This is a genomic window from Bradyrhizobium sp. SEMIA, assembly GCF_014844175.1.
Classification (GTDB): domain Bacteria; phylum Pseudomonadota; class Alphaproteobacteria; order Rhizobiales; family Xanthobacteraceae; genus Bradyrhizobium; species Bradyrhizobium arachidis.
In genome coordinates this window covers 6,765,967-6,875,865 of the sequence record NZ_CP046601.1, presented here as the reverse complement: position 1 = coordinate 6,875,865, position 109,899 = coordinate 6,765,967, and the positions used below count along the sequence as shown (strand labels likewise).

Here is a 109,899-nt window from a genome sequence, read left to right as displayed (position 1 = left end):
GCAGCACGAACCCCTTGGGCACCCGGAGGATTGCGGTCTGGGCGTTGAGCGCCACGTCGCCAGCGACGAACGTGACAGCGGGGCCGCCGAACACCTTCTTGGTGCGGGCAAAACCCTGACCGCCAGCTTGCGGCTGACGGTATGCAGTGCGAGGACCCATGATCATGATCTCTTCGTTCGAGAAAAATCCGCGCGGGCGGGTCCGTCCGCGCGGTCGCTGTTGTGGTCGGTGTCAGGTCGATCAGGTCGTGGCGACAAACCCGGTGACCATGCCCCAATCGACGAGATCGCCGACGGTCGCGCCGGACGCCGTGAGCGGCGCCTTTGCGATCTTGCCGACGCCGTACTGCGCCTCGATGCCGAGGCCGGTGACGAAGTCGTAGTCGCCGTCCTCCAGCTGCGTTGGGCGCGGCATCTGGCCGGTCGCGTAGGCCAGTGCAGCCTGACCGCAGAGGAAGAACGGCTCGACGTTCGCCGACGCGGTGCCGATGGCGCCGAGGTTCAGACGCTGCGTGATCTCGGGAATGTTCTTGTAGAGGATGCCGTCATAGAGCAGCGCGCCGCCCGTGAAGATCGGGTTGGCGCTGGTGGGGTTGCCCTCACGCGCCCGAGCATCGCGGTTCGCCTGATACATGACCGGGTCGTTCTGCAACGAGCGGAACGCACCGTCGCCGAGGAAACAGACGAACATCTCCTCATCCAGCTCCTCGATCTCCCACGGCGTGATCTTGGGGCGGCCGTTATAGACGCCCGGATTGGCCGAGGAGACACCCGACTGCTTCGCCTTCTGCTTGGCGAGCGAGCCAACGGCAGCGGTCATGATGTCGTTGGTGGTGTCGAGCAGCAGTGCCGCCGCCGCGAAGGTGGACGGCACGGACGCAGCAGGCACGGTGCCGAACTGGACGCGGTCATAGTTCGCGTTCATCCAGCTGTCCTTCTGGCCCGAGGTCGCCGCCGACCACTTGATGCCGTTGACGCGGTTGCCGGGAACGCCGAAGCGGTTCGCCTGCACGGCGGCGGTCGGGATCGACAGCAGCGCGTCCGTGAGATCGTCACGAACGACGCGGCGCGACCAGCCACGGAGCAGATCACGCGCGGTCGAGCGGACGTTGAACGACGACTCCTTGTTCGAGGCGCGGTTGTTCGCAACGGCGTTGCGAGCCCAGTCCGCCCAGATCGGGAAGCCGTAGCTGTCCAGCATCTCCTCATTGCCGCGCAGGGTGCCAGCACCCACGCCGTCACCCGACATCTGGTTGACGAGCGGGATGTTGACCTGCTTGCCGTCACTTTCGAGATCGGCGAGGCGCACGATGACGTTCGTGGAGCTGTCGCCCATGAACGCATCGAAACGCGAGCGCCGCAGGAAGTCCGAGATCACCTGACGGCGAAACTTGATGACCTCGTTATTGACGTGGTTGGAAGTAAGCATAGCCGCTCACCATGGGTGATGCGCGGCGCGTCCTTGTTGTGGGTTCAGCGCCGCTTTGCCTGAGTTGCGGCCCGGAACAGTTCTGCGTCGGAGGGTTCGACGATCTGAGCGTCACCTCCACCGGCACCGATGTTGCCGAGCGATGGAGAGGCGACCGCAGGCTTGACGACGGCAGGACGAGCGACGTGTGCGCCGTTCGTGGCTGCCTGACCTTTCGCAGCTTCGATGGCACGAGCCCGGTATTCGGGGTCGGCCAAGGCTTCTTCGAGAATGCGCTTTCTGTAGGCGTCGAGATCACCACCAACGTTGCGCAGCGTCTCGCCGTCCTGGTGCCACTTGACGATGACACCGTATGGATCATGCGAGGACATTGCCCGCTGGTAGGTGCCCCACGCGTGCGGATCACCGCGCGCCATGCCCTGTTCGAGGGCCTGACGTGCGGAGCCGACCCTCTCCTCACCATGCCGCTGCAGGGCGAAGTCGAGGGACATCGCTTCACGCTGCATCTGGAATTGCGACTGGATGGTTTCGAGGTACGGCTTCAGCTCCTGCTGCACGAACCCCGATGGGTTTTCGAACAGGTCAACGCGCTGGGGCTGTTGCGGCTGCTGCTGTTGCGGCTGTTGCCGCGCCAGCATCGCCATCTGCGCCCGCAGATCGTCGCGCTCACGTTCGGCCCTGCGCCGCGCTTCGGCCTCCTCGCGCAAACGGCCCGGAGGAACGGGCGCGTTGTCGTCGGGCTTGGCCTCAGCCTTGACTTCGGGCTTCACCTCCGGTGCGGCAGGAGCTGCGGGTTTTTCCGGCTCCTTGACGGGTGGCGGGTTCTCGAACTTTGCAAGCGTGTCGGCAGCGACAGCTTCGTTGAACAAAGCATTCTCGTCGGGCGCGTCAGCGCCCTGCGTAATGTCAGTCATGCCTTCTGGTCTCCCCGGAATGTCGTTTCCGGCAAACGTGGCCCGGCTATCGCGACGAGCGGCGTGGTGAGACATCCCTCTCACGGGGCGATGCGATCTCGCTCGCATCGGGCGTGTGCGTGATCTCGTTCACGCGGACGAATGGTTGCGGGAGGACGGATTTGAACCGCCGACCTTCTGGTTATGAGCCAGACGAGCTACCGGGCTGCTCTACCCCGCAAAACTGTTGCGGACGCGGGGACAGGCCGCGTCCGCCCGCCACCGGCTCCTGCACGGAACAAGGCCAGCGACGGTTTGGTTATTGCTGCGCGGGCCGACGAGCTGCAGCGAGGCGCGCGATGCGCTCCTGCGCGGCCCGGTCGGCCTCGCGGTGATAGTTCTCTGCGCCGCGATCTGCGGCGCGGTGGAAGTCCTCGACGCTGCGGTCGGCGATCTTCTGAATGCTGGTGACGAACCGATCCGCGTCGCGGTTCGCATAATCTGCGAGCAGCTGCAGCGGCGTGACGCGGTCCTTGTTGCGCAGCGCCTGCGCCGAGGCGCGCTTGTGCTCCGCGGTCGCCTGCGTCTCCTCGATGTTCGCCATCTGCTCCGCGTAGTCGAGCGGAGACTTCGGTTGCGTCGGATCTTCGGGCGCACCTTCTGCGCGCGCCTTGGCGACGTTGAGGAGCGCGCCGGTCTGAGACTTGCCCGCATCGGCCTGCGCCTTGCCCGCCTGCGCGTTGGCGAGATTGGCTTCCGCCATGGTCTTCTGGATGATGGCGTTCTGCGCCGCCTGCTTCGCCGGATCGGGCTGCGCCAGCATGCCGAGCAGCTTCTTCTTCTCAGACAGCGGCAGATTGGACGCCTCGATGATGAGCTGCGGCGGCACCGGCACGTTGTTCTGGTTCAGCGACATCAAGAGGTCGAAGATGTCGCCCATCACGGTCTCGGTGTCGGGGCCCTCATCGACCTTGATCTCGACATCGATGTTGCCGAGCACGTTGACCAGCATGGGCCGACCATACGGGTCCAGCTCGACGCCGTTGATCTGCATGAACTGCGCGACGTTCTGATCGCCCGTCACGCGCAGGAAACGCTCGCCGGTCCAGTAGCGCTGCGCCGCGCACCAGCAGGCGCGGTAGCGCTCCAGCTTCCACATGCGGAAGTTCTTCAGGAACGGCCCCAGCTCCGCGAGCCCGGCCTGCTGCAGCATGTTCGCCGCGCGCCCGGAGACGTTCTGCCCGAATTCTTGGATCAGCTGCTGGTTCGGCCCGAAGCTGTCGATCTCATTCTTGGCGTCCTCGTAATACTTTGTCTGCTGCAGGAACTCCTGCTCCGGCTGGAGCACCTCCAGCTGCTTGGGGTCGCCGTTATAGACCAGCACGCCATCGGGTCGCGCCGCCTCGCGCCGCGTCACCTCGATGTCGTCCACCGCCCCCTGCGCGATCTTGAGCTGCCGGGTGTTCATGATGTGGATCGCCTTGGAGCGGTGCTGGTTGAGCCCGTCCTGCGGTCCCTTGAGGCGGCGAATGAAGCCGTAGTGGTCGCCGTCGATGTCGATCATGTTGGCGAACGCGCTGTACTTGGAGATCGACATGCCGCGCTCGTTGAAGAACGAGCTGTCGCCGCTCATGATCTCGACGTTGCCCGTGTGTAGGCACCAGCGCCACATCCCTCCCCGCTTGTACCAGTGATCGACGAGCCGCACGCGGTTGCGGCTATCGACCCAGAGGTTCTCGCGGTCGGCGTCGAACGCGGTGAAGTAGCCGCCGTCCGAATTGAGGTTGTCCTTCACCAGCTCCGAGGCGCCGTCGGCGAGCGTGTCCAGCTCGTCGATATCGGCCCATTTGTAGACGCCGTGAAACCGGACATCCTGAAAATTGGAGCGCAGACTGCGCGGGTCGTAGAAGAAGGTGCGCGGGTCAACATAGGCGAAGCGCAGATCGGGGTCGCCCTTGTCGCCGGGCACCAGCATCAACTCATCGACGCCGATGCCATGCACCAGCGCGTCGCGGCAGCACTCGACCTCCAAGTCTTCGGCGAAGGAGGCGTCGTTGATGGTGCGGATCACCTGCGTCGCGACCTCTGCGCCCTGCTCGCCGTTCGGCGTGTTGGGATAGGCCTTGGGGTCGGTGCGCAGGCGGCGGATGGTGCCGGACAGACTGTCGATCTTGCGCCCGGTGCGGTCGAAGGTGATCGGCGGCTGCTGCCGCTTGCGCAGCACCTTGAGCTGGTCGGGCGTCCACTGATCGACATGGTAGTAGCGCCACGACTGCCGCTGCTCCTCGATCTCGCGCGCCTTGGCGTGGCAGTAATCCTCGAACTCACGACGACGGACGATCAGCTTGCTGGCGTTGACATCGTCCGGTCCCATCACGCCCCGCGAATTGTAATTGGCGGTCAGGGCGTCGAGGTTGATCATAGCGTCATGGGGTCCACGTTGTTGCTGCGCCGGTTGGCGCGGTAGCCGTCATTCGGAAGCTTGACCGGAGGCGTCGAACCGGCGCGGCCCTTCACCATCCTATCGAGCAGCTGCCCGACGAGGCCGAGCGCGTCGCCCTGATCGTCGTGCTTGCCGACCCACAGATTGAGAATTTCCGCGAAGAAGTCCGCCGCCCACGGCGCGTTCTTCGGATAGAAGATGCCGTCGAGCGCGAGGCGGCCTTGGATCGAACGCGCCCGCACCGCCTTGTCGCCGCGCGTCGGAAACTGCTCGCGGTTGACCCAGACCCGGCGCTCGCGCATGCGGCGCTCAAGGAACGGACCAACCGACGCCTTGATCTGGCCGGTCTCCTCAGCCCACGCCAGCGGGCGATACTTCTCGACGAGGTCGCAGAACGCCTCGATCCAGACATCGGTCGTGCGCTGGCCGCGCCAGACATCGAGCAAATAGAGATTGTTCAGGTGATCGACGCCGAGCACGATGTGAACGGTGAAGTCGCCGCCGTCCGCCGTCACTGCGTAGTCGCTGGCGCCATAGCAGCGCATCAACGTATGCGCAGGCGCGATGTCGAGCGGCTTGAACCATTGCTGCTTGAAGAAGTCGCCCTCCTCAGGCGCCGGCGCCTGCTGATACAGCGCGCTCCAGACGCGCGGCGGCGTCGTCTCTTTCAGCTCGCGCAGCTGGGCGCCATAGCCGTAGTCGTCGTCGCTCCACAGAAACTCGCCGGGGGCGCGGCCGAGCTGGTCGTTCGCCTTCGCTTCGGCGGGCAGCGAGATCACTTCCCACTTGTCGTGATTGAGCGCGCGGCCCGCGAGGTCGTCCTCGTGCCAGCGGGTCTGGATCAGCAACTGGCGCGCGCCGGGAATGAGACGGGGCCGGAAGTCGTAGAGGTACCACTCCCAGAGCCGCTCGCGGATCACCTCGCTGTCGGCGTCCTCCCTGCTGCGCAAGGGATCATCGATCACGCCGAACAGCGCGCGGAAACCGGCGATGCCGATCCGCGCGCCCGCCGCGAGATACTCGCCGCCCTCCTTGATCGCCCAGCGGCCCGCCGCCTGGTTCTGGTCGTCGGGCGTGATGCCGAGGATCGAGGAGTGCTCCGCGATCAGGTTGCGGACGCGACGACCCCAGCGCTCGGCCAGCTCCGTGGTGTGCGACGCCGCGAGAAACTGCGCCTTCGGATGCTGCGCCATGCACCACGGCGGAAACAGCACCGAGGCGTAGGTGCTTTTCGCCGAGCCGGGCGGCATGAAGATCGCGAGCCGGGGAATATCACCCCGAGCAAGAGCCTCCAGCTTCTCGATCAGCAGCCGGTGGTGACGGGCGGGGCTGTAGCCGTTTGCGATGCACCACTCCGCGAACGACGCGCGGAGCAGCTTCCGCCGCAGGATTTCGCCTGCGGCGTCTTCCGCCGAGATCATTGTTGAAGTAGCGGCCCATCAGATCGAAGGCCGCCACGATTTCCTGTGCGGTGGCCACGCCGTCATAGATGTGGGACACCAAGTCCGGCATCCCGGTCAGACGACTCAGCCTCTTGGCCGACATCCCCGTGATGTCGGTAAACGTATCGACCACTGACATCAGCGCGAAGTGGTGCCGCCCCGTTTCTTCTGGCATCTCTGGCTTCCCTCGCAAGGGAACCCATCAGACGCCATCCAGAAACGTTTCGCAACAAGTACGACAATGCCGGTGAAAAAAGACGGCTGGCCCGGAGTACGTCTTGACTCTCGCATAGAGTACGAGAGCGCTCAGAGATAGTTGCGTGAGGTTTTTACTCGCTCGCCTCCTGAGTGAGGGCGGCGTCGTATCCCGCGAGCAGATCGATGATGTGCTGCTCTTCCGGCTCGATCACCTCAGGCTCCTCGCCCCACCAGTTGATGGCTATGTAGCCTTCGGCGAGTTTACCGATATGTCGATCCCTGTAATGGAGCAATCGCAGTAAGGCCATGTCGTGCCCACTCAGGCGTTCCAATTCCGCCAGCAAGATCGAAGATTGCTTTTCGGGCTTGGTCGATGGAGATGTTGCCACTGTCGTAGGCTCCCCAGATGTCGTCAACCGCAGCGTTATTCTTAGCGGTTTTCCACTTCGCGGGGAATAGCTCGCGGACCGGCTCCCACGTCGCGGACTGACCGGCGCGGCCGAGCAGGCCGACATCCTCCGCGAACTGCCGGGTGGCGTCGTTCACCAGACCGTAAGTTCCCTTGACGCCCGTGATCGCGCTGGAGCGCGCATTGACCGAGCCTGCAGGCCCGCCCGACGCGAGGTGCTGGATCACCGCCTCCGACGCGCCCGACAATGGTCGCAGTTGAGCGGCGGCGACCTGATGGGTGTCGGCCGTCACGTCGCCGAAGCGCGGATCGTTCGGCACCTCGATGTTGTTGTAGAACGAGCGCACCTTGTGCTTCTCGCCGAGCAGCCGCGAAATCGTGTCCATGTCGCCGCCGGACTGGACCGCGCGTACCGCCTTGCCGATGTCGCCGAACGTGCCCCACGCCACCTTGCTGGGATCGCCACTCTGCGTTGTGATCCAGTCGCCGAAGTCACCTTCCGGCAGGATCGAGCGGTAGTTGCGAGTGTTGTGGGCTTCATCGAATGCCCGCACGAACAGCGCCGCATCCTTCGGGTCCACCTGATCGAGCCTCTTGCCGCTGATCGCGCCCAACGCCTCCTCCGCGTCGGGAGCCGCCATCACCTTCGGCTGCGACCTGATCCACGCCTCCATGTCGGAGGTCGCGCGCGGATTGTTCATGACGATGTCGCCGACGCGCTCGCTCAGCGTCGCGTTCATGAACCAGTCCTTTTGCGGCGACAGCGCCGCCAGCGTGGCCGATGCGCTCTGGCGCGGGACGCCCCAGCGCGACGCGAGCGCGTCCGAGATACGATTGGCTCCCTCGTACCAGAGCGGCGCGCGGCTCTTCATCACGTCGGGCGAGTTTTCGTACAGGAACCGCAGATTGTCCTTGGCTTGGCTGACATAGGCGTTTGCCGCTTCGTCGGGAGCCATCTGGGCCAGTCGGCGGAAGCCCGGCGCGCGCGACAGGATCGAGGTGTTGTGCGCGAAGGTCTCGGGATCGAGCTTCATCTCATCGACCCCAATCGACAGATGCTGCCGCAGCGGGTCTTCGGTCGCCTTCACCGCACTCGGGAAGCGCGTCGAGACGCGCGTATCGCCAACAGCGATGGGAATGCGGGCCGCCTCGCGCGCGCCTTTCGCCGCCACGCCAAGCGCAGCAAGCGGCGTCGCCAACATGATGTCGCCGCCGAGCCCGAGCGTCTGAATCGCGGCGTCGCGATAATTGCCACTCAGCAGGTTGCGGCCGAACGACGGCTGATAGCCGCCCTTGAAGTCGGGCAGTAGGCCGAGCACGTCGGCGACGCCTGCGCCAGGCACAAGCCCCGCCGCCATCGATGCAGCGCCAACTCCGCCTTCCAGATCGGATGCACGCCGCGCCTCCGAAACCACCGACCGGCGCAAACGGCGCGCCGCAGCCTCGCGCGCGGCCTCTGCTTCCAGCGTCTGTAGATGGCTCAGCGGTTCGGACACGCCTCCGTGGTAGGAGAGCGCCGAGAGCGGTCCAAATTCCGCCATTGCTCCTCTACCTCAGGTCTCGTTGCCGCAAGCGACTGGTTGACGATTTTCAGATTGGGCACCCACGACGACTGCTTCAGCACGTTGCGGGCGCGGATGATCTCGACGAGATCATCGCGACTCACGACAGCCTCTTGCGGGCTTCCGTGATTGAGTAATTCTGGGCCAGCAGCTTGAAGGTCTGGATTGCACCAGCGCTGTTGGCAAGCGCCCGCCAATCGACCGGCAGCTGATCGCTCAGAAACCGCGCAACGTGCGGCGAGAGCTGCTCGATGTCGTGCTTGCGCAGAAACGTCTTCACCGCCTCGACATTGTCGATGTTCGGGCGCAGCGAGGCCGGGCTGAGTTGGAAAATTACCTGCTCCAGCATCGAGACGCGGGCCTCGAGCCGGGCGATCTGCGCGCGCATCGCGTGGATGGTCTTCTCACCCATCGAGACCCCTCCGCGCGATCTCGCCCACCGAAATGATGACGTGGCGCATGCAGTGCGCCGAGACGCTGTCGAGGCTGATGCCGCCCGCTTCCAGCAGCGCGCGGGCCTTCTTCAGGTCGGGTTCGGGGAAAACTTCCAGCGGATAGGCTTGCGACCACGCCACAATCGACTGCAGCGCGTCCTGCAGATTGTCGATGCGCTCGATCAGCGCGTCGCGGTTGATCTCGTTGTCGAGGTCGATCATCGCCTGTCCTCGATGATTGTTGCCGGACGCGTGGCTGGGGCTGGGGGCGTAGGCCACGCGACCGGCGAGGCCTCGATAACGCCGCCTGAGGGGCGGCCTAAGCGGCATGTCGGGGCGTACCGAAATGTACGCACAAAACGCCCACGTCGCAAAGAGTACTCATAGTCATTTTGTGAGTTTTTTTGCGCCCCGGCATTGCCCGGATACCGGCCCCCGGTATTGCACGGAGGCGAGGCGCATCCGGCGGCCCTATAATCAGGACGGCTGGCAATGATTTGCACAGCCATTGACCACCTGTTTGTAAGTTCTGGAGTGCCTACGTTGTGCGTTGCGTCGAGTTGGCACCCGGGTGTCCAATGATCGTCATGTGCTCACGCTGATTCGCGGAGCACCCAACCCTCAAGCTGTAAAGGAGAATTTATGGAAAGCAGCATGGAAGTGCGGGTCGGGCCGCTGGAGGTCACCGCAGCCGGACTAGTCGGCTGCGGCGCCGCCATCGTGGTGGTCCTGATCATAACTTGGACGACTAAAGCTTGCCCAGCGTTCGTCTTCTAAGCCGATAAGGTCTCACGAAGTCACGTCATGGGCGGTGCGACGCTCTTGACGTGACACCTACGGTAACATGGCCAATCTCATGCGCCTAGCCCGAGTTATCCACGGGTCCGCTGGGCGGGGCTTCTGTTGCCGGGCGACCCTTCCCGAGGGCTTTCTTCACGAGCGTTGGCTAAACGTCCACCTTGACTGCTGCCGACTCTCGCGCCTTTTCATCCGCAACCATTGAACTACACGCAACGCTTGCGCAATCTCAGCTATTCACAGGGGCAAATGCATGTTCAAAATTTTTGAAGAAGAGCCTGCCGAACTGACGATTACTGAGGCGATAGCTGCCGCCTCTTTTGGGTACCTGCTGATAAGCAGCGCGTTCAATACCGGCTACTTCAACAATGTCCCCGGCCATTTTGTCCAGCTTTTCACGCTGCAGGATTTATTCGCTCTAACTCTGCCTGTTATTGAGTACGTCTTCGGCGTCTTCATACTTTACTCTTTGATCAGCATCCTATCGTTTTGGTCGATACACGAGGCTTGGAACGTGCTGAGCGGGAATTTCGAACGAGTTGTCGATGTCTTGTTTAGTGATGCACTTCAATTCAAGCTCGGGATGCTCTTCATAATTGCAATCTCGATGGTATTGACTAGCATCGTAAGCATCATCGGAATTTCCACTTTCGCAGCCCTTGTGCTACCGTCGATCTTCATAAACGGATTGTTGGCGTACATTTATGTTGTCGCTTGGCGAACAGGTCACGTCCGGTACAGAACTGCGCTATGGATTGTTGCCCTTAATGCATGGATGATCGCTTACGCATCCGGCAGCAGTTGGCTCAAGTCGGAGGTCGCCGATCTGAGCGACGTGCAGAGTTTCATTACGAAAGACGGCACCTGCATCGACCGCAAACTCCTGCGCGCGGCTGGTGGTGGCCTGCTACTCTATAATCCCGGCTTGAAGCAGTTCGAGATACGCAGCCGAGATGATTTTAAGACGCTCTATCCTCTTCGTACCTGCACATGAACATGTTTAGTCTACGCCAGCGGCGAACCGGCTCCAGAGGAGCAGTAATCCAATCCGTGCAAGTTTCTGGCGTTGCGGGTGATGGGGTGGGGTTTAAGCGAAAAAGCATGCTTTCCCGCCTAGATTTTTCCCCGCCCCCTCCCCCTGGCCGAGGGGCACGAACGTCACCTCGCCGCAATCACGCCACGCTACACTCAGCGGGGAGCGCAACGGAGAAACGGACGTTTCACTGTTGCGGATCGAGGTCGGTTCGGGTGAATTCGGTCTCGATCACCGCGCCATGAGCACCCGCTTTGCCCGCTGCAATGGCATAAAGCTGCGCATCGGTGAGGGTTTCGAGCTTCAGGCTGTGCTGATGATCGACTGAGCGCACGTCACGCCATTGGTCGGGCGCAATGTTCTTCAGCGCGAAGATCGCGGCGCTCGTCTCCGCGCCCTTGCGCGACCGCAGCAGCTTCAGCTCCCACGCGAGCTGCTGGCCAGCCCTTGCGCGAGACACTGCGTCGGAAAAGTCGGCGTGTCGCTTCACCCACTCGTACACCGTGTCCCGGCTCACCCCGACGACACCGGCGAATGCCCCAAGGCTGATCCCCTCTCGCATCTTCTCGATCACGAGCTGGCAGTATTCCGGTCGATACTCACTCGGCCTGCCGAAAGTCTGGCCGTTCTTGTAGTGGGCTGGCAGCGTAGTTTGCTTGAATGGCGCCACGATTTTCCTCGAACAATGTCCGGTTCATACAGCTCTCGAACCCCTCTATCATACACACGGGAACGCTGTTATTGGCGATACTCGCAACCATATGGCGGATTCGCTCATGGCCACAGATGCTTCCCTTGATATCGAAAAGCCCGCCGCTCTATCCCTTCTACGGCAAGAGATTTTCCGCTTTCTCCACACCGACAGCCCCGAAGTTCTATGCATTCGGGGCAAGTGGGGTGTCGGTAAAACATATACGTGGGAGACGCTCCTAAAGGAGGCGCAGCAAGCTGCTAAGGTAAAGCTGCGATCGTATTCCTACGTCTCGCTCTTCGGCTTAGACAGCCTCGACAGATTCAAGTCATCGGTCTTCGAGAATGTTATCCCCGTCCAGAGTGTGGGCACCGATCCAACTATCGAGACCTTGGGCACAAACATCAAAGCGGTGGCGAAACTTGCGGCGACAGCCTGGAAGCCCGGCTTAGGCGCGCTGGCGGATCACGCCGCTTTCCTTGCTGTGAACCAGTATATCGTCTGCATCGATGATCTCGAACGCAAGGGTGAGAAATTGCGCATCGTCGATGTGCTGGGTCTGGTCTCCCTGCTGCGTGAGCGGCGGAAGTGCAAGATCGTGCTCATCCTTAACGACGAGGAACTCTCGGACGCCGATCATGCCGCGTTCGAGAAGTACAGCGAGAAAGTGATCGATTCTTCCCTATTGTTTAAACCGACATCTCAGGAAGCCTGCGACATCGCCATCAACGGCACGACTGCCAACGATGAACTGCTAAGAAAGTGCGCCCAGCAACTCGACATCGCAAACATCCGAATTTTGAAGAAGTTAGAGCGCGTTATCCGTCTCGTAGAGACACATCTGGACGGGCTGGATGACCGAATAGCTAGTCAGGCAGTCAGCACGCTCGTGCTCTTTGGCTGGGCGGTCTACGCCAAAAAATCGGGACTGCTGGATTACACCCTCAAGGAACGTGGTCGGAGCCTCTATGGTTTCGGCGAAGAGGAGTTGCCTGATGAAAAGAAAGAATACGAGGAATTGTTGGACGCGTATCCATTTTCTCATGTTGACGAGTTCGACCACGTTCTGCTGGACGGCATCCGCGCGGGGTTCTTTGATGTCGCGCGGCTGCTTCATGAAGCCAAGCGTCTCAATGAAAATTACGCCAACCAGACGCTGGAAGTCGAACTTCAGCAGCCGTGGGAGTTATACAAGGACTCATTCGATGACAACGGCGACGAGGTTTGTGCGGCCCTGATCGAGACGATCCATGCTTATGCTGCGATCTTGTCGGCGTCGTACATTGAGAGTTCGGTCAGATTTCTTAAGGATATGAACCGCGAAGCTGATGCACTCAAAATCATCGCCGCGTGGATCGAGGCAAATACCGACAAGCCACAATCGTTCTTTGATCAATTGGAAACTACGTTTCCGGTACAGGATGAAAACCTTCGCGCCGCGCTGCAAGAACGGCTCGATACATTCAAAGACAACCGAGATCCTGCGGACGTTCTCTTCGGTATTGCCGAGAATCATGGCTGGAACGAAGAGGATATCGATTTGCTCTCAAAGCTAACGTCAGATGACTTTTACGCCATGTTCACGACGCTGCGAGGACTCAAGCTCAGGTCTGCCGGCAGGAAGGCTCTTGAGCTCGGGCGCCAGGGTGGCGCCGACCCAAGATACAGAGCAATCGGCGACAATGCTCGTCAAGCCCTGCGGAAGCTCGCTGAAAAGTCGCCTATCAACGCTCAGCGCGTCAAAAAACTTTACCACGTCGGCCCAGAAGACGAGCAGAGCTGAGGGAGTTTTGCCGATGGGACCTTGATGTATAGGCAGTGACTGCCTATACTGATCCGCATCACGGGGGCCGACCATGAAGTTCACGCAGATCGTTGCTTACTACCGCGTCTCCACCGGCAAGCAGGGCCGCTCGGGCCTCGGCCTTGAGGCGCAGCAGGCTGCTGTGCATCGCTTCGCGCAGGCCGAGGGTCTGGAGATCGTCGCCGAGTACATCGAGACCGAGAGCGGCAAGGGCCACGACGCACTGGAGCGTCGCCCGCAGCTCGCCGCAGCGCTGGAGCAGGCCCGCAAGACCGGCCAGAACGTGCCGGTGGTGGTTTCCAAGCTGTGCCGCCTTGGTCGCGATGTACACTTCATCTCCGGCCTGATGGCGCACCGCGTCCCCTTCCTCGTCACCGAAATGCCGGACGCCGACCCCTTCATGCTCCACATCCGCGCCGCCCTCGTCGAGGAGGAGCGTCGCCGCATCGCCTCGAACACCAAGGCTGCACTCGCCGCCTGCAAGGAGCGCGGCGTTAAGCTGGGCGCCCCCAACGCGGGCCAGAACAAGTCCGCTGCTGCCGCCGCGTTCGCCGAGGAGATGCGCGAGATCATCGAGCCGTTGCTGTCGCAGTCCTCACGCCAGATCGCCGCCGTGCTCAACGGACGTGGCATCACAACGTCCGAGGGTGGCCAGTGGCAGTCCGCCCAAGTCATCCGTCTCGTCAATCGCCTGAAGAGAGAGCCCGGTGGCCAGCTCGCCGCGTAACCAGCTCAATGCCAAGATGAGCGGGGAGCAGCTCAACGCTACTCTCATCGCCATTGGCTTCAACCAATCCAGCTTCGCGCGCGGTCTCGGCACGAACGCGCGCACCGTGCGCTCGTGGGTGCTGGGAGAGTATCCCGTGCCGACGCACATCGCCGCGCTGGTGCGGCTGATGCTGCAGGCGAAGGTGACACCGGACCAGCTCCCCGAGGTCGAGCGATAATGAACGCTAAAACGTCAAAACCCCGGAGGGCGGCTCCGGGGTTTTACAGCTCATCGATCACGCCGAGGCGCGGTGCGGTGAGCTAGCGGAACTGTCGCCCAATTCGCCCCTCGACGCAAGGCTTGTCGCTGCTCGCGACAGCGAGCGGCCTCAGTTGCGCGTCAGAGGCTTGGGCGGCTGCGGGGCCGAGGTCTCGCCGTCGATGGGCGGCAGCTCCCCGGTCCTGTCCTTCAAGTCAGCTGCACGCTGGACCAAGCCTGCCGCAACGGTGGGGTCTTTGGTTGTTCTTGCCATACGCAAGAGCGAGGCTGCTGCCTCGCGGGCGAAAAAGTGAATGCGCGACACGTTCCCGATATCCGACACTGAGCCCCTGACACATTATTCAGGAGCCGCCAGTTCGTTCCGGGTTATGTGCAAAAATGTACACAAGGCCACAAAGAAGGCCTCAGCTCGGGGGGCTTGTCCAGCTGAGGCCTAATGTGTCGGCGATCACGGGGTCGAGCCGCGATTTCCGTGATCATCAATCCCCGATCTTTCGGTTGGTTCCGCCCCTCAGCGCAAGGCGTCGAAGAACGCGCACAGCCGGTGCCCGGCATCCGCAAGCAGCTCGGCCGCCTTCTGCCGCGCCCGGTATGGCGAGCGCAGCCCGAGGCTCTCCCCCGTCTCCTGCAGCCCCCTCCCGAAGCACGCCACCTGATCAGCCACGAACGACGGCCGAAAGCCGATCGCCTGCTTCGCCGCGTAATAGGTCCGCTTGTGGTCGAGCTGCGCCTCCGTGCGCGCCAGCCCGCTCATCTGACCGGGATCGAACGCGTAGATGCGGTTCAGATCGACGCTGGTGAGCGGACCCTGCAGGCCCGCCGCAGCCCAGTGCAGCGCGTAGCGGCGCAGCGCCGAGTATTCGGTGGCGGCGATGATCTGACGCAGCCACGCCTTGCCGAGCGGGTCGTCCAGCATGGTGATGCGGCGGGATGATCGCGAGCGGCCGACGAGCTGGAAATATTCGCCCGCCTTGGCGAGCCGTTCCTGGGTGGGCCCAGCGTCGTCGATTGGCAGCTGCTGCATCGGCGATCTCGATGTGAGTGATGTGCTGCGCTATGCGCCACAATCTCTCCGTCGGCAAGCCCCCTCGCCGCCAGCTCCAGAGACGGTGTTAGTTGTTTAAGTTTTGTATTGGAAGCAATTGCTTCGGGGTGCGCTTCACGTTTGCTTTGCGTTTGCTTCGCCGGCGCCGTATCATTTCAACGCGTTGACTCTCGCGATTGATGCGATGCGCGCTTCGCGTGCGGGTGCGAAGGCGATGCCATCCTCGCATCAGGGCTTGTCCACATATTTTTCAGTGATCACCCAGCCGCGAGCGGGCGCGGCGGCTCATGCCGCTCGACTTGCCCCCAGCCTGCCCGGCGAAGGCGCGCAGCAGCGAGATGCGTTCCTGCTTCATCAGGTCGCGATCTGCACGAGGGTTGTGCCAGTTCTTGTCGAAGAATTTTGCGAGCACGGGCTTGGTGCGCCGCCACTGCTGCGTGTCCAGGCGCGCGATCATCCGCATGGCGGTGTCGTCCTCGTGCGGCAACTCGCCGTGGACGACGTAGTGCATCAGCAAGTGCAGGTAGGCCCCGCTCTGCAGCGCGCTGAGCTTCTGGGTGTCGCGCAGGTATGGACCGATCTCGATGTTGAGATAACGCCGCTTCACGTCTGGCTCTCCGCGCGGTTATCGACGATGCGAACCCAGCTGTACTTGCTGATCTTCGTCTTCTTGCGCGAGGTCTCGGTCTTGACGGTGAGGTGCTTGGCGTAGAGGCCCTCGACGAGCACCTGCGGATTGCCGTCGCACTGCATCAGCTCGACATCGTGGTCGCTGCCGATCTCGCGCACCCAGATCGAGTATCGCTTCTTCACGTCGGTCTCCTGATCGAGATCGCCAGCTCGAAAGGGTTGATGCCGTAGCTCGCCCAGAACTCCAGTTCGTTCATCCTGTGCTGCTCGCGGTGATGCCGTCCGCAGAGCGGCAGCGCCCACTTGTCGCTGCTCTTCTCCTGCATGCCGGTGTAGCGCTTGCCGTCGCTGATCGAGCCGGCGCGCAGATGTGCCGCTTCGGTCGAGGTGTTGTCGCCACAGATGCAGCACGGCTGCGTGCGGATGTAGGCGAGGTATTTCTCGTCGCGCTGACGAGGGACGCGCTCAGTCATCGAGCTTGCGGAACAGATCCCCCACCGGCGCGGAGAGCAGTCTTTGCTTGTCATCCATTTTCACGCGCCCTCCACCCCTGATAATCGTAATCGAGCCGGTACCATTTCTGCCGTTCATCGGTGCGGCCGGGCTTGCCGAGATCGCTGCGGCTGACGACGCCGCAGATGTGCCGCACGCAGTCCACGGCGTGCGCCTCGTCCTGAACGTCCCTGTAGTGACGTTCCTCTCGCAGATACGCCCAGAACGCCGGCTCCTTGCACCGGATGCCCGCCTGCTTCGCTGGTCCCAGCTCGCGCCACTTGTCGCGCTCCTCGCCCCCATGATCGACCGGGGCGTCGTCGTCGTTGACCTCGACCAGCACGCAGGCGAACCGCGTGCCCATCGCGGCCTGCGTGATGCGGCTGTCCATGTCGATGGCGGCGATGGTCAGGCGCAGCTGCCAATCGCCGGACTGACGCTGTGTCAGCCCGTCCTTCTTGACCTCCAGCGAGATCGCGTTGCGTCGTGCCAGATCAGCGAGGTCCATCAGCGCAGCGCCTTCTCGCATTCGGTGACGGCGCGCTCGATGCGGTCGGCGAGCGCGAGCATCTTCTTGATGTCGGGTTCGAGCTGGCGCACCAGGGCGACCGCCTCCTTCGCCTCAGCGAGGGTGACGCGGATACTTTCGTTGGCGACCTCGTCGCCGAAGTTTTCGTCGCGGATCACCCTGATCCACTGCAGCGGCACGCCGAGATGCGAGGCGACCTTGGCGTCGGTCCAGTCGTCGGCGTAGCCGGTCTTCTCATTGACATAGACCTCGTTCAGCTTCTCGAAGATGATCCGCCGATCCTCCCGCGACATTGCGCGGGGCGGCTGCACCACCTCCGCCGGCTTGACGATCTGCAGCGGCATCTCTTTCGCCATGGGCTCGATCCTCTCCTTCAACAGTTCCTGCTTGGTGGTGGTGCGGATCACGTTGCACTTGGGGCAGCGGTGCTCGCGGCGGCGGCGGCCGATGAACCAGCCACGCGGCACCAGCCGCCGTTTCACAAATTGCAGCTCGATCTCGTGCTGCTCGCGCTGCGAATTGCCCGGCATCGCGAAGGTGTTGCTGGGCAGCCGCTCCTCAGCGCCGCACGGGCAGCGCACGATGACGCCGCGCTTCAGCTTGTTGTCGTCGCCGAACATCATCGGCGCGTGCTGGAAGGCATCAAGACGCTGCAGCATGGGCGCCTCCGAGCTGTTCGGCCTTGGCGATCACCAGCGCCTTGAGCATCTCGATCTCGGCGTCGGTCAGCTCGTAGCGGCGCCGCGCGGCTTTCTGCCCCTCGCTGTTCCACCATTCGCCCAGCTTCTCGCGGCTGGTGAACTCGTGGGCGATCGTCGCCTTGAGGTGCTCGATGAACTCGGCGCGCTTGGGGGCGAGCGCCTGCCGACGCCGCAGCTCGCTCTCGTCGATGACGTTGCTCTGCTCCTTGTCGTAGAGCGCGAGGCCGAACGGGTTGCCGAACGTCATCAGCGCCCGCTTCATCGCGTCGGTCTCGGCCTCCTTGATCGCGCTCTCGTGCGCGAGCCCCCGATCGCGGTCGATGCCATGCCCAGAGCCGCAGCCCTCGCGCACGATGTCGCCCACGGTGATGCGCACCTTGCAGACGTAGGTCACGCCGAAGCCCGGCAGCTTGTTCTCGCCGATTTCGCGCTCATAATCGGCGACAACGGTGGCGAAGATGGTCTCACGCTGCCAGCCGTCGAAGCCGAAGATGCGGTTGGCTTCGGCGATCGCCTGCCAACCCTCGATGTAGGCGAACTGGCGGCCTCCCTGCTTGCGCTCCTTGACGTAGGCGCGGTTCAGGGGCGCGCTGAGCTGGATCTTCTGGTCTTCATTGAGCATCACTTCGCTCCCGCCGGAAAAGGGGACGACACGCGAACCCACACCGCCGCCTCGTTGCCGGACTGGGTCCGCTCCTTGCGACCGCTGTCGATGAGGTAGCCCATCTGGAACAGCTCGCAGCGGCGCGGCCGGTAGGTGTTCTGGCTCATCGAGAGCGCAGCAGCGACGCGCTCGTCGCAGCCGCCATCGGGGTGCTCGCTCATCCACCCAAGAATTTTCTGGTGAGACTTGTTAATGCGATGCCGCGCCTTGCGCGCGGCCGCGTGGCTGGTCTCGCTGTGCTTCTGGTGCGGCGGCTCGTCGCCATAGAGGTTGTAATCGTTGGCCATCACTTCACCGTCACGACAATGGAGGGCGGGGAATTGGAGAGGACGAGGCCGGGCAGCTCGCGGCCGTCCTTCAGCGCCGCGAGGATCGCCTTGCGGTCGGGCTTGCGCTCGATCTTGACAAGGTCGTCAGGCAGCGTGGTCGCATCCGGCTCGCCGACGACCTGCTGGGGGTTGTTGCGCAGGAAGATCGTGCCTTCCGGCAGCTCCAGCTTGCGCAGGTTCGCCGCGTCCAAGATCGCCAGCATCAGCTCGCGGGTGAACGCCACGCGGCGCTCGAACCGCTGGGTGCGAGCCTTCAGGTTCTCCTGCTGGGTCTTGGTCGCCTCCTTCATCGCCTTGGCGTCCTCGCCTTCGCGGATCAGGTGGGTGAGCACGTCGCTCATCTGGGTCTCGCCATCGAGCATGTCGGCGCGCAGGACCTCGTCGTCGGCCAGCTCCGGGTAGAGCTGCAGCAGACGGGCGATCTCGGCGCGGAGCATGTCGGCATCGCGTTCGTTCATCGCTTCTTCATTCCCTCCCACTCGGCGCGGTCGAGCACGCGCGAGAGATTGTCACGCGCGTCCTGCAGGATCAGGAACACGGAGCGGGCCTGGCTCTTGGTCATTTCGTCCTTGAGGACGCGCGCGTCGGCCTGCAGCCGCAGCACGCGCTGCTCCATCTCGACGGGCGGAGCGCTGTGAACCAGCTCAACGGTCATGGGGCTTCTCCCTGTACGCATCGAGCGCGCGGGACACCTGAGCCAGCGAGTACGTCAGCGCGTCCTTGGCAATAACGAGCTGGCCTTCGGCCCACGCCTCGAAGTCGGGCTGCAGACGCATTCCGTTGACGGCGCGCAGGATCGCGTCTGCGTGCCATCTGATCTCGTCGAGGCGCGGGCCGATGCGCTGATCCCAGTCGTCGAGGCCGATCCCCATGCGCGTCACTCCAGACCGCGCATGCCCCACAGGAGCGGACTGGCAGTCGCCCGACGCCGCCGCAGCGCACGCTGCATGACGACATAGGTCGAGGCGGGAAACGCCTTCTTGCGGCTCGGCCAGTTCTTCGCGGTGTTGATCTTGGTGTCCGTCAGGACCGCCACCTTCGGCAAACCACCAAGGTGATCGACCACTGCCTTCGCTGACTTCAGTCTGCGCACGCTCGCCCTCATTTCGCAAGTCTCATACATATCGAAATGAGTACGAAGCGACAACAAAGGCAAGTTTGCGACGCGAATTAACTAGGAGAAAGCACTGCAATTCGTACTAATTGCGTGCTCGCATTTATTGCGGTACAACCAAGTGTGGGTTGAGTAACATATGTTAATACCAGTTATGCGGAATGCTTCACGGAGACCGGCTGGGGGAGCCATTGCATGAGAAAGATCAAGGGGTTCGAGAAGAAGGAGATGGACGCTTACAAGGTGCGTCTCCGATTGCTGCGCGAGGTTGTCGCGTCGGGAAGCCAGCAAGCCTTCGCGGACCGGATCGGCATCGAGATGAAGCGATGGAATAATTACGAGCGCGGCTACCCCATCCCGCGCGAAATCGCCTTTCATCTCAAAGAGAAGCTGGATGAGCCGTTGGCCGAGTGGCTGTGGTGGGGACTGGACAAGCACTTATCCCCGCAATTCAGAGCGAAACTAAAAACTGCCGAGCAGCGCATCGAGGCGCGCACAAAGGCCGAAGCCGAGCTGGCCGCAGCGAAAAAGCAGGTCGAGCTGATCAAGAAGCGAATTCGAGCCTAGATCGAACGCCGTTGCATTTCGTACTGAGTGCGAGATACTTTCCCCTCTCTCAAAGGGAGCCAAGGGGAGTTTGGTCATGGACACGCACACCCGCCAATCGTTTCCACACAGCAACAATCGAGACCGCCTCGCCCGCATCCGCGAGGAGGTCGAGCAGTCCGCCAGCCGTCTGTATCCGCAGCCCGCACCGGCACCGGCACCGATGGTGCAGCCGCCCGCCTACGGGGCCCCGCAGCGCGACGCCATCAACGCCCTCGTGGACAAGGTGGTCAGCGAGGTCTGCGACCGCATCGCCGAGCTGAAGAAGCAGCTCGACGCCCTGCAGCAGCAGGTGCTGGTCGGCGGTGCCGCCACCAAGGTTTCCCTCAACGAGCAGATCGACGCGTGCATGCGCGTGCACGACGAGACCAACCGCATCGGTGCTGCGGTCTCGGAGATCGCCGACCGGATGTTGAGGCTGTGACCATGGCCGCGCAGTCAGGAGGGCCGCGCATGAGCGACAAACCGGAAGAGATTCGCGACATGCTCACCGCCGAGCAGGTGCTCGCGCTCATCCCCGTCAGCCGCACGACGCTGTTCAGGCTGGAACGCGACGGCGTGTTTCCGAAGGGGGAGACGATCACCCCTCACCGCAAGCTTTGGTTCAAGGACGAGGTAATCGCGTGGCAGCGCGACCTGCGCGATCCCACGTCGGCGCTCGCGGAGGCGGTGCGGGCTCGCAATTCGAAATGCCCGGCCGCGCCGCGCAAGCTGAAGGCGGTCTAGTCGTTCTCAGCGTTCCCACCGTCAGATTAGCCCAGCGTTAGCCTGAGCCCTCGGGCTAATTTTTTTGTGCAATGAATTCAGTGAGTTAGATACCTTGACAGCATTGGTGCAGAGAATGCGCATGCGAAAGGTCGTTTCCTGAAGCTTGGTCCGAGCCGTCTTAACCGGCTATGCCCGATCAGGCAAACCGGGCAGCCTGGGCGCATCCGGTTCCCGGACCGCCGGCTACCGGCGGATGCGCCATTGCGGCAGGAAGCGCGCGAGCCGGCCTTCGGCACGCAGCTTCATCGCCGGCACGACCGCGCTCACGACGGGAGCGTCGATCACGCCGAGTGCTTCCAGTTGCGCAACGATCGGGTCCGCGCTCGGCGACTGCGGAAAACGTTCGCGTGCCACCGTCAGCGCCTTGTCGAAATCACCGGCATTGACGCCGGGCTTGGCCCGCCGGCTCCCCACGAGATCGTCGTCCCAGAGCCGCGCGATCTCGATGTCGAGCACGCCGCGCAGCCGCTGATCGACGGCCTGGATGCCGGCACCCGTCACCGCCCATTGTCTGCCGACCCAGAAAATATCGCGGTGCAAGGCCATGAACGGTCGGGTTCGCATTGTCGGGTGGCCGGCAGGATAACCAGCCGCCCGATCTTCGCAACCAAACGTTTCTCTGGTTTCAGGCGAGCAACGCGCAATTCTTGCTTGACGCCTTTTCTTTGCGCGAGGCGGTATCCACTTCGCGCGACGACGCTCTAGGGCATGATCCGGAAAAGTGCGAAGCGGTTTTCCGAAAAGATCATGCTCAAACAACAACCTAAAGCGCGATGACGATTCATCCCAATCTCATCGCGCTTTAGTCGCGCCCGACCACTTTCAAGCCGCCCATATAGGGCTGCAGCACATCAGGCACGGCAATCGAGCCGTCCTCCTGCTGATAGGTCTCCATCACGGCGATCAGCGCGCGGCCGACCGCAGTGCCGGAGCCGTTCAGCGTGTGCACAAAGCGCGGCTTGCCGTCCGGCCCGCGCGAGCGCGCATCCATGCGCCGCGCCTGGAAGTCGCCGCAGACCGAGCAGCTCGAAATCTCGCGGAACATGCCGCCCTCGCCCTGCCCGGGCATCCAGACCTCGATGTCATAGGTTTTTTGTGACGAGAAACCCATATCCCTGCGCACAGCGTCATCACGCGGTAGTGCAGGCCGAGCTTCTGGAGCACTTGCTCCGCGCAGGACAGCATCCGCTCCAGCTCGTCCTTGCTGGTCTCAGGCGTTGTGATCGAGACCAGCTCGACCTTGGTGAACTGGTGCTGGCGGATCATGCCGCGCGTGTCGCGCCCGGCCGCGCCCGCCTCGGCGCGGAAGCACGGCGTCAGCGCGGTGAGGCGCATCGGCAGCTGCTTCTCGTCGAGAATGGATTCGCGCACGAGATTGGTGAGCGAGACTTCCGCGGTCGGGATGAGGCCGAGGCGCTCGGTCTTCAGTCGCTCATGATCGGGTGATGCGAGAAGCTCGCCCTTGATCGCCCAGAACTGGTCGTCCTCGAATTTCGGCAATTGCCCGGTGCCGAACATCACCTCGTTGCGCACCAGCAGCGGTGGGTTGATCTCGGTGTAGCCGTGCTCATTGGTGTGCAGGTCGAGCATGAACTGGCCGATCGCGCGTTCGAGCCGCGCCAGCCCCTTCTTCAGCACGACGAAGCGCGCGCCGGAGAGCTTTGCCGCCGCCTCGAAATCCATGTAGCCAAGCGCGGTGCCGAGATCGTCGTGCAGCTTCGGTGTGAAGCCATAGCTGCGCTTGCTGCCGAACACGTGGTGCTGCACATTGCCATGCTCGTCGATGCCATCGGGGACTTCGTCGAACGGAATGTTCGGGATCGCCGACAGCTCTTTCGTCAGCTCCTCGTCGGCCGCTTTCGCGGCGGCTTCGAGCTCCGGCATCGTGGTCTTGAGCTCGGCGACCTCGGCCATCAGCTTGGCGGCGCGCGCCTCGTCCTTCGCCTTCTTGGCGTCGCCGATCTCCTTGGAAGCGGCGTTGCGGCGCGCCTGCGCCTGCTCCGAGGCCAGGATAGCCGCGCGGCGGCGCTCATCGATCGCGAGCAGCGAGGCCGACAACGGCTTCAGGCCGCGCCGGGCAAGGCCGGCGTCGAAGGCTTGCGGATTGTCGCGGATCGATTTGATGTCGTGCATGGCTGTCTTCCCGTCATGGCCGGGTTTATCCCGGCCATCCACGTGTCTGCCGCCTTAGATCAAGTCGTGGATGCCCGGGTCAAGCCCGGGCATGACGAATCATGGGCTGAGCAGCGACATCATAGAGCGAAAGTGCCCCTACTCGGCCGGATTGGCCGGCGTCGACACGTCGGTGCCGGTCGCGGCCTGCGAAGCCGCCGCCTTCTTCTCCACCATCCCCACCGCGATGATCGAGCCCTCGTAGAGCGCCAGCAGGGGAATCGCGAGCGAGCACTGGCTGAGCACGTCGGGCGGGGTCAGCACGGCCGCGATCACGAAGGCGATGACGATGAAATAGCGGCGCTTCTCGCGCAGCATCTTCGAGGTGATGATGCCGACGCGGCCGAGCAGCGTCAGGATCACCGGAAGCTGGAAGGCGATGCCGAAGGCGAAGATCAGCGACATCATCAGCGACAGATATTCGCCGACCTTGGGCAAGAGCTGGATCTGCGCAGTCTCGTCGCTGCCGGCCTGCTGCATGCCGAGCGAGAAGCGGACCAGCATCGGCAGCACCACGAAATAGACCAGCGCCGCGCCCAGCACGAAGAAGAACGGGGTCGCAACCAGATACGGCAGGAAGGCCTGCTTCTCGTGCTTGTAAAGCCCTGGCGCCACGAACTTGTAGATCTGCGTGGCGACGATCGGGAACGAGATGAAGCCGGCGCCGAACAGCGCAAGCTTCAGCTGCGTGATGAAATATTCCAGCAGCGCGGTGTAGATGAACTTGGAATTCTCGGGCCCTGCGACCCACACGAACGGCCAGACCAGCACGTTGTAGATCTGCTTGGCGAAGAAGAAGCAGAAGATGAAAGCCACGCCAAAGCCGAGCAGCGCCTTGATCAGCCGCGAGCGCAGCTCGATCAGATGGTCCATCAGCGGGGCTTTGCTGGCCTCGATATCGGCGTCGGTCATGACGCTTTGGCGTCCTTGATCGCCTCGGGTGGCGCAGTGTCCTGAGTGACCGGGGTCTGGGCGGCCTGTGCCTGCTCGACCTCACGGGTGATCGCGAGCGGCTCGTTCACGGCCGCATGCACCTCGGCTTCCACGAAGGTCTCGGGCGTCGGGGCCTCCGGTGTGGTTGGCGTCGCCGGCGCTTCACTTGAAGTCGCCGGCGGCTCGACAGCAGTCGTCGTCGACGTCTCGGCCGGCTTGTCCAGCGCATCGACACGGAGCGCGTCGCTGACGTCCTTCTGGAGCGAGGTCAGCGGATTGAACCCGGTGGCTGCTTCCTTGACCTCGTCAAAGCTCTTCTTGAGGTCGGCCATTTCGGCCTCGCGCATCGCTTCCTGGAACTGGCCCTGGAATTCGGCGGCCATCTTGCGCGCCTTGCCCATCCACTGCCCGACCATGCGCAGCACGCCCGGCAGCTCTTTCGGGCCGATGGCGATCAGGGCCACGACCCCGATCAGGACCAGTTCACTCCACCCGATGTCGAACATGAGGTCTTCCGTTCACGCGAGGCCGCTGCCGGCCCAATCCCTTGCGCGCAGGATCGGGCCGCTACCCGCGTCTCGCGTGCTCTCTGGCTCAGACGGCCTTGCTGCCGACGTCGGAGCGCGCCGCGGTCGGCGCGGCATTGTGCTCGATGGACTTGGCCGGCTCGGCGGGCTTGTCGGCAGGCTTGTCGTCGTCCTGCATACCCTTCTTGAACGCCTTGATGCCCTGCGCCACGTCGCCCATCAGATCCGAAATCTTGCCGCGGCCGAACAGCAGCAGGACCACTGCGATCACCAAGATCCAGTGCCAAATGCTGAGTGAACCCATCCTGCAACCCTCCAAACGCGCATGGCCGGGGACCCGGCCGATCTTTACCGAAACCTAGGCTTGGCGGGTGTCAAAAACAAGGACCAAGGCAGCGCCAATTCGCTGTTGGCGCTACGTAATCTTGCTAGTGTTAACTGGTCGCAGGTAGCCCGCGACGGGCCCGGACATCACTCTTCAGCGCCGCCTTCGCCACCACCCTCATTGCCGCCTTCCGGCGCTTCGGGCTCGACCGCGGGCGCCAAAGCGAGATCAAGGTCCTCGCCCGGTTCCAGCGGATCTTCGTCCTCACGCAATGCCGGGTCGTCCGACGGCGTCGGCACGCTGAATCCGGTCGGTAGACGCGAATCCAGCAGGCCGGTGCCCTTCAGCTCTTCCAGGCCCGGCAGATCGCCGAGCTGTTCCAGGGTGAACTGCGACAGGAAGTCCTCGGTGGTTCCGAAGGTCAGCGGGCGGCCGGGCGTCTTGCGACGGCCGCGCGGCTTGATCCAGCCGGTCTCCAAGAGCACGTCGAGCGTGCCCTTCGAGGTCACGACGCCGCGGATCTCCTCGATCTCGGCGCGCGTCACCGGCTGGTGGTAGGCGATGATCGCCAGCACCTCGATCGCCGCGCGCGACAGGCGGCGCGTCTCGTGGCTCTCGCGCGTCATCAGCCAAGCCAGATCGCCGGCGGTACGGAAGGTCCATTTGTTGGCGACGCGGACGAGGTTCACGCCGCGCAGGGCATAGTCGGCCTGGAGCTGCTCCAGAGCGGCCTTGACGTCGACGCCCTCGGGCATGCGCTTGGCCAGCGTCGCGGTGTCCAGCGGTTCGCTCGAGGCGAACAGCAGCGCTTCCAGCAGCCGCAATTCTTCGGGACGTGCCTGGGATTCGTTCTCCATCGGCTCGGCCTCTTCTACCCGCACTTCAGCCAGGCTTGCCATGGCAGATTCTCCTTCTTGCACTTAAGCGACCGGCGCGTCGGGCGCAGGAGCTGCGTCCGGAACCGGTTTAGGACGCCCTTTTCGGAAATAGATGGGCGCAAACGCCTCTTTCTGATTGAGCTCGAGCTGACCTTCGCGCACCAGCTCGAGCGCGGCGGCGAAGCTCGAGGCGAACACGGTGGCGCGCTGCGTGGGATCAGCGACATGGCGGATCAGGAAGTCGTCGAGAACGCCCCAATCGTCCTGCTCGGTGATGCTGCCGACCAGCCGCTCCAGCGTGGCGCGCGCTTCCGCGAGCGACCAGACCGTGCGCTTGGCCAGATGCACGCTCGCCAGCACGCGCGACTGGCGCTGCGCGGCATAGGCGGTGAGCAGGTCATAGAGCGTTGCGGTGTATTTCGGATGCTTGATCTCGGCGATCTGCTCGGGCTCGCCGCGCGGGAAGATGTCGCGCTGCAGTTGCGGCCTGTTCATCAGCCGGTTGGCGGCTTCGCGAATGGCTTCCAGACGGCGCAGACGGTTGGCGAGCGCCGTCGCCATCTGCTCCGCGCTCGGCCCCTCCGCACTCGGCGGCTCCGGCAGCAGCAGGCGCGACTTCAGGAAAGCGAGCCAAGCCGCCATCACGAGGTAGTCGGCGGCAAGCTCCAGCCGGATCTTCCGCGCCGCTTCGATGAAATGGAGGTACTGGTCCGCCAGCGCCAGGATCGAGATCTTGGCGAGATCAACCTTCTGCTGCCGCGCCAGCGCGAGCAGCAGGTCGAGCGGGCCCTCATAGCCCTCGACGTCCACCACGAGCGCCGGCTCACCCTCGGCGAGCTCTGCGGGCCGCCCGGTTTCAAACGATAGGATTTCTGCGGTCATGCGGATGCCGTGTTTGCCCGTGCGATCAATGCGTCCAGCTCAGTGCGCGCGGCCGTACGGTCGAACGGCTGCGGCGGCTTGCGTGCGGCGAGCGCGGCGTTCGCCCGCTCCAGCGCCCTGCCCGACAGTTCAGGTGTCTGACCGGCGACCTCGCGCATCTCCTCGATGTTGCCGTTGCAATGCAGAGCCATGTCGCATCCAGCCGCGAAGATGGCGCGGGTCCGATCAGCGATCGTGCCCGCCAGCGCGTTCATCGACACGTCATCACTCATTAACAAACCCTGGAACCCGATTGCGCCGCGAATCACCTGAGCGATCATTGTCGCAGAAGTCGTCGCCGGATGGGCGGGGTCGACGGCGCTAAACACAACATGTGCAGTCATGGCCATCGACAGGCCCGCCAGCGGCCTGAACGCCGCGAAGTCGGTCCGCTCGAGTTCGTCCCTGGCCGTGTCGACCGTCGGCAGCTTGAAATGGGTGTCGGCGGTGGCCCGCCCATGGCCGGGAATGTGCTTGAGCACCGGCAGCACGCCGCCCTGCTCCAGGCCGTCGGTGACCGCGCGGGCGATCGCCGCGACCTTGTCCGGCGAGGTGCCGTAGGCCCGGTTTCCGATGACGGCATCGGCCCCAGGCACCGGCACATCGGCCAGCGGCAAGCAGTCCACGGTGATGCCGAGATCGGCCAGATCGGCCGCGATCAGGCGGGCACTGAGCCGTGCAGCGGTCAGACCGAGCGCCGAATCAGTGTCGTACAGGGTCGAGAATACGGCGCCTGGCGGATAGACCGGCCAGTGCGGCGGGCCCAGCCGCTGCACCCGTCCGCCCTCCTGGTCGATCAGGACGGGGGCGTCAGCGGCGCCTGCAACGGCCCGTAATTCCGCAACTAGCGCAGCAACTTGCGCCGGGGTCGCGACATTGCGCTTAAAGAGGATGAAACCCCATGGGCGTTCGCTGCGGATAAACTCCCGCTCGGCGGCGGTCAGTTCCGTTCCGGAAACGCCGGTAATGAAGGCCCGCGTGCTCATAAGGGCCGATTAACCCTGCCCTGCGAGGGGGTCAAGGAAACGGCCGTTAATTCCTCTGGACGAAGCAGGCGGACAGGCCTGCGGACTTGAGGCTGTTGCAGGCCTGCGTCGCCTCCTCGGCCGATCCATAGGGACCAGCGAAGGCGCGGTAGACGATGCCCTTGCCCTTGTCGGTAAGGTCGACCCGTTTGACGACAGGCGCGCGGGAGCCCAGCACGCTGCCATACTTGCTCTGAAGCACCCGATAGGAGGCGTGAGCGCTTTCCTCAGTCTGCTGCGAGGAGACCTGCACGACGTAGCCGCCACCGCTGCTGGCCGGCGCGATCTGCGTCGGAGTGGTCGCAGCCATCCGCTGCGGCGGTTCGGCAGGCGCTGCCTGCGGGGCCAGTGACATCGGCTGATTGGCGCTGGCATTGGCCGAGGTCGGCGGATTGCGCGGCGCGGCTGGTGCGGGGGGGCGCTGATCGCCGAGACCGGCGCGGACGAATTGATGACCACGGGCCAGATCTACGACCACGCCGCCCGGCTGCGCTCGTTCGAGATCGCAGCCGAGGTGCGGGATCGGCTGACGCAGCAGCCGGCGGTGAGTGCCTGAGCACTGTGAGAGTTCTTGGCCTTCATGGTTCGAGACGCCCGCCGTTGGCGGGCTCCTCACCACGAGGGTCTAACAGCAACACAGGACCTCATCCCGAGGAGTCCGCGTAGCGGGCGTCTCGAAGGATGGCCGCGTTGAAGCCGCTCACGCCGCCCTGATCGAGTTCATGAAGCCGGCGACGCCGCGCTTGAGGCGTGCGCTTTCGCCTGCGAGCGATTGCGCGGCCGCCTGGACCTGCGCGGAGGCACCGCCGGTCTCGGAGGCACCGCGCTGGACGTCGGCGATGCTGGCTTCGACCTGCGAGGTGCCGGCGGCTGCACGCTGGACGTTACGGGAGATCTCCTGCGTCGCCGAGCCCTGCTGCTCGACCGAGGTCGAGATCGCCGCGGCGATTTCCGAGATGCGTCCGATGGTCGTCCCGATCTCCTTGATCGCCGTGACCGAATCGCGCGTTGCGGACTGGATGTCGGCGATCTGCTGGCTGATCTCGTCGGTCGCTTTTGCGGTTTGCTCGGCGAGCGACTTCACTTCGGAGGCGACCACGGCAAAGCCACGGCCGGCATCGCCGGCGCGTGCGGCCTCGATGGTGGCATTGAGCGCCAGCAGATTGGTTTGGCCGGCGATGGTCTGGATGAGATCGACGACGTCGCCGATCCGGCCCGCGGCCTGCGACAGCTCGCTGATGCGCGCGTCGGTCTTCTGCGCCTGGCTGACGGCCTCGCCCGCGATCCGCGCGGAGGTTTCGACCTGACGGCTGATCTCGCCGATCGAGGAGGCAAGCTCCTCGCTCGCCGCGGCCACCGAATGCACGTTCGACGACGCCTCGCCCGACGCCGTGGAGGCGCGGTTCGAGACCTGCGAGACAGTATCGGCGGTCTTCGACAACGTGGTCGACGACGTCTCGAGCTGGCCGGCCGCGACCGAGACGAGCTCGATGATCTCACCGACCTCGCGCTCGAACTGATCGGCCAGCCGGTTCATGTCGGCCTTGCGCGCTTCGACTTGACGCTGCTCGGCGAGCGCATGTTCCTCGCGCAGGCGGCCGGTCTCGATCATGGCGTCGCGGAACACTTCAACGGTCCGCGCCATCTCGCCGATCTCGTCGTGGCGGTCGGCATGCGCGACGGGCGCCTCGAGCTGACCTGCGCTGAGCGAGGCCATGCGCTCCTTCAGGGCAGACAGCGGCTTGACCACGCTGCGGCCGACGGCCCAGGCGATCGCGATCGAGATCAACATCAGGACGGCGATGACGATCGAGGCGGTCTGCACCATCGACCAGAAGGAATTATCCACCTCCGACATGTATTCGGCCGAGCCGATCATCAGGTTCCACGGCGCGAAACCGCGCGTGAACGCGACCTTGTCCAAGGGCGTGGCATCGCTGCCGCTGCGCCGGAACGAATAGCGCAGGGTGCCCTGGCCCTTTCTGGCAATGTCCATCAGCGCGACCGCGAACAGCATGCCGTTGGCATCCTTGTTCGGACGCATGTCCTTGCCGACGAATTGCGGAATGCCGGGATTGGAGACGCAGAGCCCTGTCTCGTAATCGTAGATGTACGCGTAGTTGGTGTGGTCTTCGTACCAGACGTAATTATTGGCTTCGAGGAAGCGCTTCTTGGCCTCTTCCTCGGTCATCTGGCCGGCCTTGTAGGTCTTGTAATAGCCGTCGGCGAGGTTCCACACGATATCGACAGCGGCGTGCGCCTTCTCGACGCGCTCGGTGACAAGCTGGCCGCGGGCGATCCACAGTACGGTCGAGGCGACCAGCGCCATGCAGATGGCGGCGACCATGGTCATCAGAGCGAGCTTGGCGCCAATCGAACGAAGGGAAATCAGCTTCTTGAGAGCCGGCATTCTGCCTCTTCGGTGTTGTTGGGCGCCGCGCTCGAAAAAACAGGGCGGCTGCCGTCACGAGGTGGGAATGCCGAAAATTAGAGCAAATCTGTTAAGGAACTCATTTACGCCACGAATGGGCCGCGGGTGTTATCTCGGGATTAATACGGAGATGCCGGCCAAAATGATCGTGCCGGCTCCGCGTCGTCAGGCGCAGGCCGGCACGAGGCGAAGCGCGGTGGTCCAACCGCTAGTCCGGAAACCCGAACAGCTTGGCCGGATTGTGCACCAGAATCTTCTCCAGCTCCGCCTGATCGGGCGCATAGCGGTACATCAGCTCGAGCAGATCGGCATCGTTCGGCGGCTGCTTGACGGAGACCGGGTGCGGCCAGTCGCTGGCCCAGACGCAGCGGTCGATGGCCGCCTCGATATAGGTGCGCGCGATCGGGATCACGTCGTCGTAGGGAGCGCCGGCCTTCGAGGTCTTCTCACCAAGCGACAGCATGACCCAGAAATTGCCCTTCTTGAGCAGCTCCAGCATCTTGCGCAGGTTCGGATCGTTCTTGCCGGCTTCCGGGTCAGGGCGCGCCATGTGGTCGATCAGCACGGGCACGTCGAGATTCTCGTACTTGGCGACGCTGGAGACGATGCCGTCCTTCTCCGGCTGGATCTTGACGTACCAGCCGAGCTCGCGGATCCGGGCGATGGCGCGGGCGAAGTCGGCATCCGACAGCACGGCGCCGAGCTCCTGGCGGAAACTGAAGCGCGCGCCGCGCACGCCGGCGTCATGCAGCTTGGCGAGATACGAGTCGCTCGCCTCGGCGAACACCAGCGCGTTGGCGCAGCCGCGATAGTTCGGGCCCATCGCGGCGAGGCCGTCGAGCACGACGGCATGGTCGGCGCCGTAGGTCGTGGTCTGCACGATGATGCCGCGCTCGATGCCGAGCGTCTTGTGCATGCGGAGCGCCGCCTCCCAGGTGGCCGTCGGCATCCGATAGGCGGCGCCGGGACGCTCCGGATATTTGTCGATCGGACCGAGCACGTGGAACTGGCTGTCGACGGTCTTCGGCGGCGGAGCCTTCACCGGGCGGCGCGGATTGGGATCGAACGGCAGATAGGTCGGCATGCGCAAAAACTCCTCAGTCGATCACGGCGGTGAAGTCGCACTGCACCAGCGCGCCGCCATCCATGTTGTCCATCGGCAGCGCGTGGCGTGCCGGGCGCGAATGCTCGTCCGGAAACATCTTCAGCCACTCGACATTGACCGGGCCGCGTTGCGTGCGATCCTTCAGCCACACGGTCATCTTGATGATGTCGTCGGTGGTGCCGCCGGCGGCTTCCACCGTCGCCTTCATATGCGCGAACATGTTGGCGCATTGCGCATCGAGACTCTCGGGCATCACGCCGGCCGCATCGCGGCCGAGGATGACGCCGGACATCACGAGATTGCCGATGCGGCAGGCGTTCGGGATCGGATTGGCGTGCTTGAAGCCGCCGATATGGATGCTCTTGCGCCGTGTCATGATGCGCTCCCTGCTTGTTGTTGGTTCAGACGAACTGGCACGACACCGAGCCGAACGCGCCGTAGTCCGCGTGGAACGTGTCGCCGCGGCGGATGTCGACGGGCCGCGTGAACGATCCTGCCAGCACCACCTCGCCGGCCGCGAGATGCTCGTCATGCGGCGCGAGGCGATTGGCGAGCCAGGCGATGCCATTGGCGGGATGGTTGAGCACACCGGCGGCAAGGCCGGTCTCCTCGACCTCGCCGCTGCGGAACAGCAGCGCGCCGATCCAGCGCAGGTCCGCATCCATCGGGCGGATCGGCCGGCCGCCGAGCACCAGCGCGGCATTGGCCGCATTGTCCGAGATCGTGTCCATGACCTTGCGCGTCTTGCCCGTCTCGGGGTCGACGCGATGCATGCGGGTCTCCAGGATCTCCAGCGCCGGCGTGACGTAGTCGGTGGCGTTGAGCACGTCGAAGATGGTGCAGTCGGGTCCGCGCAGCGGCGCCTTCAGCACGAAGGCGAGCTCGACCTCGATTCTTGGCGCATGGAAGCGGTCGAACGGGATCGGCGTCGCATCGGCATAGAACATGTCGGCGAACAGCACGCCGTAATCGGGCTCGTTGATGCCGACCGCATTCTGCATCGCCTTCGAGGTCAGGCCGATCTTATGCCCCCTGATGACGCGGCCACGGCCGAGCTGGAGTTTGGTCCAGGCGCGCTGGATGGCGTAGGCGTCCTCGATGCTGAAGTCGGGATACTCTTTCGAGAACATCGGGATCAGCGCCTTGGTGCGCTCAGCCTCGTCGAGGCGCGCGGCTAGGCGTTCGATCGTCGCGGTATCCAGCATGATTTAACTCTCCGCGGCGACGGTGTTGCGCAGCACGCCGAGGTGCGTCGATTCGACCTCGACGACATCGCCGACCTTGAGCCAGCGCGGCGGGTCGAACCGCGCGCCGGCGCCCGTCGGCGTGCCCGTCACGATCATGTCGCCGGGCTTTAGGGTAGCGAAGGTGGAGAGATAGGAGATCAGGAAGTCGAACGGGAACATCAGCCGCTCGGTCGTGTCCTGCTGCCGCACCTCGCCGTTGACGCGGGTGATAATGTCATGCGGCCCGCGCGGGTCGAGCTCGTCCGCGGTGACGATCCACGGCCCGATGCTGCCGGAGCGATCGAAATTCTTGCCCTGCGTGACGTTGAACTTACCGTGGCGCAGCCAGTCGCGGATCGTGCCCTCGTTGCACAGTGTCATGCCGAAGATGTGCGCCCAGGCTTTCTCGCGCGGGATGTGACGACCGCCCTGCCCGATCACGATGACGAGCTCACCTTCGTAATCGAGCTGGTCGGAGACGTCAGGCTTCTCCAGCGGCTGGCCGGAGCCCGTCATCGACGACATGCTGCGCACGAACAGGCTGGGATATTTGGGCAGGTCGGAATTGTCTTTGTATTCGGCGTTGCGCTCGGCGTAGTTGACGCCGATGCACCAGAGCTTTTCCGGCGCCAGCACCGGCGGCAGCAGCACGAGATCTTCCAGCGCGTGATCCGGCTTCTGTCCGGCCGCGGCCTCTTGTGCGTCGGCCAGCGCGTTCGCGGCGATCAGCGCCTTCACGTCGGAAAAGTCGCGGCCGATGCGCTTGGTCAGATCGACCACGCCGCCTTCAACGGCCGCGCCATAGCGCGGCTCTCCGTCCAGGAGATAGCTTACGAGTCGCATTGTCGTTTCCTCCAATGATTTTCAGCCGCAGGCCGCCGCGCTTGGCCGCGCGCTCAGTCTTTCGATTTGGGCGTCTGGAACACGGTGTTCAGCGTCACGATCTCGCCGAGGCGGGCGTAGCGCGGCCCGCCGATGCGCGCGATCGGATCGAGCGCCTTGGTCTCGACCTTGCCGTCGTTGACGAGGCCGTCGCGCAAATGGAACATCACGACCTCGCCGACGATGAGGCGGCTCTTGGCGTCGCCGAATTCGAGGCATTGGCGGAAGCGGCATTCCATCGCGACCGGCGCCGCTGCGAGCCGCGGCACCCTAATGCGCTCGCATGGCACCGTCTCCAGCCCGAGATGCTCGACCTCGCTGATTTCAGGCGGGTGCTCGACGGAGCTGTCGTGCACCGCAGACATCAGCGGGGTATCGGCGATGTGGATCACATATTCCTCGGTGTCGAGGATGTTGTGCGCGGTGTCCTTGTAGTCGGCGCCCTTGCGGCCGACGCTGATGGCCAGCATCGGCGGCTTCTGAGAGACGAAGGTGAAGGCGCTGAACGGCGCGAGGTTGAGCACGCCCTTGCTCGAGAGGCTCGTCACCCACGCGATCGGGCGCGGCACCACGATGCCGGTCATCAGGCGGTAGATGCGCTCCGCGCCGAGCTCGATGGGATCGATCCGCATGCGATCAGTCAGCCTTGATGTTGGCCTTGCGCACGACCGGAATCCACTTGGCGTCCTCGCGCTCGAGATAAGCCCTGAACTCCGCGGGCGTCATCGCTGTTGCTTCGCCGCCGAGCTTCTCGAACTTGTCGACCACGCCGGGGTCTTTCAGGATCGCAACCAGCGTCTCGTGCAGCTTGTCCACGATCGGCGCCGGAGTGCCGGCCGGTGCGAACAGGCCGGTAAAGGTCTGGCCGTCAAAATCCTTGTAGCCGAGCTCGATGAAGGTCGGCACGTCAGGCAGCGACTTCAGGCGATGCGGGCTGGTGACCGCGAGTGCGCGGAACAGGCCGGCCTTGATGTGCTGGAGGCTGACCGTGAGCTGGTCGAATGCGAACTGCACCTGGCCGCCCAGGAGGTCGTTGATCGCCGGCGCGTTGCCGCGGTAGTGCGCGGTGACCCATTGCAGGTCGAGGTTCGACTGCATCAGCTCGCTGAGCAGGTGGTTGGTGGTGCCGGGGCCGGGCGAGGCCATGGTCAGCTTGCCGGGCTCGCGCTTGGCGAGCTCGATGAATTCCTTGAACGTGTTGGCCTGCACCGACGGATGCACTTCGAGCACCAGCGGCGTCATCGAGATGGTCGAGATGGGGAGGAAGTCCTTCTTCCAGTTATAGGCCTCGCGCTTGTTGATCTCGGTCGCGAACAGCACCGGGCCGTTGGCGCCGACGAACAGCGTGTAACCGTCGGGTGCCGACTTCGCGAAGGCTTCGCCCGCGATCATGCCGCCGGCGCCGGCCTTGTTCTCGATGATGAAGGGCTGGCCGAGCTTTTCCTGGAGCTTGTCGGCGATGATGCGCGCCGCGCTATCGACATTGCCGCCGGCTGGATAGGGCACGATCAGCTTGACGTTGCGCGCCGGCCATTGCTCGGCTGATGCGGGCCCCGCCAGCATCGCGGCTGCGGCAGCTATGGCAATCCAGATTAATCTCATGTTAACCTCCCGGCGCGCTTCCAATTTCAGGTCGGTTGCCCCGACGTGGCAAGGCATCCCGACGGAAGCGCAATCTCCAGATGCGCGCTTTACCTGTCGAGCGAATTGTGGCGTTCTTGTCCATATTATGGACAGAGCAAAATCCGCCCGCAGCGCCATGGAACCACGGCAAGGCGCGCAAACGATCCGGCGCGCGCTCGCAGTGCTGCGCATTCTTGCCGCAGGCCGCGAAGACGGCGTGCCGCTGACAGAAGTCGTGCGGGCGACTGGCCTCACCCGTCCGACCGTGCATCGCATCGTCCATGTGCTGATCGAGGAAGGCATCGTCGAGCGCAACGAGAAGAGCGGCCGCTACGCGATCGGCAACCAGGTGCCGGAATTGGCGCTCGCGCGTCCGCGGCCGTCGCGGCTGCTGGTGGCCGCCAATCCATCCCTGCGGCGCGCCTCCGCCGAGATCGGCGACACGCTGTTCCTGACGGTGCGGACCGGCAACGACACGCTGTGCGTCGATCGCAGGATCGGGGTCTATCCGATCCAGGTGCTGTCGATCGAGATCGGCGCGCGCCGGCCGCTCGGCGTCTCCAGCGCCGGCGTCGCGATCCTCGCCGCGATGCCGGCGCAGGACGCGCGAAAAATCGTCGCAGCCAACGAGAAGCGGTTCGAGGCCTATCACACCGACGTCGCGACCGTGCTGGGCGAGGTCACCGCGGCGCGCAAGCGCGGCTACTACATGAGAGAGATCGGTCTCGTGCAGGGCACGAAATCGATCTCGACCTGGATCAAGACGCCGGATGGCCAGCCGGCGGCAGCGATGACGGTCTCCGCCGTTCGGACGAGGCTCGGGCCAAGGCGTGAGCAGGAGGTCGCGGAGATCCTGCTGCGGGAGGCGCGGATCATCGAGCAGGCGATCGGCGGGTAGCTTCGTCTCTCCCCGCGTGCGGGGAGAGACCGGAATTTGCGTAGCAAATTCCGGGTGAGGGGGAGTCTCCGCGAATCGAACTCTCACCTTCCCCGGGGAGGCTCCCCCTCACCCCAACCCTCTCCCCGCAAGCGGGGCGAGGGGCGCATCACCGCTGTCAATGGGCTGACGTGCCGCTCCGTTTTATGGCACAAGAGCCGCCTCGCCGACTGACCAACGAGGCCACGCATGCCCGCGCCGAAACCGCCTGCCTTCGAGACCCTGAGCCTGCATGCGGGCCAGCATCCGGACCCCGCGACCGGCGCCCGCGCGGTGCCGATCTACCAGACCACGTCCTACGTGTTCCAGGATTCCGACCACGCCGCCGCGCTGTTCAACCTGGAGCGCGCCGGCCACATCTATACGCGCATCTCCAACCCGACCACAGGCGTGCTGGAGGAGCGGCTTGCGGCGCTCGAAGGCGGGGTCGGCGCGATCTGCACTGCGAGCGGCATGGCCGCACTGCATCTGGCCGTCGCGACGCTGCTCAATGCCGGCGACCACATCGTGGCGTCGAGCTCGCTCTATGGCGGCACCATCAACCTTCTGGCGCACACGCTGCCGCGCTTCGGCATCACGACCACGTTCGTGAAGCCGCGCGATCTCGATGCGTTCCGCGCGGCGATCAAGCCGAACACGAAGCTTGTGATCGGCGAGACCATCGGCAACCCCGGCCTCGAGGTGCTCGACATTCCCAAGGTCGCGGCGATCGCGCATGAGGCAAAGATCCCGCTGCTGATCGACAACACCTTTGCCACGCCCTATCTCAGCCGCCCGATCGAGCTGGGCGCCGACATCGTCATGCATTCGGCGACAAAATGGATCGGAGGCCACGGCATCGCGATCGGCGGCGCGATCGTAGACGGCGGCCGCTTCGACTGGCGCGCATCGGGCAAGTTCGGCGTGCTGACCGAGCCCTATGGCGGCTATCACGGCATCGTCTTCGACGAACAGTTCGGCACGGCGGCCTTCATCATGCGTGCCCGCACCGAAGGGCTGCGCGATTTCGGCGCCTGCCTGTCGCCGACCAACGCGTTCCAGCTCTTGCAGGGCGTCGAGACGCTCGGCGTGCGCATGGATCGGCACATGCAGAACACGCATCTCGTGCTGGAGGCGCTGAAGTCGAACAAGGCTGTCGACTGGGTGCTGCATCCCTCGCTGGAGGATCACACGGACTACCAGCTCGCAAAGACACTGCTGCCGCGCGGCGCCGGCTCGATCGTCTCCTTCGGCATCAAGGGCGGCCGGCCCGCGGGGCGCAAGTTCATCGAGTCGTTGCGCATGATCAGCCACCTTGCCAATGTCGGCGACGCCAAGACGCTGGTGATCCACCCCGCTTCGACCACGCATCAACAGATGGACGCCGAACAGCTCAGGGCGGCCGGCATCGGCGAAGAGCTGGTGCGGCTCTCGGTCGGCATCGAGACGGCAAGCGACATCATCGACGATCTCGCGCAGGCGCTGCGCATCTCGCAAAAGGTCTGACACCATGAAGCTCTCCGTCAACGGCGCCGAGGTCTTTGTTGCGACCGGCGGCCGCGATTTCGACAAGTCGCTGCCTACGGTCGTCTTCCTCCATGGTGCCGGCTTCGACCGTTCGAGCTGGGCGCTGCACACACGCTGGTTCGCCCATCACGGTTATGGCGTGCTGGCGCCAGACCTGCCCGGCCACGGCCGCTCGCCCGGTCCCTCGCTTTCAAGCATTGCGGAGATGGCCGACTGGACGGCTGCGCTGCTCGATGCAACGGGTGCTGCGAAGGCGCATCTGATCGGACATTCCATGGGCTCGCTGATCTCGCTGGAGACGGCGGCACGGCACCCCGACAAGGTCTCCGCGCTGAGCCTGATCGGCACGGCTGCGACCATGACGGTCGGCCCGGATCTGCTCAAGGCTGCCGAAGCCAATTCGCAGGATGCCAACGACATGGTCTCGATCTGGGGACTCGGCTTCAAGGCCGAGCTCGGGGGCAGCCTCGCGCCGGGTCTGTGGATGCATGGCGGCGCGCAGGCGGTGTTGAAGCATTGCGAGCCGGGCGTGCTGTTCAGGGATTTGTCGGCGTGCAATGCTTATGCGAACGCGCTTGCCGCCGCCGCGAGCGTCAAGGTACCGACGACGCTGATCCTCGGCGAGCGGGACATGATGACACCGGCGAAGGCGGGCAAGGCGCTCGCGGCCGCGATCCCGCATGCGAAGACCGTCGTGGTGCCGGGCGCGGGCCACATGATCATGGCCGAGCGGCCTGACGAACTGCTGGCGGCCTTGAGGGCCCGATAGGATCAATCTTCCGCGTCGTGCGTTGCGGTCAGATACCCCTGTGACTGAGACGGGATTCTGACCCATGCCAAGACGGGAAGTCATTCGCAAAGCGAAGCAGGACAAGCGTGCCGGCAAATCGGCGAGCACGCAGGCCGGCGAGTTCGTCAAGGACGAGATCGACAAGATCAGGAAGGGCAAGCACGGCGCGCGCTCGACGAAACAGGCCATTGCCATTGGCCTGTCGGAGGCGCGCCGCGCCGGCGTCGACCTGCCGCCGCCGCGCAAGGGCCGCACCAAGAAATCGACCCGCCGCAGCGCCAAATACGCCTATGAGGTCGGTCAGGGCAAACGAACGCCGAAGCGCCGGCCAAAAGTGTCGCGCGCTGTCGAGGGCGTCATGAAGAAGGAGCCGCGCTCGACCGCGTCCCGGAGCGCGCTGTCGAAGCAGGGCAAACGCGCCGCCAGCCAGCGCACCGCAGCGTCACGTTCGGCCGCCGCGCGGAAGGCCAGTCATACCAAGGGAGCGAAGGTCCGCTCCGCTGCGGCAAAGAAGGCGGCACGCACCAGGGCGCGCCGCAAAGGTTGATCAGCCTCGCTGATTCCGGAGCCGGCGCGGCCGCATGTGAGAAACAGTTCCCCCGCGCCGCATCCTTCGAGACGCCCGCTTTGGCGGGCTCCTCAGGATGAGGTCGGAGTTCGCGACCGCATTCTCGGCAGCACCGCTGCTGCTTAGCCTCATCCTGAGGAGGCGCGTCAGCGCCGTCTCGAAGGACGAGGCGCGCGCACGGAAAGTCGCCGAGAGCCCGTCTGCAACAGCACCGCTCACGAACCCGGCGTCCATTTCCAGACGATGTCGGAGACATTGACCGGTTTCGGGATCAGGCCGAGCTTTGCAAAGCGGTCGGCGACGGCCTGCTGGATCTTGATGACCTCGGCGTCGAGCGGCACCACGCTATAGGTCGAGCGATTGACAAAACGACGGACAGCTTCGATGTCGACGCCGGTCGCCTCCGACTGCGCCTTCGCGACTTCCTCGTGGTGCGCCTCCGCCCACACGCCTTCCGCGGCGAAGGTCGTGTTGAGCCTGGCGACCAGCGACGGATATTTTTCGACGAAATCCGTGTTGGCAATGTAGAACGCGTTCGGCTTGTGCACGTCCTTGTCGAAAACGAGAACGCGCGCGCCCTCCTTCAATTCGGCGAGCGCCAGATACGGATCCCAGATCGACCAGGCGTCGACCGAGCCCTTCACGAAGGCCGCCGTCGCATCCGCCGGCGCGAGCGGCGCCGGGATGATGTCGGACCAGGACAGGCCGGCCTTTTCGAGTGACGCGACCAGGAGGTTATGCGCGCTCGATCCCTTGCCGAAGGCGACGCGCTTGCCCTTGAGATCGGCAAGCGTCTTGATGGACGAGTCCTTCGGCACGATGATGGCCTGGTTGTCGCCTTCGGACCTCACCGCGGCAACGTAACGAATCTTGGCGCCGCCGGCCTGCGCGAAGATCGGCGGCGTATCGCCGACAAAGCCGAAGTCGACGCTGCCGACATTGATGGCCTCCAGCAGCGGCGGGCCGAACTGGAAGTCGATCCATTTGATCTCGATGCCGAGCGGCTTGAAGGCATTTTCGAGCGTCTGGCGTTGGCGCACCGCGGGGAAGAAGCCGCCCTTCTGCGTGCCGATGCGGATTTCCGCCGGCTTGTCCTCGGCGTGCGCGGGGGCGGCCAGGACGGTGGCGAGCAGGAGAGTCGTTGCGAGGATGTGGCGCCTGGTAATCATATCGTGGTCCTTTCGATGAGATCAGGTGGCGAACAGTTGGGAATTGGCGCGGCGGCTCCGCTCGGAGAACACGGCGCGGGCAGCGCGCTCCGCATCTCGCGCGGAGCGGAACTGCCGGCCCTCGAGACTGTCGAACAGGCGCTCGGAGGAGAAGAAGCGGAAGCCGCGTTCATCGCGGGTGATGATGCCGGCGGCACGGTCGTGGATCTCGATGATGTAGGCGTTCGGCTGGATCTGGAACATGGCTGCTCGTTCGCCGAAGTCTCGGCGTTCCTGTCTTGGGATTTGCGGTGTGGGAGCTGCTAGACGGCGGTCAGGAGCAACAACAGGCGCCGGTTGCCGCCGAGAAACAGCGCCGCGTCATGCAAGCGTGCATGTCGTTCGGATTGCGCTGGTGATCGATTCTCACGGTACGGCTTAAGGGCTCAAGGAGCAGTTTCGACGCTTCGAATATCGAGCGGTTGGTGCGATTGGTCAATGAAATGGCTATCCATATTTGTCGAGAGCGCGCTGGAGCGCTTCTCCCGCGGCAAGCACCGGCAGCCGGATTCATCTCGCGATGAGTTCAACGCGCGGGAGCGGCGGGCATGCTACGCTTCCGTTGGACACAAGAGAAAATCGGGAGATACGGCTATGGCGAATGATCTGAAAGGGCGCACCGCGCTCGTGACCGGCGGCTCGCGCGGGATCGGCGCGGCCGTCTGTCGTGCGCTTGCCGACGCAGGCGCTGCCGTGGCGATCAATTGCCGCGAGCAGATTGGACAGGCCGAGCAGCTGGCCGGCGAGATCAGCAGGCAGGGCGGCCGTGCCATCGTCGTTGCCGCCGACGTCTCGCAGCGCGAGGCCGTGGCCGACATGATCGAGCGCGTCAGCGGCGGGCTCGGACCCATCGACATCCTCGTGAACAATGCCGGCATCGCCATCACGCGCGGCGTCGACGACCTCACCGAGGACGATTTCGACCGTACCATCCTGGTCAATCTGAAATCGGTGTTCCTGTGCACGCAGGCGGTGCTGCCGTCGATGCGCGCGCGCAAATGGGGCCGCATCGTCAACATCTCCTCGGGCGCGGCGCGCGGCGCCGGCTCGATCGGCCCGCACTACAATGCATCCAAGGCCGGCATGGAGGGCCTGACGCGGGGTTATGCCGCGCGGCTGGTCAAGGAAGGCATCACCGTCAACGCGGTGGCGCCGTCGCTGATCGAGACCGACATGATGAGCGGGCAACCGCAACTCGTCAGCCGCATCCCGCTCGGCCGTTTCGGCACGGCGGACGAGGTGGCGAAAGCCGTGATGCTGCTGGTGGAGAATGCCTACATGACCGGGCAGACCATCGCGCTGAGCGGCGGGATGGCGTTTAACTAGAGCGCCTAGCACCCGTGACGCACGCCCTCTTCCAACTCGGGGAATATCGTAGGGTGGGCAAAGCGACTTGTCCGCCGTAGCTCGAAGAGCGAAGGCGGAAGCATGCCCACCATTTGCGTGTGATTGGTGAGAATTCGTGGGCACGGCGCAAATGCGCCTTTGCCCACCCTACGAATCTCTCTCTTCACCTCGCCCCGCTTGCGGGGAGAGGTCGGATTGCATCGAAGATGCAATCCGGGTGAGGGGGTACAGGTCCCACGACGATCTCACGTGTGGAGAGAGGCCCCTCACCCCGCCCTCTCCCCGCAAGAGCGGGGCGAGGGAGAAGAGAGAGCGAGATCACCACATCGTGGCGGCAGCGCGCGCCGGCCAGATGCGGTCGTACTCCTCGCCGCCGACCTTGTTCTCGCTCATCTCGGCAAGGATCTGGCCCGGCGTCGGCAACGTCCTGGGGTCGATGCGCTTGTCGGGATTCCAGAGGTCGGAGCGGACGATGGCGCGGGCACACTGGAAGTAGATCTCGTCGACCGCCATCACCATGACGCTGCGCGGCGCCTTGCCGTCGACCTTGAACGAATCGAGCAGCTCGGAATCGACCGAGAGATGGGCGCGGCCATTGGCGCGGATCGCGTTGCCGGAGCCGGGAATCAGGAACATCAGCGACACGCGCGGATCGCGCACGATGTTGCGCAAGGAATCGACCCGGTTGTTGCCGCGGCGGTCCGGCAGCATCAGCGTCTTCGGATCGTGGATGCGGACCAAGCCGGGGAGATCGCCGCGCGGCGAGCAATCGATGCCCTCGGGGCCGATGGTCGCGAGCGCTGCAAACGGCGCCTTCTCGATAAAGATGCGGTAGAGCGGGGTGACGTGGTCGGCGACTTTCACGGTCGAGGCGTCGTTGGTGACGCCGTAGATGGCTTCAAGCTGTTCGACCGTTTCGATCACCGACATTCCACTCTCTCCTGTTCTGCCGGCGGTTACTCGTGCCAGCATTCGTTCCTGATGATGCGCACGAGCTGGCGGCTATGGTAGTCCGCGCTGCCGGCATTGAGGATGGTGACATCGGCCAGCGTAGCCGCATCGTCGACGCTGCGCGCGAGGCGGTCCGCGATATTGCCGTCACTCACCCGCGCCCGCGCGGCAAGCCGCTGCGCCAGCACGTCCGGCGGTGCCGTGATCGCGACCACGACGACGTTTGCATAGGCCTTGCGCAGCGCGCCGATCACCGTGCGCGAGACGTTGACGACGACGGCGCGGCCGGCGCGGATGTCGTCGTTGATTTCGAGCGGCAGCGCGTAGGAGTGCCCGTGCGCCTCCCAGTGCACGGCAAAATCGCCGTGATCGAGCGCGCGGCGGAAGTCGTCAAAACTCATCGCGATGTTGTCTTCGGCCGCGGAGGATTCGCGCGTCACGACGCGGCGCGGGAAGACGATGTCGTGATCCTCGATGCAGGCCGCCTGTGCGAGCCGCAGCAAGGTATCCTTGCCGGCGCCGCTGGGACCGACCACGAGCACGAGCCGCCCGGGGCCGATCGCGCCCGCCTCATCCTGCGCCATGGCCATCGTCTCGCTCATGCGACGCGGTGTCCTTCGCGCCAGACGCTGCGGACGACGGGAACGTGGCCGGCGACATGCACGCGGATCAGGTCCGCGCGCTTGCCGGTCGCGATCTCGCCGCGGTCGGTGAGGCCGACCGCCTCGGCCGGCGCCTTGGTCACGGTGCGAACCGCGGCCGGCAGGCTGATCGCCGGCACATGCTCGGGCAATTGCAGCGCGGCCATCAACAGGCTCGACGGAATGTAGTCGGACGAGAGGATGTCGAGCAGGCCTTCGCGGGCGAGATCGACCGCGGCGATGTTGCCGGAGTGCGAGCCGCCGCGCACCACGTTCGGCGCGCCCATCAAAATGTCGATGCCGGCCTGGTGCAGGCCGCGCGCGGCCTCCAGCGTGGTCGGGAATTCCGCCACCGACACGCGATCGCGCACGGCGTCGGCGACGTTCTCCTCGGTGGTGTCGTCGTGGCTTGCGAGCGGAATGTTGTGCTCGTGCGCCAGCGCCACGATCTCGCGCATGTTGGCCGCGGCATAGAGCCTCTGATATTCGAAACGCTTTGCGAACAGCTCGTCGAGCTCGGCATCGGTCTTGCCGCCGCCCTTGCCGCGGTAATAGTCGCGCAGCTTGACCTCGTCACGGAACTGGCGCTGGCCGGGCGTGTGGTCCATCAGCGACATCAGCTTGACGTCGGGACGGTCGATCAGCTCCTTGGCCTCCTCGACCACGCTCGGCATCGGGATCTCGCAGCGTAGGTGCAGGAAGTGGTCGGCGCGGAGCAGGCTGGCCTCGCGCGCAGTCGTGATCGCGGCGGCGAGCACACCGGCACGGCCATCGACCTCCTCGGCGCCGTCCTCGCGCCAGACCCGGAGCGAGTCGAAAACCGTGGTGATGCCTGACGTCGCGAGCTGGCCGTCATAGGAGATCACGGCGGCGACCGGATTCCAGAACACTTTTGGGCGCGGCACGTAATGCGCTTCGAGATGGTCGGTGTGGAGCTCGATCAGGCCGGGCATGATGAGGTCGCCGCCGGCATCTTCCGCGCCCGCGGGTGCAGTCCCATCGCCGATCTCGGCGATGCGTCCGTCGGCAAGAGCGAGCCAGCCCTGCTCGATCACCCGGTCAGCCAGCACGATCCTGGCGTTGGCGACCACAGTTTCCTTCGGCTTCATTTCCATTCCCTTCAGGCCGCGGCGGCAAAGCTGGTGACGTCGACGATGCGGTCGGCAATCAGATGACGGATTTCGTCGTCGTGGACAATGGCGACCATGGCGACGCCCTGGCACTTCTTCTCGGCGACCAGCTCGACCACGACGGCGCGGTTGGCGGCATCTAGCGAGGCCGTCGGCTCGTCCAGCAGCAGGATCGGCAGGTCCGAGATGAAACCGCGCGCGATGTTGACGCGCTGCTGCTCGCCGCCGGAGAAGGTCGCGGGCGGCAGCTGCCAGAGGCGCTCGGGGATGTTGAGACGATGCAGCAGCTCGCCGGCGCGGGCCTGCGCGTCAGGCCGGCTCATGCCGTTCACGATCAGCGGCTCGGCGACGACGTCGATGGTCGCAACGCGCGGCACGGCGCGCAGGAACTGGCTGACATAGCCGATGGTGGAGCGGCGGATGTTCAGAACCTGGCGCGGCTCGGCGGTGGCGAGATCGACCACCGCGCCGCGATGGCGGATGCCGATGCGGCCGCTATCGCAGCGGTAATTGCCGAAGATCATCTTCAGGATCGACGACTTGCCCGCCCCCGATGGGCCCGACAGCACGACGCATTCGCCGGGGTTGACCTGGAACGTCACGCCGCTGACGACCGGCAGCTCGATGCCGCCTTGCAGGTGCATCGTAAAGGTCTTGCCGGCGTCGGTGATGTCGATCATGGCGGTCATAGGCTGGCTCTTGTTGGAAGTCTCATGGCGGCAGAATCGAGGAGACGAGGAGCTGGGTATAGGGCTCGCGGGGATCGTCGAGCACCTGGTCGGTGAGGCCGGTCTCGATGACGCGGCCGCCCTTCATCACCATCACGCGGTGCGACAACAGGCGCGCGACCGCAAGATCGTGGGTGACGATGATGACCGCGAGATGCAGCTCGGCGACGAGGCTACGCAGAAGGTCGAGCAGGCGGGCCTGCACGGAAACATCGAGGCCACCGGTCGGCTCGTCCATGAACACCAGCCGTGGCTCGGTGACGAGATTGCGCGCAATCTGGAGGCGCTGGCGCATGCCGCCGGAATAGGTACGCGGCGCATCGTCGATGCGCGCTGTGTCGATCTCGACGCGGGTGAGCCAGTCGGAGGCAGTGTCGCGGATGCGGCCATAGTGATTCCAGCCCACCGCCATCAGCCGCTCACCGACATTGGCGCCGGCCGAGACCGCCATGCGCAGGCCTGCGCGGATCCTGGTGCACATAACCCCAATCGGTGCGGAACAAAAAGCGCCGCTCGGCTTCGCCCAGCGTCGTGAGATCGCGGGTGACACCGTCGCGCATCCGGTACGACACCTGGCCCGCGGTCGGCGCGAGCTGGCCCGACAGCATCTGCAACAGTGTCGACTTGCCCGAGCCGGACTCGCCGACGATCGCCAGCACCTCGCCGGGATAGAGCGCGAAGGAGACGTCGCGGCACGCGGCGATGCGGCCATAGGACTTGCTGAGGGTCTCCGCGACCAGCAGCGGCTGGTCGCTTTCGAGCGTATCGAGATCAGCCATGTGAACTCCCCTGCGCCTTCTCCTTGTACGGCGCGGCGCTGAGGCTGCGTGATGGCCCGCGCCCTGGCGGCCCTCGCAATAGTCGGTGTCGGAGCAGACGAACATGCGCCCGCCCTTGTCGTCGGTGACGATCTCGTCGAGATAGGAATTTTCGGCGCCGCACAGCGCGCAGGGCGCGTTGAAGCGGTAAGGCTCGAACGGGTGATCCTCGAAATCGAGCGACACCACCTGCGTGTAAGGCGGGATCGCGTAGATGCGCTTCTCGCGGCCGGCGCCGAATAATTGCAGCGCCGCGCAATTGTCCATCTTGGGATTGTCGAATTTCGGCGTCGGCGACGGGTCCATCACATAGCGTGCGTTGACCTTCACCGGATAGGCATAGGCGGTCGCGATGTGACCGAAGCGGGCGATGTCCTCATAGAGCTTCACATGCATCAGGCCGTATTCGGCAAGCGCATGCATGCGCCGCGTCTCGGTCTCGCGCGGCTCGAGGAAGCGTAAGGGCTCCGGGATCGGCACCTGGTAGACCAGCACCTGGTTCGCGTGCAGCGTCGTCTCCGGGATGCGGTGACGGGTCTGGATCACCGTCGCCTCGTCGGTCGCCGTCGTCGTGGCGACGCCCGCGGTCTTGGCGAAGAACTTTCGGATCGAGATCGCGTTGGTGGTGTCGTCGGAGCCCTGGTCGATCACCTTGAGCACGTCGGCGGGACCGAGGATCGCGGCCGTCACCTGCACGCCGCCGGTGCCCCAGCCATAGGGCATCGGCATCTCGCGGCTGGCGAACGGCACCTGATAGCCGGGGATCGCGATCGCCTTGAGGATCGCGCGGCGGATCATCCGCTTGGTCTGCTCGTCGAGATAGGCGAAGTTGTAGGCGGGCGCGTTCATTCCGCGGCCTCCTTCATGGCATCGGGCGCGTTGGCATCAGCGAATTCCTTGCGCAGCTTGCGGAGCAGGCCGAGCTCGGACTGGAAGTCGACGTAATGCGGCAGCTTCAGATGCTCGACGAAGCCGGTCGCCTGGACGTTGTCCGAATGCGACATCACGAATTCTTCATCTTGCGCGGGGGCCACGGCCTCTTCTCCGAGCTCGCGGGCGCGCAGCGCGCGGTCGACCAGCGCCATCGACATGGTCTTGCGCTCGCTCTGGCCGAAGGCAAGGCCATAGCCGCGGGTGAAGCACGGCGCTTCCGTCGCAGAGCCCTTGAACTGGTTGACCATCTGGCACTCCGTGAGCTCGATCGAGCCGAGCGGCACCGCGAAGCCGATGTCCTCCGCGAAGAATTCGACCTCGACCTCGCCGAAGCGGATCTCGCCGGCGAAGGGATGGTTGCGGCCATAGCCGCGCTGCGTCGAATAGCCCATCGCCAGCAGGAAGCCCTCATCGCCGCGCGCGAGGTTTTGCAGGCGCAGATCGCGATCAGCCGGAAAGTTCAGCGGCTCGCGGGTGAGATCGCCCACGCTGGCGCCCTCCTCGGCCTGCGGCGAGGATTCGATCAGCCCGTCGCGGCCGAGAATGTCGGTCACGCGCGGCGTCGCCGCGCTCGAGGCTTCGGCCGTCGCGGGCGCTCCGGCACGAAGCCTTCGGCGAGCGTGGGATCGAGCAGGCGGTGGGTATAGTCGAAGGTCGGCCCTAAGATCTGGCCGCCGGGGATGTCCTTGAAGGTCGAGGACACCCGCCGCTGCACGCGCATGGCGCCGGTATCGACCGGCTCGCTCGTACCGAAGCGCGGCAAGGTGGCGCGGAAGGCGCGGACCAGGAAGATCGCCTCGATCAGATCGCCGCGGGCCTGCTTGATCGCGAGCGCCGCGAGCTCGCGGTCATAGAGCGAGCCCTCGCTCATGACACGGTCGACGGCGAGGCCGAGCTGCTCCGAGATCTGGTCGAGGGTGACCTCCGGAACGCTTTGATCGCCGCGCCTGGCATTGGCGAGCAGGCGATGGGCGTTCTCGATGGCGCGTTCGCCGCCTTTGACTGCGACATACATGCTTCAGCTTCCCTTGTTCGCGACACGCGTCGTGCGCGGGATCGCAACCACGGCATCATCGGCGACCAGCACCACGTCGATGCCGCGCGGAAACAGCGTCTCGTTGAACTTCAGACGCTCGAACAAATCGGCCGGCTTGATCGAGGCCTGGAGCGTCGCGACGCCGTCGATGCCGGGGCCGCGCAGCTCGAAGCCGCGGCCGGCATCGAGACTCTCGACCTGGATGATCACCGTGGTCGAACGATCCGGATATTCATTGGTGCCGAGCGCGAAGCGCTCCAGCGCCGGCAGCAGGACACCGTCGCTGATCAGCGCGAAGCTCGCGATCGAGGAATCCTGGATCACCGGCGCGCCGGTGTGGAACTTCAGCCATTTCGTGACGTCAGAGCTTTCCGAGATCCGCGCATCGAGCCAGAGCGGCGTGTCGTGATCGAACAGCGTGAGCGCGATCGCGGCGGTGCCGCGCATCATCATGTCGGGCGCGCCCGCCATCGGCACGATACGCTGGACCGAGCCCGGCCGCGCCATCGCGTCCATCACCGAGCGAAAGGTCGATTGCGCCGACAACACCTTGTCGGCGAACCCCGGCGGCAATTCCGCAATCGTGGTCATGACCTCACCCCTCACCGCGCACCATGGTGTAGAAATCAACCTTCGTCGCGGCGGTCTCCGCCGCCACCTGCTTGCGCTCGACCATAAGCTGCTCGCGCAACGGCGCGATTACGTCGCGCTCGACGGCGGCGCCGAAATCCCGCGACTGCACCAGCGCATCGCACAGCGCGATCAGCCGCGCCTTCTCGCCATCGCGCCCGAGCGTATAGCCGAAGCCGACCTCGCCGCTCGTAAGCCGCACCGCAGCACGCGACACCGTGGCTTCGCCGAGATTGAACGGCGCGCCGTCGCCACCGATCCGACCGCGCAGCATCACGAGACCATTCTCCGGCGTGCGCAGATCCTGATGATCGGGCAGTGCGATAGCGCGGAGGCGGGCGGCGATCTCGCCCGCCTCCGCATGCGCCAGCACGGCCATCGCGGCCTTGCGCTGGGCTTGCTGGTTGTTGTGCTGGGTCACCTGATCCACCGAGCTTTTCGACACAACTTGCCGAATCCAAGTTGTCTATGATAATAGACAACTTGATACGGAAGCGCCATGACTGTTTCGTGACAAACGTGTGATTTCTGGAGTAGGCTTTCCAGCGACATGAGTATGCAGGACACCGCCTCCTCGGGCGTCGCGCTGTGGCGCCTCGTTGCCGATGGCATCGAACGCGGCATTGCCGACGGCCGCTTTGCGGCCGGCGACAAACTGCCGGGCGAGATCGAGATCGCCGAAACCTATCGCGTGAACCGCCACACCGTGCGGCGGGCGCTGGCGGCGCTTGCCGAGCGTGGCCTGGTGCGAGCCGAGCGCGGCAGCGGAACCTATGTCGAGGCGCAGAAGCTCGCTTATCCCTTGCGCTCGCGCACGCGCTTCTCCGAGATCGTCGGCGCTGACGGCCGCGAGCCGCATGGCCGCCTGATCGAGGCGACCGATGACGTCGCGACGCGGGAGCTGGCGCGCGAGCTGGGATTGAAGACCGGCGCGCCATTGGTGCGGATCGAGGCGATCCGGCTCGCCGACCGCACGCCGATCTGCGTCTCCACCACCTGGCTGTCAGCGGAGTTGTTTCCCGGCGCCGGCGAGGTGTTCGCCGAAACGCGCTCGATGACGAAGCTGCTCGAGCATTTTGGCGTGCGCGACTATCGCCGCGGCGCGACGCGGATCACCGCCGGCATCGTCGATGCCACCGATGCGGCGCGGCTGGATCTGCCGCTGGGCCGGCCGATCCTGGTGGTCGACGCCACCGACCACGATCTCGCCGGTAAGCCGCTGGTGACCAAGCACTCACGCTTTGCGGCGGAGCGGGTGGAGTTCTTGGTGGAGTCGTAGGGGGTCTCTCTCCACGAAACCGGACCCGTAGGGTGGGCAAAGGCGCGATCGCGCCGTGCCCACCATCTTTCCGAGATTCGCGAAAAGTGGTGGGCACGCTTCGCTTTGCCCACCCTACGGCACCTGTGCTCAGGCGACCGCCCTTCGCCCAATGATCGCAAACCGAAGCTTGCCCGAGATGAAATCGATCGCGGCGACGGCGACCAGGATCATCAGGATCAGGAACGATACCTTCTGCCATTCCAGGACGCGGATCTGCTCGGCGAGCTGGAGGCCGATGCCGCCGGCGCCGACGATGCCGATGATGGTGGCCGAGCGGGTGTTGGATTCGATGAAATAGAGCACCTGGCCGGCGATCACGGGCAGGACCTGCGGCAACAGACCAAAACGGATCTCGTGCAGCGCGCTGCCGCCGGAGGCGCGGATGCCCTCGACCTGCTTCTGGTCGGCGCCCTCGATCGCTTCCGAGAACAGTTTTCCGAACGCACCGAAATCCGACACGGCGATGGCGAGCACGCCGGCGAACGGACCGAGCCCGACGACGTTGATCCACACCAGCGCCCAGATCAGCGTATCGACACCGCGGATCGAATCGAGGAAGCGGCGCACGGGAAAGCGCAGGATCTGCGAGGGTATTACGTTGCGCGCGGCGAGCAGGCTGACCGGCAGCGCGAACACTGCCGCCAGCGTGGTGCCGAGCAGCGCGATCGAGAGCGTCTCGCCGAGCGCCTTCAGATAGATCGGCAGCGAGGAGCCCGGATCCGGCGGGATCATCATGAGGCTGATCCAGCCGAGCTGGCTCAGGCCTGCGAAGAACCGCGACGGCGAGAAATCGAGATCGACGAGGCCGTAAATCAGGATCGCGAACGCCGCGACGATCATCGCCGGCATCGCGAGCCGCGCCGAGGCCGGCCGGTCGAACACGTCGGGGTAGCGCGCACGCATCTCGCGCGTATCGACCTCCTGCGGCGTCACGTCCGCGCCTCCCTGCCGAACAGACGGCCACGCAGCCAGCCGGTGGAGATGTCGATGATGAAGACGGTGATGATGATGAACAGCAGGATCGCGCTGACGTCGGAGTAGTAGAACTTGCGGATTGCGACGACGAGTTCCTGGCCGATGCCGCCGGCGCCGACGAAACCCATCACCGAGGCCTCGCGGACATTGATCTCGAAGCGCAGCAGCGCATAGCTGGCGTAGCCCGCGGTGACCTGCGGCAGGATCGCAAACCGCATGCAGGCGAGCCAGCTCGCGCCGGTCGAGCGGATGCCTTCGACCGGCTTCATGTCGGCGTTCTCGACGATCTCGGAAAACAGCTTGCCGAGCGCGCCGGTGGAGTGGATCGCGATCGCGAGCACGCCGGCCATTGGTCCGAGCCCGAAGGCGATCACGAAGACCAGCGCGAACACGATGCCGGGCACAGTGCGCGCGAATTCGAGCAGGCGGCGGACCGCGAAGCGCAGCCAGGACGACGGCGAGGTGTTTTCAGCGGCGAAGAAGTTCAGGCCAAAGGCGAAGGTCGCGCCGATCAGCGTGCCGACATAGGAGATCAGCAGGGTCTCGCCCAGCATCTTCAGCCATTTGCGCCAACCCCAGAGCCACTCGCCGAAATCGGTCCAGACCCGCTGGCCGTTGTCGAGCGTGAGGATGCGGTCGAAATAGCTGATGAAGTTGCCGAAATAGGTGAACAGCGTGCGCAGGTTCACCTCGGCGCCGATGGCGGCGAGAACCAGCGCGGCGGCGAAGATCACGACTCCCAACAGAAGGCGAAGCCGCTTGCGTGCGACCGCCTGACGGTAGGCCGCGTTGAGCGCGGCGAGCTGCTGCTCGGGGAGGATCGAAACCGCGACGGTCATCGGATCAGGAACAGTGGTCGGTCAAAAAAAGAGAAAGAGCCGGGTCCGTCGACCCGGCTCGAGTAGCTCGTCCCGAAAGCTCAGGACGCCTTCTTCTTACGCAGCGCATCGACGAACTTGATCAGTTCGATCGTGCCATCCCAGTCCTTGGTGGTGGCGGGATGAAAACCCTTCTTCTGGCCGTCGGAGAGACGGTCGAACGCGGCCTTGTCCTTGGTCGGCGCCTCGAAGAACGCCTTGGCGATCGCGGCCTTGGCGTCTTCCGGCAGGTCGGAGTTGTAGGCATAGGGGCCGTTGATGATCGGCGCCGACTTGTGGATGATACGGAAGTCGTCCTTCTTCATCGCCGAGCCATCGGCGTTCTTCAGCATGCCCTTGGTCAGCATCTGCGCCAGCGTGGAATCGTCGTCGCTGGTCCACTGGTTGGCGGCAACATCGACCGTGCCCTGCGACAGCGCCAGCATGGCGTTCTCGTGGCTACCGGTGAAGACGACCTTGCTGAAATAGCTGTCGGCATCCACGATGCCCATCTTGTCGAGCTCGAAGCGCGGCACGTTGTTGCCGGAGGTCGAGTTCGGGTCGACGAGGCCGAGGTTCTTGCCCTTGAGGTCGTCGACCTTCTTGTAGGGGCTGCTCGCCTTGACGAAGAACACCGAGTAGTAGCCGGTCGAGCCGTCGGCGTTGATGTCGTTGGCGAAGGCGTCGGTCTTGACGCCGGTCAGGCGGGCGCGGGCGAACGAAGCCGAGCCGTAGCTGGCGATGTGGATGTTGCCGGCGCGCTGGCCTTCGATCACGGCGGCGTAGTCGTTGGCGATGCGCAGCGTGACCTTCACGCCGAGCTGCTTCGAGAGATATTCCACGAACGGGGTCCAGCGCTCGGTGACGCCGGAGGCGTTCTCGGCCGGAACAACGGCGAAGGTCAGCTCGGGATATTTGGCTTTCCAGTCTTCGGCGGAGGCCGACGAGGCGAAAGCGAGCGCGGCAGCGCCAGCAAGGATGAGTCTGCGAGTGATCATGATACCCTCTTGATCGGTTGGGATCGGTTGACGCAAAAACTGGGCAATAACGGAAGCGGCGCGGCTCAGGCCGCCGCAGCCGTTCCAAGTGCGGGAACGCCCTCGGGCGCCGGTGCAGATGCTCCGCCCATGACGTCGGCGGCTTCGAGATCGTAGAGCTCACGCGCAACGAGGTCGGTCAGCGCCGACGGGGCGCCGTCGAACACCACGCGGCCCGCCGCCATGCCGATCAGGCGATCGCAATAGGTGCGCGCCAGATCGAGCGAATGCAGGTTGCAGAGCACGGTGATGCCGAAGTGCTTGTTGATGCGCAAAAGCGCATCCATCACGATCTTGGTGTTGCGCGGGTCGAGCGAGGCGATCGGCTCGTCGGCGAGGATGATGTCGGGCTGCTGCACCAGGGCGCGGGCGATCGCCACGCGCTGCTGCTGGCCGCCGGAAAGCTGGTCGGCGCGCTGGGCGGCGAGCGAAGCGATGTCGAACTGTTCGAGCGCGGACATCGCCAGCGCCTTGTCGTGCTCTGGCCAGATCTGTGAGAGCGAGCGCCAGGCCGGGATGGTGGCGAGGCGCCCCATCAGGACGTTGGTCAGCACGTCGAGCCGGCCGACCAGGTTGAACTGCTGGAAGATCATGGCCGAACGCGCCCGCCACTGCCGCAGTTCCTTGCCGCGCAACGCGGTGACGTCCAGACCGTCGAACACGATGCGGCCCTGCGTCGGCGTCACGAGACGGTTGATGGTCCGCAGCAGGGTCGACTTGCCGGCGCCGGAGCGCCCGATCACACCGACGAAGCCGCCGGGGGAAATTTGAAACGAAGCGTCGTCCACCGCGGCTTTTGCGCCGAAGCGGCACGTCAGACCTTCAACCACCAGCATGCAGGGCTCCAGAGTAGCTGGAAGCCACCGCTAACGCCGGCGCTTGACACTTGTGTGACACACGCGTTGCGGTGCGGCGATCCTACACACCTCGTCCCCTGTCATCACCGCGTCATGACATCGTCATCAAGCCACTCGAAGAGGAGTGCCCGCCCTCGCATTACGGATGTAACATGGCCGGTAAGAAGCTTTCGGTTCAACCGACCATCGATGCTTCCGCAAAACTGCATGAGACCAGGCTCGGCGCCTATACCGAGGTCGGCGCGCGCACCATCCTGCACGAAGTCGCGATGGGCGATTACTCCTATGTCGTGAACGACGCCCAGATCACCTACACGACGATCGGAAAGTTCTGCTCGATCGCGGCGATGACGCGGATCAATCCGGGCAATCATCCGATGCATCGCGCTACGCAAGCGCACTTCACTTATCGTTCCAGCGCCTATTTCGAAGGCGAAAGCGACGACACCGAGTTCTTCGACTGGCGGCGCCAGCACCACGTCCATATCGGCCATGACGTCTGGATCGGCCACGGCGCCATCGTGCTGCCGGGGCGCAACATCGGCACCGGCGCGGTGATCGCGGCCGGCGCCATCGTCACCAAGGACGTGCCGGCCTACACCATCGTCGCCGGCAATCCGGCGCGCATCGTGCGGCGCCGGTTCTCGGAAGAAATCGCCGGACGACTTGCCAAGCTCGCGTGGTGGGATTGGGATCACGACAAATTGCGTGAGGCGCTACCCAATTTCCGCAAACTCGGGATTGAAGATTTTCTCGCGGCATACGAAGCACGGACGAGTTCCACAACCAGCAAACGAAGCGCGGTCGCGTGACAGACATTTTCATTGAGGGCGGCCGGGCCCTGATCGGCACCGAGCTCATCGAGACATCGCTTCTCGTGTCCGGAACTGATATCGCCGAGGTCGATGCCTCGCGCGGCCGGGCGCGGCTTTCGATCGATGCGCGCAATCTCCTGGTGCTGCCCGGCATCGTCGACCTCCATGGCGACGCCTTCGAGCGGCAGATGATGCCGCGCGCCGGCGTCGACTTTCCGATCGACGTCGCGCTCGCCGACAGCGACCGCCAGGCGATCAGCAACGGTATCACCACTGTGTTCCACGCCACCACCTGCTCGTGGGAGCCGGGCCTGCGCAGCGCCGACAACGCACGCGGGCTGATGGAGGCGATCGAACGCCAGCGTCCGCAATTCGCCGCCGACACCCGCTTCCACCTGAGGCACGAGACCTACAATCTCGACGCCGAGGCCGAGATGACCCAGTGGCTCGCCGAAGGCCGCGTCGACCTGTTCGCCTTCAACGACCACATGGACGGCACGGTTGCCGATATGGCCAAGCCGCGCAAGCGCAACCGCATGGTCGAGCGCACGGGGCTGTCGGCTGAGGATTTTGACAAGCTGGTCGATCGCGTGGTCGCGCGCGCCGCAGAGGTTCCGGCTTCCGTCTCGCGACTGGCCGCGGTTGCTCGCGCAGCCGAAGTGCGGATGCTCTCGCATGACGACGCGACACCGGCGATGCGCCGGGAGTTTCGCGAGCTTGGCGCTGACATCGCGGAGTTTCCGATCAACGAGGAGACGGCGCGCGCCGCGGCAAGCCATGGCGATGCCATCGTCTACGGCGCGCCGAACGTCGTGCGCGGCGGCAGCCACACCGGCTGGACCAAGGCGTCCGACATGATCGCCAAGGGGCTCTGCTCGGTCCTGGCCTCGGACTATTACTATCCCGCGCAGCTGCTCGCCGCGTTCCGCCTCGCCGCCGACGGCGTGTTGCCGCTGACCGAGGCCTGGAGCCTCGTTTCTGCGGGACCTGCGCGCGCGACCGGCCTCACCGATCGCGGCGTGCTCGCGGAGTGCCGCCGGGCCGACATCATCCTCGTCGACGACACGGCGCCATTGCGGCCGCGGCTGATCGCCGTGATCTCGGGCGGCAAGCTCGTGCACCTCACCGATGCGACGCGGCTGCTCGCAACCGCGCCGACGCCGCGCGAGGCTGTCGTTGCGGCATAAACCGGTTATGTTCGGGCAATGACAGGCTTTCCCCGCTACGCGATCTATTTTGCCGCAGGCAGCGACAGCGCCCTCACCCGGTTCGGCGCCGAGCTGCTCGGCTATGATGCCTATACAGGCGACGAACTCCCGTTTCCCGCGGATGCATTGCGCATCGCGCCGGACTGGCGCGACGTCACAGGCGATCCCCGCAAATACGGCTTTCATGCCACGCTGAAGGCGCCGATGGCGCTGGCGGCCGAGAAGACCGAGGCCGAGTTGTCGGCTGCCTGTGCGAGCTTCGCCGGCAAGGCGCGGCCGATCCCAGCGATCAGCCCGATCGTGGATTCCATCAGCGGCTTCATTGCGGTGATTCCGGCCGAGCCTGTGGACGCACTTCAACAGCTCGCTGCCGATTGCGTCCGCGAGTTCGATTCCTTTCGTCCGGCCTTGACCGCGGAGGACCGCGCGCGGCGCAAGCCCGAAAAGCTGAGCGAGCACCAGCGCGATTATCTCGATCGCTGGGGCTATCCTTACGTGATGGAGGAATTCCGATTCCACATGACGCTGACGGGGCGGCTGGATGCGGGACGGCGCGGGCCGATTCTGGAGATGCTGCGGGGAAGCTTTGCGGCGCTGAAGCTCGATACGCTGACGGTCGACCGCATCGCGCTGTTCAAGCAGGATGACTCCAAGGCGCGCTTTCGCATCATCGGCGAGTGGGCTCTGACGCTCTGAACCTCAGCGCCAGCTCGCAAGATTGAAGGCGAGCGCCACCGCGCCGACCAGAACGAGGCTGGACGCCCAGACTGCATCCAGGTTGAACCAGCTTCGCGAGACGAACTTCAATCCCAGATAGCGGTAAACCAGCCACGCCAGACACCCGCCGGCGCCGACCATGGCGGTCACGTGAACCAGCGACACCAGTACCGCCATCCCGAGACTTGCCTGCATCAGCGCGCCCGCTGCCTCATGGCCGGCATCGAGCTCGAAGGCCTGACAAAGCCCAAGATAGATCGGCACGAGCATCAAAGCGGCGCCGTGAGCAATGGCGACGGCAAATGACCAGAGCGCCAGTTGCGTCGGCGGAATTCGTGCCAACGCGCGGGGATGGCGCCGCGCGATCAGCTGATAGACGCCGAAGCCGATGACGACAAGGCTCGCGACCAGCTGGATTGGACGCTGCCACGCGGCCAGTACGAGCAGGAACGCGAATGGCAGCAGCACGAGAAGTGTTGCCAGGAGATGCCCGGCCGAGAGGGCCCACAACGCACCAAAGAGCGCGCGTGGGCTCTTGTCCATGAGCCCGGCCGAAACGGCGAGCGGCCATCCCATTCCCGGATTGACGCCATGGTAGAGACCGCTCGCAACAAGCGCGAGCCACAGCCAGCCGACTGCCGGGCTCGCGTGCCCCCAATCTAGACCGACGGGTAGCAAAAGGAGTCCGTCGAACAATCGCCGCCCTCGAGCCTGATCTGGTGCGCACGATATCCGTCGGGGAAGCTCACGAAATAGTCCTTGTCGAGCTCGAGGCCGCCATTGCGACCGACATTGGCCATGACCTCCACGCCCGGAACCCCGTCGGGATAGAACTGGTCGTCCCAGGTGGAATAGAGCGAATTGGTCCAGTACACGCGCCTGCCGTCGCGGCTGATCTCGACCATCTGCGGACCACCCGCATATGTCTTGCCACTCGGATGCGGCGCGCGGCGCACGATACCTCCGGTATGTACCGAGCCCGCAAGCTTGGGCTTTCTGGGATCGCTGACATCGTACTGGCGCATCTCGCCGGTGCCCCAACAGGAGACATAGAGGAATCTATCGTCCATCGACAGGTCGATATCGGTCACCAGCGGCGGCACGGCGCCAAAGCCCTGCAATAGCGGCGGAAGCTTCTCCTTGTCGGCGGGCTCCGGCGGGATGGTCGCCGTCTTCTCGGCATGGAATTTTCCGCCCTCGCGCCACCAGGTCCAGATCGAACCTTCGAGATTGGTGGTGTCGACCACCACGCCGGCAAAGCCGTACTCGCGAACCGGATCGTGCGCTGGCCGCACCTCCAGCGCCATCTGATGGTTGGCGCCGAGATCGATGGTCTGCACGTTGCGGCGGGCACGAAGGTCCCAGAAGTGGAGACGATGGCCATATTTGTTCGCCAGCAGGTCTTCCGGGACGATCCCGTTCTCGAACTGCGGCGGCAGCGCCCATTCGCTCGACACCATGTAGTCGCGCGGCAGGTTCCACCAGAAATCATAATGCAGTGTCTGCGGACCGCGGTCGATCTCCCATCGACCAAGCACCTCGAACGTCTCGCAATCCATGATGAAGACACCCGGAGGTCCGTTGGTGCCGTCCTTGCCGCCGCCGCCCAGCGTGCTCACATAGACGCCGTCCGGCCCGCAATGGATCGTATGCGGCCGTGAGTAGCCGGTCTTCCTGAAGACCTCCTCCGGTTCGATGATCTTGTGGATCTTGGCCTGGGTTGGATCTGGCTTGGTATCGATGATGTAGATCCGCGACGAGCGCAGCCCAGGGATGATGAGATAGCGCCGCTCGATGAAGGCGTGTCCGGTGAGCGGCGACAAGGCGGAGGAGCAGGCATTCCAGCCGAAATGATGAAACTCATCGCCCTTGTTGGGCATCGTCACGGTATGAACGATCTGGCTATAGGTCGGCGATCCCGGCTTGACGTCGATGACCGCGAGAGCATCCGGCTTTGAGAAATCCGCACTGAGCAGCAGCGTGTAGGCAAAGTTCTCCGCCGGTGCTTCCATCGCTAGCTTGGGCGATGCGTGAAAGGTGGGATCCGGCCTCATCGTCATGGCACTGCCTCCCTGTTCTGTCGGTTCGCGCCAACCTGGCTCGGGATAGCGGCATAATGAAGAACTGTTCCGCGATGTCTTGAGATGCATCCCGCGGGCTTGGTCGGCGAGCGTACAATATGCCATTGCCGAGCTGCGGGGAACGGTCCGAGCCGCGCTAATTCGACGCCTTCAGGCGATACAGGCCGATGAGGTGAGGCGAGCGCGTACCTCACCCACAGTGTCGTCCCGGCGAAGGCCGGGACCCATAACCCCAGGGAGAGGTTATAGAGTCAGCTGCCAACTCCAAGTCTTCGCCACACTTCTCCCTGTGGTTATGGGTCCCGGATCGGCGCGCGCTTGTCCGGGACGACACTGAATGTTTGGCGCTACTTCCTCCACTGCAGACCTTCGTAGGGTGGGCAAAGCGGAGCGTGCCCACCACCTGTCGCCGTCGGTAAAGGTGGTGGGTTGTGCATTTTCATTCCCGTTCGCTCCCGTTCTCCAATCGGCTTAAGCGCCATGGGGACGTTGCGCCTGATGAAGCGCTGCTTGCGTTCGGGCCTGCACGTCTGCCGGGCGTAGAGGCGGCCGCCGCTGTCATGAATCTGTCGCCCACCGCTGATCTCGATGAAGCCGCCGCCAATCTGTTCGGTTATCTTCGCAGCCTGGATGCAAAGGGACCGCGGGCGATTGCCGTAATGGCGATCCCCGAGGAAGGCTTGGGCGAAGCGATCAATGACCGGCTGCGGCGCGCGGCAGTTGCGCGCTAGAACGCGGAATGAAAGAAGACGACATGAACATCAATCAATCCGCCACCCCTCCGCTTGCGCCCGAGCTGATCGAGCAATTCCGCAAGATCGTCGGCGACAAGCACGCGATCACCGATGCGGCCGACATCGAGGCTTACGTCACCGAGGAGCGCAACCTCTTCCACGGCCGCACGCCGCTGGTGCTGCGTCCGGGCTCGACCGCCGAGGTCTCCGAAATCTGCAAGCTCGCCTCCGCGCACAAAATCGCGCTGGTGCCGCAGGGCGGCAATACCGGGCTCGTCGGCGGCCAGACGCCGCATAATGGCGAGGTCGTGGTGTCGCTGCGGCGGCTCGACAAGATCCGCGAGATCGACACCGCCTCCAACACCATGACCTGCGAAGCCGGCGTGGTGCTGCAGATCGCGCAGCAGAAGGCGTCCGACGTGGACCGGCTGTTTCCGCTCTCGCTCGGCGCCGAAGGCAGCTGCACCATCGGCGGCAATCTCTCCACCAATGCCGGCGGCACCGCCGCGCTCGCCTATGGCGTCGCGCGCGAGATGGCGCTGGGGCTGGAAGTGGTGCTCGCCGACGGGCGCGTGCTCAACGTGCTGTCCAAGCTGAAGAAGGACAACACCGGCTACAATCTGCACAACCTCTTCATCGGCGCCGAAGGCACGCTTGGCATCATCACCGCGGCGACGCTCAAGCTGTTTCCCAAGCCGCGGGCGGTCGAGACGGCCTATGTCGGGCTGAAGTCGCCGGCGGCGGCGCTAAAACTGCTGACGATCGCGCAGAGCGAGGCCGCGAACGCGCTGACGAGTTTTGAGCTGCTCTCGGAGATGGCGGTCGACTTCTCGGTGCGCCATGGCATCGACGTGCGCGATCCGCTTGCGGAAAAGCATCCGTGGTATGTGCTGATGGAATTGTCCTCGCCGAGCGACGACGCCCGCACGCCGCTGGAGACGATCCTCGGCCGCGCCATGGAGGAGGAGATCGTCGACGACGCGGTGATCGCGGCCAGCCTCGCCCAGCGCAACAACTTCTGGAAGCTGCGCGAGGAAATGTCCGCGGCGCAGAAGCCGGAGGGCGGCTCGATCAAGCACGACATCTCCGTGCCGGTTGCCGCCGTGCCTGCCTTCATCGCCGAGGCCGACGCCGCCGTCGTCAAGCTGATCCCCGGCGCACGGCCGGTGCCGTTCGGCCATCTCGGCGACGGCAACCTGCATTACAATGTCAGCCAGCCGATCGGCGCCAACACCGCGGACTTCCTGGCGCGCTGGCACGAGATGAATGCGGTCGTCTTCGAGATCGTGCTGCGCATGGGCGGCTCGATCTCGGCCGAGCACGGCATCGGCGTGCTCAAGCGCGACGAGCTGCCCGAGGTGAAGGACAAGACCGCGATCGAGCTGATGCGGTCGATCAAGGCGATGCTCGATCCGCACGGCATCATGAATCCGGGGAAGGTGCTGTGAGTGCTCTTGCGATCGATGCGATTGGGGATGCCGATGTCGAGAACGTTGTGGCGCTGTGGCAGCGCTGCGGCCTGACGCGGCCGTGGAATGATCCGCATGCCGACCTCGCGCTGGCGCGGCGGCGCGACAATTCCACCGTGCTGATCGGCCGCGACAATGGTGCGATCGTGGCGACCGTCATGGTTGGCCATGACGGCCATCGCGGCTGGGTCTATTACGTCGCGGTCGACCCCGACTGCCAGAAGCGCGGCCATGGCCGGGTGATCATGGCGGCGGCCGAGGACTGGCTGCGGCAGGCCGGGATTTCGAAGCTTCAGCTGCTGGTCCGGCGCGAGAATGCGCAGGCGACTGCGTTCTATGGCTCGCTCGGCTTCGAGCTGTCCACCTCCGTGATGTTCCAGAAGTGGCTCGACGGCCGCGCTAGTCCGTAAGGCTCGAGCGAGATGTGGCCGCGAACGCAACTACGCCCCCTCGCCCCGTTCTTACGGGGGCGCGACGAGCTGCGCTCGCGCTGGGAGGGTTGGGGTGAGGGGCTTCTCTCCACACGTGAGATCGCCGACGGGCCTGTACCCCCTCACCCGCATCCCATCTCCGATGGGACGCGACCTCTCCCCGCAAGCGGGGCGAGGTGAAGAAAAGAGAGATAGCCATGACCATTTCCGACCGCGTCCGCATCAAGGACGTCCGCGTGCTCTCCGACGGCTGGACCAAGCTGAAGACCACGACGTTCGAGTATCGGCGCGCCAATGGCGAATGGCAGACGCAGCACCGCGAGACCTATGAGCGCGACAACGCCGCCGCGGTGCTGCCGTATAATCGCGCGCGGCGCACCGTGATCCTGGTGAAACAATTCCGCCTGCCGGCCTTCATCCGCGGTTACGACGACCTCCTGATCGAAGCCGCCGCCGGCGTCCTCGACGATGCCTCGCCGGAAGTGCGCATCCGCGCCGAGGCCGAGGAGGAAACCGGCTATCGCCTGCATCACGTCGAGAAAGTGTTCGAGGCGTTCATGAGCCCGGGCGCGGTGACGGAGAAACTGCATTTCTTCATCGCCGAGTACGAGCACGAGATGCGCGTCAGCGACGGCGGCGGCCTCGCGCACGAGGGCGAGGACATCGAGGTGCTGGAGCTTTCCATCGACGAGGCGCTGGCGATGATCGCGGATGGCCGCATCATCGACGGCAAGGCGATCATGCTGCTGCAATACGCGGCGCTGCATGTGTTCAGGTGAGAGCTCTCTTCACCTCGCCCCGCTTGCGGGGAGAGGTCGGATTGCATCGAAGATGCAACCCGCTTGCGGGGAGAGGTCGGATTGCATCGAAGATGCAATCGGGTGAGGGGAGCCTCCGCGAGTCCAGCCCTCACCGTCCTCGCGGAGGCTCCCCCTCACCCCAACCCTCTCCCCGCAAGCGGGGCGAGGGAGCGCACCTGCCGCGCGGTGAGCCATCGCGGTAAGCAATTCAGACCTGCGCCGCCGCTCCCCCCGTTGAGCAACCCGAAAACTATCTCTAGTCTGGCGCCAACCAAGAACCAGGAGACGCGCCCCATGTCCGCTCCGCGCGACGACGAATTCGGCTTTGCGCCCGACTATGATTCCCCCGTCCCCTATATGCAGCGCACGCGGGATTATTACACCGCGATCGGCTACACCACGCCGTATCGCTGGGCGCATTACACCGAGGCGCCGTTCCAGCCGCTGAAGAAGCCGCTGGCGCAATCGCGGGTGACCATCATCACCACCGCTGCGCCGTACGATCCTGACAAGGGCGACCAGGGGCCGGGCGCGGCGTATAATGGCAGCGCGAAATTTTACCAGGTCTATGACGGCGACACCTCGAAAGCGCACGACCTTCGCATCTCCCACATCGGTTACGATCGCAAGCACACATCGGCGACCGACAGCGGCACCTGGTTTCCGCTGCCGCAGCTGTTGAAGGCGAGCGCCGCGGGACGCATCGGCGAGGTCGCGCCGCGCTTCTTCGGCGCGCCGACCAATCGCAGCCATCGTGTCACGATCGACACCGACGCGCCGGAGATTCTGGCGCGCTGCCTGGTCGACAAGGTCGATGTCGCGGTGCTGGTGCCGAACTGCCCGGTCTGTCACCAGACAACGGCGCTGGTGGCGCGACATCTCGAAGCCAACGGCATCCCGACCGTGATCATGGGCTGCGCCAAGGACATCATCGAGCACGCCGCCGTGCCGCGGTTTTTGTTCTCCGACTTCCCGCTCGGCAATTCCGCCGGCAAGCCGCATGACGTCACTTCGCAGGCGCAGACGCTGGAGCTGGCCTTGAGGTTGCTGGAGAGCGCGAGCGGGCCGCAGACCACGATGCAGTCGCCGCTGCGCTGGAGCGAGGACGCCTCCTGGAAGCTCGACTACAACAACGTCGCGCAGCTGTCGCCGGAAGAGCTCGCCCGCCGCCGCGCCGAATTCGACAAGCAGAAGGAGATCGCGCGCGGCAACCGTGCCGCCTGACGTCCTCCAACAACGATAAGCAAAAGGGAGAGCGACGTGACGCGACCGTTCGAGGGCGTGAAGATCCTGGACTTCACGCAAGTGCTGGCCGGCCCCTATGCGAGCTACCAGCTCGCGCTGCTGGGCGCCGACGTCATCAAGGTCGAGCGGCGCGAGGGCGAGGACATGCGCCGCACGCCGCTGTCCCGCGAATGGGCCGAGCGCGGCCTGGCCCCGGCGTTCCAGGCCATCAACGGCAACAAGCGCAGCCTGACGCTCGATCTGCAAAAGCCCGATGCGATCGCGATCGTGAAGAAGCTCGCCGCGACCGTCGACGTCGTCATGGAGAATTTCCGTCCGGGCGTGATGGACAAGCTCGGCATCGGCTACGAGGCGCTCTCCGCGATCAATCCGAAGCTGATCTATTGCGCGGTCTCAGGCTTCGGCCAGACCGGGCCGGACCGTTTGCGGCCCGGCTATGACGGCAAGATGCAGGCGCTGTCGGGCATCATGGCAATCACCGGCCATCCCGAGACGGGGCCGACGCGCGCGGGCTTTGCGGTCTGCGACGTGCTCTCCGGGGCGACGGCCGCGTTCGGCGTGTCGAGCGCGCTCTACCAGCGCGACCGCACCGGCAAGGGCCAGCTGATCGACGTCTCCATGCTGGAGGCGACGATGGCGTTCCTCTCGGGCCAGATCGCGGACTGGTCGGTTGCCGGCCATCGCCAGCAGCTGTCGGGCAATCAGGCGGTGAGCCGCAGGACCACGGCGAATTTGTTCAAATGCGGCGACGGCCACATCCTGCTCGCGGTCAACAACGAGAAGCAGTATCGCGCGCTGATGACGACGCTCGGCCGCGAGGCCGCGCTCTCTGATCCGCGCTTCGCCGACTGGTTTTCGCGCAACGAGAACGAGCCCGCCTTGCGTGCCATCATCGAGGAAGCGCTTGCCGCAAAGCCTGCGCGCGAATGGGAGACGATCCTGGAGGATGCCGGCGCGCCCTGCGCCAGCATCTGGAAGGTCGAGGAGGTCATCGACCATCCACAAATCAAGGCGCGCGGCGCCATTCAGGAGCTCGACACGCCCTACGGCCGTCTGCGCTTCGCCGGCAGCGGATTCAAGCTCGCGCATGGCGGCGGCAGGCTCGACCGCATGGCGCCGGAGTTGGGGGCGGATACGGATGCGGTGCTCGGCGAGCTAGGATTTGATGCGGCGGAGATCGCGGCGCTCAGGGCAAGGGAGATTGTGTAGAACTCCGCTGCCGTAAGGTGGGCAAAGGCGCAACGCGCCGTGCCCACGATCTATTTGTTTTTTACGACATGCAATGGCGGGCACGCTTCGCTTTGCCCACCCTACGGCAGTGCAGCTAGAACAACGAGCCCTGCCCGTCATCTGACGACGCCGCAGCGGCCTTCCGCGCTGCCTTCTTCGGCTTTGGCGCCTCCGCCTCCATCTCCTCCGCACTGATCGGCAACAGCAATTGCTCGTCGTCATTGGCGACGCGGTTGACGCGGGTGGAGACCGGATGCCAGGCGAATTCGCCGATGCGCGGCGCCGTCATCAGCGGCAACACATGATCGACCTCGTCGCCGCGGATCTCGAGCCAGCGCTCGAAATCGCGCGGGCTGATGGTAACGGGCACGCGGTCATGCAGCGCGGCGAGATCCTCGCCGGCCGCGGCGGTGACGATCGCGACCGTGTCGAGCTCCTCGCCGTTCGGCCCGACCCAGGTCTCGAACACCGCCGCAAAGCCGAGCGGCTCGCCGTCGGCGCGGTGGATGAAGAAGGGCTGCTTGCGGCCCTCGATGGTTTTCCACTCGTAATAGCCGTCGGCCGGGATCAGGCCGCGCCGGCGGCGAATCGCCTTCTTGAACGCGGGCTTTTCCAGCACCGTCTCGGAGCGGGCGTTGATCAGCAACGTGAATCCCTTGGGATCCTTCACCCAGCTCGGCAGCAGGCCCCAGCGCATCAGGCGGAAATGCCGCGCGCCGTTCTCGACCAGAACGACCGGAATCGGTTGTGTCGGGGCGACATTGTACCGTGGCGGGAAATTCGGCTGCTCGACATAGCCGAACAGTTGCCGCAAAGCCGCGGGGGCCGAAGTTATGACGAAGCGTCCACACATCCTTGGGCGTCTATATAGGGTCCGTTCAGGTCCTTTTAACCCCGAACGTTAACACTGCCGCCGATGAGCTCAATGGCCTCCCAACCCGCGCGGACGCATGTACAGACGGGCCCCGAGGCCGCCGCCTGGGCCGAACGACTGCGCGTGGCCAACATCAACCCGCGGACCGGGCTTGCCACCGACTATCTCAACCATTTCAATGAAGCCGTGATGCTGCTGGAAATGGTCCCCGACATGCCCGAATGCGCGGAAGACTTCTTGACCTGGTCGCCGCTGTCCTATGCCGAGCATTTCACCGCATCGAACTTCAAGGCACGGGATCTTGCCATCGAGGCCTATGAGAAGGCCGATCCGAATGTGCGCGCCCAGTTCGACCACATCACCGATACCATGACCTCGATCCTGACCGCGGTCGGCTCGGCCATGCGGGAGGTCGAGAAGGACACGACCCGCATCCGCCTCGCCGAGCAGGCCACACTCTGGGTCAAGCCGCTGATCGCGGCCTGCGGCGGCATCATCAATGGCGGCGCGGAAGCCGACGTCGACACCATCATGGCCAACTGAGCCAGGTCCTTTAGGAAAATGTCGGCAGTCGCCCAGCCCACCCATCCCCAGATCGCGGTCAGTGCCGCGATCTTTCGCGACAGCAAGGTGCTGCTGACCCGCCGCGCCCGCTCGCCCGCCAAAGGCTTCTATTCGCTGCCCGGCGGCCGCGTCGAGTTCGGCGAATCGCTGCACCAGGCGCTCAAGCGCGAGGTCGACGAGGAGACCGGGCTGGAGATCGAGATCATCGGCCTTGCCGGCTGGCGCGAGGTGCTGCCCGCCGCGCCCGGCGCCGGGCATTATTTGATCATGTCGTTTGCCGCCCTCTGGGTGGCCAGGGAACCCACGCTGAACGACGAGCTCGATGATTTCCGCTGGATCGCCCCGGACGCCCTGGCGAGCCTGGGCGACCTCAAGCTGACCGGGGGGCTGGAGGAGGTCATCCAGTCCGCAGCGCGCCTGATCGGCCCCTGACCACCCGCCTTGCGTCATCATCCCCGAGGGGGCATACACGCGCCGATGTCCACGCGATTTCTGGCCATTTTTGCCCTGATTCTCGCCTGCGCCTCGGTGCCCGCGAGGGCCCAGGACGTGGCGGCGCCGTTTGACGCCGATTTGCAGCGGCTGGCGGAGATCCTGGGCGGCCTGCATTATCTGCGCGGCATCTGCGGGTCCAACGAGGGCAACAAATGGCGCAGCGAGATGCAGGCGCTGATCGATGCCGAGACCCCCTCGGGCGAGCGCCGCACCCGCATGATCGCCGGCTTCAACCGCGGCTATAACGGCTTCCAGCAGACCTACCGGAGCTGCACGCCGGCCGCGACGGTCGCGATCCGCCGCTATATCGAGGAAGGCTCGAAGATCTCGCGCGATCTCACGGCGCGCTACGCGAACTAAAACTCTCTCTTCGTCATTCCGGGGCTCGCGACTTCGTCGCGCCCCGGAATGACAGTGACGGGAACCCGTCATCGATTTTGTTCACAGCCGTTAACCGTTCTTAAAGATGTGCCCTAGCGGTCGTTAACGCCCGTGCTACACCTCTCGCACAGCGCATCGCCGTGGATCGCGCCCAGCCCTGACCGAGTTTCATGAGCCAGTCGATTTCCTACGCCCCCGCCCGCGCGCCGCTGCCCGATCACGAGCAGAAGCAGGCTGCCTTGAGCTATCTCAACGAGGCCTGGGCCGAGGCGCGCCACGACGGCGTCGACGGCGATTGCCTCGCGCAGGCAAGCCTGTTCGCCGCCTTCGCCGAGCTGGTCGGCACTTACGGCGAGGACGCGGTGGCGAAATTCGTCGAGGGCCTTCCCGGCCGCGTGCGCAACGGCGAATTCTCGGTCGGCGTCTCCAGGCAGTAAACGCTACGGCTCGATTTTGAGCGTCGCTTTCATGTTGGGATGATAGCGGCAGTAATACTCGACCGTTCCCGCTTTCTTCAGGACGAACGACGCCGACTTCTTCGGCGGCAGCATCACGTCGAAATCGCCGCTCCTGGCGGTGGCGGTGTGGGCGAAGACGTCCTTGTTGATCCAGTTGATGGTGTCGCCGACCTTCGCCGACACCTCAGCCGGCGAGACCACGAGATTCTCCATCGTGATCTCGATCGTCGCGGCGCGCGCCGGGACCACCATCGCCATGAAGATGGCCGCAAGCGCGATCGATGCGAGGCGTCCCGGCTTCATCTCGCACGCTCCTATTTCAGCTCGGCCGCGACGTGCTCGGCGTGCTGCTGATGGCCCTCAAAGATCTTCAGGCCGGTCTGCAACAGGCTTTTCAGCTCGGCATTGCTCGCCGACGGAATCAGCTGGGTCTCCAGCGCGCCGTTGACCGTCTTGTGGTAGGCGACCTCATTGGCGACATAGGCCTTGTCGAAGGCTGCGCCGCTCAGCTTGTCGAGCTCGGCCATCTTGTCGCTCGCCTGCTTCGACAGCGCCTTGCTGGTGTCGTTGTCTTCAGGCGTGACGTTGAGCTTCTTGACCAGCGCCAGCGCCTGCTTGTTGACCGCCTCATGGTCGCGCAGCATGTCGTCGGCAAACGCCTTGACGTCCTTGTTCTTGGCCTTCTTCTGCGCCTGCTTGGCCGCGTTGATGTCGATCACGCCGGCGGTGTAGGCGATGTGCGCGATCTGCGGATCGGTAAGCTTGTCGGCAGCGCGTGCGCCTTGCAGCAGCACCGGGCTGGACAACAGAATGGCCGCGGCGACCGCCGCGCTCCAACGGATGAACATGGTTTGACACTCCTGTGCTGCCGGACAGTTTGCCGGCGCGTTGCTTCACAGGAATTGGATGGACATTCTGCGCAAACGTTCCCGAAAAATTTCAGCCGCCGATGCCGAGCCGCTTCAGCACGGCCTCCGTCAGCCGTTCGCAGCGCCAGCCGGCAAACGGGAATGCGTCCATCATCACCGGGCCGATCTCCTTCTCGACGTTCTCGCGCAGCATGGTCCTGGCGCGGTGCAGCCGCGTCTTCACGGTCTCGGGCTTCACACCAAGCAGATCGGCGGTCTCCTCGATGTTCATGCCCTCCATGACCCGCGCGACGAACACCATGCGGAAGACATCCGGCAACTCGTCGATGGCGCGTTCGACGACGCGCTGGATTTCACGTTGGGCCATGGTCCTTTCCGGATCGCCTGCGGGAGAAACGGGAAATTTGATGATCTGCGCCTCGAGCGCCGCTTCCGGCACCGCGCCGAGCTCGACATGCGGCCTGGCGCTGCGCGCCCGGCCAAGCGCCTCGTTGATGGCGATGCGCGATAGCCACGTCGACAGTCCGGACTCGCCCCTGAAGCCGTCGAGATGGGTGAAGGCGCGGACATAGGTTTCCTGCACCACGTCCTCGGCTTCGCTGTCGCTGCGCAGGATGCCGCGCGCGAGACGGTAGAGCTTGCGGTTGTTGGCCTGCATGATCTCGCGCAGCGCGGCCTCGTCCCGGCCCCGCGCACGCTCGATCAGCTCGGCCTCCAATGTCCTGATTTCCGGGGTTTTTGCGCCGGCGGACAGGCCGGCTGCGGTCCGTTGCATGGCGGTCACCTGCTCGTTTTGCTTCGTTTCGGACATTGGATGCAGGCCAAGGGAAAAGGTTCCCAGTTTTCTTACCCTCCCCTGGAGGGGGAGGGTAAGAGCTAATCCGTCTCGATCGGCAGCGTGGGGTCCCTCGCCCATTCACCCATCGAAGCATCGTACAGCGTCAGCTTGTCGTAGCCGAGCTGCGTCAGCATCAGCAGGTCGATCGTCGCCGAGATGCCGCCGCCGCAATACACGATCACATTCTTGTCGCGCGTGACGCCCTGGGCCGCGAATTTCGCTTCGGCATCGGCAAGGCTCGTCAGCGTCTTGTCGGCATTCGCGAGCGTCGCCGCCGGGACATTGACGCTGCCGGGCACGCGGCCGGGCCGGCCGTAGCGGCTCGGCTCGAGGCCCTGGTGAAACTGCGGTCCGAGTGCGTTGACGATCACCGTCGAGGGATCGCCGATCCGCGCCTTCACGACATCCTTGTCGACGAAGAAGCCGGCGCGTGGCGACGCCTTGAAGGTCGTCGCCGGATAGCCCTTCGGTGCGCCTGTTTCGATCGGCCGCCCCTCTTGCTTCCATTTGTCGAGGCCGCCGTCGAGCACGCGCGCGTCGACGCCGAGCGAGCGCAGCATCCACCAGAACCGCGTCGACCACATCATGGTGCCGATGCTGTAGAGCACGATGGTCTTGGATGCATCAAGGCCGTGGCGGCCGAACGCGGCCTCGAGCTGGGGCACATCGGCCATCATGAAGAGCGGACCTGCGGAGATGTCGGAGAACTCGCCTTGCAGATCGAGGAAATCGGCGCCCGGGATGTGGCCGGCCGCAAAGGTCTTATCGCCGGGCACCGCGCGATACGGCACGTCGCTGCCGGGCGGGACGGGCTCGTTGTAGGTCGTGCAATCGTAGAGGCGCAGATTGGGATCGCCGAGAATGGCGGCGAGTTGCTCGGTGGTGATGAGGGCGTTCTCACTCATGGATCGAATCTCCCGTGATGAACTGCGAACCTATCTATTGCGCTTGCAACCAAATCCTCAAAACTTAACCCGTCACCCTGAGGTGCCGGAGCGCAGCGGAGGCCTCGAAGGGCGACGGCCACCAGCGGGGCCGTTCATCCTTCGAGGCTTGCCATGCCGTGCAAGAGCACCGCATGGCGCGCACCTCAGGATGACGGATTGAACAGGCGACGGCACATCGGCTACTGCTTCAACGTCTCCAGAAACCGCACCGGCTCGCCTTGCGAGGCCGTCACCAGCTCGCCCTGCCACATCACGCGGCGGCCGCGGATGAAGGTGCCGACGGGCCAGCCCGTCACACGCACGCCGTCGTAAGGCGTCCAGCTGGCTTTCGACGCCACCCATTTGTTGGTGATGGTCTCGCTGCGCTTCAAATCGACCACCGTAAAGTCGGCGTCGTAGCCGGCGGCGATGCGACCCTTGCAGGCCATGTTGTAGAGGCGCGCGGGGCCGGCGCTGGTGAGATCGACGAAGCGAGCCAGCGACAGGCGGCCGGCATTGACGTGATCGAGCATCAGCGGCACCAGTGTCTGCACGCCGGTCATGCCGGAGGGCGAAGCGGGATAGGTCTTCTGCTTCTCTTCCAGCGTATGCGGGGCGTGGTCGGAGCCGAGCACGTCGATGATGCCCTGCTCGATGCCGCGCCAGATGCCGGCGCGGTGATCGGCGCCGCGCACCGGCGGGTTCATCTGCGCCAGTGTACCGAGCCGCTCGTAGCATTCGGGCGCGACCAGCGTCAGATGGTGCGGCGTCGCCTCGCAGGAGGCGACGTCCTTGTGGTCGCGCAAGAATTCGATCTCTTCCTTGGTCGAGATGTGCAGCACGTGAATACGCTTGCCGGTCTCGTGCGCGAGTTTGACCAGGCGCTGCGTCGCCATCAGCGCCGCGGTCTCGTCGCGCCAGACCGGATGCGAGCGTGGATCGCCCTCGATCCGCAGCGACTTGCGGTCGTTGAGGCGGTATTCGTCCTCGGCGTGGAACGCGGCGCGGCGGCGGATCACCTGGAAGATGCGGCGCAGGCTTTCATCGTCCTCCACCAGCAGCGCACCGGTCGAGGAGCCGATGAACACCTTGACGCCGGCGCAACCCGGCGCACGCTCGAGCACCGGCAGGTCCTGCACGTTCTCGCGGGTGCCGCCGATGAAGAACGCGAAATCGCAATGCATGCGGTGATGGGCGCGCTTTACCTTGTCGGTGAAGGTGGCTTCCGTCACGGTCAACGGCGACGTGTTCGGCATCTCGAACACGGCCGTGACGCCGCCCATCACGGCGCTGCGCGAGCCGGTCTCGAGGTCTTCCTTGTGCTCCAGCCCGGGCTCGCGGAAGTGCACCTGCGTGTCCATCACGCCGGGCAGGATGTGCAGGCCCTTGCAGTCGATCACCTCGGCGGCGGAGCCTTGCGACAGAGGACCCAGCTCGGCGATGCGACCGCCCGTGATGCCGATATCGCGAACACCCTCGCCGTCCTGGTTGACGACGGTGCCGCCCTTCAAGATCACATCGAAACGCTGGGTCATGGGGCCTCTCTCATCCCCAAGCGCAGGGCTCGAGGTCTTGTCGTTTATGCCTTGCGGGCTTACGTTCCGGAGCAACATGTCGCAAGAGATTTTCACATGAAATCAGCGTTTCTTCCCGACCGGGGCGTGGTCAAGGTCGCGGGCGAGGATGCGCGCAACTTCCTCAACGGCCTCATCACCACCGATGTCGACAGGCTCAAGCCGGGTCTGGGGCGATTCGGCGCGCTGCTGACGCCGCAGGGCAAGATCATCGTGGACTTCCTGATCACGGAGGTGCCCGCGGGCCATGGCGGCGGGTTCCTGATCGATTGCCCGAAGCCGCTGGCCGAGGGATTCGCCACCAAGCTGAAATTCTACAAGCTGCGCGCCAAGGTCACGGTTGAAACCCTCGATCTCGGCGTGCTCGCGGCCTGGGGCGGCCAGCTTGCGGCGCAACCGGACCTCGCCTTCGCCGATCCGCGCAATGCCGAGCTCGGTACCCGCATCCTGATCCCCGAGGATCTCAAGCGGAAATTGTCCGACCTGATCGGCGCCGAGCTGGTCGACGCTGCCGACTACGAGGCGCACCGCATCGCACTCGGCGTGCCGCGCGGCGGGCTCGATTTCATGTACAGCGACGCGTTCCCGCACGAGACCAACATGGATCGGCTGGCCGGCGTCGATTTCGACAAGGGCTGCTATGTCGGCCAGGAGGTCGTCTCGCGCATGCAGCATCGCGGCACCGCGCGCACCCGCAGCGTGAAGGTGCTGCTCGACGATCTCTCTCCGGAGGTCGGCGTCAGCGTCATGGCCGGAGACAAGCAAGTCGGCACCATGGGCTCGTCGGCGCAAGGCAAGGGCATTGCGCTGGTCCGCATCGACCGCGTCGCCGATGCGCTCGATGCCGGCCAGCCGCTCACCGCCGGCGGCCTGCCCCTGACGCTCGCCGAACCCGAAATCGTGCGTATTCCAACCAAGCAACCCACCGCATGAGCCGAGCCCCCCGCCTGCATCCCGACGGAAAAACCCGCTGCCCTTGGCCCGGCGAAGACCCGTTCTATGTCGCCTATCACGACACCGAATGGGGCGTGCCGGAATATGACGACCGCGCGCTGTACGAAAAGCTGATCCTCGACGGCTTTCAGGCCGGCCTCTCCTGGATCACGATCCTGCGCAAGCGCGACAATTTCCGCAAAGCCTTCGATGATTTCCAGCCGGAGAAGATCGCGCGCTACAGCGACAAGAAGGTTCACGCGCTGATGAACGACGTCGGCATCGTGCGCAACCGCGCCAAGATCGAAGGCACGATCCTGAGCGCGAAGTCGTATCTCGACATCATGGAGAAGGGCCCGGGCTTCTCGAAGCTGCTGTGGGACTTCATGGACGGGCGGCCCAAGGTCAACCATTTCAAGACCACCGCGAGCGTGCCGGCCTCGACGCCGCTGTCGGTGCAGATCTCGAAGGAGCTGTCCTCGCGCGGCTTCAAATTCGTCGGCCCGACCATCGTCTACGCCTTCATGCAGGCGACCGGCATGGTCAACGACCATCTGGTCGACTGCCACTGCCACGCGACCTGCGGCAAGACGCAGCGCAAGCCGCGCCTTAGGGCCAAATGACCGCGAAGAAGACGGCGCACGATGCGCAATCCCGCGCCTGGCAGCGCATGCTGTCGGGCCGGCGGCTCGACCTGCTCGATCCCTCGCCGCTCGACGTCGAGATCGCCGACATCGCGCACGGGCTGGCACGCGTGGCGCGCTGGAACGGGCAGACCACAGGCGCCCACATCTTCTCGGTCGCGCAGCACACGCTGCTGGTGGAGACAGTGATGCGGCACGAGATGCCGCGCGTCGACCAGCGCATGCGGCTCGCCGCGCTGCTGCACGATGCGCCCGAATATGTCATCGGCGACATGATCTCGCCATTCAAGGCCGTGCTCGACGGCCATTACAAGGCGGTGGAAAAGCGCCTGCTCGGCGCCATCCACGTCCGCTTCGGCCTGCCGCCGGTGCTGCCCGAGGAGATCACGCAGGCGATCAAGGCCGCCGATCGCGGCGCGGCGTACCTCGAGGCGACCGAGCTTGCCGGCTTCAGCGAGAGCGAGGCCAAGCGCCTGTTCGGCAAGGACCCGGGCCTCTCCGACAGCGTCCGGCGCGATTATCTCACGCCCTGGACCGCGGCGCGGGCCGAGAAGCAGTTTCTGGAGCGGTTCGGCGCGGTGTTTGCGTAGCATCATCCCTTCGTAGGGTGGGCAAAGCGAAGCGTGCCCACCAAACTGGGCGAAATGCGCGCGGTGCGAAATGGTGGGCACGACGCGATGCGCCTTTGCCCACCCTACGAGCGCTCGCTATAATCAGCGGCAAAAAAGGTCCGTCATGATCCACGTCTGTTCCCTCGCCGCGCTTCCCGAAACCGTCCGCCTCACCAAGGCCAGCCACGTGCTGACGGTGATGGCCAATGTCGAGCAGGTGGCGCGGCCCGTGTCGGTGCTGCCGGCCAACCATCTCAAGGTGTCGATGGACGACATCACCGAGGAGATGGACGGTTTCGTCGCGCCGTCGGAGGCGCATATCGACCAGGTGCTGGCTTTCGTGCGCGGCTGGGATCGCGCTGCGCCGCTGGTGGTGCATTGCTATGCCGGCATCAGCCGCTCCACCGCGAGCGCGTTCGCGGCGGTGTGCGCGCTCAATCCCGAGCGCGACGAGATCGAGATCGCCAAGAAGATCCGCGCGGCTTCGCCAATCGCCTCGCCGAACCGGCGCATCGTCAGCCTTGCCGACCGCGCCCTCGGGCGTAACGGTCGCATGCTGCGCGCACTCGACGAGATGGGGCCCGGCGCCATGATGGTCGAAGGCCGCCCCTTCGTGATCGAGCTCGAATGACCGCTGCAGGCCACTATGCAGGTGCCGCCGTCATGGCCGGGCATAGCCGTCCGAAGGACGGCGTCGCTTCGCTCGCCTATGTCCCGGCCATCCACGAACTTTCCCGCGGCACGCAGAACGTGGATGCCCGGGACAAGCCCGCGCATGACGTGGCACCACCCGCGATCATCATCGCATGAGCGACAAGCTGCTGACGCCGATCGAGATCGGCCTGACCGCGGCGATCGTCGCGATCGCGGAGCATGAGCCGCTGGTCCTCACCGCGCGCGGCCGCGACGGGCTGGCCGGACTGCCGTTCGGCCCGTTCGACGCGCTCAGCCATCGCACCTTCGAGATCGGCCTGCGCGCCTGGGTCGAGGAACAGGCGGCCTTGCGGCTCGGCTATGTCGAGCAGCTCTACACGTTCGGCGATCGCGGCCGTCATGCCGAGGCCGGCGACACCGGCGCGCATATGGTGTCGATCGGCTATCTCGCGCTGACGCGCGCGGTGGACGGCGAGCTTGCGGCGACCGGCGCGAGCTTCGAGCCCTGGTATCGCTTCTTCCCCTGGGAAGACTGGCGCGAGCAGCCGCCCGCGATCATCGCCCGCGACATCATTCCGGCGCTCACCAAATGGGCCGAGGAAGAGACGCCGGAGACCACGCGCGCACTGCCGCGCAAGGATCGCGTGCGGTTCTATTTCGGCCTCGACGGCGCGCCCTGGGACGAGGAGCGCGTGCTCGACCGCTACGAGCTGCTCTACGAGGCCGGGCTGATCGAGGAGGCGCGGCGCGACGGCCGTCCTGCGGCATTAGCGCGCAAGGCGCTACCCGCGCTCGGCACCTCCATGCGGTTCGACCACCGCCGGATTCTTGCCACGGCAATCGCGCGGCTGCGCGCAAAATTGAAGTATCGCCCTGTGGTGTTTGAACTTTTGCCCGCCGAGTTCACACTTACGGAGTTGCAGCATACGGTGGAGGCGATCTCCGGCCGGCATCTGCACAAGCAGAATTTCCGCCGCCTGGTCGAAACCGAAGCCCTGGTCGAACCGACCGGCGTGATGTCGACACAGACCGGCGGACGGCCGGCGGCGCTCTACCGCTTCCGACGCGAGGTGCTCCAGGAGCGGCCCGCGCCGGGCTTGCGCGTACGCTCCCGGCGCTAGAGCATGATCCGGAAAAGTGCGTAGCGGTGTTCCGAGAAGGTCATGCTGAGATTCGCGTGATCGGCCCCTGCGCGCCGGTTGCCTGGAGGCTTCATGTTCGACGGCCCGTTTGACGTCTTCGCGTTGATCATCGCGATCATCGCCTTCCTGATCGCGATCAAGGCTGCCAGCGAGGCGGCCGAGCTGCGCCGCCGGCTGAGCTCGCTTGAAGAGAAATTTCATGCGCAGCGGCCGGTGCAACCGCCGCCGGAAGCCGAGGCCGCACCGCCTCCGCTCGTCACCGAAGACGCTTCGCCGCCGCCCCTCGAAGCGAGCACGGAGGCCGATGCACCGCCGCCGCTGCCCGAGCCGGCTGCAGTTTCCAGAGAACCCGGCTTCGAGGAGCGTCTCGGCACGCGCTGGGTGGTGTGGATCGGCGGCCTTGCGCTCGCGCTCGGCGGCTTCTTCATGCTGCGCTATTCGATCGAGGCCGGCCTCGTCGGCCCCGGCGTGCGCGTGTTCCTCGGCGGCCTGTTCGCGGCTGCGCTGCTCGGCGCTGGCGAATGGACGCGGCGCAAGGAGAGCATCTCCAACATCGCGGCGCTGCCGATTGCCAACATACCCGCCATCCTCACCGCGGCCGGAACGGCGGTGGCGTTCGCGACCATCTACGCCGCCTATGCGCTCTACGGCTTCCTCGTGCCTGCGACCGCCTTCGTGCTGCTCGGCATCGTGGCGATGGGCACGCTCGCCGCGGCGCTGCTGCATGGACCGGCACTCGCCGGGCTTGGCGTCGTCGGCGCGTTTGCGACGCCGGTCCTCGTCTCCAGCGGCAAGCCGGACTATTGGGCGCTCTACATCTATCTCGCCATCGTCACCGCCGCGAGCTTTGGTCTCGCCCGGATTCGGCTGTGGCGCTGGCTTGCGGTGACCACTATCGCGTTCGCCGTGCTGTGGGTCTTCCCGGGGCTCGACACCAGCGACTTGCAGGTCGCGCCGCACGCCTTCCATGTCATCGCCGGCTTCGTGCTCGCCGCGCTGCTCGTGGTCTGCGGCTTCATGTTCGGACCAACCATCGAGGACAGCGAGATCGAGTCGGTGTCGTCGAGCTCGCTCGGCGCCTATCTGTTCGGCGCGATGCTGATCGTGCTCTCAAGCGCGCATGCGGATCTTGCGCTGATCGCCTTCACGCTGCTTGTCGGCGGAACGATGTTCGTCGCCTGGCGGGCGCCGGCGGCGACCGGCGCGCTCGGCGCGGCCGCTGCGACCGTCTTCATCGTGTTCGCGGAATGGGCGGTGCGTGCCAATCCGGATATGCTGGTGTTGCCGGGCGGCCCGATGCCCGGCGTCGGACCGGTCGCGACCGACAGCTCAGTTACCCTGCATCTGGTGATGGCCGCGATCTTCGCCGCGGGCTTCGGCGTCGCGGGCTTTTTCGTGCAGGGCCGGTCGAATTCGCCGATCATCCCGGTGGTGTGGTCTGCGGCAGGCGTCGCGACGCCGATCGCAATCCTGGTTGCGCTCTATGCGCGCATCGCCCATCTGGACCGCTCCATCCCGTTCGCGATCCTCGCGGTCCTGCTCGCCGCGGCCTTCGGCGCTGCGACCGAAGCGCTGATGCGTCGCGAAGAACGACCGGGCGTCGCAACCTCGATCGCTCTGTTCGCGACCGGCACGCTCGGCGCGCTGGCGCTGGCGCTGACCTTTGCGCTGGAGAAGGGCTGGCTCACCATTGCGCTCGCGCTGATGTCGCTTGGCACCGCCTGGATCTCGTTGCAGCGGCCAATTCCCGTGCTGCGCCGGTTAGCTGCGATCTTCGCCGCGATCGTCACCGCACGCATCGCCTATGATCCGCGCATCGTCGGCGATGCCGTCGGCACGACGCCGATCTTCAACTGGCTGCTGTGGGGCTACGGCTTGCCAGCGGCCTCATTCTGGGGCGCAAGCATCTTCCTGCGCCGCCGCGGCGATGACGCCCCGCTGCGCGTGGTCGAAGCGGCTGCGATCCTGTTTACGGCGCTGCTGGCCTTCATGGAAGTCCGTCACCTTGCGACCGGCGGCGACATGATCTCGCCGCCGTCACTGCTCGAATTCGCGCTGCAGGTCTGCGTCGCACTCGCGATGGCGATCGGGCTGGAGCGGCTGCGGCTGCGCAGCCGCAGCATCGTGCACAACGTCGGCGCGGTCGTGCTCACCGTGATCGCCGGCCTCATCAGCGTGTTCGGCCTCTTCATCCTGGAGAACCCACTGATCTGGCGCATCGACGTCGGCGGCGCGGTGTTCAACCTGCTGCTGCTCGGCTACGCACTGCCGGCGATCCTGATGCTGCTGCTCTCTTATGCCGTGGTCGGCGCGCGTGGCAAGGTCTACGCCAACACGATTGCCGGCGGCGCACTGGTGTTCGCACTCGCCTATGTCACGCTGGAGATCCGCCGCTTCTATCACGGCCCGATCCTCTCCACGGGACCCACGACGGGCGCGGAGCAATACACCTATTCGATCGGCTGGCTCGCCTTCGGCGTCGTGCTTCTCGGTGTCGGCGTTCTCGTCAATTCGGAGCGCGCCCGCCTGGCCTCGGCGGTCGTGATCGCGCTGACGATCCTCAAAGCCTTCGTCATCGACATGTCGACGCTGACAGGCATCTACCGCGCGCTGTCGTTCATGTGCCTCGGCATCGTGCTGGTGGCGATCGGCTGGCTCTACCAGCGCATCCTGTTCCGGCGGCAGGTCGCGCCGCCGGCTCCACAGACAGGCAGTTAAGTCTCAGGCCGCGCGGACCGATTCCAGGAACTGCGCGACCTCGACCTTGAGGCGCGTGCTGTCGGTCGCGAGCGATTTCGCCGCCGACAGCACCTCGACCGAGGCCTCGCCGGTCTCGATCGCGCCGCTCTGCACGTCGGTGATGTTCGAGGAGACCTCCTGCGTGCCGACCGAGGCCTGCTGGACGTTGCGCGAGATCTCCTGCGTGGCCGCGCCCTGCTCCTCGACGGCCGCAGCGATCGCCGCGGACACTTCGGAGAGCCGCTCGATGGTGCCGCCGATCTCCTGGATCGCGGTGACGGATTCCTGCGTCGCGGCCTGGATGCCCGAGACCTGCGCCCCGATCTCGCCGGTGGCCTTCGCGGTCTGCTCGGCCAGGGCCTTGACCTCGGAGGCGACGACGGCGAAGCCGCGGCCGGCTTCGCCGGCGCGCGCCGCCTCGATGGTCGCATTCAGCGCCAGCAGATTGGTCTGGCCCGCGATGGTGTTGATGAGCTCGACGACGTCGCCGATGCGGGAGGCCGCCTGCGACAGCGCATTGACGCGCTCGTTGGTCCGCGTCGCCTGCTCGACCGCTTCCGCCGCTATTCGCGCCGAATCCTGCACGCGACGGCTGATCTCGGTGATGGAGGACGACAGCTCTTCCGAGGCGGAGGCCACCGCCTGGACGTTGGTGGATGCTTCCTCGGACGCGGCGGCCACCACGGTTGCCAGCTCCTGCCCGCGCTGCGCGGTGCTGGTCAGCGTCGATGCCGACGCCTCGAGCTCGGTCGAGGCCGAGGACACGGTGCCGACGACCTCGCCGATCATGGCCTCGAACCTGCTGGTGATGGCGTCGACGCGGCGGCCGCGTTCGATCTTGGCTTCGGCATCGGCCGCGGCAGCTTCGTCGGCGGCCTTCTTGGCGATCAGGGCTTCCTTGAAGATCTGGAGCGCATCCGCCATCGAGCCGATCTCGGTCTTCTCGCCGCGATGCGGCACCTCGGCCGAAAGATCGCCTTCGCCGAGCGACTGCATCGGCTTGATGATCGAGGCGATGCCACGCGACACGTCGCGCACGAGATAATAGGCTGCGCTGATCGCGATCACGACCGAAAGCACGATGATGCCGACCAGCACGCGGAAGATCGTGGCGTAGCTGTCGGCCGCCTGCTTCGTCTCCAGCTCGGCGCCGCGATTGTTCATTTCGATCCCCTTCTGGAGCAGCGGATCGGCCGCCTGCGCCATCTTGGCGACCTTGGTCTGCAGCATCTCATTGGCTTCAGTCGGGAACTTGCCGACGCTCTTGCGCGACAGCGCCATCACCTCCTGCACGCCGTTCAGATACTCGCCCCAGGCCGTGGCCCATTGCTGATAGAGCGAGCGCTCTTCCGATGAGGTGATCAGGGGCTCGTAGACCTTGCGGGTCTGCTCGATGCGGTCGCGCAGCGAGGCGAGACGCTTCTCCGCCGCCTCCTTGCCCTCGGCGCTCTCCTGCATCAGGTGCAGCCGCAGCGCGACGCGCAGCTCGTTGATGTCGGCCCGGAGCGAGCCGAGCGCACGCACGCTCGGCAGCCAGCTTTCCGCGATCTCGACGGTATGGGCGTTGATGTTTTGCATCGTGCCAATCGCCGTCACGCCGACGCCGGCGAGCGAGAGCACGAGGACCGACAGCACGGTCAGAAGCTTGAACACGATCGACAACTTCGACATCACGACAATCCCGCTGATACCAGGCAACGCACAAGTCACCCGCGCCGCAATCGTCGCATCGGACGACAGGGCCGGCTTCATTCCAAAAATGCTGGCTGGTTCTTATCCGGTAAGATTGCGCCCATAATTGCAAACAGGCGTTAACAAGAACCTAGTGGAACTACTGCTTCGCCGATTCTCGATACTCACAACGCCTGCGCAATCATTTACGGTTGCGGCGGTATCCCGCTGCGCACGTGAATGCGCTTCACGCGCGGCCGTTGGAGCTGGTCCACGCCCGGCGGGGCACAGATCAGGCCGCGCGCACGGTATCGAGAAATCTCCCGACCTCGAGCTTGAGACGGTTGCTGTCGCCCGACAGCATCTGCGCGGCGGACAGCACTTGCGAGGAGGCAGAACCGGTCTCGCTCGCACCGCGCTGCACGTCGGTGATGTTGGATGAGACCTGATGCGTGCCTTGCGCGGCCTGCTGCACGTTGCGGGAGATTTCCTGCGTCGCCGCGCCCTGCTCTTCGACCGCCGCCGCGATGGTCGAGGAGATCTCGGACAGCTTTTCGATGGTGTCGCTGATGTCCTTGATGGCGCCGACCGATTCCTGCGTCGCGGCCTGGATGCCGGAGATCTGCTGGCCGATCTCGCCGGTCGCCTTCGCGGTCTGCTCGGCGAGCGCCTTCACCTCGGAGGCGACGACCGCAAACCCCTTGCCGGCCTCGCCGGCGCGCGCCGCCTCGATCGTGGCGTTGAGCGCCAGGAGGTTGGTCTGGCCCGCGATGGTGTTGATCAGCTCGACGACGTCGCCGATCCGCGTCGCCGCCTTGGACAGCTCGCTGACGCGTTCGGTCGTGGTGCGCGCCTGGCCGACGGCTTCGCTCGCGACACGAGCGGATTCCTGCACCTGCCGGCTGATCTCCGTGATTGAGGACGACAGCTCCTCGGTGGCCGAAGCCACCGACTGCACGTTGGTGGAGGCTTCCTCCGAAGCGGCCGCAACTACCGTGGTCAGCCGTTGCGTACGCTCAGCGGTCGAGGTCAGCGTCGTGGCGGACGCTTCGAGCTCGGTCGAGGCCGACGACACCGTGCCGACGATTTCGCCGACGGCGCCTTCGAAATTGTCGGCAAGCCTGCGCATCTCCGCTTTGCGCTGCTCGGCTGCGATCTGATCCTGCCGCATCTTGGCTTCCGCTTCCGCGCGCGCCTTCTGCTCGGACACGATCTTGAATTTCTCGACGGCACCGGCGACCTCGCCGACCTCGTCCTTGCGGCCGAGGCCCGGCAGCACCACCGAAAAATCGCCCGCCGCGAGCTTCTCCATCGCGAGCGTCAGCGCACGCATCGGCCGCGCGATGCTGAAGACGGAGAAGATGCATGCGCCGACGAGAACCAGTGCGACCAGCACACCGACGACGAGCGACGTCCGCGCGACCGATGCAGCCTCCGCTTCAGCCTCGGCGCGGGTCTCGACACTTCTCTGCTTGGAGAATTCGGTGATCTTGTTGGAGAGGTCCGAAATCTCTTCGTTGATCGGCGCCAGCGTCCCTTTGCGGATGCCGTCGATCTCGGCCACGAGCTTTGCGTATTGCGCCGCCGCCTCGCCGTCCTTCTTTCCCTCGAGCGCGAGCTCCTGCCTGCGGACGGATTCGATCTGCTGCGCGCCTTTGCCGAAATCGCCGATCAGCACGGTCAAGCGCTCGATCCGCTGGCGGTTCTCGGGGGAGCGCGAGAGCTTCGCCATTTCACCGGCGAATTTCTGGGCCGCCGCCTGGCGGTCGTTGAAGTAACCGACCGCTTTCTGCATCTCGGCCGGCGAGGATGAGGTCAGGATGTCACGAATGCCGATCTGCATGCCGCGGACCGAGGCCTTCGCTTCGGCGGCATTCTGCGCGATCGCCTGCTGCCCCGCTGCGCTCATGCCGAGCTTCTGGACCTCGGCGCCGCCGCTCATCTGCAGGTAGATCATCAGCGCAACGAGCCCGATGGTCAGCGCCGAGGTGACGGCGAGCTTGGTGCCAATTCGCAGATTTTGAATGAACGACATCGAAATATCCCGGCTACGCATGACCGCGCGGACGCGCGTGAAAAGTCCGGAAAGGCTAGCCGAGAGGTTCCTCATTAACGTTAAGCGGGGCGCATCGCGGCCTAGGTAGAAATACCGAAAACGCTGCTCAAGCTGCCGGACTTGCGCACTTTTCGCGTGTATCCGGGTCACGCCTCGCGGATTTGCAGGGATCGCGATTCGTTAACGCCCGGCCCTCGTTCGCGGCCGTCAGCCCATCTTCTCGCCGACGAGGCTGACGCGGAAGACCGGCTTCTTGTTCTCGTCGAGCAGCTCCATGCGCCACTCGGCATTCGGCTTCAGGCCACGCGCGATGCCGCCGAGCAGATTGGCGCAGACCTCGGTCATCTCGCTCCAGGCGGCTGCCCTGTCCTCGAACTCGTACGGCTGGTCGGCGGCGCCGGAATAGCGGCCGGTGCTGATGCGGAAGAAATACAACGACATTGTAAAGCCCTTGCGCCCCCCGGCCCTGCGCAAATTGGGGCGCGACTAGCTACCAACGCATGAAAACCGCCGTCCGTATGATTACGGCGCAGCGGCTTCGTGCTCGATGGGCTCTTCGACGAGAAAGTACGCGGGGACGCCGCGGCCGGCTCACTGGGTCGAGCGGCGCAGCTCCAGCGGGGCGTCGTTCCGTGGCGGGCTCGGCCTTCACCGGCTCAAGCCGGCCGCTCTCGACACGCGGCGTCTCGACGCGCGCGGCGACCTCTGTGTTGGAGGCGCCGACCGAGCCGGTGCGCTCGGACGAACGCAGCGAGCGCGGACGCGCCGTGGCACGCGCCATCAGCATCTGGTTGCCGCCCTGGTGATGGAAGTCGCAATAGGCGAAGCCCATTCCCGACACCGAGCCGCGGAAGCTGCGCTCGTCGGTTTTTTCCAGGTTGAAACAAGGCTCGAACGGAATGCCCTTGATCGAGGCGCAGACGTTCTGGCCGCGGATCTGGAGTGTGTTGCCGGGCAGTCGAAGATGGCGCACCGGGCCCGAGCCCGAGAACTGCACCGCGCCGGCAGCGCCAAGGTCATCCAGGATGCGGCCCGCGCCGCGGGTGCCGTCGAAACAGGTGAAAGCGAACACCTTGCCAGCGACGAAGCGGCGCGCCTCGTCGGCATTCATGCTTCCAGCAATGGCGGGCGCAAACGTCGCTGCCGCCGTGACAGCCCCCAACACAATACGCGCAAGCATGCTCTACTCCGAACCAACCCCCGCAGCGGGCGATGCCTTATCTCTTTACCCGCTGCTTACCATACTAACCAAGGCAACATTGAAGCAGCTTGGTTGGTAAAGTCTGAACGCCGTTAGACAATTTTTACCACGACGCGACCGCGGACCTGACCGGCGAGGATTTTCGCGCCCCATTCCGGAACTTGGTCGAGCGAAATTTCCTGAGTGATTTCAGATAGTTTCGTCCGATCCAGGTCGGATGCCAGACGCAGCCAGGCAGCCTTCCGCGGCTCAATCGGGCACATCACGGAATCGATGCCGAGAAGGCACACTCCGCGCAAAATGAAGGGTGCGACGGAAGACGGCAGGTCCATACCGGCCGCCAATCCACAGGCCGCGATCGCCCCACCGTATTTTGTCATCGACAGGAGATTCGCGAGCGTGGTCGAGCCCACGCTGTCAACGCCGCCCGCCCAGCGCTCCTTGGCAAGCGGCTTGGCCGCCGCCGACAATTCGTTGCGGTCGATGACCTCAGTGGCGCCGATCTCTTTCAGATAGTCAGCCTCGGAGGCGCGGCCGGTCGACGCGATGACGTGATAGCCGAGCTTCGACAGCACGGCGATTGCGACCGAGCCGACGCCGCCGGCGGCGCCCGTCACCACCACGGGGCCGCTCTTGGGCGAGATGCCGTGCTTCTCCAGCGCCAGCACCGAGAGCATCGCGGTGAAGCCCGCGGTGCCGATCGCCATGGCATCGCGCGCCGAGAGCCCTTGCGGCAACGCGACCAGCCAGTCGCCCTTCACCCGCGCTTTCTCGGCATAGGCGCCGAGATGCGTCTCGCCCATGCCCCAGCCGGTGCAGACCACCTTGTCGCCCGCCTTCCATTGCGGATGCGAGGAGGCTTCGACCGTGCCTGCGAAGTCGATGCCGGCGATCATCGGGAAACGGCGCACCACCGGCGCCTTGCCGGTGAGCGCGAGACCGTCCTTGTAGTTCAGCGTCGACCATTCCACGCGGACGGTGACATCGCCATCCATCAGCTCGGCGTCGTCGAACTGCGTGAGCTGCGCGGTGGTGCCCTTGTCCGCCTTGTCGATCCGGATCGCCTTGAATGTGGCCACGGCTGAACTCCCTGACTTGTTTGACGGGGATGTTTAGCCGATCAGGCAGGCTGCGCAACCGCCCGCTGAACCGGTTTCTCCACGATCGGAAGATTGATCAGCGCCGAGAGCACGCCGAACAGGATCGAGAGCCACCAGATCGGCGTGTAGGAACCGAACTTCTCGAACACGATGCCGCCAAGCCAGACGCCGAGGAAGCCGCCGACCTGATGGCTGACGAAGGCAAAGCCATAGAGCGTCGCGAGCCAGCGCGTGCCGAACATCAGCGCCACCAGCGCAGAGGTCGGCGGCACCGTCGACAGCCAGGTCAGGCCGGAGATGGCGCCGAACGCGATCGCCGAGAACGGCGTGATCGGGAACGAGATGAAGGCGAGCGTCGCAAGCGCGCGGGTGAAATAGATGGTCGAGAGGATGTAGCGCTTGGGCAGCGAGTTCTGGAGATAGCCGACGCTGAGCGATCCCATGATGTTGAACAAGCCGATCGCCGCGATCACCCAGCCGCCGGTTTGAGTCGAGATGCCGCGATCAACCAGGAACGCCGGCAGATGCACGGTGATGAAGGCGAGCTGGAAGCCGCAGGTGAAGAAGCCGAGCACCAGCAGCACATAGGAGCGATGGCCGAACGCTTCAGCGAGCGCCTTGGTAAAGGTCTGCTCATCCGCAGGCGCCGCGTTTGCCGTATTCGTGACCGGCGGCGTCGAGAGCGCCAGCGACAGCGGGACGATCAACAGCATCAGGAAGCCGAACACGGTGAGCGCCTGCTGCCAGCCGAAATTGTCGATCAGCGCGACGCCGATCGGTGCGAACAGGAACTGGCCGAACGAGCCCGCCGCGGTGCCGGCGCCGAGCGCAAGGCCACGCTTCTCCGCCGGCAGCAGTTTTGTGAACGCCGAGAGCACCAGATTGAACGAGCAGCCGGCAAGACCAAAGCCGATCATGACGCCGGCGCCGATGTTGAGCGACAGCGGCGTCGAGGAATAACGCATCAGCAAGAGGCCGCCGGCATAGAGCAGCGCGCCGACGCACATCACCCGGAACAGGCCGAACCGATCGGCGACCGCACCGGCGAAGGGCTGGCCCAATCCCCACAACAGATTCTGCACGGCGATGGCGAGGCCGAACACGTCGCGGCCCCAGGCGAATTCGTGGCTCATCGGCTGCACGAAGAAGCCGAGCGCCGAGCGCGGGCCGAAGCCGAGCATGCCGATGGCGCAGCCGCAGAGAATGATGATCGCCGGCGTGCGCCAGGAGGAACGGGAGGCCGGACCGAGCTCGCCCACTTGTGTCGACATGCACTTCCTCATGTGTCGTTGGCGGATCCGGAATAGGCAGCCGCAACAGAGCGTTTAATGCAAATGCATGAAAGTCCCAAGTCAAAAAAGACTGCATTCTACGAAGGGCTGCCGCGAGAGCATTGCGTTTCGTCGCGGGCTCGCCTGACGCGATAAGGCCGACTTGACGGGAATGTGTGCGGCTGGCCCTAGCGGCCGACTGCAGGGCGTGTTATCTTCGATTTACTCAAATTGAGTATATGTAAGCTCTGGCGAAGCACCCCCGGCCCTCTCGGCCGGATTTCTCAGGCTCCATATATACTCATATAGAGCATAATTGGCATAGACGGGAGGCTTTGATGCCGATCACTGGAATTTACGGCCCCGACGATCTTGCAGGCCCGCCTCAGGGCCGCACCACCATCGCTCCTCGCGCTGCGCCGGCGCGCACGGAAGCTGCGCTGCCGATGCCCTCGCTGGAATGGACCGATGAGGTCGAGCGCGCCACGGCTCCGCTCTATGAGCGCGTGAAGCACGTGATCCCGCCGATCGAGTGGCCGCTGATGGCGCCCACCATCAAGGCCATCCATGAGCTAAAGGCAGCCCGCGGCGCGGTAATCCTCGCGCACAACTACCAGGCGCCGGAGATCTTCCACTGCGTCGCCGACATCGGCGGCGACTCGCTCCAGCTCGCGGTCGAAGCGACCAAGGTGAAAGCCGGCATCATCGTCCAATGCGGCGTGCACTTCATGGCGGAGACGTCGAAGCTGCTCAATCCGGACAAGACGGTGCTGATCCCGGACTCGCGCGCCGGCTGCTCGCTCGCGGCCAGCATCACTGGCGCCGACGTGCGGCTGCTGCGCGAAAAATTCCCCGGCGTACCCGTCGTCGCCTACGTCAACACCTCGGCGGAGGTGAAGGCCGAGGTCGACATCTGCTGCACCTCGTCCAACGCGGTGCAGGTGGTGGAGAGCCTGAACGCACCGACCGTGATCTTCCTGCCCGACCGCTATCTCGCCACCTACGTGGCCTCCAAGACCGACGTGAAGATCATCGCCTGGAAGGGCGCCTGCGAGGTGCATGAGCGCTTTACGGGCGAAGAGCTGCGCGCGTTTCGCGACGCCGATCCGTCGGTGCAAATCATCGCGCATCCCGAATGTCCGCCGGACGTGCTGGCGGAAGCCGACTTCACCGGCTCGACCGCGCACATGATCAACTGGGTGCGCAACAAGCGGCCGCGACGGCTGGTGATGATCACGGAATGCTCGATGGCCGACAATGTCCGCGCCGAGCTGCCCGATGTGGAGATGCTGCGCCCCTGCAATCTCTGCCCGCACATGAAGCGCATCACCCTCGCCAACATCCTGGAGAGCCTGCTGACGCTGCGCGAGGAGGTCACGATCGATCCCGCGCTCGCAGCGCGAGCACGGCGTTCGGTCGAGCGGATGATCAATCTGAAGAATTGAAGGCGAGAAGCAGCAACAACACAGCTGTCGTCCCGGACAAGCGCAGCGAAGCGGAGCGCAGATCCGGGACCCATAACCACCGTTCGATCGCGACCTTGAAGGCCGACTCGCCGTCGGGCGGGAAGCTGCGCATTCCGCGCGGCGCATCGTGCATGTGCGCGGCGACGGCGCGGGCGCGGCGATCATCGCGGCCTTGAGCGAGGCCGTGCGCCGCACACCCTCGATCCGGCTGATCGAAGGTTTTGTCGCCGAGGCGCTGTTGACGGAAGACGGCGCGGTCACCGGACTTCAATTGCGCAAGGCCGGCGATTCGGCGGCGCGACCGGTCCTGCTCGCCTCACGCGCGGTGGTGCTCGCCACCGGCGGCATTGGCCATCTCTATGCCGTCACCACCAATCCGGTTGAAGCGAACGGCTCGGGCGTCGCGATCGCTGCACGCGCCGGCGCGGTCATCGCCGACCCCGAATTCGTGCAGTTCCACCCGACCGCCATCATGGTCGGACGCGATCCTGCGCCGCTCGCGACCGAAGCTCTACGCGGCGAAGGCGCGACGTTGATCAATGGCGATGGCAAGCGCTTCATGCTGGCCCACCATCCGCTCGCCGAGCTCGCGCCGCGCGACATCGTCGCCCGCGGCGTGTTCGCGGAGATCGCCGCCGGGCGCGGCGCCTTCCTCGATGCACGTCAGGCGTTGGGCGCACGCTTCGCCGACAAATTTCCGACCGTGCATGCAAGCTGCATCGCCGCCGGCATCGATCCCGCGACGCAGGCCATCCCGATCGCGCCGGCGGTGCATTACCACATGGGCGGCATCGCGGTCGATGCACGCGGCCGCAGCTCGATCGACGGGCTCTGGGCCGGCGGCGAGGTGTCGTCCACCGGCGCGCATGGCGCCAACCGCCTCGCCTCGAACTCGCTGCTGGAAGCCGTGGTCTATGCCGCGCGCATCGCCGACGACATCGCCGGCCGCGCGATCCCCTCGCCGGCCCGGCTTCCGGATGCGCTGGTGACACAGCGCGTCGGCGCGCCGGATGCAGCCAGCGTGGCGCGGTTGCGGGCGATGATGAGTGCGAATGTCGGCGTGATCCGCGATGGTGACGGTCTTACCGAAGCCGTACGCAGCTTCGCCGCGCTGGAACGCGAGGCGACGAGCATCACCGTCCGCAACATGGCAACGACGGCCCTGCTCGTCGCAGCCTCGGCGTGGACCCGCCGCGAGAGCCGCGGCGCGCATTTCCGCTCCGACCATCCGGCGGATGTTCCCGCGCTGGCGCAGCGGACAATGACCACGCTCGCCGCTGCACGCGAAATCGCGGACAGCCTGAGCGAGCGTCCGCTGCCGCGCACCGTCCAACCCATGATTGCCTGAAGGACACTCGATATGACCCCGACCTCCCTGCTCTATCCCGACGCCTTCCTTTCGCCCCTCGCCATCGACGAGGCCGTGCAGCGCGCACTGGCGGAAGACCTCGGCCGCGCCGGCGACATCACCTCGCTCGCGACAATTCCCGAAGCAACGAAAGCGCAGGCCATTCTGGTCGCGCGCCAGTCCGGCGTGATTGCCGGATTGCCGCTGGCGCTGGCGACGCTACAAAAGCTCTCGTCCGACATCGAGGTGCGCGCCCATGTGCGCGATGCCGCGCGCGTCGCTCGGGGGCAGCACGTGCTGATGATCTCCGGCCCGGCCGCGCGCCATTCTCACCGCAGAGCGGACCGCGCTGAATTTTGTCGGCCGGCTGTCGGGCGTCGCGACGCTCACGGCCGACTACGTCGCGCGCACCGAGGGCACGAAGATGCGGATCTGCTGCACGCGCAAGACCACGCCGGGATTGCGGGCGTTGGAAAAATACGCGGTGCGCTGCGGCGGCGGCTTCAATCACCGCTTCGGGCTCGACGATGCGATCCTGATCAAGGACAACCACATCGCGGTCGCGGGCGGCATCCGTCCGGTGTTGGAGCGCGCCCGGTCTTACGCCGGCCATCTCGTCAAGATCGAGATCGAGGTCGATACGCTGGCGCAACTGCACGAGGTGCTCGACACAAGTCTCGCCGACGCCGTGCTGCTCGACAACATGGATCTTGCGACCTTGCGCGAGGCGGTGCGGATGACGGAGGGGCGCCTCAAGCTGGAAGCGTCCGGCGGCGTCACACCGGAGTCGATCGCCGCGATCGCGGCGACCGGCGTCGACTACGCCTCAGCCGGCGCGCTGACGCATTCGGCACCGAATTTCGACTGCGCGCTGGATATCGAGGCGTAGATCGTCATTCCCGGGCTTGTCCCGGGCATCCACGTTCTTCGTTCCCCATAGCCAGACGTGGATGGCCGGGACAAGCCCGGCCATGACGGTGTGGAAAGACTACCTTCGCTCGCTCGCACTCATCTCGGCGGAGCTCTTGGCTTCCTGCGCGAGCTCGGCCGAGAGCGCGGCGGTCTGCGCCGGCGTGCCCCAGCTCGGTTCCTCGCTGCCGTCGCCCCAGGCGCGCGGGCGGTAGAAGGTGTGCACGCCGGTCTTGTACATCTTCTTCATCTCGGCGACCCAGGACGGGCGCACCCAGTAGGCGTGGTAATGCGTGGACTTGCCAACCTCGGGCAGCCAGATCTGGCCGTCGAGCATCGCCTTCGAGATCTTCTTGGCGCGGTCCCACATCTCGGGCTCGCGGATCACGTCGGGATTGTTGTCGCAGGCGAAGGTGAACTGGCACGCGAAGTGGCGATATTTGTTCTGATAGACCACGCCGCACACGGTGTCCGGATATTTGCCGGAGAATACGCGGTTCATCACGACTTGCGCGACTGCCATCTGGCCACGCACAGCTTCGCCGCGGGATTCGAAGTAGATCGCTTCGGCGAGACATTTTTCCGACTTCGCGCGTGACTTGTCGTCGAGCGCGAGCCGCTCCGCCGGTGATCTGGCGCGCTGGTTGTCGACGTTGACCTCTCCCTTCGGCGCGACGCTCTCGCCGCTTTCGATATCCCTGGCGATCTCTTCGGTCGGCGGCGTCAGCGACGCCGTCACCTTCATGTCGGGATCGGGCATCACGATCAGCGGCTCGGCGCCGGGCTGCCAGCTCTCGATGCTCTCGAGATTGCCGCCGAGCGAGGAGCTGCCGAAGAACAGGTTCGCGGTCTTGACGCTGAAGGGATCGCGCGGCGGTGCCGCCGGTAGCGTCGCCTTCTTCAGTGCCTCCAGCGGCTGCACCGCGAACGATCGGGCAAGGTCGCTGGCCTTTGGCGGATTGGCATATTGCGGCAGCGGCGGCGCGCGCAGCGCTTCGGCGAGTTCGGGATCGAGCGCGGCTGCGGACTCCGGCGACATTGCTTGCGACATCGCTTGCGGCAAGGTGGCGGTCTTCGCGCCGAACACGGAGCTGTTCGAGGTCGCGGGATCTTCCTGCGCGGGTGCGGCGTCCGGTGCTGTCGTCTCGGGCGCCTGCGTGGGCGCGACGGCTGCGAGACGATCGCCCTTCAGCGAGCGATCGACCTTGGGAAAATCGGCGGCCTGGTAGCGCGGCGGCGCCTGCAGCGCCGGATTGCGGCTGATCGCGCCGGTGACGTCACGGCCATCGAGGCTCGCGAGCCGAACCATCGCGCTCTGCGGCGTCGACGTGCCAATGGGGCGGGAAAAGCTGTAGGTGGCGAGCTGGATCGAGGACGCCGCGGAAAATACCTGCTTCTGCCAACGCTCGGCGACGCCGGGCTGGCGCGCCAGCAGAGAGGCAATGTCCTGATAGCCGGTCTCTCTCGGCATCAATGCGAAGATGCAGAGACCGATGAAGGACGCGAACCGCGCGCCCTTCGGATGGTTACGCAACACTGACATCGATACGCTCACGCAACGCTTACGCCCGTTCCGATCGAACTCAGTACATCCGTGCAATTCGATCTTTTTCGTAAGTATCTAATTTAGGTTGCCGGGGCGTTAATCGGCGTTGCGCGCGCGGCACACTCAAGCGAACACAGGTGTTTTCACGGGGCGATTGCGTGCGTGGTAAATGCCGCCTCATCTGAAGCGGTAAACATCTGGTCAACGCGTATGGTGAAGGAACTCTTGCACGCGTCTCATTACGGGACGCGTGTTGAGTTCCCTCCATCGTTTTTTGCGAGCGCACGCTCTCGCCACGCCGTCATTGCGAGGAGCCCTTGCGACGAAGCAATCCAGAAACCCCTCCACGGAGAGATTTTGGATTGCTTCGCTGCGCTCACAATGACGGCGTGGAGAGAGCAGTGTACAAAAATGAAAAGAGGCGGGGTTTGGCCCCGCCTCTTCGCATTCGACATTTCAATTCGTGCTTACGCCTGGCTCGCAATCGCCTTGCCGAGCGCGGCCTGCGCCGCGGCAAGCCGCGCAATCGGCACGCGGTAGGGCGAGCACGAGACGTAGTCGAGGCCGATATTGTGGCAGAAGGCGACGGAGGCGGGATCGCCGCCGTGCTCGCCGCAGATGCCGACCTTGAGCGAGGCGCGGGTCTTGCGGCCGCGTGCGACGCCGATCTTGACGAGCTCGCCGACGCCTTCCTGGTCGAGCGCGATGAAGGGATCGACCGAGAGGATGCCCTTCGCCACGTAGGGACCGAGGAAGCTCGCCGCATCGTCGCGGCTGATGCCGTAGGTGGTCTGCGTGAGGTCGTTGGTGCCGAACGAGAAGAACTCGGCCGACTGCGCGATCTCGGCCGCGAGCAGACAGGCGCGCGGCAGCTCGATCATGGTGCCGACCTGATAGGCGAGCTTGGTGTTGGCGTCGCGCATCACCGACTGCGCGGTGGCATCGATCCGCGCCTTGACCAGATCGAGCTCGGCCTTGGTCGCGATCAGCGGCACCATCACCTCGAGGCCGATGGCCTTGCCGGTGCGCTTCTGCGCCTCGACCGCCGCCTCGAAGATCGCGCGCGCCTGCATCTCGGCGATTTCAGGATACGCGATCGCGATGCGGCAGCCGCGGAAGCCGAGCATCGGATTGAACTCCGACAGCTCACGCGCGCGGTCCGCGAGGCGCCGCGGGTCGGTGTTCATGGCGCGCGCCACTTCCTCGACCTCGGCATGGGTGTGCGGCAGGAACTCGTGCAGCGGCGGGTCGAGCAGACGGATCGTGACGGGCAGGCCCTTCATGATCTCGAACAGCTCGACGAAGTCGGCGCGCTGCATCGGCAGCAGCTTTGCCAGCGCCGCGCGGCGCGCCTGCTCGTCCTCGGCGAGGATCATCTCGCGCACGGTGCGGATGCGGGTTTCCTCGAAGAACATGTGCTCGGTGCGGCAGAGGCCGATGCCTTCGGCACCGAACTTGATCGCGGTGCGCGCATCCTCCGGCGTGTCGGCATTGACGCGCACGCCGATCTTGCGGACCTGGTCGGCCCAGTTCATCAGCGTGCCGAACTCGCCGGACAGCTCCGGCTCGATCATCGGCATGCGGCCAGCCAGCACCTGGCCGAGCGAGCCGTCGATGGTGATGACGTCGCCGGTCTTGAAGGTGCGCGATCCGATGCTCATGGTGCCGCGGCCGTAATCGACGCGGATGGTGCCGCAGCCGGAGACGCAGGGCTTGCCCATGCCGCGCGCGACCACCGCCGCGTGCGAAGTCATGCCGCCGCGCGTGGTCAGGATGCCTTCGGCGGCGTGCATGCCGTGGATGTCTTCCGGGCTGGTCTCGACGCGGACCAGAATCACCTTGCGTCCATCGCCCTGGAGCTTGGCCGCTTCGTCCGAGGAGAACACGATCTCGCCGGAGGCCGCACCGGGCGAAGCCGGCAGGCCGGTCGCGATCACGTCGCGCTTGGCGTTGGGATCGATGGTCGGGTGCAGGAGCTGGTCGAGCGAGGCGGGATCGATCCGCGTCACCGCTTCCTTCTTCGAGATCAGGCCCTCATTGGCGAGCTCGACAGCGATGCGCAGCGCCGCCTTCGCGGTGCGCTTGCCGCCGCGGGTCTGGAGCATCCACAGCTTGCCCTGCTCGACCGTGAACTCCATGTCCTGCATGTCACGGTAGTGCTTCTCGAGCAGCGTGTAGATCCGCGTCAGCTCCTTGAAGGCCTCCGGCATTGCTGCTTCCATCGACGCCTTGTCGGAGCCCGATTCCTTCCGCGCTTCCTCGGTGATGTCCTGCGGCGTGCGGATGCCCGCCACCACGTCCTCGCCTTGCGCGTTGATCAGGAACTCGCCGTAGAGCTTGCTCTCGCCGGTCGAGGGGTTGCGGGTGAAGGCAACGCCGGTCGCCGAGGTCTCGCCCATGTTGCCGAACACCATGGCCTGCACGTTGACCGCGGTGCCCCAGGATTCCGGAATGTCGTGCAGTTTGCGGTAGGTCACCGCGCGCGCGTTCATCCAGGATGAGAACACCGCACCGATCGCGCCCCAGAGCTGATCGTGCGGATCCTGCGGAAACTCCTTGCCGGTCTCGCGGGCGACGGCGTCCTTGTACTTGCCGACCAGCTCGACCCAGTCCTCGGCCGACAGGTCGGTGTCGAGCGAATAGCCCTGGCTGTCCTTGAAGGTGTCGAGGATTTCCTCGAAGTGATGATGCTCGAAGCCGAGCACCACGTCGGAATACATGGTGATGAAACGGCGATAGCTGTCATAGGCGAAGCGGCGGTCGCCCGAGAGCTCGGCCAGCGCTTCGACAGTCTCGTCGTTGAGGCCGAGATTGAGCACGGTGTCCATCATGCCCGGCATCGAAGCGCGCGCGCCGGAGCGCACGGAGACGAGCAGCGGGTTCTTGGTGTCGCCGAACACCTTGCCGGTCAACTTGCCGACATAGTCCAGCGCCTTCTCGACCTGCGGCTTCAGCTCCTTCGGATACGACTTGCCGTGCTCGTAGAAATAGGTGCAGACCGAGGTCGGGATGGTGAAGCCGGGAGGCACCGGCAGGCCGAGATTGGCCATCTCGGCAAGGTTGGCACCCTTGCCGCCGAGCAGGTCGCGCATTTCCGAGCGGCCCTCGGCCTTGCCGTCACCAAATGTGAACACCCATTTGCCGGCCTTGGGCGCCGCTGGCGCGGCCTTGGCCGGGGCAGCCTTCTTCGGCGCAACCGGCTTGGTCACAGCCTTTGCAGCTTTCGCGGCGGGCTTTGCAGCCGGCTTGGCTGCTGGCTTGGTGGCCGCTTTTGCAGTCGCTTTGGCAACCGGCTTCGGGGCGCTCTTGGCCAGCGCCTTACGGGCCGGCGGCGCGGCTTTCGCGGCGGCGGAAGACTTTGATTTCGCTGAAGATTTATTAGGCTTCGAGGCGGCTTTGGCCATAGCTTGCACACAACCTGCGAGAGGGACGGGAAATCGCGGGCCTTACACCATTTTGGGCGGGCCCGCGCAAGTCGGACTGTTCCGGAAAGTGAACCCCTAGAGGTGAAGCCACTTCAGGAGCCCAAGCCCGATCGCGCCATTGATGATGAGAAAGATCGCGACGATCAGGTTGAGCAGCCGCGGCATGATCAGGATGAGCACGCCCGCAATCAACGACAGGATCGGCGAAATGTGGGCGACGGTGATGTGCATGAACTATCTTTCCATGAGGTGAGGCGAATCGCGGGCGGATCATAGCGGCCCTGGTTCCGCGAGTAGAGACGCGCAAGCGGCGGGCCGGTTCCCGCCACTCACGAAAACTGCCCGAAATTGCCGCCGATGCGGCAGGGCTTTTCCCGGAACATTGCCAAGAGGCATGCATTGGCAACCGGTCGCGCCACTGGCGCGTCCCGAAGAATCACGACGAAGGAGTTTTCCATGCGGAACAGGATTCTTGCTCTTGCAGCGCTTGCGGCCGCGATCGGCTCGCCCTTGGCGGCGCAGGCGCAAAGCGGGGTCACAGTCGGACGCGCGCCTGTCGTCGTCGACTCTGGCCCGACCATCGCCGTCGAACAGCGGCCGGCCTTCCGCGACTATGTCGTTGAACAACGTGTGCCGGCCTTCCGTATTCCGGATCGCGTGGTGGTCGGAGCCACCTTACCGGAGACCGGCATCACCTATTATGACGTGCCGCAACGTTTCGGCGCCACCACCTATCGCTACACCGTCGTGAACGGCGAGACCGTGCTGGTTGAGCCGCGCTCGCGTCGCATCGTCGAGGTGATGGACTAGTTCAGCTCGACATGAACTCGACTCGATGTCCGGCGCGTCACTTCAATCGGGCTGGCGCGAAGCAGTGTAAATCGGACATCAGGCCCTGCCCGGTCCTCCCCCCGCCGGGCGGGGCTTTTTTGCGCCCGTCATTCCGGACGCGCGGAGCGCGAGCCCGGAATCCATCGAGCCGCGCGTGACGTAGAGAAATGGATTCGGGCTCGCGCCAAATGGCGCGCCCCGGAATGACAGTGGTGTTTGCCGCGCGACCGCGCCTCAATCCTGGATCTTCGAGAAATCCGCCACCGCACGCGTGGCGCTGCGGATCTCGTTGAGCAGCTTCAGCCGGTTCTCGCGCACCTTCGCATCGTCGTCGTTGACGCGCACCTTGTCGAAGAATGCGTCGACCGGCGGACGCAGCTTTGCCATCGCGCTCATCGCGGCGGCGAAGTCCTCCTTGGCGACGGCGGCGCTTGCTTCCGCCTTCACCTCGCCGATCGCCTTCGCCAGCGCCTTCTCCTCGGCGAGGCTGTAGAGCGCAGCATCGGGCGCGCCGTCGAAGCTGCGCTTGTCCTTCTTCTCCTCGATCGAGAGGATGTTGCTGGCGCGCTTGGTGCCGGCGAGCAGGTTCTTGCCGTCGTCGCTGTCGAGGAATTTTCCGAGCGCCTCGACGCGGCGGACGATCATCAGGAGATCATCCTGGCCGCCGAGCGCGAACACGGCATCGACGAGATCGTGACGCGCGCCCTGCTCGCGGAGCTGGACTTTGAGGCGGTCGGCGAAGAAGGCGAGCAGGTCGCTCGGGAGCTTCTGCGCATCCGCGGGCTGCACCGACAAGCCGGCGAGCGCGGACGCCGCCACCTGCATCAGCGACAAACGCAGCGCATTCTCGGCGATCAGCCGGATCACGCCCAGCGCTGCGCGACGCAGTGCATACGGATCCTTCGATCCCGTCGGCTTCTCGTCGATGGCCCAGAAGCCGACGAGCGTATCGATCTTGTCGGCGAGCGCCACCGCAACGCTAACCGGATCGGTCGGCACGCGATCGGCGGGGCCTTGCGGCTTGTAGTGTTCCTCGCAGGCAGCAGCGACGGAGGCGTCCTCGCCTTGCGCCAGCGCATAGTACTTGCCCATCAGGCCCTGCACCTCGGGGAATTCGCCGACGACCTCGGTCAGCAAGTCCGCCTTGGCGAGATGCGCACCACGCGTCGCCTTGGCGACATCGGCGCCGACCAGCGGCGCGATCTCGGCGGCAAGACGCGCGATGCGCTTGATGCGCGCGCCCTGCGTTCCAAGCTTCTCGTGGAACACGATCTGCTCGAACTTCGGCAGACGATCCTCGAGCTTCGTCTTCAGATCCGTCTCGTAGAAGAACTTCGCATCCGACAGGCGCGGACGGATCACGCGCTCGTTGCCTGATACGATGACCTTGCCGCCGTCGGTCGCCTCGATATTGGCGGTGAGGACGAACTTGTTGGTCAGCTTGCCCGTCTTCGGGTCCTTGACGACGAAGCACTTCTGGTTGTTGCGGATGGTGGCACGGATCACCTCGTCGGGGATCGCGAGATATTCCTGCTCGAACGATCCCATCATGACGACGGGCCATTCGACGAGGCCCGAGACCTCGTCGAGCAGCACCTGATCCTCGACCAGCTCAAAGCCTTGCGCGAAGGTCAGCTCCTTGGCGTCTTCGAAGATGATGTCCTTGCGCGCCTGCGGATCGAGGATGACCTTTGCCGCCTTCAGCTTGGCTTCATAGTCCTCGAAGCGGCGCACGGAGATCGCGTCCGGCGCCATGAAGCGATGGCCATAAGTCGTCTGGCCGGCCTCGATGCCGTCGACCTCGAACTTCACGACATCAGGCTCTTCCGTCTCGAGCCCGAACGTCGCGGTGATCGCGTGCAGCGGACGCACCCAACTCAGCGAGCCCGGCTTGGCGGAGCGCGCACCCCAGCGCATCGATTTCGGCCAGGGGAAGGTGCGGATGATGACGGGCAGGATTTCCGCGAGCACGTCGATCGCGTCGCGACCGGGCTTCTCGATCAAGCCGATGTAGAAGTCGCCCTTGGGGTCGCGCTGGATCTTGGCCTCATCCAGCGACTTCAGACCTGTCGCTTTCAGAAAGCCCTGCACGGCCGCATCGGGCGCGCCGACCTTCGGTCCGCGGCGCTCGGTCTTCAGATCGGGCTGGCGCGCGGGGATGCCGTGCACGGTGAGCGCGAGGCGGCGCGGCGTCGCGAAGGCTTTCGCGCCCTCATAGACCAGGCCTTCGGCGACGAGCTTGTCGGTGACCATGCGGCGCAGATCGTCGGCCGCCTTGGCCTGCATCCGCGCGGGGATTTCTTCCGAGAACAGTTCAAGCAAAAGTTCGGGCATCAGGCCGCTCCGCCCGCTTCAGTGTGGATCCAGGCCTCGCCGCAGGCTTTTGCCAATTCGCGCACACGCAAGATGTAGCTCTGCCGCTCCGTCACCGAGATCACGCCGCGCGCGTCCAAGAGATTGAAGACGTGACTGGCTTTGATGCACTGGTCATAGGCCGGCAGCGCCATCAGGTGCTGCTTCTTGTTGCCGCCTTCGCGCCAGCCGGCGTCGAGATACTTTCGGCAGGCCGCTTCCGCCATCTTGAACTGCTCGAACAGCATCGCGGTGTCGGCGTATTCAAAATTGTGCCGCGAATATTCCTGCTCGGCTTGCAGGAACACGTCGCCATAGGTGACCTTGGCGTCGCCCTCGCGGCCGTTGAAGTTGAGGTCATAGACGCGGTCGACGCCCTGCACATACATCGCAAGACGCTCGAGCCCATAGGTGAGCTCGCCCGCGACGGGGGCGCATTCGAAGCCGGCAACCTGCTGGAAGTAAGTGAACTGGCTGACTTCCATGCCGTCGCACCAGCACTCCCAGCCGAGACCCCAGGCGCCCAGCGTCGGGCTCTCCCAGTCGTCCTCGACGAAGCGGATGTCGTGCACGGCGGAATCGATGCCGATCGCGGCAAGCGACTTCAGGTACAGCTCCTGAAGGTTCGGCGGCGACGGCTTCATGATCACCTGGAACTGGTAGTAGTGCTGCATCCGGTTCGGATTCTCGCCGTAGCGGCCGTCCTTGGGCCGGCGCGAAGGCTGCACATAGGCCGCATTCCAGGGCTTTGGCCCGAGCGCGCGGAGCGTCGTCGCCGGATGGAAGGTGCCTGCGCCCATCTCCATGTCGTAGGGCTGCAGGATCACGCAGCCCTGCTCGGCCCAGAACCGCTGGAGCGCGAGGATGAAGCCCTGGAACGAACGTTCCGGGCGCATATGGGCGGGCAATGAGGCGTCCATCGTCAGATCAGGCTCTCGCGGGGGGTTTTGAATCGCGCGGGACCGTATCGACGGCGGGAGTGGGAATCAAGGCAAAGGGGGCGGATTCGGGCCAAACAGCCCATCGTCCCGGGAGGTGCCGTAGGGTGGGCAAAGGCGCGCTTGCGCCGTGCCCACCATCTTCGCTGAAATCGATACTGCTCGTGGGCACGCTTCGCTTTGCCCACCCTACGGCAGCGGTGTGTGGAGCGGTTAACCCGGCCTATAAGCTCCGGTCACGGGGTCACGTTTCAGCGTCTGGATGTCCCCCATGTGGGCGGCTTCGGCGACACGCGACAGGCGCATCTCCTCCAGCTCCTGGTTGATCCGGACGGCGGTCTTGTAGGCCCAGCGGACCACGGCAAGCCCGCCCAGGACGCCCGCGAAAGCGACGAACGGCGGCATCTGTCGATCCTTGTTCACTGCTCAGCCCCCACAAGCATTCTCGCGCAGACCGAGCCGCGCTGCAATTGGCTCGGGGCGGACCAAATGGCGCGGGACAGCTCGGCCTAGAACCCGAATTTCGCCCAAATCGCCCGCGTCTCGACCGCCGAGATCAGCTCGTCCGGCAGCCCGGCCATTGATTCCATGGCCAAAAGCTGCCCCGCGCCGGGCGCTTTCCGCCCAAAAAGGCCGGACAAAAGTCCTGTCGGCTGGGCAATCACAGGGGTGAGAACCTTCTCGCCATAGCGGGCACGAAGAGTTGAGCGGAGATCGCCGATGCCGTCGGCGAGCCCGAGCGCGATCGCGCTCTCGCCGGCCCAGTACTCTCCGGTGAAGAGCGTGTCGTCATTGCCGTTCAGCCGTGCTCCGCGGCTGTCCTTCACCAGCGAAATGAAGATCTGGTGGATCTCGCGCTGGATCGCCTTCAGCTTCGCCACGTCATCCGGGTTTTCCGGGAGGAACGGATCGAGCATCGCCTTGTGCGCACCGGCGGTGTAGAGCCGCCGCTCGATGCCGAGCCGCCTGATCGCGTCCTGGAAACCGAAGCTGCCGCCGACCACGCCGATCGAGCCGAGGATGGAGGACGGATCGCAGATGATCTCGTCGCCGGCGCAGGCGATCATGTAGCCGCCGGAGGCCGCGACGTCCTCGACGAACACCAGCACGGGCAGCTTCTTCTCCGCCGCAAGCTGCTTGATGCGCAGATAGATCTGGCGCGACTGCACCGGCGAGCCGCCGGGCGAATTGATCACCAGCGCTACCGCCTTGGCATTCCGATAGGAAAACGCCCGCTCCAGGATTCGCGCGACCCCGGCGAGCGTCATGCCCGGCCGCAGCGGTGTCACCGCCCCGATCACGCCCGAGAGCCGCACCACCGGCACCACCGCCGTGCCGGGACGGAAGCGCGCCGGCAGATATTGCATGAGCTTGTCGGCTAGGCCGGAACTGTCTCGATCGTTCAATTGTTCGGCCATGCCGTTACCTCTGATTAACCATTTCTTATCACGCGAGTGTCATTGGAAGTGCCTGGAACGTGTTTTGCAGATTTTCCGTTGGGAGGCTGCAATGGGGCAGCGGAGAACACCATGAAAATCTATCTGCTGATGCTGCTGATCGGTGCGCTGTTCATGGCGATCCGCCTGACGTCCCCGCAGGAACAGCAATCGGAATCGCTTCCCCAGTAAGCCGTCACGGCTCCGCCAGCGGCAATGCGGCCCTCCCTTCCAGAATATCGCTCACCTCTTTTTTAGGCACGCGTGACTCATCGTTGAGCACGAGGCCCGATAGCAGGCGTGTCGGGGCCCGACCGCCCTTGACCGCGCGGACCAGCACGCGGATCGCGGGCCGTCCCGCCTCGCCATGAACCGGCAGGATCGCGAGGCTCCCGAAGCCGCGTGACAGCGCTGCCAGGACATCGCCGATTCCATCTGCACGCCAGATCAAGGTGAGCGCGCCATTCGATCGGAGGATGCGCCGTGCTGCATGCACCCAGGCATGCAGCGTCTCGTCGGTCGCGACATGCGCGGTCTGGCGCGCCTGATCGGGCGAGCCACGGTGGCGCGCAGGATCGTTGAAAGGCGGGTTCATCAGCACGGCATCGACACTGTCGGGCGGCAGGTCATTTGCCGCAAACGCCTGCGCATCCGCGGTGACGTCGAGCACGATCGCCTCGGCGGCGATCGCGTTCGCCGCCGCATTGGCGCGCGCCAACTCCGCCAGTTCCGGATTGATCTCGACCAGGCAGAGCCTGATCCCAGCGACGCGACGCGCCAGCGCCAGCCCGGCCGTGCCGATGCCGGCGCCGAGATCGACCACGCGGTCGCCTGCGTGGGCCTCGGTCGCCGCCGCCAGCAATATGGCGTCGTGCCCGGCGCGATGGCCGCTCCGCTTTTGCTTCAGCTGCAACTGCCCGCCGAGAAAGGCGTCCTCGGTGATATCTGTGACGACGTCAATCATCGCCGCGCAGTTCGTGGCTGAGGCCCGCCTCGGTCAGGAGCTGGCGGGCCTCCTGGGCGTCGTCCTCATGGACCAGGATCCGCCGCGGCAGAATGCCGAGCGAGCCCTCGATGATGCTCATGTTCTGGTCCAGCACCAGATGATGGATATTGGCGCCGTCGAGCAGCGCGCCGATCGCCGACACCAGCACCATGTCGTTGGTCCGAACCAGTTCACGCAAAACGCAGGTCTCCTGCCTGAAAGGGGCTAAAAGGGGCAAATGTCAATGGTTCCGCGGGCCTTGCCGCATCCGCTGCCAGTTTCTATTGTCTTTCCATCAGAATAGCCCCTCCGGGGCAAATATTGGAGACCGGCGTGGCCGTCATCGTACCTTTCGAAACTCCCGGCGCGTCGATCGAAGAGCTGGTGGCCCTTGTCGCTGGTGACATGGAACGCGTCAACGCCACGATCCTGTCGCGGACCGGCTCAGACGTAACCATGATCCCGGAGGTCGCCAACCACCTGATCTCCTCCGGCGGCAAGCGGCTGCGGCCGATGCTGACGCTCGCCATGGCCAACCTCGCCGGCTACACCGGCGACGGCCACATCAAGCTCGCCGCGTCCGTCGAGTTCATGCACACCGCCACGCTGCTGCACGACGACGTCGTCGACGAGAGCGAGATGCGCCGCGGCAAGCTGTCGGCGCGCATGCTCTGGGGCAACGAGGCCAGCGTGCTGGTCGGCGACTTCCTGCTCGGACAGGCGTTCCGCATGATGGTCGAGGTCGGCTCGCTGCGCGCGCTCGACATCCTGTCCGCGGCCGCCGCCACCATCGCCGAGGGCGAGGTGATGCAGCTTGCCGCCGCCAAGAACACCGCGACCACCGAGGACGAATATCTCGCCGTGATCCGCGGCAAGACCGCCGAGCTGTTTGCTGCGGCCTGCGAGGTCGGCCCTGTGATCGCCAACCGCCCCAAGGCCGAGCAGACCGCCTGCCGCTCGGTCGGTATGAATCTCGGCATCGCCTTCCAGCTCGTCGACGACGTGCTCGACTATGGCGGCAAGAGCGCAAAGCTCGGCAAGAATACCGGCGACGATTTCCGCGAGGGCAAGATCACCCTGCCCGTCGTGCTCGCGTTCCGCCGCGGCAATGACAACGAGCGCGCCTTCTGGATCCGCGCGCTCGAACGCGGCGAAATCGGCGATAGCGATCTCGACCACGCCATCGGCCTGATGAACAAGCACCGCGCGCTCGAGGACACGCTGAGCCGCGCCCAACACTACGGCGCCATGGCGGTGGATGCGCTGGCGCTGTTCCCGCCCTCGCCGATGAAGAGCGCGCTGGAGCAGGTGGTGGCGTTCTGCCTGGCGCGGTCGCACTGAGCGACTGCCTTTCTTTCCTCTCGCAATTTGCTCCGTCATCCTGAGCCGCGAGTGGCGCGATGCATAGCATCGCGCCAGGAGCCTCGAAGGATGCACGGCCGAGCTACATCCGGGCCGTTGCCCTTCGAGGCTCGCTGCGCTCGCACCTCAGGGTGACGGCGATAGATTTGTGCGTGATGCATCAACGCCGTCATTGCAATGACGGAGTTCGAGGCAACAGCACACCCACTCTCGTGTCCCGGACGCGCTGCGGCGTGAAACGCCGCTGCGCTGAGCCGGGACCCACGTACCGAGCGATCAGCAACATAGGCCCCGGCTCTGCAGCACACCGCTGAAGAAGCGCTGCGCTGCGTCCGGGGCACGAGAGCGGTTATCCAGCAACCACTCACATCTCACCAATAGGCCCGCGGCCACACTCATCGCTCTCCCATCCCACCTCACCGGCGAACTACCTCCAAATTCTCACCGCTCCCTCCACCCGCAGGACGATTGCCTTCCCAGTCGCTTGCATTTTGCAAGTCACTCCCCTACCTTCCGTCCCATGCAGCCCAAATCCCCTTCCATCCTGGAATGCCCGGTCGGCCGCGCCGTGGAGACGGTTGGCGAGTGGTGGAGCATCCTGATCCTGCGGGATGCGTTTCAGGGCGCGACCAAGTTCGACGAATTCCAGCAAAGCCTCGGGATCGCGCCGAACATCCTGTCGCGCCGGCTTGCGCATCTCACCGCGAGCGGCATGTTCGTCCGCCGCCGCTATCAGGAGCGGCCGCCGCGCTATGAATATGTGCTGACCGACAAGGCGCGGGATTTCTTCCCGGTGGTCGCCGCGCTGCTCGCCTGGGGCAACAAGCATCTCGCCCCAAAAGGCGAATCCATCCTGCTGGCGAGCCGCGACGGCATCCGTCCACTCGAGCCGGTCGTGGTCGATGCGAGCGACATGCGTCCGATCACGCTCGCCAATACGGTCGCCATTCCCGGCCCCCGCGCCAGCCGCGGCATGCGCGCGCGGCTCGCTTCGCTCAAAGCCATGAACCCGGCCGTCGCGCCGGCTGGAGACTGACATGCGTCGTATCGTCGTGACAGGCATGGGCGCGGTGTCGCCGCTCGGCTGCGGTGTCGAATTGTCGTGGCGCCGGCTGCTTGCCGGCCAGAGCGGGCTGCGCCCGCTGCCCGAATGGGCGCAATCATTGCCCGCACGGATCGCCGGCCTCGTGCCCGACAAGGCCGACGATCCCGAGGGCGGATTCGACCCGGGAGAGGCCGCCGCGCCAAAAGACCAGCGCAAGATGGACCGCTTCATCCTGTTCGCGCTGCTCGCCACCGCAGAAGCGGTCGCGCAAGCCAAATGGACGCCGCAGGACGCATCTGCGCTGGAGCGCACTGCGACGATCATCGCCTCCGGCGTCGGCGGCTTCCCGGCGATGGCGGAAGCCGTGCGCATCACCGAGCAGCGCGGTGCGCGCCGCCTCTCGCCGTTCACGATTCCCTCGTTCCTCGCCAATCTCGCCGCCGGCCACGTCTCGATCAAATACGGCTACAAGGGCGCGCTCGGCACGCCTGTTACGGCGTGCGCCGCCGGCGTGCAGGCGATCGGCGATGCCGCGCGCATGATCCGCGCGGGCGAAGCCGATGTCGCGATCTGCGGCGGCGCGGAGGCCTGCATCGACATCGTCAGCCTCGGCGGCTTTGCCGCGGCCCGCGCGCTGTCGAGCGCATTCAACGACGAGCCCGCACGCGCCTCGCGCCCGTTCGATCGCGACCGCGACGGTTTTGTCATGGGCGAAGGCGCCGGCATTTTGGTGATCGAGGATCTCGAGCATGCGCTGGCGCGTGGCGCGACGCCGATCGCCGAGATCACCGGCTACGGCACGACCGCGGATGCCTACCACATGACGTCGGGTCCGCCCGACGGCGACGGCGCCCGCCGCGCCATGGAGCTCGCGCTGCGGCAGGCGCGGCTCGAGCCCGGCGATTTGCAGCACCTCAACGCGCATGCGACCTCGACACCGGCCGGCGACGAAAGCGAGCTCGGCGCCATCGGCGCGCTGTTCGGCCGCAATCGAAACATCGTCGTGAGCGCGACCAAATCCGCTACCGGCCATCTGCTCGGCGCTGCCGGCGGCCTGGAAGCGATCTTCACCATCCTCGCCTTGCGCGACCAGATTGCGCCGCCCACGCTCAATCTCGAAAACCCCGACGCGAGCGCCGACGGCATCGACATCGTCTCGGGCAGCGCGCGGCCCATGCCGATGCAGAACGCCATCTCCAACGGATTCGGCTTCGGCGGGGTGAACGCCAGCGCGATCTTCCGCCGCATGGGCTGAACGACGGGCCTTGCAATCGTGGCGGCCTGCGCTACGAAAACAGGATGACCGAAACAAATTTCTGGCTGTTCCTGGCCGCAGCATTTCTCATTGCGGCAATTCCCGGCCCCGGCATTTTCTACGTCGCGGCACGAACCCTATCGGAAGGACGTGCGAGCGGCTTTGCCTCGACCGCGGGCACGGCGCTGGGCGGGATGGTCCATGTCGTGGCCGGCAGTCTCGGCATCTCCGCGATCATCCTAACGAGTGCGGAACTGTTCACCGCGGTGAAATTCGTCGGCGCACTCTATCTGGTCTGGCTCGGCATCAAGACGTTCCGTAGTGCCGGCCGCGCGCTGTCGCTGGAGCGCGAAGCTGTCGGCGACAAGCGCGCCTTCCGTGACGGCGTGCTGGTCGAGGCGCTGAACCCGAAGACCGCGGCGTTCTTCCTCGCCTTCATTCCGCAATTCCTCGATCCCGCGGGATCGAGCCCCACGCTGCAATTCATCATGCTGGGTGCGATCTCGGTGACGCTGAACACGCTCGCCGATGTCGTCGTGGTGCTGATGGCCTCGGCGACGCGCACGCAGCTGATCGGACGGCCGCATCTGATGCGGCGTCTCACCCAGGGCTCCGGCGTCTTCATCGCGGGCCTCGGCCTCTCGCTCGCGCTGGCGCGGCGGCCGGCAAATGGCTAGCGCGCCGCAAGACCGTTTCTATGAATCGCACGGCCTGCGGCTGCATTATGCCGATTGGGGCAACGCGGGCGCGCCGCCTCTCATCCTGGTCCATGGCGGCCGCGATCATTGCCGCAGCTGGGATGTCATCGCGCGATCGCTTCAGCCGCATTTTCACGTGATCGCGCCCGATCTGCGTGGCCATGGCGATTCCGACTGGACCCGTGGCGGCAGCTACGCGCTGACGGAGTATGTCTACGACCTCGCTCAGCTCGTTCGAGCGATCGCAGCCTCTCAAGTCACTCTCATCGGCCATTCCATGGGCGGCATGGTGAGCCTGATCTTTTCAGGATCGTTCCCCGAGCTGGCCACCAGGCTCGTCGTGCTCGACGGCGTCACCATGCTGCCGGACTCACCGAAGCCACCCGTGCATGAGCGCATCGGCAAATGGGTCAGCCAGCTCGACAGACTGCACGACCGCACGCCGCGCCGCTATGCCACCCTCGAAGACGCGGCCGCGCAGATGGTGCTGCACAACAAGCGGCTGTCGCGCGAGCTCGCGCTGCATCTTGCCAGCCACGGCGCGCGGCAGAACGAGGACGGCACCTATAGCTGGAAGTTCGATCCCTACCAGCGCGCCAGCGCGCCGCACCGGCTCTGGCCGGACGATCACGTCGCGCTGTGGTCGCGCATCGCCTGCCCGACGCTGCTGCTCAATGCCGGCGAAAGCTTTCTGGCGGGCGCGAGAGCGGCAGGCCTCGAGCGCTATTTCCCCAACGCGCGCATTGAAACGATAGCCGGCGCCGGGCACTGGCTGCAGCACGACAAGCCGCAGGAAGTGCTCGGCGAGATCCGCCGTTTTTTGGGTTTGGCTGAGGACGGCGCGGGTTAGCTCCGCTGCCGTAGGGTGGGCAAAGGCGCGACCGCGCCGTGCCCACCACAACCAGATTACACGAACAAGTTGGTGGGCACGCTTCGCTTTGCCCACCCTACGGCACCGACTTCGGAGAAACGCTTAACTCAACGTCCCCGCATGCACCCACCAGCCGGGATGGTCGCGCCGGATTTTTTCGGCGGCGGCATGGGCCTCGGTCGCCGCGCCATAGACCGCAAAGCATGTCGCACCGGAGCCGGACATGCGGGCGAGCTTGACGCCGGCGGAAGAGCGCAACGCTTCCAGCACATCGCCGATCACGGGCTCGATGCGCATTGCCGGCGCTTCGAGATCGTTGGCGACGGTTTCGAGAACGTCGACCCAATCGGCGATCGAGGCGCCCTCCTCCGGCCAGGCCGGCGCTTCGAGGACGACGTTGCGCCGACCAGAAGCTCACCGTTGCGCAAGCCCAGCGCCTGGAACACGTCCTTGGTGGCGACCGGCACGCGCGGATTGACCATCACGCAGGGCATGCTCGGCAAGGCGAGCGGCAGCAGCTGCTCGCCGACGCCGGTCATGTCGCAGGCGCGCGAGAACAGGCACACCGGCACGTCGGCGCCGGTCGCGAGCGCGACCTTATGGATGCGCGGATCGTCGAGCGAGAGATTGTTGAGGCGCGCCAACAGTCGCAGCGCCGCCGCGGCATCCGCCGAGCCGCCGCCGATGCCGGCGGCAACCGGCAGCACCTTGTCGAGCGCGAAGGCGCCGAGCTTCAGGTCCGGCACGGCCTCGGCCAGGAGCTTGGCCGCCTTGAACACGAGATTGTCCGATGTCTCGCCGCACGCCGCGGCCAGCGGCCCGGTGGTGGTGAGCTTCAGCTCGCCGCCCGGCTCCAGCGTGAGCCGGTCGGCGCAGTCAGCGAACGCGACCACGCTTTCGAGATCATGATAGCCGTCGGCACGACGGCCGACCACGCGAAGGCTCAGATTGACCTTCGCGCGCCCTTCTTCAACCAACGCCGGCATCGGCGATACGCCCCCAGTTAATTGGATCAGCCGCCCTTGCCGTCGTCCTTCTTCTTCTCCGCCTGCGCGGCCGAAGAGTTGGAATTGTCGTCCACCATCCCATTCGCGATCTTGGCCTCGATCTTCGGAAGGTCATCCGGCTCGGGCTTGAGATCGCGGGCGTGCGACCACTGGAATTTGGCCTCCAGCGTGCGGCCGACGCGCGAATAGGCATCGCCAAGGTGGTCGTTGATGGTGGGATCTTCGGGCTTGAGGTCGATCGCGCGCTCGAGGTTCTTCACCGCTTCCTCGTAATTGCCGATGCGGTAATAGGCCCAGCCGAGGGAGTCGACGATGTAACCGTCGTCCGGACGCTGCTCGACGGCGCGCTTGATCATCTTCATGCCCTCGTCGAGGTTCACGCCCTGGTCGATCCAGGAATAGCCGAGATAGTTGAGGACATGCGGCTGGTCGGGCTGCAGCTCGAGCGCCTTCTTCATGTCGGCTTCGGCCTTGCCCCACTGCTTGGAGCGCTCCTCGCAGATGCCGCGATAATAGTACCAGACGCTGTTGGCCTTGTCGTTGCCGGCCGGCAGCACGTCGATGCCTTGCGAATAGGTCGCGCCGCAATCGCCGAACTTCTTGCGGCCGCGCTCGATATTGCCGAGCGCCATGATGGCTTCGAGATCCTTGGAATCCTCAGTGGTGACGCCCTTGAGGATCTTGATCGCCTCATCGGTACGGTCGGCGGAATCGAGGTCGATCGCGAGCTGGATCTGCGCGTTGCGCTTGAGCGGCGAGGACGCCGGCACGCGCTCATAGACCTTGATCGCCATCTGCGGCCGCTTCACCGACTCATAGAGATCGGCGAGCGAGAGCAGCGCCAGCGGATGGCTGGGCTGCAGGTAGAGCGAGAGCTGGAGATAGACCAGCGCAAGATCCTCGCCGCCGCGGCGGGTCAGCGTGGCGCCGATGCCGTAGAGCGCTTCGGCCGCGCCAGCCTGCGCGGAATCGACCAGCGGCGGCATCTTCTTGCCGGCCTTGGTGTCGCGCAGGCCTTCCACGATCAGCGGATGGCGGGCGAGCTTCTTGTCGAACGCCTGGTAGACGTTGGTCGCCGCAGCCGAATCCTTGTTGCGCGACAGCCAGCGGGCATATGCCTCGGTCACGCGCAGCATGGAATCGTCGAGCTTGTAGGCGCGCTCGAAGCGGGTGCCGGCGTCCTTCTCCTTGCCGGAGAGCTCGAGGATCATGCCGGCATGGAGGTCCTTGAACAGCGGATACCATTCGGGACCGGCCAGCTTGTCGATGGTGGCGACACCGCCCTTGGCATCGCCGGCGCCATAGGCGGCCCAGCCCGACAGCAGCGTGGCGACGAGATCCGTGATCGGACCGCGGATCGACTGGTTGATGTTGCTCTGCGCGGTCGCGTACTTCTTCAGCTTGAGATCATGCACGCCGACGACGAGACGCGCGACACGGTTGGTCTTGTCGATGGTGAGGATGCGCTCGGCGAGCTTGACCGCTTCGTCGATGTCGCCGTCGGCGACCGAGGAGATGAAGGCGCGGTCGAGCAGCTCGTTGTTCTTCGGATCGGTGCGCAGGGCCGAGCGGTAGAACGCAGCCGCCGAAGCCGCATCGCGCTCGACGCTGGCGTGGCGGGCGGCGAGATAGCTGCCTGCGGTGGTGAGCGACTTCAGATCGTTTCGGGTCGGAAACTGCGCCGCCGTGTCGGACGGATGGTCCGGCGTCTGCGCCAGGACCGCGCCGGGGACCGTCGCGATCGCTGTGCCCATGAGGGCGATGGCGGCAACAGTCCAGCGGTTGAAACGATATGAAAACATCAGGGCTCGCCTTGGGTTGGTAGTGCCTGGGTTTGCAGCAGAAGGCCGTCTCGCATGCGAACGCGGCCGGTGGCATTGGGACCCGGAACCGTAGGGCCGACAATGCCGCTTTTGGCGCTTCACCGCAAGGATTCGGGCACGCGATCCCCTCCGCACGCCCCAAATCGGCCGACGACGCCCCAAGACGCTGCCAGTATGGCCTTATCGTGGCCGCGGGCCGTCGTGGCAGCCCGGTTCTCACGCGAACGTGCGTCACAATGCCGGGGGGGGGGGCCCGTAACTCAGGCCACGTTGCCCCAGTCACATTGGCCTGGCTTGCCGGCCCGGCCTACATCGCCTCGTAGTTCGGGCCGCCGCCGCCCTCGGGGGGAACCCAGGTGATGTTGCCGTTGGGGTCCTTCACGTCGCAGGTTTTGCAGTGGACGCAGTTCTGGGCGTTGATCTGGAAGCGCGGGCCTGAACCCTCCTCGATCCATTCATAGACGCCGGCCGGGCAATAGCGGTTCGAGGGACCGGCGAACACGTCGTGCTCCGAGGTCTTCTGGAGGTTCATGTCCGTGACCTTCAGATGGACCGGCTGGTCCTCCTCGTGATTGGTGTTGGACAGGAACACCGACGACAGCTTGTCGAAGGAGATCTTGCCGTCCGGCTTCGGATAGTTCTTTGGTGCGTGGCTCTTGGCCGGATCGAGCGTGGCGCGATCGGGCTTGGCGTGCGACAGCGTGCCGAACAGCGAGATGCCGAATAGCTGGTTGGTCCACATGTCGAGGGCGCCGAGCGGAACACCGAGAAGGGTGCCGAACTTCGACCACAGCGGCTTGACGTTGCGGATCCGGAACAGGTCCTTGCCGACAGCGGACTCGCGCCAGGCGTTCTCGTAGGCGACGACCTCGTCATTGGCGCGGCCCTCGGCGAGCGCGGCGGCGACATGCTCGGCTGCGAGCATGCCGGTGCCCATCGCGTTGTGGACGCCCTTGATGCGGGGAACGTTGACGAAGCCCGCGGCGCAGCCGACCAGCGCACCGCCCGGGAAGGTCAGGCGCGGCACCGACTGGTAGCCGCCTTCGGTGATGGCGCGCGCACCATAGGCGAGGCGCTTGCCGCCTTCGAACACGTCGCGGATCGAGGGATGGGTCTTGAAGCGCTGGAATTCATCGAACGGCGACAGATACGGATCGTCGTAGTTGAGATGCACGACGAAGCCGACCGCGACGCGGTTGTCGTCGTAGTGGTAGAGGAACGAGCCGCCGCCGGTGGAATTGTTGAGCGGCCAGCCGAACGAGTGCTGGATCAGGCCCTTCTTGTGCTTGGCCGGATCGATCTGCCAGACTTCCTTCAGGCCGATGCCGAACTTCGGCGGTTCGCTCTTGGCGTCCAGTGCGAACTTCGCGATCAGCTGCTTCGACAGCGAGCCGCGCGCGCCTTCGGCAAACAGCGTGTACTTGCCGAGCAGCTCCATGCCGCGCGTGTAGGAATCCTTGTGGGTGCCGTCCCTGGCGATGCCCATGTCGCCGGTCGCGATGCCACGCACCGCGCCCTTGTCGTCATAGAGCACCTCGGTCGCGGCAAAGC

General features: G+C 65.0%; 110 protein-coding genes, 1 tRNA gene and 11 pseudogenes (2 of these 122 cut by a window edge). 43 read left to right on the top strand and 79 right to left on the bottom strand.

Translation table 11 applies throughout. From position 1 onward, the window contains the following. The 9 genes from FOM02_RS33225 to FOM02_RS33185 all read right to left on the bottom strand — a co-directional run. On the bottom strand, positions 1-166 hold the beginning of the coding sequence (locus FOM02_RS33225; RefSeq protein WP_265440607.1) for a hypothetical protein. The gene continues 260 nt to the left of window position 1, outside the view; the window shows 166 of its 426 coding nt (coding positions 1-166); its start codon is at positions 164-166; its stop codon lies off the left edge, out of view. Between the two features lie 75 nt (positions 167-241). Beyond that, positions 242-1,429, bottom strand: a complete 1,188-nt coding sequence (locus tag FOM02_RS33220) for a DUF4043 family protein (RefSeq protein ID WP_265440606.1) — start codon at positions 1,427-1,429, stop codon at positions 242-244. Between the two features lie 44 nt (positions 1,430-1,473). Further along, positions 1,474-2,343 carry a hypothetical protein gene (locus FOM02_RS33215; protein ID WP_265440605.1) on the bottom strand — a complete coding sequence of 290 codons (870 nt, stop codon included), beginning with the start codon at positions 2,341-2,343 and terminating at the stop codon, positions 1,474-1,476. Positions 2,344-2,485: 142 nt separating this feature from the next. Then, a tRNA-Met gene (locus tag FOM02_RS33210) sits at positions 2,486-2,563 on the bottom strand. Between the two features lie 78 nt (positions 2,564-2,641). Beyond that, positions 2,642-4,744, bottom strand: coding sequence for a hypothetical protein (locus tag FOM02_RS33205; protein WP_265440604.1), 2,103 nt, complete (start codon positions 4,742-4,744; stop codon positions 2,642-2,644). Continuing rightward, positions 4,741-6,186 carry a phage terminase large subunit gene (terL, locus tag FOM02_RS33200; RefSeq protein WP_265440603.1) on the bottom strand — a complete coding sequence of 482 codons (1,446 nt, stop codon included), beginning with the start codon at positions 6,184-6,186 and terminating at the stop codon, positions 4,741-4,743. Before terL ends, FOM02_RS33205 begins: the two co-directional genes overlap by 4 nt. Positions 6,187-6,666: 480 nt before the next feature. Beyond that, positions 6,667-8,355, bottom strand: a complete 1,689-nt coding sequence (locus tag FOM02_RS33195; protein ID WP_265440602.1) for a hypothetical protein — start codon at positions 8,353-8,355, stop codon at positions 6,667-6,669. Between the two features lie 121 nt (positions 8,356-8,476). Beyond that, positions 8,477-8,788, bottom strand: coding sequence for a hypothetical protein (locus tag FOM02_RS33190; protein WP_265440601.1), 312 nt, complete (start codon positions 8,786-8,788; stop codon positions 8,477-8,479). Continuing rightward, a complete protein-coding gene (locus FOM02_RS33185; RefSeq protein WP_265440600.1) occupies positions 8,781-9,032 on the bottom strand; it encodes a hypothetical protein in 252 nt (83 codons plus the stop codon). Before FOM02_RS33185 ends, FOM02_RS33190 begins: the two co-directional genes overlap by 8 nt. 829 nt (positions 9,033-9,861) lie before the next feature. Between FOM02_RS33185 and FOM02_RS33180 the strand changes: the two genes are divergently transcribed. Next, a complete protein-coding gene (locus tag FOM02_RS33180) occupies positions 9,862-10,602 on the top strand; it encodes a hypothetical protein (RefSeq protein WP_265440599.1) in 741 nt (246 codons plus the stop codon). A 226-nt stretch (positions 10,603-10,828) separates the two neighbouring features. Here FOM02_RS33180 and FOM02_RS33175 read toward each other — a convergent pair whose 3' ends face one another. Next, entirely contained in the window at positions 10,829-11,311 is a 483-nt protein-coding gene (locus FOM02_RS33175) for a hypothetical protein (RefSeq protein WP_265440598.1), read from the bottom strand. 106 nt (positions 11,312-11,417) lie between these two features. On the opposite strand from FOM02_RS33175, the gene FOM02_RS33170 reads away from it, so the two are divergent. The 3 genes from FOM02_RS33170 (at position 11,418) to FOM02_RS33160 (ending at position 14,083) form a co-directional block, all read left to right on the top strand. Further along, on the top strand, positions 11,418-13,115 hold the full coding sequence (locus tag FOM02_RS33170) for a hypothetical protein (protein ID WP_265440597.1): 1,698 nt from the start codon (positions 11,418-11,420) through the stop codon (positions 13,113-13,115). Between the two features lie 73 nt (positions 13,116-13,188). Then, positions 13,189-13,863 carry a recombinase family protein gene (locus FOM02_RS33165; protein WP_265440596.1) on the top strand — a complete coding sequence of 225 codons (675 nt, stop codon included), beginning with the start codon at positions 13,189-13,191 and terminating at the stop codon, positions 13,861-13,863. Further along, a complete protein-coding gene (locus tag FOM02_RS33160; RefSeq protein WP_265440595.1) occupies positions 13,844-14,083 on the top strand; it encodes a hypothetical protein in 240 nt (79 codons plus the stop codon). Before FOM02_RS33165 ends, FOM02_RS33160 begins: the two co-directional genes overlap by 20 nt. Positions 14,084-14,635: 552 nt before the next feature. Here the strand turns inward: FOM02_RS33160 and FOM02_RS33155 are convergent. From FOM02_RS33155 to FOM02_RS33100, 12 genes are all read right to left on the bottom strand, one after another. Further along, positions 14,636-15,148 carry a hypothetical protein gene (locus tag FOM02_RS33155; RefSeq protein ID WP_265440594.1) on the bottom strand — a complete coding sequence of 171 codons (513 nt, stop codon included), beginning with the start codon at positions 15,146-15,148 and terminating at the stop codon, positions 14,636-14,638. A 271-nt stretch (positions 15,149-15,419) separates the two neighbouring features. Then, positions 15,420-15,776 carry a DUF1376 domain-containing protein gene (locus FOM02_RS33150; RefSeq protein WP_265440593.1) on the bottom strand — a complete coding sequence of 119 codons (357 nt, stop codon included), beginning with the start codon at positions 15,774-15,776 and terminating at the stop codon, positions 15,420-15,422. After that, the gene (locus FOM02_RS33145) at positions 15,773-15,982 is read right to left on the bottom strand and encodes a hypothetical protein (RefSeq protein ID WP_265440592.1); all 210 of its coding nucleotides are present in this window, start codon (positions 15,980-15,982) and stop codon (positions 15,773-15,775) included. The genes FOM02_RS33150 and FOM02_RS33145 overlap by 4 nt, the downstream gene beginning before the upstream one ends. Next, positions 15,979-16,272 (bottom strand): putative HNHc nuclease, encoded by a 294-nt coding sequence (locus FOM02_RS33140; RefSeq protein ID WP_265440591.1) that lies wholly within the window; start codon positions 16,270-16,272, stop codon positions 15,979-15,981. Before FOM02_RS33140 ends, FOM02_RS33145 begins: the two co-directional genes overlap by 4 nt. A 50-nt stretch (positions 16,273-16,322) precedes the next feature. Beyond that, the gene (locus FOM02_RS33135; RefSeq protein ID WP_265440590.1) at positions 16,323-16,799 is read right to left on the bottom strand and encodes a hypothetical protein; all 477 of its coding nucleotides are present in this window, start codon (positions 16,797-16,799) and stop codon (positions 16,323-16,325) included. Next, complete coding sequence (locus tag FOM02_RS33130) at positions 16,799-17,479, bottom strand: hypothetical protein (protein ID WP_265440589.1); 681 nt, start codon at positions 17,477-17,479, stop codon at positions 16,799-16,801. Before FOM02_RS33130 ends, FOM02_RS33135 begins: the two co-directional genes overlap by 1 nt. Then, positions 17,463-18,143 (bottom strand): RAD52 family DNA repair protein, encoded by a 681-nt coding sequence (locus tag FOM02_RS33125; protein WP_265440588.1) that lies wholly within the window; start codon positions 18,141-18,143, stop codon positions 17,463-17,465. Before FOM02_RS33125 ends, FOM02_RS33130 begins: the two co-directional genes overlap by 17 nt. Further along, positions 18,143-18,472 carry a hypothetical protein gene (locus FOM02_RS33120; RefSeq protein WP_265440587.1) on the bottom strand — a complete coding sequence of 110 codons (330 nt, stop codon included), beginning with the start codon at positions 18,470-18,472 and terminating at the stop codon, positions 18,143-18,145. The genes FOM02_RS33125 and FOM02_RS33120 overlap by 1 nt, the downstream gene beginning before the upstream one ends. Continuing rightward, positions 18,472-18,972, bottom strand: coding sequence for a siphovirus Gp157 family protein (locus FOM02_RS33115; RefSeq protein WP_265440586.1), 501 nt, complete (start codon positions 18,970-18,972; stop codon positions 18,472-18,474). Before FOM02_RS33115 ends, FOM02_RS33120 begins: the two co-directional genes overlap by 1 nt. Further along, a complete protein-coding gene (locus FOM02_RS33110; protein ID WP_265440585.1) occupies positions 18,969-19,169 on the bottom strand; it encodes a hypothetical protein in 201 nt (66 codons plus the stop codon). Before FOM02_RS33110 ends, FOM02_RS33115 begins: the two co-directional genes overlap by 4 nt. After that, complete coding sequence (locus tag FOM02_RS33105; protein ID WP_265440584.1) at positions 19,159-19,386, bottom strand: hypothetical protein; 228 nt, start codon at positions 19,384-19,386, stop codon at positions 19,159-19,161. Before FOM02_RS33105 ends, FOM02_RS33110 begins: the two co-directional genes overlap by 11 nt. A 5-nt stretch (positions 19,387-19,391) precedes the next feature. Next, positions 19,392-19,607 (bottom strand): hypothetical protein, encoded by a 216-nt coding sequence (locus FOM02_RS33100; protein WP_265440583.1) that lies wholly within the window; start codon positions 19,605-19,607, stop codon positions 19,392-19,394. A gap of 216 nt (positions 19,608-19,823) precedes the next feature. Between FOM02_RS33100 and FOM02_RS33095 the strand changes: the two genes are divergently transcribed. From FOM02_RS33095 to FOM02_RS33085, 3 genes are all read left to right on the top strand, one after another. Beyond that, positions 19,824-20,195 carry a hypothetical protein gene (locus FOM02_RS33095; protein ID WP_265440582.1) on the top strand — a complete coding sequence of 124 codons (372 nt, stop codon included), beginning with the start codon at positions 19,824-19,826 and terminating at the stop codon, positions 20,193-20,195. 76 nt (positions 20,196-20,271) lie between these two features. Then, positions 20,272-20,658 (top strand): hypothetical protein, encoded by a 387-nt coding sequence (locus FOM02_RS33090; RefSeq protein WP_265440581.1) that lies wholly within the window; start codon positions 20,272-20,274, stop codon positions 20,656-20,658. Between the two features lie 29 nt (positions 20,659-20,687). Then, positions 20,688-20,960: a helix-turn-helix transcriptional regulator gene (locus FOM02_RS33085; RefSeq protein WP_265440580.1), complete on the top strand. Its 273-nt coding sequence runs from the start codon at positions 20,688-20,690 to the stop codon at positions 20,958-20,960. A 225-nt stretch (positions 20,961-21,185) separates the two neighbouring features. On the opposite strand, the gene FOM02_RS33080 is transcribed toward FOM02_RS33085, so the two are convergent. The 9 genes and pseudogenes from FOM02_RS33080 to FOM02_RS33040 form a co-directional block, all read right to left on the bottom strand. After that, a complete protein-coding gene (locus tag FOM02_RS33080) occupies positions 21,186-21,548 on the bottom strand; it encodes a hypothetical protein (protein WP_027559330.1) in 363 nt (120 codons plus the stop codon). 256 nt (positions 21,549-21,804) lie between these two features. Beyond that, positions 21,805-23,135: pseudogene (serS, locus tag FOM02_RS33075) on the bottom strand (serine--tRNA ligase). A gap of 138 nt (positions 23,136-23,273) precedes the next feature. Continuing rightward, positions 23,274-24,086 carry a twin-arginine translocase subunit TatC gene (gene tatC / locus FOM02_RS33070; protein ID WP_027559332.1) on the bottom strand — a complete coding sequence of 271 codons (813 nt, stop codon included), beginning with the start codon at positions 24,084-24,086 and terminating at the stop codon, positions 23,274-23,276. Next, entirely contained in the window at positions 24,083-24,613 is a 531-nt protein-coding gene (gene tatB, locus FOM02_RS33065) for a Sec-independent protein translocase protein TatB (protein WP_027559333.1), read from the bottom strand. Before tatB ends, tatC begins: the two co-directional genes overlap by 4 nt. Before the next feature lie 88 nt (positions 24,614-24,701). Continuing rightward, positions 24,702-24,938, bottom strand: a complete 237-nt coding sequence (locus FOM02_RS33060; RefSeq protein ID WP_027559334.1) for a twin-arginine translocase TatA/TatE family subunit — start codon at positions 24,936-24,938, stop codon at positions 24,702-24,704. 167 nt (positions 24,939-25,105) lie between these two features. Then, positions 25,106-25,858: an SMC-Scp complex subunit ScpB gene (gene scpB, locus FOM02_RS33055; protein WP_027559335.1), complete on the bottom strand. Its 753-nt coding sequence runs from the start codon at positions 25,856-25,858 to the stop codon at positions 25,106-25,108. 21 nt (positions 25,859-25,879) lie between these two features. Further along, on the bottom strand, positions 25,880-26,719 hold the full coding sequence (locus FOM02_RS33050; RefSeq protein ID WP_025036467.1) for a segregation and condensation protein A: 840 nt from the start codon (positions 26,717-26,719) through the stop codon (positions 25,880-25,882). Beyond that, a complete protein-coding gene (gene nagZ, locus FOM02_RS33045) occupies positions 26,716-27,744 on the bottom strand; it encodes a beta-N-acetylhexosaminidase (protein ID WP_027559336.1) in 1,029 nt (342 codons plus the stop codon). Before nagZ ends, FOM02_RS33050 begins: the two co-directional genes overlap by 4 nt. Before the next feature lie 46 nt (positions 27,745-27,790). Further along, positions 27,791-28,201, bottom strand: a pseudogene (locus FOM02_RS33040) (SPOR domain-containing protein); the annotation flags it as partial. Here FOM02_RS33040 and FOM02_RS33035 point away from each other — a divergent pair. Further along, a pseudogene (locus tag FOM02_RS33035) lies at positions 28,202-28,339 on the top strand (LLM class flavin-dependent oxidoreductase); the annotation flags it as partial. Between the two features lie 144 nt (positions 28,340-28,483). On the opposite strand, the gene FOM02_RS33030 reads toward FOM02_RS33035, so the two are convergent. From FOM02_RS33030 to FOM02_RS33000, 7 genes are all read right to left on the bottom strand, one after another. Continuing rightward, complete coding sequence (locus tag FOM02_RS33030; RefSeq protein ID WP_051378256.1) at positions 28,484-30,193, bottom strand: methyl-accepting chemotaxis protein; 1,710 nt, start codon at positions 30,191-30,193, stop codon at positions 28,484-28,486. 229 nt (positions 30,194-30,422) lie between these two features. Next, positions 30,423-31,298 carry an amidohydrolase family protein gene (locus FOM02_RS33025; RefSeq protein WP_027561464.1) on the bottom strand — a complete coding sequence of 292 codons (876 nt, stop codon included), beginning with the start codon at positions 31,296-31,298 and terminating at the stop codon, positions 30,423-30,425. Positions 31,299-31,311: 13 nt separating this feature from the next. Continuing rightward, positions 31,312-31,695 (bottom strand): RidA family protein, encoded by a 384-nt coding sequence (locus tag FOM02_RS33020; protein ID WP_027561465.1) that lies wholly within the window; start codon positions 31,693-31,695, stop codon positions 31,312-31,314. Positions 31,696-31,720: 25 nt separating this feature from the next. Continuing rightward, a complete protein-coding gene (gene hpaH, locus FOM02_RS33015) occupies positions 31,721-32,524 on the bottom strand; it encodes a 2-oxo-hept-4-ene-1,7-dioate hydratase (RefSeq protein ID WP_027561466.1) in 804 nt (267 codons plus the stop codon). A gap of 3 nt (positions 32,525-32,527) precedes the next feature. Then, positions 32,528-33,388 carry a fumarylacetoacetate hydrolase family protein gene (locus FOM02_RS33010; protein ID WP_027561467.1) on the bottom strand — a complete coding sequence of 287 codons (861 nt, stop codon included), beginning with the start codon at positions 33,386-33,388 and terminating at the stop codon, positions 32,528-32,530. A gap of 53 nt (positions 33,389-33,441) precedes the next feature. Next, positions 33,442-34,059 (bottom strand): flavin reductase family protein, encoded by a 618-nt coding sequence (locus tag FOM02_RS33005; protein WP_027561468.1) that lies wholly within the window; start codon positions 34,057-34,059, stop codon positions 33,442-33,444. Positions 34,060-34,063: 4 nt separating this feature from the next. Further along, entirely contained in the window at positions 34,064-35,029 is a 966-nt protein-coding gene (locus FOM02_RS33000) for a Bug family tripartite tricarboxylate transporter substrate binding protein (protein ID WP_027561469.1), read from the bottom strand. Positions 35,030-35,156: 127 nt separating this feature from the next. Here FOM02_RS33000 and FOM02_RS32995 point away from each other — a divergent pair, with 127 nt between their 5' ends. The 4 genes from FOM02_RS32995 to FOM02_RS32980 all read left to right on the top strand — a co-directional run bounded on the left by FOM02_RS32995 (position 35,157) and on the right by FOM02_RS32980 (position 38,830). Next, positions 35,157-35,948 (top strand): IclR family transcriptional regulator, encoded by a 792-nt coding sequence (locus FOM02_RS32995; protein ID WP_027561470.1) that lies wholly within the window; start codon positions 35,157-35,159, stop codon positions 35,946-35,948. 228 nt (positions 35,949-36,176) lie between these two features. Further along, the gene (locus tag FOM02_RS32990) at positions 36,177-37,472 is read left to right on the top strand and encodes an O-acetylhomoserine aminocarboxypropyltransferase (RefSeq protein WP_027561471.1); all 1,296 of its coding nucleotides are present in this window, start codon (positions 36,177-36,179) and stop codon (positions 37,470-37,472) included. Positions 37,473-37,476: 4 nt separating this feature from the next. After that, positions 37,477-38,262 (top strand): alpha/beta fold hydrolase, encoded by a 786-nt coding sequence (locus tag FOM02_RS32985; protein ID WP_027561472.1) that lies wholly within the window; start codon positions 37,477-37,479, stop codon positions 38,260-38,262. 64 nt (positions 38,263-38,326) lie between these two features. After that, positions 38,327-38,830: a DUF6496 domain-containing protein gene (locus FOM02_RS32980; protein WP_027561473.1), complete on the top strand. Its 504-nt coding sequence runs from the start codon at positions 38,327-38,329 to the stop codon at positions 38,828-38,830. 236 nt (positions 38,831-39,066) lie between these two features. Here FOM02_RS32980 and FOM02_RS32975 read toward each other — a convergent pair whose 3' ends face one another. Beyond that, positions 39,067-40,020, bottom strand: coding sequence for an aliphatic sulfonate ABC transporter substrate-binding protein (locus FOM02_RS32975; RefSeq protein WP_027561475.1), 954 nt, complete (start codon positions 40,018-40,020; stop codon positions 39,067-39,069). A 21-nt stretch (positions 40,021-40,041) separates the two neighbouring features. After that, on the bottom strand, positions 40,042-40,263 hold the full coding sequence (locus tag FOM02_RS32970; protein WP_027561476.1) for a hypothetical protein: 222 nt from the start codon (positions 40,261-40,263) through the stop codon (positions 40,042-40,044). A gap of 390 nt (positions 40,264-40,653) precedes the next feature. On the opposite strand from FOM02_RS32970, the gene FOM02_RS32965 reads away from it, so the two are divergent. Further along, positions 40,654-41,385 carry an SDR family NAD(P)-dependent oxidoreductase gene (locus FOM02_RS32965; RefSeq protein WP_027561477.1) on the top strand — a complete coding sequence of 244 codons (732 nt, stop codon included), beginning with the start codon at positions 40,654-40,656 and terminating at the stop codon, positions 41,383-41,385. A gap of 339 nt (positions 41,386-41,724) precedes the next feature. Here FOM02_RS32965 and FOM02_RS32960 read toward each other — a convergent pair whose 3' ends face one another. The 9 genes and pseudogenes from FOM02_RS32960 to phnG all read right to left on the bottom strand — a co-directional run bounded on the left by FOM02_RS32960 (position 41,725) and on the right by phnG (position 48,703). Further along, positions 41,725-42,336: a pyridoxamine 5'-phosphate oxidase family protein gene (locus FOM02_RS32960; RefSeq protein WP_265440579.1), complete on the bottom strand. Its 612-nt coding sequence runs from the start codon at positions 42,334-42,336 to the stop codon at positions 41,725-41,727. A 26-nt stretch (positions 42,337-42,362) separates the two neighbouring features. After that, the gene (gene phnN / locus FOM02_RS32955; protein WP_027561479.1) at positions 42,363-42,959 is read right to left on the bottom strand and encodes a phosphonate metabolism protein/1,5-bisphosphokinase (PRPP-forming) PhnN; all 597 of its coding nucleotides are present in this window, start codon (positions 42,957-42,959) and stop codon (positions 42,363-42,365) included. Then, positions 42,956-44,113, bottom strand: coding sequence for an alpha-D-ribose 1-methylphosphonate 5-triphosphate diphosphatase (locus FOM02_RS32950; protein ID WP_027561480.1), 1,158 nt, complete (start codon positions 44,111-44,113; stop codon positions 42,956-42,958). Before FOM02_RS32950 ends, phnN begins: the two co-directional genes overlap by 4 nt. 5 nt (positions 44,114-44,118) lie before the next feature. After that, the gene (phnL, locus tag FOM02_RS32945; protein ID WP_027561481.1) at positions 44,119-44,817 is read right to left on the bottom strand and encodes a phosphonate C-P lyase system protein PhnL; all 699 of its coding nucleotides are present in this window, start codon (positions 44,815-44,817) and stop codon (positions 44,119-44,121) included. A gap of 22 nt (positions 44,818-44,839) precedes the next feature. Further along, positions 44,840-45,635, bottom strand: a pseudogene (gene phnK, locus FOM02_RS46960) (phosphonate C-P lyase system protein PhnK). Next, positions 45,628-46,523 (bottom strand): annotated as a pseudogene (locus FOM02_RS32930) (alpha-D-ribose 1-methylphosphonate 5-phosphate C-P-lyase PhnJ). The pseudogenes phnK and FOM02_RS32930 overlap by 8 nt, the downstream one beginning before the upstream one ends. Beyond that, a pseudogene (locus FOM02_RS32925) lies at positions 46,520-47,622 on the bottom strand (carbon-phosphorus lyase complex subunit PhnI). Before FOM02_RS32925 ends, FOM02_RS32930 begins: the two co-directional pseudogenes overlap by 4 nt. A gap of 3 nt (positions 47,623-47,625) precedes the next feature. Then, on the bottom strand, positions 47,626-48,234 hold the full coding sequence (gene phnH / locus FOM02_RS32920; RefSeq protein ID WP_027561485.1) for a phosphonate C-P lyase system protein PhnH: 609 nt from the start codon (positions 48,232-48,234) through the stop codon (positions 47,626-47,628). A 4-nt stretch (positions 48,235-48,238) separates the two neighbouring features. Continuing rightward, positions 48,239-48,703: a phosphonate C-P lyase system protein PhnG gene (phnG, locus tag FOM02_RS32915; protein ID WP_027561486.1), complete on the bottom strand. Its 465-nt coding sequence runs from the start codon at positions 48,701-48,703 to the stop codon at positions 48,239-48,241. A 120-nt stretch (positions 48,704-48,823) separates the two neighbouring features. On the opposite strand from phnG, the gene phnF reads away from it, so the two are divergent. After that, positions 48,824-49,552, top strand: coding sequence for a phosphonate metabolism transcriptional regulator PhnF (gene phnF / locus FOM02_RS32910; RefSeq protein ID WP_027561487.1), 729 nt, complete (start codon positions 48,824-48,826; stop codon positions 49,550-49,552). 129 nt (positions 49,553-49,681) lie between these two features. On the opposite strand, the gene phnE (FOM02_RS32905) is transcribed toward phnF, so the two are convergent. The 4 genes from phnE (FOM02_RS32905) to phnC form a co-directional block, all read right to left on the bottom strand. Beyond that, on the bottom strand, positions 49,682-50,497 hold the full coding sequence (gene phnE / locus FOM02_RS32905) for a phosphonate ABC transporter, permease protein PhnE (protein WP_035731913.1): 816 nt from the start codon (positions 50,495-50,497) through the stop codon (positions 49,682-49,684). 26 nt (positions 50,498-50,523) lie between these two features. Then, positions 50,524-51,408: a phosphonate ABC transporter, permease protein PhnE gene (gene phnE, locus FOM02_RS32900; protein ID WP_027561489.1), complete on the bottom strand. Its 885-nt coding sequence runs from the start codon at positions 51,406-51,408 to the stop codon at positions 50,524-50,526. Positions 51,409-51,488: 80 nt separating this feature from the next. Then, on the bottom strand, positions 51,489-52,424 hold the full coding sequence (phnD, locus tag FOM02_RS32895; RefSeq protein WP_027561490.1) for a phosphonate ABC transporter substrate-binding protein: 936 nt from the start codon (positions 52,422-52,424) through the stop codon (positions 51,489-51,491). Positions 52,425-52,489: 65 nt separating this feature from the next. Beyond that, positions 52,490-53,299 carry a phosphonate ABC transporter ATP-binding protein gene (gene phnC, locus FOM02_RS32890; protein WP_027561491.1) on the bottom strand — a complete coding sequence of 270 codons (810 nt, stop codon included), beginning with the start codon at positions 53,297-53,299 and terminating at the stop codon, positions 52,490-52,492. A gap of 173 nt (positions 53,300-53,472) precedes the next feature. Here phnC and FOM02_RS32885 point away from each other — a divergent pair, with 173 nt between their 5' ends. From FOM02_RS32885 to FOM02_RS32875, 3 genes are read left to right on the top strand one after another with little or no spacing between them, the layout of a single operon-like run. Further along, positions 53,473-54,132, top strand: a complete 660-nt coding sequence (locus FOM02_RS32885) for a chloramphenicol acetyltransferase (protein ID WP_027561492.1) — start codon at positions 53,473-53,475, stop codon at positions 54,130-54,132. Beyond that, complete coding sequence (locus FOM02_RS32880; RefSeq protein ID WP_027561493.1) at positions 54,129-55,322, top strand: alpha-D-ribose 1-methylphosphonate 5-triphosphate diphosphatase; 1,194 nt, start codon at positions 54,129-54,131, stop codon at positions 55,320-55,322. Before FOM02_RS32885 ends, FOM02_RS32880 begins: the two co-directional genes overlap by 4 nt. Positions 55,323-55,340: 18 nt before the next feature. Then, positions 55,341-56,039 (top strand): DUF1045 domain-containing protein, encoded by a 699-nt coding sequence (locus tag FOM02_RS32875; protein WP_027561494.1) that lies wholly within the window; start codon positions 55,341-55,343, stop codon positions 56,037-56,039. A 3-nt stretch (positions 56,040-56,042) separates the two neighbouring features. On the opposite strand, the gene FOM02_RS32870 is transcribed toward FOM02_RS32875, so the two are convergent. Both FOM02_RS32870 and FOM02_RS32865 read right to left on the bottom strand, forming a co-directional pair. Continuing rightward, the gene (locus tag FOM02_RS32870; protein ID WP_092217953.1) at positions 56,043-56,636 is read right to left on the bottom strand and encodes a hypothetical protein; all 594 of its coding nucleotides are present in this window, start codon (positions 56,634-56,636) and stop codon (positions 56,043-56,045) included. A gap of 83 nt (positions 56,637-56,719) precedes the next feature. Then, positions 56,720-58,120: a selenium-binding protein SBP56-related protein gene (locus FOM02_RS32865; protein ID WP_027561496.1), complete on the bottom strand. Its 1,401-nt coding sequence runs from the start codon at positions 58,118-58,120 to the stop codon at positions 56,720-56,722. A gap of 506 nt (positions 58,121-58,626) precedes the next feature. On the opposite strand from FOM02_RS32865, the pseudogene FOM02_RS32860 reads away from it, so the two are divergent. From FOM02_RS32860 to FOM02_RS32835, 6 genes and pseudogenes are all read left to right on the top strand, one after another. Continuing rightward, positions 58,627-58,872: pseudogene (locus FOM02_RS32860) on the top strand (Sua5 family C-terminal domain-containing protein); the annotation flags it as partial. 23 nt (positions 58,873-58,895) lie between these two features. Continuing rightward, complete coding sequence (locus tag FOM02_RS32855; protein ID WP_027558214.1) at positions 58,896-60,323, top strand: FAD-binding oxidoreductase; 1,428 nt, start codon at positions 58,896-58,898, stop codon at positions 60,321-60,323. Continuing rightward, positions 60,320-60,754 carry a GNAT family acetyltransferase gene (locus FOM02_RS32850; RefSeq protein WP_027558213.1) on the top strand — a complete coding sequence of 145 codons (435 nt, stop codon included), beginning with the start codon at positions 60,320-60,322 and terminating at the stop codon, positions 60,752-60,754. Before FOM02_RS32855 ends, FOM02_RS32850 begins: the two co-directional genes overlap by 4 nt. 218 nt (positions 60,755-60,972) lie before the next feature. Beyond that, the gene (locus tag FOM02_RS32845; RefSeq protein ID WP_027558212.1) at positions 60,973-61,554 is read left to right on the top strand and encodes an NUDIX domain-containing protein; all 582 of its coding nucleotides are present in this window, start codon (positions 60,973-60,975) and stop codon (positions 61,552-61,554) included. Positions 61,555-61,869: 315 nt separating this feature from the next. After that, a complete protein-coding gene (locus FOM02_RS32840; protein WP_027558211.1) occupies positions 61,870-62,799 on the top strand; it encodes a glycine reductase in 930 nt (309 codons plus the stop codon). A 36-nt stretch (positions 62,800-62,835) separates the two neighbouring features. Then, a complete protein-coding gene (locus tag FOM02_RS32835) occupies positions 62,836-64,029 on the top strand; it encodes a CaiB/BaiF CoA transferase family protein (RefSeq protein ID WP_027558210.1) in 1,194 nt (397 codons plus the stop codon). 115 nt (positions 64,030-64,144) lie between these two features. Here FOM02_RS32835 and FOM02_RS32830 read toward each other — a convergent pair whose 3' ends face one another. Beyond that, positions 64,145-64,903, bottom strand: coding sequence for an SOS response-associated peptidase (locus tag FOM02_RS32830; RefSeq protein ID WP_027558209.1), 759 nt, complete (start codon positions 64,901-64,903; stop codon positions 64,145-64,147). A 63-nt stretch (positions 64,904-64,966) separates the two neighbouring features. Here FOM02_RS32830 and FOM02_RS32825 point away from each other — a divergent pair, with 63 nt between their 5' ends. The 4 genes from FOM02_RS32825 (at position 64,967) to FOM02_RS32810 (ending at position 66,801) form a co-directional block, all read left to right on the top strand. Beyond that, a complete protein-coding gene (locus tag FOM02_RS32825; protein ID WP_027558208.1) occupies positions 64,967-65,467 on the top strand; it encodes a hypothetical protein in 501 nt (166 codons plus the stop codon). An 18-nt stretch (positions 65,468-65,485) separates the two neighbouring features. Further along, positions 65,486-65,920 carry an NUDIX hydrolase gene (locus tag FOM02_RS32820; RefSeq protein ID WP_027558207.1) on the top strand — a complete coding sequence of 145 codons (435 nt, stop codon included), beginning with the start codon at positions 65,486-65,488 and terminating at the stop codon, positions 65,918-65,920. 45 nt (positions 65,921-65,965) lie between these two features. Then, on the top strand, positions 65,966-66,343 hold the full coding sequence (locus FOM02_RS32815; protein ID WP_027558206.1) for a TIGR02301 family protein: 378 nt from the start codon (positions 65,966-65,968) through the stop codon (positions 66,341-66,343). Between the two features lie 191 nt (positions 66,344-66,534). Then, complete coding sequence (locus FOM02_RS32810) at positions 66,535-66,801, top strand: hypothetical protein (protein WP_027558205.1); 267 nt, start codon at positions 66,535-66,537, stop codon at positions 66,799-66,801. Between the two features lie 3 nt (positions 66,802-66,804). Here the strand turns inward: FOM02_RS32810 and FOM02_RS32805 are convergent, their stop codons facing one another. The 5 genes from FOM02_RS32805 to FOM02_RS32785 all read right to left on the bottom strand — a co-directional run bounded on the left by FOM02_RS32805 (position 66,805) and on the right by FOM02_RS32785 (position 70,990). Then, positions 66,805-67,125 (bottom strand): cupredoxin domain-containing protein, encoded by a 321-nt coding sequence (locus FOM02_RS32805; RefSeq protein ID WP_027558204.1) that lies wholly within the window; start codon positions 67,123-67,125, stop codon positions 66,805-66,807. Positions 67,126-67,136: 11 nt separating this feature from the next. Beyond that, positions 67,137-67,670: a DUF4142 domain-containing protein gene (locus FOM02_RS32800; protein ID WP_027558203.1), complete on the bottom strand. Its 534-nt coding sequence runs from the start codon at positions 67,668-67,670 to the stop codon at positions 67,137-67,139. 91 nt (positions 67,671-67,761) lie between these two features. Further along, on the bottom strand, positions 67,762-68,466 hold the full coding sequence (locus FOM02_RS32795; RefSeq protein ID WP_265440577.1) for an RNA polymerase sigma factor: 705 nt from the start codon (positions 68,464-68,466) through the stop codon (positions 67,762-67,764). A gap of 101 nt (positions 68,467-68,567) precedes the next feature. Further along, the gene (locus FOM02_RS32790) at positions 68,568-69,434 is read right to left on the bottom strand and encodes a sulfurtransferase (protein ID WP_027558201.1); all 867 of its coding nucleotides are present in this window, start codon (positions 69,432-69,434) and stop codon (positions 68,568-68,570) included. A gap of 221 nt (positions 69,435-69,655) precedes the next feature. Further along, positions 69,656-70,990 (bottom strand): dihydroorotase, encoded by a 1,335-nt coding sequence (locus FOM02_RS32785; protein WP_027558200.1) that lies wholly within the window; start codon positions 70,988-70,990, stop codon positions 69,656-69,658. Between the two features lie 96 nt (positions 70,991-71,086). Here FOM02_RS32785 and FOM02_RS32780 point away from each other — a divergent pair, with 96 nt between their 5' ends. From FOM02_RS32780 to FOM02_RS32750, 7 genes are all read left to right on the top strand, one after another. After that, complete coding sequence (locus FOM02_RS32780; RefSeq protein ID WP_027558199.1) at positions 71,087-71,962, top strand: YgfZ/GcvT domain-containing protein; 876 nt, start codon at positions 71,087-71,089, stop codon at positions 71,960-71,962. Further along, positions 71,959-72,585 carry a DNA-3-methyladenine glycosylase I gene (locus FOM02_RS32775; protein ID WP_027558198.1) on the top strand — a complete coding sequence of 209 codons (627 nt, stop codon included), beginning with the start codon at positions 71,959-71,961 and terminating at the stop codon, positions 72,583-72,585. Before FOM02_RS32780 ends, FOM02_RS32775 begins: the two co-directional genes overlap by 4 nt. After that, positions 72,582-73,196, top strand: a complete 615-nt coding sequence (locus FOM02_RS32770) for a YfbR-like 5'-deoxynucleotidase (RefSeq protein ID WP_027558197.1) — start codon at positions 72,582-72,584, stop codon at positions 73,194-73,196. The genes FOM02_RS32775 and FOM02_RS32770 overlap by 4 nt, the downstream gene beginning before the upstream one ends. A 145-nt stretch (positions 73,197-73,341) precedes the next feature. Further along, positions 73,342-73,848, top strand: coding sequence for a tyrosine phosphatase family protein (locus FOM02_RS32765; RefSeq protein ID WP_027558196.1), 507 nt, complete (start codon positions 73,342-73,344; stop codon positions 73,846-73,848). After that, positions 73,845-74,027, top strand: coding sequence for a hypothetical protein (locus FOM02_RS32760; protein WP_027558195.1), 183 nt, complete (start codon positions 73,845-73,847; stop codon positions 74,025-74,027). Before FOM02_RS32765 ends, FOM02_RS32760 begins: the two co-directional genes overlap by 4 nt. Continuing rightward, complete coding sequence (locus tag FOM02_RS32755) at positions 74,024-74,992, top strand: NUDIX hydrolase (protein ID WP_027558194.1); 969 nt, start codon at positions 74,024-74,026, stop codon at positions 74,990-74,992. The genes FOM02_RS32760 and FOM02_RS32755 overlap by 4 nt, the downstream gene beginning before the upstream one ends. A gap of 93 nt (positions 74,993-75,085) precedes the next feature. Beyond that, the gene (locus FOM02_RS32750; RefSeq protein ID WP_265440576.1) at positions 75,086-77,731 is read left to right on the top strand and encodes a DUF2339 domain-containing protein; all 2,646 of its coding nucleotides are present in this window, start codon (positions 75,086-75,088) and stop codon (positions 77,729-77,731) included. 3 nt (positions 77,732-77,734) lie between these two features. On the opposite strand, the gene FOM02_RS32745 is transcribed toward FOM02_RS32750, so the two are convergent. The 6 genes and pseudogenes from FOM02_RS32745 to FOM02_RS32720 all read right to left on the bottom strand — a co-directional run bounded on the left by FOM02_RS32745 (position 77,735) and on the right by FOM02_RS32720 (position 85,051). Beyond that, the gene (locus tag FOM02_RS32745; RefSeq protein ID WP_265440575.1) at positions 77,735-79,423 is read right to left on the bottom strand and encodes a methyl-accepting chemotaxis protein; all 1,689 of its coding nucleotides are present in this window, start codon (positions 79,421-79,423) and stop codon (positions 77,735-77,737) included. A 292-nt stretch (positions 79,424-79,715) separates the two neighbouring features. Next, positions 79,716-81,458: a methyl-accepting chemotaxis protein gene (locus FOM02_RS32740; RefSeq protein WP_027558191.1), complete on the bottom strand. Its 1,743-nt coding sequence runs from the start codon at positions 81,456-81,458 to the stop codon at positions 79,716-79,718. Between the two features lie 228 nt (positions 81,459-81,686). Then, positions 81,687-81,920: a DUF6894 family protein gene (locus FOM02_RS32735; RefSeq protein ID WP_027558190.1), complete on the bottom strand. Its 234-nt coding sequence runs from the start codon at positions 81,918-81,920 to the stop codon at positions 81,687-81,689. Positions 81,921-82,070: 150 nt separating this feature from the next. Beyond that, a pseudogene (locus FOM02_RS32730) lies at positions 82,071-82,659 on the bottom strand (hypothetical protein). 113 nt (positions 82,660-82,772) lie between these two features. Continuing rightward, complete coding sequence (locus FOM02_RS32725; RefSeq protein WP_027558188.1) at positions 82,773-83,759, bottom strand: MDR family oxidoreductase; 987 nt, start codon at positions 83,757-83,759, stop codon at positions 82,773-82,775. A 41-nt stretch (positions 83,760-83,800) separates the two neighbouring features. After that, entirely contained in the window at positions 83,801-85,051 is a 1,251-nt protein-coding gene (locus FOM02_RS32720; protein ID WP_027558187.1) for an MFS transporter, read from the bottom strand. A gap of 338 nt (positions 85,052-85,389) precedes the next feature. Between FOM02_RS32720 and nadA the strand changes: the two genes are divergently transcribed. From nadA to nadC, 3 genes and pseudogenes are all read left to right on the top strand, one after another. Continuing rightward, a complete protein-coding gene (nadA, locus tag FOM02_RS32715; protein WP_027558186.1) occupies positions 85,390-86,496 on the top strand; it encodes a quinolinate synthase NadA in 1,107 nt (368 codons plus the stop codon). Positions 86,497-86,575: 79 nt separating this feature from the next. Then, positions 86,576-87,865 (top strand): annotated as a pseudogene (locus tag FOM02_RS32710) (L-aspartate oxidase); the annotation flags it as partial. Positions 87,866-87,877: 12 nt separating this feature from the next. Next, positions 87,878-88,754, top strand: a pseudogene (nadC, locus tag FOM02_RS32705) (carboxylating nicotinate-nucleotide diphosphorylase). Between the two features lie 99 nt (positions 88,755-88,853). Here the strand turns inward: nadC and FOM02_RS32700 are convergent. The 3 genes from FOM02_RS32700 to FOM02_RS32690 form a co-directional block, all read right to left on the bottom strand. Continuing rightward, the gene (locus tag FOM02_RS32700) at positions 88,854-90,317 is read right to left on the bottom strand and encodes a cell wall hydrolase (RefSeq protein WP_265440574.1); all 1,464 of its coding nucleotides are present in this window, start codon (positions 90,315-90,317) and stop codon (positions 88,854-88,856) included. Between the two features lie 470 nt (positions 90,318-90,787). Beyond that, positions 90,788-93,724, bottom strand: a complete 2,937-nt coding sequence (gene ppdK / locus FOM02_RS32695) for a pyruvate, phosphate dikinase (protein WP_027558182.1) — start codon at positions 93,722-93,724, stop codon at positions 90,788-90,790. 96 nt (positions 93,725-93,820) lie between these two features. Then, complete coding sequence (locus FOM02_RS32690) at positions 93,821-93,976, bottom strand: DUF3096 domain-containing protein (protein WP_074077234.1); 156 nt, start codon at positions 93,974-93,976, stop codon at positions 93,821-93,823. A 225-nt stretch (positions 93,977-94,201) separates the two neighbouring features. On the opposite strand from FOM02_RS32690, the gene FOM02_RS32685 reads away from it, so the two are divergent. Continuing rightward, positions 94,202-94,555, top strand: coding sequence for a DUF1236 domain-containing protein (locus FOM02_RS32685; protein ID WP_027558181.1), 354 nt, complete (start codon positions 94,202-94,204; stop codon positions 94,553-94,555). A gap of 255 nt (positions 94,556-94,810) precedes the next feature. Here FOM02_RS32685 and glyS read toward each other — a convergent pair whose 3' ends face one another. The 6 genes from glyS to FOM02_RS32655 form a co-directional block, all read right to left on the bottom strand. Continuing rightward, positions 94,811-96,910, bottom strand: a complete 2,100-nt coding sequence (gene glyS, locus FOM02_RS32680) for a glycine--tRNA ligase subunit beta (protein ID WP_027558180.1) — start codon at positions 96,908-96,910, stop codon at positions 94,811-94,813. After that, entirely contained in the window at positions 96,910-97,848 is a 939-nt protein-coding gene (locus FOM02_RS32675; RefSeq protein ID WP_027558179.1) for a glycine--tRNA ligase subunit alpha, read from the bottom strand. Before FOM02_RS32675 ends, glyS begins: the two co-directional genes overlap by 1 nt. Before the next feature lie 231 nt (positions 97,849-98,079). After that, complete coding sequence (locus FOM02_RS32670) at positions 98,080-98,271, bottom strand: hypothetical protein (protein WP_027558178.1); 192 nt, start codon at positions 98,269-98,271, stop codon at positions 98,080-98,082. Between the two features lie 104 nt (positions 98,272-98,375). Then, entirely contained in the window at positions 98,376-99,284 is a 909-nt protein-coding gene (locus FOM02_RS32665; protein WP_027558177.1) for a S49 family peptidase, read from the bottom strand. A gap of 214 nt (positions 99,285-99,498) precedes the next feature. Next, positions 99,499-100,266: a tRNA1(Val) (adenine(37)-N6)-methyltransferase gene (locus tag FOM02_RS32660; protein WP_027558176.1), complete on the bottom strand. Its 768-nt coding sequence runs from the start codon at positions 100,264-100,266 to the stop codon at positions 99,499-99,501. Further along, entirely contained in the window at positions 100,259-100,486 is a 228-nt protein-coding gene (locus FOM02_RS32655) for a DUF2007 domain-containing protein (RefSeq protein ID WP_011085319.1), read from the bottom strand. Before FOM02_RS32655 ends, FOM02_RS32660 begins: the two co-directional genes overlap by 8 nt. A gap of 134 nt (positions 100,487-100,620) precedes the next feature. Between FOM02_RS32655 and FOM02_RS32650 the strand changes: the two genes are divergently transcribed. From FOM02_RS32650 to FOM02_RS32630, 5 genes are all read left to right on the top strand, one after another. Beyond that, a complete protein-coding gene (locus FOM02_RS32650; protein ID WP_027558175.1) occupies positions 100,621-101,628 on the top strand; it encodes a polyprenyl synthetase family protein in 1,008 nt (335 codons plus the stop codon). Between the two features lie 541 nt (positions 101,629-102,169). Further along, positions 102,170-102,685, top strand: coding sequence for a winged helix-turn-helix transcriptional regulator (locus FOM02_RS32645; RefSeq protein WP_027558174.1), 516 nt, complete (start codon positions 102,170-102,172; stop codon positions 102,683-102,685). Between the two features lies 1 nt (position 102,686). Then, positions 102,687-103,949 (top strand): beta-ketoacyl-ACP synthase II, encoded by a 1,263-nt coding sequence (gene fabF, locus FOM02_RS32640; protein WP_027558173.1) that lies wholly within the window; start codon positions 102,687-102,689, stop codon positions 103,947-103,949. A gap of 44 nt (positions 103,950-103,993) precedes the next feature. Continuing rightward, complete coding sequence (locus FOM02_RS32635) at positions 103,994-104,626, top strand: LysE family translocator (RefSeq protein ID WP_027558172.1); 633 nt, start codon at positions 103,994-103,996, stop codon at positions 104,624-104,626. Next, on the top strand, positions 104,619-105,497 hold the full coding sequence (locus FOM02_RS32630) for an alpha/beta fold hydrolase (RefSeq protein ID WP_265440573.1): 879 nt from the start codon (positions 104,619-104,621) through the stop codon (positions 105,495-105,497). Before FOM02_RS32635 ends, FOM02_RS32630 begins: the two co-directional genes overlap by 8 nt. A 123-nt stretch (positions 105,498-105,620) precedes the next feature. Here the strand turns inward: FOM02_RS32630 and FOM02_RS32625 are convergent. From FOM02_RS32625 to FOM02_RS32615, 3 genes and pseudogenes are all read right to left on the bottom strand, one after another. Further along, positions 105,621-106,504 (bottom strand): annotated as a pseudogene (locus FOM02_RS32625) (4-(cytidine 5'-diphospho)-2-C-methyl-D-erythritol kinase). 26 nt (positions 106,505-106,530) lie between these two features. Next, the gene (locus FOM02_RS32620) at positions 106,531-108,327 is read right to left on the bottom strand and encodes a tetratricopeptide repeat protein (RefSeq protein WP_027558169.1); all 1,797 of its coding nucleotides are present in this window, start codon (positions 108,325-108,327) and stop codon (positions 106,531-106,533) included. 328 nt (positions 108,328-108,655) lie between these two features. Then, a protein-coding gene (locus tag FOM02_RS32615) for an electron transfer flavoprotein-ubiquinone oxidoreductase (RefSeq protein WP_027558168.1) crosses the window boundary here: on the bottom strand, positions 108,656-109,899 show its 3' portion. The gene runs 418 nt beyond the window's last position; only the last 1,244 of its 1,662 coding nucleotides appear in the window; the start codon falls outside the window, past its right edge — the gene reads right to left on this strand; it ends in the stop codon at positions 108,656-108,658.

What these genes read in the sequence shown, in the direction of transcription:
- FOM02_RS33195 (WP_265440602.1), bottom strand. Translation starts at nt 8,355, where the DNA reads ATGGCGGAATTTGGACCGCTCTCGGCGCTCTCCTACCACGGAGGCGTG.
- FOM02_RS32660 (WP_027558176.1), bottom strand. Translation starts at nt 100,266, where the DNA reads ATGATTGACGTCGTCACAGATATCACCGAGGACGCCTTTCTCGGCGGG.
- glyS (WP_027558180.1), bottom strand. Translation starts at nt 96,910, where the DNA reads ATGCCCGAACTTTTGCTTGAACTGTTCTCGGAAGAAATCCCCGCGCGG.
- FOM02_RS33025 (WP_027561464.1), bottom strand. Translation starts at nt 31,298, where the DNA reads ATGCCGACCTATCTGCCGTTCGATCCCAATCCGCGCCGCCCGGTGAAG.
- terL (WP_265440603.1), bottom strand. Translation starts at nt 6,186, where the DNA reads ATGATCTCGGCGGAAGACGCCGCAGGCGAAATCCTGCGGCGGAAGCTG.
- FOM02_RS32620 (WP_027558169.1), bottom strand. Translation starts at nt 108,327, where the DNA reads ATGTTTTCATATCGTTTCAACCGCTGGACTGTTGCCGCCATCGCCCTC.
- FOM02_RS32750 (WP_265440576.1), top strand. Translation starts at nt 75,086, where the DNA reads ATGTTCGACGGCCCGTTTGACGTCTTCGCGTTGATCATCGCGATCATC.
- FOM02_RS32845 (WP_027558212.1), top strand. Translation starts at nt 60,973, where the DNA reads ATGACCATTTCCGACCGCGTCCGCATCAAGGACGTCCGCGTGCTCTCC.
- FOM02_RS32885 (WP_027561492.1), top strand. Translation starts at nt 53,473, where the DNA reads ATGGCCGGTAAGAAGCTTTCGGTTCAACCGACCATCGATGCTTCCGCA.
- FOM02_RS33190 (WP_265440601.1), bottom strand. Translation starts at nt 8,788, where the DNA reads ATGGGTGAGAAGACCATCCACGCGATGCGCGCGCAGATCGCCCGGCTC.
- phnD (WP_027561490.1), bottom strand. Translation starts at nt 52,424, where the DNA reads ATGATCACTCGCAGACTCATCCTTGCTGGCGCTGCCGCGCTCGCTTTC.
- FOM02_RS32965 (WP_027561477.1), top strand. Translation starts at nt 40,654, where the DNA reads ATGGCGAATGATCTGAAAGGGCGCACCGCGCTCGTGACCGGCGGCTCG.
- FOM02_RS32960 (WP_265440579.1), bottom strand. Translation starts at nt 42,336, where the DNA reads ATGTCGGTGATCGAAACGGTCGAACAGCTTGAAGCCATCTACGGCGTC.
- FOM02_RS33140 (WP_265440591.1), bottom strand. Translation starts at nt 16,272, where the DNA reads ATGACTGAGCGCGTCCCTCGTCAGCGCGACGAGAAATACCTCGCCTAC.
- FOM02_RS32755 (WP_027558194.1), top strand. Translation starts at nt 74,024, where the DNA reads ATGAGCGACAAGCTGCTGACGCCGATCGAGATCGGCCTGACCGCGGCG.
- FOM02_RS32865 (WP_027561496.1), bottom strand. Translation starts at nt 58,120, where the DNA reads ATGACGATGAGGCCGGATCCCACCTTTCACGCATCGCCCAAGCTAGCG.
- nadA (WP_027558186.1), top strand. Translation starts at nt 85,390, where the DNA reads ATGCCGATCACTGGAATTTACGGCCCCGACGATCTTGCAGGCCCGCCT.
- FOM02_RS33085 (WP_265440580.1), top strand. Translation starts at nt 20,688, where the DNA reads ATGAGCGACAAACCGGAAGAGATTCGCGACATGCTCACCGCCGAGCAG.
- FOM02_RS32765 (WP_027558196.1), top strand. Translation starts at nt 73,342, where the DNA reads ATGATCCACGTCTGTTCCCTCGCCGCGCTTCCCGAAACCGTCCGCCTC.
- FOM02_RS32815 (WP_027558206.1), top strand. Translation starts at nt 65,966, where the DNA reads ATGTCCACGCGATTTCTGGCCATTTTTGCCCTGATTCTCGCCTGCGCC.
- FOM02_RS32970 (WP_027561476.1), bottom strand. Translation starts at nt 40,263, where the DNA reads ATGTTCCAGATCCAGCCGAACGCCTACATCATCGAGATCCACGACCGT.
- FOM02_RS32985 (WP_027561472.1), top strand. Translation starts at nt 37,477, where the DNA reads ATGAAGCTCTCCGTCAACGGCGCCGAGGTCTTTGTTGCGACCGGCGGC.
- FOM02_RS33185 (WP_265440600.1), bottom strand. Translation starts at nt 9,032, where the DNA reads ATGATCGACCTCGACAACGAGATCAACCGCGACGCGCTGATCGAGCGC.
- FOM02_RS32785 (WP_027558200.1), bottom strand. Translation starts at nt 70,990, where the DNA reads ATGACCCAGCGTTTCGATGTGATCTTGAAGGGCGGCACCGTCGTCAAC.
- FOM02_RS32700 (WP_265440574.1), bottom strand. Translation starts at nt 90,317, where the DNA reads ATGTCAGTGTTGCGTAACCATCCGAAGGGCGCGCGGTTCGCGTCCTTC.
- FOM02_RS32670 (WP_027558178.1), bottom strand. Translation starts at nt 98,271, where the DNA reads ATGCCGCCGTTCGTCGCTTTCGCGGGCGTCCTGGGCGGGCTTGCCGTG.
- FOM02_RS32630 (WP_265440573.1), top strand. Translation starts at nt 104,619, where the DNA reads ATGGCTAGCGCGCCGCAAGACCGTTTCTATGAATCGCACGGCCTGCGG.
- FOM02_RS33115 (WP_265440586.1), bottom strand. Translation starts at nt 18,972, where the DNA reads ATGAACGAACGCGATGCCGACATGCTCCGCGCCGAGATCGCCCGTCTG.
- fabF (WP_027558173.1), top strand. Translation starts at nt 102,687, where the DNA reads ATGCGTCGTATCGTCGTGACAGGCATGGGCGCGGTGTCGCCGCTCGGC.
- FOM02_RS33170 (WP_265440597.1), top strand. Translation starts at nt 11,418, where the DNA reads ATGGCCACAGATGCTTCCCTTGATATCGAAAAGCCCGCCGCTCTATCC.
- FOM02_RS33000 (WP_027561469.1), bottom strand. Translation starts at nt 35,029, where the DNA reads ATGAGATTAATCTGGATTGCCATAGCTGCCGCAGCCGCGATGCTGGCG.
- FOM02_RS32820 (WP_027558207.1), top strand. Translation starts at nt 65,486, where the DNA reads ATGTCGGCAGTCGCCCAGCCCACCCATCCCCAGATCGCGGTCAGTGCC.
- FOM02_RS33110 (WP_265440585.1), bottom strand. Translation starts at nt 19,169, where the DNA reads ATGACCGTTGAGCTGGTTCACAGCGCTCCGCCCGTCGAGATGGAGCAG.
- FOM02_RS32825 (WP_027558208.1), top strand. Translation starts at nt 64,967, where the DNA reads ATGAGCTCAATGGCCTCCCAACCCGCGCGGACGCATGTACAGACGGGC.
- phnE (WP_027561489.1), bottom strand. Translation starts at nt 51,408, where the DNA reads ATGACCGTCGCGGTTTCGATCCTCCCCGAGCAGCAGCTCGCCGCGCTC.
- FOM02_RS32735 (WP_027558190.1), bottom strand. Translation starts at nt 81,920, where the DNA reads ATGTCGTTGTATTTCTTCCGCATCAGCACCGGCCGCTATTCCGGCGCC.
- FOM02_RS33090 (WP_265440581.1), top strand. Translation starts at nt 20,272, where the DNA reads ATGGACACGCACACCCGCCAATCGTTTCCACACAGCAACAATCGAGAC.
- FOM02_RS32690 (WP_074077234.1), bottom strand. Translation starts at nt 93,976, where the DNA reads ATGCACATCACCGTCGCCCACATTTCGCCGATCCTGTCGTTGATTGCG.
- nagZ (WP_027559336.1), bottom strand. Translation starts at nt 27,744, where the DNA reads ATGAGCACGCGGGCCTTCATTACCGGCGTTTCCGGAACGGAACTGACC.
- FOM02_RS32840 (WP_027558211.1), top strand. Translation starts at nt 61,870, where the DNA reads ATGTCCGCTCCGCGCGACGACGAATTCGGCTTTGCGCCCGACTATGAT.
- phnC (WP_027561491.1), bottom strand. Translation starts at nt 53,299, where the DNA reads ATGCTGGTGGTTGAAGGTCTGACGTGCCGCTTCGGCGCAAAAGCCGCG.
- FOM02_RS32975 (WP_027561475.1), bottom strand. Translation starts at nt 40,020, where the DNA reads ATGATTACCAGGCGCCACATCCTCGCAACGACTCTCCTGCTCGCCACC.
- FOM02_RS32980 (WP_027561473.1), top strand. Translation starts at nt 38,327, where the DNA reads ATGCCAAGACGGGAAGTCATTCGCAAAGCGAAGCAGGACAAGCGTGCC.
- phnL (WP_027561481.1), bottom strand. Translation starts at nt 44,817, where the DNA reads ATGACCGCCATGATCGACATCACCGACGCCGGCAAGACCTTTACGATG.
- phnN (WP_027561479.1), bottom strand. Translation starts at nt 42,959, where the DNA reads ATGAGCGAGACGATGGCCATGGCGCAGGATGAGGCGGGCGCGATCGGC.
- phnH (WP_027561485.1), bottom strand. Translation starts at nt 48,234, where the DNA reads ATGACCACGATTGCGGAATTGCCGCCGGGGTTCGCCGACAAGGTGTTG.
- FOM02_RS33095 (WP_265440582.1), top strand. Translation starts at nt 19,824, where the DNA reads ATGAGAAAGATCAAGGGGTTCGAGAAGAAGGAGATGGACGCTTACAAG.
- FOM02_RS32790 (WP_027558201.1), bottom strand. Translation starts at nt 69,434, where the DNA reads ATGAGTGAGAACGCCCTCATCACCACCGAGCAACTCGCCGCCATTCTC.
- FOM02_RS33050 (WP_025036467.1), bottom strand. Translation starts at nt 26,719, where the DNA reads ATGACCGCAGAAATCCTATCGTTTGAAACCGGGCGGCCCGCAGAGCTC.
- FOM02_RS33030 (WP_051378256.1), bottom strand. Translation starts at nt 30,193, where the DNA reads ATGCCGGCTCTCAAGAAGCTGATTTCCCTTCGTTCGATTGGCGCCAAG.
- FOM02_RS32870 (WP_092217953.1), bottom strand. Translation starts at nt 56,636, where the DNA reads ATGGGATGGCCGCTCGCCGTTTCGGCCGGGCTCATGGACAAGAGCCCA.
- FOM02_RS33215 (WP_265440605.1), bottom strand. Translation starts at nt 2,343, where the DNA reads ATGACTGACATTACGCAGGGCGCTGACGCGCCCGACGAGAATGCTTTG.
- FOM02_RS32795 (WP_265440577.1), bottom strand. Translation starts at nt 68,466, where the DNA reads ATGCAACGGACCGCAGCCGGCCTGTCCGCCGGCGCAAAAACCCCGGAA.
- FOM02_RS32780 (WP_027558199.1), top strand. Translation starts at nt 71,087, where the DNA reads ATGAAATCAGCGTTTCTTCCCGACCGGGGCGTGGTCAAGGTCGCGGGC.
- FOM02_RS33120 (WP_265440587.1), bottom strand. Translation starts at nt 18,472, where the DNA reads ATGGCCAACGATTACAACCTCTATGGCGACGAGCCGCCGCACCAGAAG.
- FOM02_RS32720 (WP_027558187.1), bottom strand. Translation starts at nt 85,051, where the DNA reads ATGTCGACACAAGTGGGCGAGCTCGGTCCGGCCTCCCGTTCCTCCTGG.
- FOM02_RS33010 (WP_027561467.1), bottom strand. Translation starts at nt 33,388, where the DNA reads ATGCGACTCGTAAGCTATCTCCTGGACGGAGAGCCGCGCTATGGCGCG.
- FOM02_RS33130 (WP_265440589.1), bottom strand. Translation starts at nt 17,479, where the DNA reads ATGCTGCAGCGTCTTGATGCCTTCCAGCACGCGCCGATGATGTTCGGC.
- FOM02_RS32645 (WP_027558174.1), top strand. Translation starts at nt 102,170, where the DNA reads ATGCAGCCCAAATCCCCTTCCATCCTGGAATGCCCGGTCGGCCGCGCC.
- FOM02_RS32995 (WP_027561470.1), top strand. Translation starts at nt 35,157, where the DNA reads ATGGACAGAGCAAAATCCGCCCGCAGCGCCATGGAACCACGGCAAGGC.
- FOM02_RS32810 (WP_027558205.1), top strand. Translation starts at nt 66,535, where the DNA reads ATGAGCCAGTCGATTTCCTACGCCCCCGCCCGCGCGCCGCTGCCCGAT.
- FOM02_RS33060 (WP_027559334.1), bottom strand. Translation starts at nt 24,938, where the DNA reads ATGGGTTCACTCAGCATTTGGCACTGGATCTTGGTGATCGCAGTGGTC.
- FOM02_RS33005 (WP_027561468.1), bottom strand. Translation starts at nt 34,059, where the DNA reads ATGCGGATCGATCCCATCGAGCTCGGCGCGGAGCGCATCTACCGCCTG.
- FOM02_RS32855 (WP_027558214.1), top strand. Translation starts at nt 58,896, where the DNA reads ATGAACATCAATCAATCCGCCACCCCTCCGCTTGCGCCCGAGCTGATC.
- FOM02_RS33135 (WP_265440590.1), bottom strand. Translation starts at nt 16,799, where the DNA reads ATGGACCTCGCTGATCTGGCACGACGCAACGCGATCTCGCTGGAGGTC.
- FOM02_RS33180 (WP_265440599.1), top strand. Translation starts at nt 9,862, where the DNA reads ATGTTCAAAATTTTTGAAGAAGAGCCTGCCGAACTGACGATTACTGAG.
- FOM02_RS32950 (WP_027561480.1), bottom strand. Translation starts at nt 44,113, where the DNA reads ATGGAAATGAAGCCGAAGGAAACTGTGGTCGCCAACGCCAGGATCGTG.
- FOM02_RS32675 (WP_027558179.1), bottom strand. Translation starts at nt 97,848, where the DNA reads ATGGACGCCTCATTGCCCGCCCATATGCGCCCGGAACGTTCGTTCCAG.
- FOM02_RS32990 (WP_027561471.1), top strand. Translation starts at nt 36,177, where the DNA reads ATGCCCGCGCCGAAACCGCCTGCCTTCGAGACCCTGAGCCTGCATGCG.
- FOM02_RS33220 (WP_265440606.1), bottom strand. Translation starts at nt 1,429, where the DNA reads ATGCTTACTTCCAACCACGTCAATAACGAGGTCATCAAGTTTCGCCGT.
- phnE (WP_035731913.1), bottom strand. Translation starts at nt 50,497, where the DNA reads ATGCGTGCGCGCTACCCCGACGTGTTCGACCGGCCGGCCTCGGCGCGG.
- FOM02_RS32875 (WP_027561494.1), top strand. Translation starts at nt 55,341, where the DNA reads ATGACAGGCTTTCCCCGCTACGCGATCTATTTTGCCGCAGGCAGCGAC.
- hpaH (WP_027561466.1), bottom strand. Translation starts at nt 32,524, where the DNA reads ATGCTGGATACCGCGACGATCGAACGCCTAGCCGCGCGCCTCGACGAG.
- FOM02_RS32770 (WP_027558197.1), top strand. Translation starts at nt 72,582, where the DNA reads ATGACCGCGAAGAAGACGGCGCACGATGCGCAATCCCGCGCCTGGCAG.
- FOM02_RS32760 (WP_027558195.1), top strand. Translation starts at nt 73,845, where the DNA reads ATGACCGCTGCAGGCCACTATGCAGGTGCCGCCGTCATGGCCGGGCAT.
- FOM02_RS32745 (WP_265440575.1), bottom strand. Translation starts at nt 79,423, where the DNA reads ATGTCGAAGTTGTCGATCGTGTTCAAGCTTCTGACCGTGCTGTCGGTC.
- phnF (WP_027561487.1), top strand. Translation starts at nt 48,824, where the DNA reads ATGAGTATGCAGGACACCGCCTCCTCGGGCGTCGCGCTGTGGCGCCTC.
- FOM02_RS33105 (WP_265440584.1), bottom strand. Translation starts at nt 19,386, where the DNA reads ATGGGGATCGGCCTCGACGACTGGGATCAGCGCATCGGCCCGCGCCTC.
- FOM02_RS33155 (WP_265440594.1), bottom strand. Translation starts at nt 15,148, where the DNA reads ATGCAGCAGCTGCCAATCGACGACGCTGGGCCCACCCAGGAACGGCTC.
- scpB (WP_027559335.1), bottom strand. Translation starts at nt 25,858, where the DNA reads ATGGCAAGCCTGGCTGAAGTGCGGGTAGAAGAGGCCGAGCCGATGGAG.
- ppdK (WP_027558182.1), bottom strand. Translation starts at nt 93,724, where the DNA reads ATGGCCAAAGCCGCCTCGAAGCCTAATAAATCTTCAGCGAAATCAAAG.
- tatC (WP_027559332.1), bottom strand. Translation starts at nt 24,086, where the DNA reads ATGACCGACGCCGATATCGAGGCCAGCAAAGCCCCGCTGATGGACCAT.
- FOM02_RS33205 (WP_265440604.1), bottom strand. Translation starts at nt 4,744, where the DNA reads ATGATCAACCTCGACGCCCTGACCGCCAATTACAATTCGCGGGGCGTG.
- tatB (WP_027559333.1), bottom strand. Translation starts at nt 24,613, where the DNA reads ATGTTCGACATCGGGTGGAGTGAACTGGTCCTGATCGGGGTCGTGGCC.
- FOM02_RS32800 (WP_027558203.1), bottom strand. Translation starts at nt 67,670, where the DNA reads ATGTTCATCCGTTGGAGCGCGGCGGTCGCCGCGGCCATTCTGTTGTCC.
- FOM02_RS32685 (WP_027558181.1), top strand. Translation starts at nt 94,202, where the DNA reads ATGCGGAACAGGATTCTTGCTCTTGCAGCGCTTGCGGCCGCGATCGGC.
- FOM02_RS33165 (WP_265440596.1), top strand. Translation starts at nt 13,189, where the DNA reads ATGAAGTTCACGCAGATCGTTGCTTACTACCGCGTCTCCACCGGCAAG.
- FOM02_RS33125 (WP_265440588.1), bottom strand. Translation starts at nt 18,143, where the DNA reads ATGCTCAATGAAGACCAGAAGATCCAGCTCAGCGCGCCCCTGAACCGC.
- FOM02_RS33020 (WP_027561465.1), bottom strand. Translation starts at nt 31,695, where the DNA reads ATGACACGGCGCAAGAGCATCCATATCGGCGGCTTCAAGCACGCCAAT.
- FOM02_RS32665 (WP_027558177.1), bottom strand. Translation starts at nt 99,284, where the DNA reads ATGGCCGAACAATTGAACGATCGAGACAGTTCCGGCCTAGCCGACAAG.
- FOM02_RS32775 (WP_027558198.1), top strand. Translation starts at nt 71,959, where the DNA reads ATGAGCCGAGCCCCCCGCCTGCATCCCGACGGAAAAACCCGCTGCCCT.
- FOM02_RS32635 (WP_027558172.1), top strand. Translation starts at nt 103,994, where the DNA reads ATGACCGAAACAAATTTCTGGCTGTTCCTGGCCGCAGCATTTCTCATT.
- FOM02_RS32805 (WP_027558204.1), bottom strand. Translation starts at nt 67,125, where the DNA reads ATGAAGCCGGGACGCCTCGCATCGATCGCGCTTGCGGCCATCTTCATG.
- FOM02_RS33080 (WP_027559330.1), bottom strand. Translation starts at nt 21,548, where the DNA reads ATGGCCTTGCACCGCGATATTTTCTGGGTCGGCAGACAATGGGCGGTG.
- FOM02_RS32740 (WP_027558191.1), bottom strand. Translation starts at nt 81,458, where the DNA reads ATGTCGTTCATTCAAAATCTGCGAATTGGCACCAAGCTCGCCGTCACC.
- FOM02_RS32830 (WP_027558209.1), bottom strand. Translation starts at nt 64,903, where the DNA reads ATGTGTGGACGCTTCGTCATAACTTCGGCCCCCGCGGCTTTGCGGCAA.